This is a genomic window from Limnothrix sp. FACHB-406, assembly GCF_014698235.1.
Taxonomy (GTDB): domain Bacteria; phylum Cyanobacteriota; class Cyanobacteriia; order CACIAM-69d; family CACIAM-69d; genus CACIAM-69d.
The window spans coordinates 1-115343 of the sequence record NZ_JACJSP010000013.1 but is presented as its reverse complement, the minus strand read 5'-3'; the positions used below and the strand labels follow the sequence as shown (position 1 = coordinate 115343).

105 protein-coding genes and 2 tRNA genes are annotated in these 115343 nt (G+C 55.2%); 56 read left to right on the top strand and 51 right to left on the bottom strand.

The genetic code is table 11. The features are described from left to right. Window positions 1-55 precede the first annotated feature (55 nt). From H6G53_RS13470 to H6G53_RS13450, 5 genes are all read right to left on the bottom strand, one after another. The gene (locus H6G53_RS13470; protein WP_190533727.1) at window positions 56-1180 is read right to left on the bottom strand and encodes an AI-2E family transporter; all 1125 of its coding nucleotides are present in this window, start codon (window positions 1178-1180) and stop codon (window positions 56-58) included. Between the two features lie 186 nt (window positions 1181-1366). After that, window positions 1367-1981 (bottom strand): chromophore lyase CpcT/CpeT, encoded by a 615-nt coding sequence (locus tag H6G53_RS13465; protein WP_199309241.1) that lies wholly within the window; start codon window positions 1979-1981, stop codon window positions 1367-1369. A 155-nt stretch (window positions 1982-2136) separates the two neighbouring features. Continuing rightward, the gene (locus tag H6G53_RS13460; protein ID WP_190533724.1) at window positions 2137-2727 is read right to left on the bottom strand and encodes a chromophore lyase CpcT/CpeT; all 591 of its coding nucleotides are present in this window, start codon (window positions 2725-2727) and stop codon (window positions 2137-2139) included. 105 nt (window positions 2728-2832) lie between these two features. Continuing rightward, entirely contained in the window at window positions 2833-3777 is a 945-nt protein-coding gene (locus H6G53_RS13455; protein ID WP_190533721.1) for a bestrophin family protein, read from the bottom strand. 192 nt (window positions 3778-3969) lie between these two features. Then, window positions 3970-5340: a hypothetical protein gene (locus H6G53_RS13450; protein ID WP_190533718.1), complete on the bottom strand. Its 1371-nt coding sequence runs from the start codon at window positions 5338-5340 to the stop codon at window positions 3970-3972. A 188-nt stretch (window positions 5341-5528) separates the two neighbouring features. Here H6G53_RS13450 and rplS point away from each other — a divergent pair, with 188 nt between their 5' ends. From rplS to H6G53_RS13400, 10 genes are all read left to right on the top strand, one after another. Further along, window positions 5529-5891, top strand: coding sequence for a 50S ribosomal protein L19 (gene rplS, locus H6G53_RS13445; protein ID WP_099534243.1), 363 nt, complete (start codon window positions 5529-5531; stop codon window positions 5889-5891). Window positions 5892-5989: 98 nt separating this feature from the next. Continuing rightward, window positions 5990-6062, top strand: a tRNA-Trp gene (locus H6G53_RS13440). 74 nt (window positions 6063-6136) lie between these two features. Further along, a complete protein-coding gene (locus H6G53_RS13435) occupies window positions 6137-6337 on the top strand; it encodes a hypothetical protein (protein WP_190533715.1) in 201 nt (66 codons plus the stop codon). Then, a complete protein-coding gene (gene secE, locus H6G53_RS13430; protein WP_099534244.1) occupies window positions 6303-6524 on the top strand; it encodes a preprotein translocase subunit SecE in 222 nt (73 codons plus the stop codon). The genes H6G53_RS13435 and secE overlap by 35 nt, the downstream gene beginning before the upstream one ends. After that, window positions 6521-7156 carry a transcription termination/antitermination protein NusG gene (nusG, locus tag H6G53_RS13425; protein WP_099534245.1) on the top strand — a complete coding sequence of 212 codons (636 nt, stop codon included), beginning with the start codon at window positions 6521-6523 and terminating at the stop codon, window positions 7154-7156. Before secE ends, nusG begins: the two co-directional genes overlap by 4 nt. Before the next feature lie 24 nt (window positions 7157-7180). Continuing rightward, window positions 7181-7606, top strand: coding sequence for a 50S ribosomal protein L11 (gene rplK / locus H6G53_RS13420; protein ID WP_099534246.1), 426 nt, complete (start codon window positions 7181-7183; stop codon window positions 7604-7606). Between the two features lie 156 nt (window positions 7607-7762). After that, window positions 7763-8482 (top strand): 50S ribosomal protein L1, encoded by a 720-nt coding sequence (gene rplA / locus H6G53_RS13415; RefSeq protein ID WP_099534247.1) that lies wholly within the window; start codon window positions 7763-7765, stop codon window positions 8480-8482. 360 nt (window positions 8483-8842) lie between these two features. After that, a complete protein-coding gene (rplJ, locus tag H6G53_RS13410) occupies window positions 8843-9370 on the top strand; it encodes a 50S ribosomal protein L10 (protein ID WP_099534249.1) in 528 nt (175 codons plus the stop codon). A gap of 135 nt (window positions 9371-9505) precedes the next feature. After that, complete coding sequence (gene rplL, locus H6G53_RS13405; protein WP_190533712.1) at window positions 9506-9892, top strand: 50S ribosomal protein L7/L12; 387 nt, start codon at window positions 9506-9508, stop codon at window positions 9890-9892. A 226-nt stretch (window positions 9893-10118) separates the two neighbouring features. Next, window positions 10119-10586 carry a hypothetical protein gene (locus H6G53_RS13400; protein ID WP_190533709.1) on the top strand — a complete coding sequence of 156 codons (468 nt, stop codon included), beginning with the start codon at window positions 10119-10121 and terminating at the stop codon, window positions 10584-10586. Here the strand turns inward: H6G53_RS13400 and H6G53_RS13395 are convergent. The 3 genes from H6G53_RS13395 to H6G53_RS13385 form a co-directional block, all read right to left on the bottom strand. Then, on the bottom strand, window positions 10583-11500 hold the full coding sequence (locus H6G53_RS13395) for a hypothetical protein (RefSeq protein WP_190533707.1): 918 nt from the start codon (window positions 11498-11500) through the stop codon (window positions 10583-10585). The genes H6G53_RS13400 and H6G53_RS13395 overlap by 4 nt on opposite strands. 207 nt (window positions 11501-11707) lie before the next feature. Then, complete coding sequence (locus H6G53_RS13390) at window positions 11708-12817, bottom strand: response regulator (protein WP_099534270.1); 1110 nt, start codon at window positions 12815-12817, stop codon at window positions 11708-11710. A gap of 194 nt (window positions 12818-13011) precedes the next feature. Then, window positions 13012-14892 (bottom strand): PAS domain-containing sensor histidine kinase, encoded by a 1881-nt coding sequence (locus H6G53_RS13385; protein WP_190533704.1) that lies wholly within the window; start codon window positions 14890-14892, stop codon window positions 13012-13014. Between the two features lie 538 nt (window positions 14893-15430). Between H6G53_RS13385 and H6G53_RS13380 the strand changes: the two genes are divergently transcribed. Next, window positions 15431-15679, top strand: a complete 249-nt coding sequence (locus H6G53_RS13380; RefSeq protein ID WP_099534255.1) for a Ycf34 family protein — start codon at window positions 15431-15433, stop codon at window positions 15677-15679. Window positions 15680-15889: 210 nt separating this feature from the next. Here H6G53_RS13380 and H6G53_RS13375 read toward each other — a convergent pair whose 3' ends face one another. Then, window positions 15890-16468 carry a hypothetical protein gene (locus H6G53_RS13375; RefSeq protein ID WP_099534256.1) on the bottom strand — a complete coding sequence of 193 codons (579 nt, stop codon included), beginning with the start codon at window positions 16466-16468 and terminating at the stop codon, window positions 15890-15892. 224 nt (window positions 16469-16692) lie between these two features. Here H6G53_RS13375 and H6G53_RS13370 point away from each other — a divergent pair, with 224 nt between their 5' ends. Continuing rightward, the gene (locus tag H6G53_RS13370; RefSeq protein WP_190533701.1) at window positions 16693-17382 is read left to right on the top strand and encodes a hypothetical protein; all 690 of its coding nucleotides are present in this window, start codon (window positions 16693-16695) and stop codon (window positions 17380-17382) included. Between the two features lie 233 nt (window positions 17383-17615). On the opposite strand, the gene H6G53_RS13365 is transcribed toward H6G53_RS13370, so the two are convergent. Next, window positions 17616-18458 carry a hypothetical protein gene (locus tag H6G53_RS13365; protein WP_190533698.1) on the bottom strand — a complete coding sequence of 281 codons (843 nt, stop codon included), beginning with the start codon at window positions 18456-18458 and terminating at the stop codon, window positions 17616-17618. A gap of 36 nt (window positions 18459-18494) precedes the next feature. Next, the gene (locus tag H6G53_RS13360; protein ID WP_190533751.1) at window positions 18495-19682 is read right to left on the bottom strand and encodes a PLP-dependent transferase; all 1188 of its coding nucleotides are present in this window, start codon (window positions 19680-19682) and stop codon (window positions 18495-18497) included. A 169-nt stretch (window positions 19683-19851) separates the two neighbouring features. On the opposite strand from H6G53_RS13360, the gene H6G53_RS13355 reads away from it, so the two are divergent. Next, complete coding sequence (locus tag H6G53_RS13355) at window positions 19852-20127, top strand: hypothetical protein (RefSeq protein WP_234407004.1); 276 nt, start codon at window positions 19852-19854, stop codon at window positions 20125-20127. Window positions 20128-21145: 1018 nt separating this feature from the next. Here H6G53_RS13355 and crcB read toward each other — a convergent pair. Both crcB and scpB read right to left on the bottom strand, forming a co-directional pair. After that, window positions 21146-21604, bottom strand: a complete 459-nt coding sequence (gene crcB / locus H6G53_RS13350; RefSeq protein ID WP_190533695.1) for a fluoride efflux transporter CrcB — start codon at window positions 21602-21604, stop codon at window positions 21146-21148. A gap of 66 nt (window positions 21605-21670) precedes the next feature. Then, a complete protein-coding gene (gene scpB / locus H6G53_RS13345; protein WP_199309243.1) occupies window positions 21671-22297 on the bottom strand; it encodes an SMC-Scp complex subunit ScpB in 627 nt (208 codons plus the stop codon). Window positions 22298-22610: 313 nt separating this feature from the next. Between scpB and H6G53_RS13340 the strand changes: the two genes are divergently transcribed. Continuing rightward, complete coding sequence (locus tag H6G53_RS13340) at window positions 22611-22838, top strand: hypothetical protein (RefSeq protein ID WP_143473102.1); 228 nt, start codon at window positions 22611-22613, stop codon at window positions 22836-22838. A gap of 725 nt (window positions 22839-23563) precedes the next feature. Next, on the top strand, window positions 23564-24478 hold the full coding sequence (locus tag H6G53_RS13335; RefSeq protein ID WP_099534261.1) for an alpha/beta fold hydrolase: 915 nt from the start codon (window positions 23564-23566) through the stop codon (window positions 24476-24478). A 208-nt stretch (window positions 24479-24686) separates the two neighbouring features. On the opposite strand, the gene H6G53_RS13330 is transcribed toward H6G53_RS13335, so the two are convergent. Then, window positions 24687-26081 carry a type IV pilus twitching motility protein PilT gene (locus H6G53_RS13330; RefSeq protein WP_190356114.1) on the bottom strand — a complete coding sequence of 465 codons (1395 nt, stop codon included), beginning with the start codon at window positions 26079-26081 and terminating at the stop codon, window positions 24687-24689. Window positions 26082-26935: 854 nt separating this feature from the next. Here H6G53_RS13330 and larC point away from each other — a divergent pair. Together larC and H6G53_RS13320 are read left to right on the top strand one after the other, a co-directional pair. Next, the gene (gene larC / locus H6G53_RS13325; RefSeq protein WP_190533688.1) at window positions 26936-28636 is read left to right on the top strand and encodes a nickel pincer cofactor biosynthesis protein LarC; all 1701 of its coding nucleotides are present in this window, start codon (window positions 26936-26938) and stop codon (window positions 28634-28636) included. A gap of 42 nt (window positions 28637-28678) precedes the next feature. Beyond that, complete coding sequence (locus H6G53_RS13320; protein ID WP_190533685.1) at window positions 28679-29773, top strand: M42 family metallopeptidase; 1095 nt, start codon at window positions 28679-28681, stop codon at window positions 29771-29773. A gap of 111 nt (window positions 29774-29884) precedes the next feature. Here H6G53_RS13320 and H6G53_RS13315 read toward each other — a convergent pair whose 3' ends face one another. Then, window positions 29885-30229, bottom strand: a complete 345-nt coding sequence (locus H6G53_RS13315) for a hypothetical protein (RefSeq protein WP_099534925.1) — start codon at window positions 30227-30229, stop codon at window positions 29885-29887. Window positions 30230-30649: 420 nt separating this feature from the next. On the opposite strand from H6G53_RS13315, the gene H6G53_RS13310 reads away from it, so the two are divergent. After that, on the top strand, window positions 30650-31459 hold the full coding sequence (locus tag H6G53_RS13310; protein WP_190533682.1) for a hypothetical protein: 810 nt from the start codon (window positions 30650-30652) through the stop codon (window positions 31457-31459). A 403-nt stretch (window positions 31460-31862) separates the two neighbouring features. After that, complete coding sequence (locus H6G53_RS13305) at window positions 31863-33002, top strand: M23 family metallopeptidase (protein WP_242030920.1); 1140 nt, start codon at window positions 31863-31865, stop codon at window positions 33000-33002. Window positions 33003-33031: 29 nt separating this feature from the next. Here the strand turns inward: H6G53_RS13305 and H6G53_RS13300 are convergent, their stop codons facing one another. The 4 genes from H6G53_RS13300 to H6G53_RS13285 all read right to left on the bottom strand — a co-directional run bounded on the left by H6G53_RS13300 (window position 33032) and on the right by H6G53_RS13285 (window position 41441). Beyond that, window positions 33032-39178, bottom strand: a complete 6147-nt coding sequence (locus H6G53_RS13300; RefSeq protein WP_190533676.1) for a PAS domain S-box protein — start codon at window positions 39176-39178, stop codon at window positions 33032-33034. An 828-nt stretch (window positions 39179-40006) separates the two neighbouring features. After that, a complete protein-coding gene (locus H6G53_RS13295; protein WP_190533674.1) occupies window positions 40007-40300 on the bottom strand; it encodes a DNA cytosine methyltransferase in 294 nt (97 codons plus the stop codon). A gap of 156 nt (window positions 40301-40456) precedes the next feature. After that, on the bottom strand, window positions 40457-41011 hold the full coding sequence (gene pyrR, locus H6G53_RS13290; RefSeq protein WP_190353654.1) for a bifunctional pyr operon transcriptional regulator/uracil phosphoribosyltransferase PyrR: 555 nt from the start codon (window positions 41009-41011) through the stop codon (window positions 40457-40459). Window positions 41012-41156: 145 nt separating this feature from the next. Continuing rightward, a complete protein-coding gene (locus tag H6G53_RS13285) occupies window positions 41157-41441 on the bottom strand; it encodes a DUF427 domain-containing protein (protein ID WP_099534917.1) in 285 nt (94 codons plus the stop codon). Between the two features lie 570 nt (window positions 41442-42011). On the opposite strand from H6G53_RS13285, the gene H6G53_RS13280 reads away from it, so the two are divergent. Continuing rightward, window positions 42012-43745, top strand: coding sequence for a sensor histidine kinase (locus H6G53_RS13280; RefSeq protein ID WP_190533670.1), 1734 nt, complete (start codon window positions 42012-42014; stop codon window positions 43743-43745). A 36-nt stretch (window positions 43746-43781) separates the two neighbouring features. Here the strand turns inward: H6G53_RS13280 and H6G53_RS13275 are convergent, their stop codons facing one another. Beyond that, window positions 43782-45122 carry a nucleoside recognition domain-containing protein gene (locus tag H6G53_RS13275; RefSeq protein WP_190533667.1) on the bottom strand — a complete coding sequence of 447 codons (1341 nt, stop codon included), beginning with the start codon at window positions 45120-45122 and terminating at the stop codon, window positions 43782-43784. A gap of 124 nt (window positions 45123-45246) precedes the next feature. Here H6G53_RS13275 and H6G53_RS13270 point away from each other — a divergent pair, with 124 nt between their 5' ends. Together H6G53_RS13270 and H6G53_RS13265 are read left to right on the top strand one after the other, a co-directional pair. Further along, entirely contained in the window at window positions 45247-45759 is a 513-nt protein-coding gene (locus H6G53_RS13270; protein WP_190353652.1) for a hypothetical protein, read from the top strand. Between the two features lie 91 nt (window positions 45760-45850). Further along, window positions 45851-48901: a UPF0182 family protein gene (locus H6G53_RS13265; RefSeq protein WP_190533664.1), complete on the top strand. Its 3051-nt coding sequence runs from the start codon at window positions 45851-45853 to the stop codon at window positions 48899-48901. A gap of 26 nt (window positions 48902-48927) precedes the next feature. Here H6G53_RS13265 and H6G53_RS13260 read toward each other — a convergent pair whose 3' ends face one another. The 3 genes from H6G53_RS13260 to H6G53_RS13250 form a co-directional block, all read right to left on the bottom strand. Continuing rightward, window positions 48928-49578 carry a Uma2 family endonuclease gene (locus H6G53_RS13260; protein WP_347343144.1) on the bottom strand — a complete coding sequence of 217 codons (651 nt, stop codon included), beginning with the start codon at window positions 49576-49578 and terminating at the stop codon, window positions 48928-48930. A 31-nt stretch (window positions 49579-49609) separates the two neighbouring features. Beyond that, window positions 49610-50260 carry a peptide-methionine (S)-S-oxide reductase MsrA gene (msrA, locus tag H6G53_RS13255; RefSeq protein WP_099534929.1) on the bottom strand — a complete coding sequence of 217 codons (651 nt, stop codon included), beginning with the start codon at window positions 50258-50260 and terminating at the stop codon, window positions 49610-49612. Between the two features lie 154 nt (window positions 50261-50414). Beyond that, entirely contained in the window at window positions 50415-50651 is a 237-nt protein-coding gene (locus tag H6G53_RS13250; protein ID WP_190533661.1) for a hypothetical protein, read from the bottom strand. A 520-nt stretch (window positions 50652-51171) separates the two neighbouring features. On the opposite strand from H6G53_RS13250, the gene H6G53_RS13245 reads away from it, so the two are divergent. The 7 genes from H6G53_RS13245 (at window position 51172) to H6G53_RS13215 (ending at window position 57626) form a co-directional block, all read left to right on the top strand. Further along, complete coding sequence (locus tag H6G53_RS13245; RefSeq protein WP_190353693.1) at window positions 51172-51612, top strand: Hsp20/alpha crystallin family protein; 441 nt, start codon at window positions 51172-51174, stop codon at window positions 51610-51612. Between the two features lie 602 nt (window positions 51613-52214). Beyond that, window positions 52215-53312, top strand: a complete 1098-nt coding sequence (locus tag H6G53_RS13240) for a hypothetical protein (RefSeq protein WP_190533659.1) — start codon at window positions 52215-52217, stop codon at window positions 53310-53312. 340 nt (window positions 53313-53652) lie between these two features. Further along, window positions 53653-53886 carry a hypothetical protein gene (locus tag H6G53_RS13235; RefSeq protein ID WP_242030913.1) on the top strand — a complete coding sequence of 78 codons (234 nt, stop codon included), beginning with the start codon at window positions 53653-53655 and terminating at the stop codon, window positions 53884-53886. Then, window positions 53886-54233: a type II toxin-antitoxin system PemK/MazF family toxin gene (locus H6G53_RS13230; RefSeq protein ID WP_190533656.1), complete on the top strand. Its 348-nt coding sequence runs from the start codon at window positions 53886-53888 to the stop codon at window positions 54231-54233. Before H6G53_RS13235 ends, H6G53_RS13230 begins: the two co-directional genes overlap by 1 nt. Window positions 54234-54320: 87 nt before the next feature. Then, the gene (gene trmFO, locus H6G53_RS13225; RefSeq protein WP_190533653.1) at window positions 54321-55742 is read left to right on the top strand and encodes an FADH(2)-oxidizing methylenetetrahydrofolate--tRNA-(uracil(54)-C(5))-methyltransferase TrmFO; all 1422 of its coding nucleotides are present in this window, start codon (window positions 54321-54323) and stop codon (window positions 55740-55742) included. Continuing rightward, on the top strand, window positions 55711-56652 hold the full coding sequence (locus H6G53_RS13220) for a CAP domain-containing protein (RefSeq protein ID WP_190533650.1): 942 nt from the start codon (window positions 55711-55713) through the stop codon (window positions 56650-56652). Before trmFO ends, H6G53_RS13220 begins: the two co-directional genes overlap by 32 nt. Window positions 56653-56870: 218 nt before the next feature. Beyond that, window positions 56871-57626, top strand: coding sequence for a Uma2 family endonuclease (locus H6G53_RS13215; protein ID WP_190533647.1), 756 nt, complete (start codon window positions 56871-56873; stop codon window positions 57624-57626). 285 nt (window positions 57627-57911) lie between these two features. On the opposite strand, the gene H6G53_RS13210 is transcribed toward H6G53_RS13215, so the two are convergent. Beyond that, window positions 57912-58709: a choice-of-anchor E domain-containing protein gene (locus H6G53_RS13210; protein ID WP_190533742.1), complete on the bottom strand. Its 798-nt coding sequence runs from the start codon at window positions 58707-58709 to the stop codon at window positions 57912-57914. Between the two features lie 607 nt (window positions 58710-59316). Here H6G53_RS13210 and H6G53_RS13205 point away from each other — a divergent pair. Further along, window positions 59317-59736 (top strand): DUF1823 family protein, encoded by a 420-nt coding sequence (locus H6G53_RS13205; RefSeq protein WP_242026322.1) that lies wholly within the window; start codon window positions 59317-59319, stop codon window positions 59734-59736. A gap of 19 nt (window positions 59737-59755) precedes the next feature. Here the strand turns inward: H6G53_RS13205 and H6G53_RS13200 are convergent, their stop codons facing one another. Then, window positions 59756-60685 carry a hypothetical protein gene (locus H6G53_RS13200; RefSeq protein WP_099534905.1) on the bottom strand — a complete coding sequence of 310 codons (930 nt, stop codon included), beginning with the start codon at window positions 60683-60685 and terminating at the stop codon, window positions 59756-59758. Window positions 60686-61743: 1058 nt separating this feature from the next. Here H6G53_RS13200 and H6G53_RS13195 point away from each other — a divergent pair. After that, window positions 61744-65616: an ATP-binding protein gene (locus H6G53_RS13195; RefSeq protein ID WP_190533644.1), complete on the top strand. Its 3873-nt coding sequence runs from the start codon at window positions 61744-61746 to the stop codon at window positions 65614-65616. Here H6G53_RS13195 and H6G53_RS13190 read toward each other — a convergent pair. The 4 genes from H6G53_RS13190 to H6G53_RS13175 form a co-directional block, all read right to left on the bottom strand. Beyond that, window positions 65613-67106, bottom strand: a complete 1494-nt coding sequence (locus tag H6G53_RS13190) for a tetratricopeptide repeat protein (RefSeq protein WP_190353643.1) — start codon at window positions 67104-67106, stop codon at window positions 65613-65615. The genes H6G53_RS13195 and H6G53_RS13190 overlap by 4 nt on opposite strands. Before the next feature lie 120 nt (window positions 67107-67226). Continuing rightward, window positions 67227-68348, bottom strand: a complete 1122-nt coding sequence (locus tag H6G53_RS13185) for a ChaN family lipoprotein (RefSeq protein WP_190533641.1) — start codon at window positions 68346-68348, stop codon at window positions 67227-67229. Window positions 68349-68510: 162 nt separating this feature from the next. Next, window positions 68511-69659, bottom strand: coding sequence for a DNA polymerase III subunit beta (gene dnaN / locus H6G53_RS13180; protein ID WP_099533451.1), 1149 nt, complete (start codon window positions 69657-69659; stop codon window positions 68511-68513). 1273 nt (window positions 69660-70932) lie between these two features. Next, a complete protein-coding gene (locus tag H6G53_RS13175; protein WP_099533444.1) occupies window positions 70933-72267 on the bottom strand; it encodes a hemolysin family protein in 1335 nt (444 codons plus the stop codon). 30 nt (window positions 72268-72297) lie between these two features. On the opposite strand from H6G53_RS13175, the gene H6G53_RS13170 reads away from it, so the two are divergent. Beyond that, window positions 72298-72462 (top strand): hypothetical protein, encoded by a 165-nt coding sequence (locus H6G53_RS13170; RefSeq protein ID WP_158234444.1) that lies wholly within the window; start codon window positions 72298-72300, stop codon window positions 72460-72462. On the opposite strand, the gene H6G53_RS13165 is transcribed toward H6G53_RS13170, so the two are convergent. From H6G53_RS13165 to H6G53_RS13155, 3 genes are read right to left on the bottom strand one after another with little or no spacing between them, the layout of a single operon-like run. Then, a complete protein-coding gene (locus H6G53_RS13165) occupies window positions 72459-72944 on the bottom strand; it encodes an ATP-binding protein (RefSeq protein WP_190533638.1) in 486 nt (161 codons plus the stop codon). The two genes, H6G53_RS13170 and H6G53_RS13165, sit on opposite strands and share 4 nt — an antisense overlap. Window positions 72945-72958: 14 nt before the next feature. Next, entirely contained in the window at window positions 72959-73225 is a 267-nt protein-coding gene (locus tag H6G53_RS13160) for a Uma2 family endonuclease (RefSeq protein WP_190533634.1), read from the bottom strand. Between the two features lie 33 nt (window positions 73226-73258). Beyond that, window positions 73259-74020, bottom strand: coding sequence for a M50 family metallopeptidase (locus H6G53_RS13155; protein ID WP_190533631.1), 762 nt, complete (start codon window positions 74018-74020; stop codon window positions 73259-73261). A 471-nt stretch (window positions 74021-74491) separates the two neighbouring features. On the opposite strand from H6G53_RS13155, the gene H6G53_RS13150 reads away from it, so the two are divergent. After that, window positions 74492-74782, top strand: coding sequence for a YdeI/OmpD-associated family protein (locus H6G53_RS13150; RefSeq protein ID WP_190533628.1), 291 nt, complete (start codon window positions 74492-74494; stop codon window positions 74780-74782). Window positions 74783-74963: 181 nt separating this feature from the next. Here the strand turns inward: H6G53_RS13150 and H6G53_RS13145 are convergent, their stop codons facing one another. Continuing rightward, window positions 74964-77453 (bottom strand): ATP-dependent Clp protease ATP-binding subunit, encoded by a 2490-nt coding sequence (locus tag H6G53_RS13145; RefSeq protein WP_190533626.1) that lies wholly within the window; start codon window positions 77451-77453, stop codon window positions 74964-74966. A gap of 727 nt (window positions 77454-78180) precedes the next feature. On the opposite strand from H6G53_RS13145, the gene H6G53_RS13140 reads away from it, so the two are divergent. From H6G53_RS13140 to H6G53_RS13120, 5 genes are all read left to right on the top strand, one after another. Then, window positions 78181-79878: a M14 family metallopeptidase gene (locus tag H6G53_RS13140; protein WP_190533623.1), complete on the top strand. Its 1698-nt coding sequence runs from the start codon at window positions 78181-78183 to the stop codon at window positions 79876-79878. A 294-nt stretch (window positions 79879-80172) separates the two neighbouring features. Then, a complete protein-coding gene (locus H6G53_RS13135) occupies window positions 80173-80679 on the top strand; it encodes a hypothetical protein (protein WP_190533619.1) in 507 nt (168 codons plus the stop codon). A 112-nt stretch (window positions 80680-80791) separates the two neighbouring features. Further along, entirely contained in the window at window positions 80792-81082 is a 291-nt protein-coding gene (locus tag H6G53_RS13130; protein WP_190533614.1) for an addiction module antidote protein, read from the top strand. 188 nt (window positions 81083-81270) lie between these two features. Then, entirely contained in the window at window positions 81271-81540 is a 270-nt protein-coding gene (locus H6G53_RS13125; RefSeq protein ID WP_190533609.1) for a hypothetical protein, read from the top strand. A 222-nt stretch (window positions 81541-81762) separates the two neighbouring features. Then, entirely contained in the window at window positions 81763-83070 is a 1308-nt protein-coding gene (locus H6G53_RS13120) for a hypothetical protein (RefSeq protein ID WP_190533606.1), read from the top strand. 167 nt (window positions 83071-83237) lie between these two features. On the opposite strand, the gene H6G53_RS13115 is transcribed toward H6G53_RS13120, so the two are convergent. The 8 genes from H6G53_RS13115 to H6G53_RS13080 all read right to left on the bottom strand — a co-directional run bounded on the left by H6G53_RS13115 (window position 83238) and on the right by H6G53_RS13080 (window position 90310). Then, entirely contained in the window at window positions 83238-84395 is a 1158-nt protein-coding gene (locus H6G53_RS13115; RefSeq protein ID WP_190533603.1) for a PepSY domain-containing protein, read from the bottom strand. A 49-nt stretch (window positions 84396-84444) separates the two neighbouring features. Further along, entirely contained in the window at window positions 84445-86931 is a 2487-nt protein-coding gene (locus H6G53_RS13110) for a TonB-dependent siderophore receptor (RefSeq protein ID WP_190533599.1), read from the bottom strand. Between the two features lie 97 nt (window positions 86932-87028). Continuing rightward, window positions 87029-88060 (bottom strand): AraC family transcriptional regulator, encoded by a 1032-nt coding sequence (locus tag H6G53_RS13105; protein WP_099533431.1) that lies wholly within the window; start codon window positions 88058-88060, stop codon window positions 87029-87031. A gap of 52 nt (window positions 88061-88112) precedes the next feature. Next, a complete protein-coding gene (locus H6G53_RS13100; protein ID WP_190533597.1) occupies window positions 88113-88256 on the bottom strand; it encodes a hypothetical protein in 144 nt (47 codons plus the stop codon). A gap of 91 nt (window positions 88257-88347) precedes the next feature. Then, window positions 88348-88839 (bottom strand): YajQ family cyclic di-GMP-binding protein, encoded by a 492-nt coding sequence (locus tag H6G53_RS13095; protein ID WP_099533429.1) that lies wholly within the window; start codon window positions 88837-88839, stop codon window positions 88348-88350. A 125-nt stretch (window positions 88840-88964) separates the two neighbouring features. Next, on the bottom strand, window positions 88965-89378 hold the full coding sequence (locus H6G53_RS13090) for an MAPEG family protein (protein WP_190353627.1): 414 nt from the start codon (window positions 89376-89378) through the stop codon (window positions 88965-88967). 38 nt (window positions 89379-89416) lie between these two features. Beyond that, on the bottom strand, window positions 89417-89920 hold the full coding sequence (locus tag H6G53_RS13085; protein WP_099533428.1) for a DNA-processing protein DprA: 504 nt from the start codon (window positions 89918-89920) through the stop codon (window positions 89417-89419). 177 nt (window positions 89921-90097) lie between these two features. Further along, window positions 90098-90310, bottom strand: a complete 213-nt coding sequence (locus tag H6G53_RS13080; protein ID WP_190353626.1) for a hypothetical protein — start codon at window positions 90308-90310, stop codon at window positions 90098-90100. 177 nt (window positions 90311-90487) lie between these two features. Between H6G53_RS13080 and rsfS the strand changes: the two genes are divergently transcribed. From rsfS to H6G53_RS13065, 3 genes are all read left to right on the top strand, one after another. After that, window positions 90488-90877, top strand: coding sequence for a ribosome silencing factor (gene rsfS, locus H6G53_RS13075; protein WP_370567079.1), 390 nt, complete (start codon window positions 90488-90490; stop codon window positions 90875-90877). Between the two features lie 72 nt (window positions 90878-90949). Further along, window positions 90950-91450: a CGLD27 family protein gene (locus H6G53_RS13070; RefSeq protein WP_190528179.1), complete on the top strand. Its 501-nt coding sequence runs from the start codon at window positions 90950-90952 to the stop codon at window positions 91448-91450. Between the two features lie 205 nt (window positions 91451-91655). After that, window positions 91656-92609: an asparaginase gene (locus H6G53_RS13065; RefSeq protein WP_099533424.1), complete on the top strand. Its 954-nt coding sequence runs from the start codon at window positions 91656-91658 to the stop codon at window positions 92607-92609. A gap of 26 nt (window positions 92610-92635) precedes the next feature. On the opposite strand, the gene H6G53_RS13060 is transcribed toward H6G53_RS13065, so the two are convergent. Then, a complete protein-coding gene (locus H6G53_RS13060; RefSeq protein ID WP_190533595.1) occupies window positions 92636-93142 on the bottom strand; it encodes a DUF29 domain-containing protein in 507 nt (168 codons plus the stop codon). A gap of 11 nt (window positions 93143-93153) precedes the next feature. Then, entirely contained in the window at window positions 93154-93612 is a 459-nt protein-coding gene (locus H6G53_RS13055; protein ID WP_190533592.1) for a DUF29 domain-containing protein, read from the bottom strand. A gap of 200 nt (window positions 93613-93812) precedes the next feature. On the opposite strand from H6G53_RS13055, the gene bchD reads away from it, so the two are divergent. After that, on the top strand, window positions 93813-95858 hold the full coding sequence (gene bchD / locus H6G53_RS13050) for a magnesium chelatase ATPase subunit D (protein WP_190533590.1): 2046 nt from the start codon (window positions 93813-93815) through the stop codon (window positions 95856-95858). 154 nt (window positions 95859-96012) lie between these two features. Here bchD and H6G53_RS13045 read toward each other — a convergent pair whose 3' ends face one another. Beyond that, the gene (locus tag H6G53_RS13045) at window positions 96013-96282 is read right to left on the bottom strand and encodes a DUF2511 domain-containing protein (protein ID WP_190533587.1); all 270 of its coding nucleotides are present in this window, start codon (window positions 96280-96282) and stop codon (window positions 96013-96015) included. Between the two features lie 368 nt (window positions 96283-96650). Then, entirely contained in the window at window positions 96651-97217 is a 567-nt protein-coding gene (locus H6G53_RS13040) for a Uma2 family endonuclease (protein ID WP_190533584.1), read from the bottom strand. A gap of 184 nt (window positions 97218-97401) precedes the next feature. On the opposite strand from H6G53_RS13040, the gene H6G53_RS13035 reads away from it, so the two are divergent. From H6G53_RS13035 to recA, 7 genes are all read left to right on the top strand, one after another. Then, complete coding sequence (locus H6G53_RS13035) at window positions 97402-97980, top strand: Uma2 family endonuclease (RefSeq protein ID WP_190533581.1); 579 nt, start codon at window positions 97402-97404, stop codon at window positions 97978-97980. Then, window positions 97977-98858: an urease accessory protein UreD gene (locus tag H6G53_RS13030; RefSeq protein ID WP_347343143.1), complete on the top strand. Its 882-nt coding sequence runs from the start codon at window positions 97977-97979 to the stop codon at window positions 98856-98858. Before H6G53_RS13035 ends, H6G53_RS13030 begins: the two co-directional genes overlap by 4 nt. Before the next feature lie 110 nt (window positions 98859-98968). Next, entirely contained in the window at window positions 98969-99271 is a 303-nt protein-coding gene (gene ureA / locus H6G53_RS13025) for an urease subunit gamma (protein WP_099534820.1), read from the top strand. Window positions 99272-99352: 81 nt separating this feature from the next. Further along, window positions 99353-99727 (top strand): urease subunit beta, encoded by a 375-nt coding sequence (locus tag H6G53_RS13020; RefSeq protein ID WP_190533578.1) that lies wholly within the window; start codon window positions 99353-99355, stop codon window positions 99725-99727. 195 nt (window positions 99728-99922) lie between these two features. Then, complete coding sequence (locus H6G53_RS13015) at window positions 99923-100150, top strand: hypothetical protein (RefSeq protein WP_190528191.1); 228 nt, start codon at window positions 99923-99925, stop codon at window positions 100148-100150. 77 nt (window positions 100151-100227) lie between these two features. Further along, window positions 100228-101937 carry an urease subunit alpha gene (gene ureC, locus H6G53_RS13010; protein WP_190533575.1) on the top strand — a complete coding sequence of 570 codons (1710 nt, stop codon included), beginning with the start codon at window positions 100228-100230 and terminating at the stop codon, window positions 101935-101937. Window positions 101938-102397: 460 nt separating this feature from the next. Further along, window positions 102398-103444: a recombinase RecA gene (gene recA / locus H6G53_RS13005; protein WP_370567078.1), complete on the top strand. Its 1047-nt coding sequence runs from the start codon at window positions 102398-102400 to the stop codon at window positions 103442-103444. A gap of 250 nt (window positions 103445-103694) precedes the next feature. Here recA and H6G53_RS13000 read toward each other — a convergent pair whose 3' ends face one another. The 3 genes from H6G53_RS13000 to H6G53_RS12990 all read right to left on the bottom strand — a co-directional run bounded on the left by H6G53_RS13000 (window position 103695) and on the right by H6G53_RS12990 (window position 107362). Next, window positions 103695-103961, bottom strand: a complete 267-nt coding sequence (locus H6G53_RS13000; RefSeq protein WP_199291370.1) for a hypothetical protein — start codon at window positions 103959-103961, stop codon at window positions 103695-103697. A 1019-nt stretch (window positions 103962-104980) separates the two neighbouring features. Then, window positions 104981-106432, bottom strand: a complete 1452-nt coding sequence (locus H6G53_RS12995; protein WP_190533572.1) for a class I SAM-dependent methyltransferase — start codon at window positions 106430-106432, stop codon at window positions 104981-104983. 189 nt (window positions 106433-106621) lie between these two features. Further along, window positions 106622-107362 (bottom strand): EndoU domain-containing protein, encoded by a 741-nt coding sequence (locus H6G53_RS12990; protein ID WP_190533570.1) that lies wholly within the window; start codon window positions 107360-107362, stop codon window positions 106622-106624. On the opposite strand from H6G53_RS12990, the gene H6G53_RS12985 reads away from it, so the two are divergent. Beyond that, window positions 107361-107591: a hypothetical protein gene (locus tag H6G53_RS12985; protein ID WP_190533567.1), complete on the top strand. Its 231-nt coding sequence runs from the start codon at window positions 107361-107363 to the stop codon at window positions 107589-107591. The genes H6G53_RS12990 and H6G53_RS12985 overlap by 2 nt on opposite strands. Before the next feature lie 84 nt (window positions 107592-107675). Here the strand turns inward: H6G53_RS12985 and H6G53_RS12980 are convergent. Then, a tRNA-Arg gene (locus H6G53_RS12980) sits at window positions 107676-107748 on the bottom strand. 606 nt (window positions 107749-108354) lie between these two features. On the opposite strand from H6G53_RS12980, the gene H6G53_RS12975 reads away from it, so the two are divergent. From H6G53_RS12975 to H6G53_RS12955, 5 genes are all read left to right on the top strand, one after another. Continuing rightward, window positions 108355-109023: an Npun_F0813 family protein gene (locus H6G53_RS12975; protein WP_099534826.1), complete on the top strand. Its 669-nt coding sequence runs from the start codon at window positions 108355-108357 to the stop codon at window positions 109021-109023. Between the two features lie 27 nt (window positions 109024-109050). Further along, complete coding sequence (locus tag H6G53_RS12970) at window positions 109051-109215, top strand: hypothetical protein (protein ID WP_190533564.1); 165 nt, start codon at window positions 109051-109053, stop codon at window positions 109213-109215. Beyond that, entirely contained in the window at window positions 109208-110119 is a 912-nt protein-coding gene (locus H6G53_RS12965; protein WP_099534827.1) for a hypothetical protein, read from the top strand. The genes H6G53_RS12970 and H6G53_RS12965 overlap by 8 nt, the downstream gene beginning before the upstream one ends. 93 nt (window positions 110120-110212) lie before the next feature. Then, on the top strand, window positions 110213-111361 hold the full coding sequence (locus H6G53_RS12960) for a hypothetical protein (protein WP_190533561.1): 1149 nt from the start codon (window positions 110213-110215) through the stop codon (window positions 111359-111361). A 55-nt stretch (window positions 111362-111416) separates the two neighbouring features. Then, window positions 111417-112355, top strand: a complete 939-nt coding sequence (locus tag H6G53_RS12955) for a polysaccharide deacetylase family protein (protein WP_190353611.1) — start codon at window positions 111417-111419, stop codon at window positions 112353-112355. Between the two features lie 103 nt (window positions 112356-112458). Here the strand turns inward: H6G53_RS12955 and H6G53_RS12950 are convergent, their stop codons facing one another. Together H6G53_RS12950 and H6G53_RS12945 are read right to left on the bottom strand one after the other, a co-directional pair. Beyond that, complete coding sequence (locus H6G53_RS12950; protein ID WP_370567836.1) at window positions 112459-114210, bottom strand: FAD-dependent oxidoreductase; 1752 nt, start codon at window positions 114208-114210, stop codon at window positions 112459-112461. A gap of 148 nt (window positions 114211-114358) precedes the next feature. Next, a complete protein-coding gene (locus tag H6G53_RS12945) occupies window positions 114359-114658 on the bottom strand; it encodes a 2Fe-2S iron-sulfur cluster binding domain-containing protein (RefSeq protein ID WP_190533559.1) in 300 nt (99 codons plus the stop codon). Window positions 114659-114751: 93 nt separating this feature from the next. Between H6G53_RS12945 and H6G53_RS12940 the strand changes: the two genes are divergently transcribed. Then, entirely contained in the window at window positions 114752-115327 is a 576-nt protein-coding gene (locus tag H6G53_RS12940; RefSeq protein ID WP_190533556.1) for an IS607 family transposase, read from the top strand. The last annotated feature ends 16 nt before the right edge of the window (window positions 115328-115343 follow it).

Here is a 115343-nt window from a genome sequence, read left to right as displayed (position 1 = left end):
CAGAAGCCTGGAGAGACTCAGCACTTTAGCTTTCCAAAATCCTGCGGCCCGACTCTCAGCGATCGGGCGTGGGTTGCACTGGGCGATCGGGTCGAGCGGTTTTGACGGGCAAGGCGGAATCAGTTGCCAAAGTCCAGCCATGATTGGGCGATCGCCACAGTTCGATCGCGCTTTTGATCGTTCCCGCCAACGGAACCGCCAAAACCACCCCCAACAAGCCACCCACCTTAGCCCCCGCCAACAGGGACAACAGCACCCAAACTGGGTTCAGCCCCGTAAATTGCCCCAGCAGACGCGGAGCAACCGTATTTTCAATAATTTGATCCACCAAAAAAGCCAACAAAAGCACCTGTAGCCCCAGCCAAAAACTCTTGACCGCTAACAGCAAGCTCACCACCACAATGCTGATTCCCGCGCCAAAGGGCACTAGCGTCATGACCCCAATGCCCAGACCAAACAGCAACCCAAACGGCACTTGCAGCATCAGAAAGAGCAACACCATGGCCACCCCGATCGTGGTGGCCAAAGCCGCTTGACCGGCGTAGTAATTTTGGAAATTTTGGCGAAAACATTGGCGCACCTGCTCCCGTCGTTCGGGCGGCAACCAACTAAAAAAACCATCCCAAAATTGCTCGCCCCGCAACAGCAAATAAACCGCCAACACCATCGCAATCAGAGCATCAAAGGCCCGCCCAGCCATTTGCACCAACAGGCTCACCAGTTGGGTGGTTAGGTTTTGAATTTGGGCTGAGAATTGGGCGATCGCCTGGGTTCCCAACTGTTGAAGGTCGATCGGGAGCCGCTTGGCAATGGCCCAATTAGACAGGTTTTCAAGCTGTTGCCGACTCGAAGCCACCCAACCGGGCAACCCATTAGCAAAAGCGGCAAATTGGTCATAGAGCACCGGAGCCAGCGTTAGCCCCAACAGACCCACAATCCCCAAGGTCAACAGGACGATCGCCAACACCGCAAATTCCCGCCGCACATGCCAGCGTTTTCCCTGCGCTTCCAGCCACCGCACGGGATAGTCCAACAGAAAGGACACCAGCGTGGCCACCACGAAGGCAGACAGCAGGGACTGAAAGTAATTGAAGACCTGAAGCAACATCCAGCCGTTCAAAAACGCCAGCGGCAACAGCAACCCCAATAAAAACCAGCGCAGGAGTGATCGGATGGACATTAATTATCGAGATTGATCGAAGTCGAGCGGCCACCCCAAAAACGGAGGAGCCGCGCACTGAACATGGTCAAGGCAGCTCACTCAGGCTTCCACCGTCGCCCAGCACAGCGGAACTGATGGCAATCATTTTGGCGCAGGGAAAGCCGACCGTGGCGATCGATCACCCTTCCCCGCTGCCACATCGCCCTAGGGAGCCACCACCTCATCGGCAAAGCTGGCCACCTTCACAAAGTCAAAGGGCCCGGCCACCGCACCCCACACATGCTCATCGGTTTCCGGGTCGCGGCCCCGATCCCAGCTCACAAATCGATCGGCTGTGATTTCAAACTGACTATCCAAGTAGGTTTCCTTGCCCTTGCGCGTGACCATGCAGGCCTTGCCGGGTTCCACCTGGCCCGTGAAGGTTTGCCCTGTCCGGCTCACCAAAAAATTGCAGTGACAGAGCCGCTCCAGGCGATCGGCCGTCAGCGCTTGCAGGCGATCGGGCTGTCGAGAAGCACCAAAAAATTCCTGCTCATGGGCAACGGCATAGTTTTCAATTTGGATTTGCCCATCCACCTCAATCAACTTCAACACCCGCACACGATAGGGCTGGTTGAGGGCGTAATCATAGGCCTGTTCCACATAGAAACTAATGCCGCCTAGCAGGGCGATCGGCAGGGGCCGCATACAGACCCGAATATGGGCGAAAAAGGGCGGATTTTCAAACGCTTGGGCTTGGTTGCTGAAGTCGGCGGCCATCCAACGGCCAAGGGTCACCAAATCAGCAGCGGGGGCGATCGCTTCAGACACTTGGGTCATGGTGTGATTAATCGGGGATTTCGTAAGGATTGAAAGGAATGAATGGTTATCGGAGCGAATCAAAATCGATCCCAACAATGGCGAGGGCAAGGCTGATCACTGACCACAGCGGATAACCGTTGCAGTTCGTTGCAGTGGCTCCCTGCGATCGCATCTTAATCGCCAACGCGCCGATAGCGAAATGGGCCCATGATTGCCCCCCAAATCGGTTTGCCTGTGTCGGGATCGATGCCCTTGTCGTAGCTGAGAAATTCGCCCGATCGCACCTCAAACCCCAAGCTCACCTGGCGCAATTGCCCATCGGCCTGGAAACAACAACGCCGATCGGGCGGAAGCTGGGCCCGGAAACCTGCATCCTCTGCCAAAACCGCCATGGGCAACAGGCAACCGGGCAGTGGCTCCAAGTCCGCCAAGGTCAAGGGTTCCAAAATAGCGGGATCCAAACCCCCGCCGCGCCACCGCTCCGGCTGTCGCAGGGCAAAGTAGGCCACCGCCAGCGGAAAATCAGGATCAGAGGTGGGAGAAATCTGGAACACCCTGGGGCGATAAATTTTGGCAAAGGTGGGGGCGCTGGCCTGTTCCGCATAAATCCCCAAGTGGCCGGGACCAAAGACCCTGACCGATCGATGCCACAGCCGCACACCCACATACCAAGTGGGATCCGCCAGGGCCTGTTCCCGATTTTCAAAAGTTCCCGGCAGCCAAAGGGCCAGGCGATCGAGCCAAGCAGAAACGTGATGGGTCATGGGAAACCAGAATCCATCTGGAACGATTGGGACTATTGCAATTTTTCCTTAAATTTTGTCCCCAAGCCTTGCCACCCAGCTTGGGTTACGCCCTAGCAGAAACCATTACTGAAAACTGTTATCTACTAATGCCCGAGCATTGGCTTCCCGGGGATTCAGGGTGGTCAAATTTTGCATGTTTTGGCGAACGGTGTTGCAAATGGCATCTAGGGGCAAATCATTCGGATCCGTGCCAAAGGGATTTTCGATTTCTTCGCCAATTTCTTCAATTCCAAATAGGGTGAAAGAAATGATGGCAACGAGTAATCCTGTCCACCAACCCACCTTGGACACCAATTCAAAAGGCAGAATTAAGCAGTAAATTAATAGCAATTGCCGCAAGTGAATGGCATAGGCAAAGGGCATGGGTGTTCGCAAAATTCGCTCGCAACCTCCCAAAGAATCCACCAACACATCAAGCAGACGGTGCATGGAAGCCAGTTGATAGGGGTTGAGGTTGCCGCGATCGCGCTGCTCTTCTAGAAAAGCGGCAATTCGTACCGATAAATCAATAGGTGCGTGATTCGTGGTTTGCAAATTGGCCAGCACATTTGGCTCAACCAAATCCGCAACCGCTTCCGTGACGGATGCCCCCCGTAAATGCTGCTTGGTGGCAATGCCAAAGGCAGCAATGAGATTCAAAGCTGAGATCTTTTGCTCTCGCACTTCCGGTGTTGGTTCGTCAATTGCCACCCAAATTTGTCGCCCCAGGTTACGGGAGGTGTTAACAATTCCGCCCCAAAGTTTGCGCCCTTCCCAGAATCGTTCGTAGGCGGTATTAGTACGGAAAACCAATAGCAAACCCAGCACCACGCTGGGAATTAAATTTGCCCAGCCCGGTTGGGCCACGGGAACTTTCAGGGCATGTAGCCAACTGATGATGGCGGCAAAGGTTCCACAAAGCAGCACGCGGGGTGCAATGGTGGGCACAACGGAGCCGCGCAGTTGCAGAATGACCCGCAGCCAGGGACGGCGATCTTTTTGTCTGAATTGAAAAATGCTGGTTGCCATTACGATTTCAGAGTTCTCGCAAAATCCTGAGTAGGGAAGTGGGTTGATTGTACTCAGTTGGCTGACTCTGCCGCAGGGCGATCGCTTAGGACAATGGGTTTTGGGTTTTGTTGAGCAATCTCGCTAGAACAGTTTCCAGCGCGCTGAAGACCGCAGGAATGGCGCAAGGTTGACCGTGGCGGATGGGCAAGCCTAGGGCGAGGGGCGAGGGGAGTCCGGGGTCTCGCCGGAGGGTGATGCGGGGCTTTCGGTGGTGGGTGCGGGGCTGGATGTGGGGCCAGGTGTGGGGTCGGGCGTGGGGCTAGATGTGGGGCTAGGGGTCGGGTCGGGGTTGGCGGCGCGACAAGGGGGATAGGTCAGGGTGTAGATGTGGATGAGATAGCCCGGGCGATCGGAGAGTTTTTTGCCGGTGAGCTGTTGGGTCAAAAAGGCGATCGCCTCGTCATCCAAGGCTGAGTAGCCGGAGCTTTGCACCAACCGCACGGGGTTCAAACCGGGGGCCACCAATCCCCGATCGCCCACCAAGACAACCAAGCGGATCGGTTGGGGCGGGTTGGCGCTCAGGGTGGTGCAAGCCCGCAGATCAGCAAATTTGCGCCACTGAATCGGGGTGTCTTTCTTTTGAATGGAGTCTCCGACAGTGAGCATGTCGCGGAAAACGCCGTTTAATTCTTTGCCCGTGCCCGGCAACAGGGATCCATCTGCGTTGCGCATGGGGAGATCGTTGACCCGTTTCACCCAATCGGCCAGTTGGCTCAGGCGGCCTTGGGTGGCGTTGCTGCTCACCAGGTTTGGATTGAAGGTGTAGTTACCGGGGCGATCGGTCGGTTCCGGGTTCAGACCGCTGGCCAGGGACTGGAGGCCGGCCGCCATTCGCCATTGATCTCGAAATTGGGCAATCGCAACGTTGGCGGTGGACTGGGCCAGGCGATCGGCGGCGGTGGCAGGGGTTGCGACAGCGGGCGATCGGGACTGGCCATTGGACTGGCGGCCGCGACGACCGCGATCGCCACCGTTGGGGCGAGGGGGCGGATTTTGGAACTGATCCCAGCCAGCGTAATCGTTATAGGGATTGATGTAGGAGTTGTTATAGGGGTTGTTATAGAGGTTGCTGTTGGGATTATTCTCAAACCGGTTCGTAGCCCGATCGCCCATGCGACTGTTGGAACGACCCTGGTTACCCGCTGCGCCACCAAAGGTATTGAAGGGATCAGCGGCGGCTCCGCGACCAACGGACGGCGACGAACTGCCCAAACCTAAGCGATTGAACAGATCGTTGGCACTACCGGAATTGGGGTTGGCATTGGGGGGATTGGTCAGGCCGGTTGGATTTTGGGGTTGGGCGGCCGCTTCCCGGGCAAAGGCCGGCAGCTCTTGCAACTCCTCGGGGGTCAGCTCCAACAGGGCCACTTTACGCTCGTCCTCGGGGGGTGAGGCCGGATTCCAGTCCGCCAACAGAGGCAAGGCCGCCAAATGCACCACAAAGGACAAGACCATGGCCGACCCCAAGGGCGATCGCAGTCCTTGCAGCAGTTGCTGTGATCTTTTCAGGATTTGCTCCATGGTTTGTTTAGCCCTCCTCCCCAGTGCCACCGAGGAGAATTGTCCCGCATCTTATATGTTTCCCTCAGTGTAGAGGGCCGATCGAGCGAGGGGGACGATCCAGGCTCGATCGGAAAAAAGCCAAACCAAGCTAGACGAAATGACTGTTCAACGGCTAAGATGTGTGCTTGTGGTTTTTTGAACCAGTCATGAACGCGCAAGAAGTCATCCGCTCAATCGAAGCTGAGCAACTCAAATCAGACCTGCCCGTCCTTTATGTCGGGGACACGGTTCGAGTTGGTGTTGTGATCCAAGAAGGCGGCAAAGAGCGCGTCCAGCCCTACGAAGGCACCATCATCGCGATGCGCAACGGCGGAATTAACGAAACCGTCACCGTGCGTCGGGTGTTCCAAGGTGTTGGCGTAGAGCGCGTGTTCCTGCTGCATTCGCCCCGCGTCGCGAATATCAAAGTCGTGCGCCGTGGTAAAGTCCGTCGTGCCAAGCTGTACTACCTGCGTCAGCGCATTGGTAAGGCAACCCGCATCAAGGAACGGTTCGATCGCAAGAAGTAAGATCCTCCCCGGATCTTCGTTCGATCGGTTCATCCATTTCAAATGGTTTTTGAGCGACCGGCCTCGATTAGTGCTAAACTGAGAAAACGTCCAAACGTGCGCTCTTAGTTCAGTCGGTAGAACGCAGGTCTCCAAAACCTGATGTCGGGGGTTCGAGTCCTCCAGGGCGCGCTGGCATTCATCGCCGATGAATCTACCCAAAGGCTGACCGCCATCACCGGCAAGAGGTCTTTGGGTAGATTCTCATGAGGCGTGTTTTCCGATCAGCCCCGATCGACCAACCGGGTATCACGACCGATCGAACGCCTCTTCACCGGAGCCAGTCTGTGGCCCTATGGCCCATCAGCCTTTGGTCTTCCGTGCGATCGAGTCCCCATCCTAAGGAGCATTGGTCAATAGAGGAACCCACCCGTGAGCAAACCAGCGGAATCGCCAGCCCCAGATAACGAAAAATTCGACCCCACCGAGTTTCTGCGCGGCACTCGCGAAGAACTCAGCAAAGTCGTTTGGCCCAGTCGCCAACAACTCATCAGTGAGTCCGTGGCGGTGGTGCTGATGGTTGTTCTCTCCGCCACAACTATCTATCTGGTTGACAACCTCTTCACTTGGATCGCAAAGCAGGTGTTCCAATGAGCCTGAGCGACGAACAGTTTTACGACAGCGACGAACAAACCGAAGAGCAAGCGCCCAAGGTTTTAGCCCGTCGTGCTCGCTGGTATGCCGTGCAAGTGGCTTCCGGCTGTGAAAACCGCGTCAAGATGAACCTGCAACAACGGGTGCAAACCCTTGACGTGGCTGAACGAATTTTGCAGGTGGAAATTCCCCAAACCCCCACCGTCAAAATGCGCAAAGACGGTAGCCGTCAGCATGGCGACGAGAAGGTTTTCCCCGGCTATGTCCTGGTGCGGATGCATCTGGACGACGAGACCTGGATGGTTGTGAAGAATACCCCCAACGTGATTAACTTTGTGGGGGCAGAACAACGGCGCGGCCAAGGTCGCGGGCGCGGCCATGTCAAGCCCGTACCCCTGAGTCCCGCTGAAGTCGAGCGCATTTTCCGCCAGGCCCAGGAGCAAGAACCCGTCATCAAAATTGATATGGCGGCCGGTGACAAGATTGTGGTTTTGTCTGGGCCGTTTAAGGATTTTGAAGGCGAGGTGATTGAAGTGAGTCCCGAACGCAGCAAGCTGAAGGCTTTGCTGTCGATTTTTGGTCGGGATACCCCGGTTGAACTGGAGTTCAACCAAGTTCAAAAGCAAAGCTAGCTCGTCCCATAGCGCAATAAACGAATGGCTAAGAAAGTCGTCGCAATCATTAAGCTGGCGATTACCGCCGGCAAAGCGACCCCTGCTCCCCCGATCGGGCCTGCCCTGGGTCAGCATGGGGTCAACATCATGATGTTCTGCAAGGAATATAACGCCCGCACGGCCGACAAGGCTGGGCTGGTGGTTCCTGTGGAAATCTCGGTGTTTGAAGATCGGAGTTTTACCTTCGTTCTGAAAACGCCGCCCGCTTCCGTTTTGATTTGCAAGGCCGCTGGCATCGATCGCGGTTCGAGTGATCCGAAGTCCAAAAAGGTGGGCAAAATTACCCGTGCCCAGCTTCAGGAAATTGCCCAAACCAAGCTGCCTGACCTGAACACCAACGATGTGGAAGCCGCCATGCGGATCATCGAAGGGACGGCCAACAACATGGGCGTGACGATCGTCGAGTAGGAGCCATTGGTTCGGTTGGGGGCAGTCGGCTCGATCGACTCCTACATTCACCGAGTCATTGACCGATCGCAGACCGATCACGAACAGATTTGCTGAAAACCATCTGGGGGAGAAGATCACCTCTTCGCTAATGACCCCGAAGGAGTGTTTTAATTCATGACTCGTAAGATTTCGCGCCGGATGCGCGAGCTAATGGCCAAGGTGGAACCGCGTCCCTATGCGCCCGTGGAGGCGCTGGAGCTGGTGAAGGAACTGGCCACAGCTAAGTTTGTGGAAACGGTGGAAGCCCACATCAAGTTGGGCATTGACCCGAAATACACTGACCAACAATTGCGAACCACGGTGGCCCTGCCCAAGGGCACGGGGCAAACCGTGCGGGTGGCGGTGATTGCTCGGGGGGAAAAGGTCGCGGAAGCAACGGGCGCTGGCGCTGATATTGCCGGTTCCGAAGACCTGATTGAAGAAATCCAAAAGGGCATGATGGATTTTGACATCCTGATTGCCACGCCCGACATGATGCCCCAGGTGGCAAAGTTGGGTCGGCTGTTGGGTCCCCGGGGCTTGATGCCGTCGCCGAAAGGTGGTACGGTGACGTTCGACTTGCCTCAGGCGATTTCGGAGTTCAAGGCTGGTAAGCTGGAATTCCGGGCCGATCGCACGGGTATTGTCCACGTGGGCATCGGTAAGTCTGCCTTTACGGCAGAAGATTTGCTGGTGAACCTGAAGGCGTTGCAAGAGACGATCGATCGTAACCGTCCTTCGGGTGCCAAGGGTCGCTACTGGCGCAGCATCTACGTGACCTCCACCATGGGGCCGTCGGTAGAAGTAGATGTAGCTGCCCTGCGCGACTTGAAGATTGGCGAGAACGCTGCCTAAACGGGCGGTGCTGGGGGGTAGAGATTTACCCCTTCGCGAATCCAAGCTTCGGCTGTTGATCTAGCTCGATCGCGGTGCTAATCAACAGCCAAGACCTCCTCGATGTTGAACTAGCGGCCCAGCAGTCGCTTCTCAAAACCCTAGCTTCAAAACCCAACAACCAAAGACAGTGGGTGTGTTCGCAATTGCGCGATCGCTTAATCAATTCCCACCGAGGTCTGTCCTGTTTTGAGCCAACTCGCTACCCGCTCAGGGTGCTGTTTGGCTGTCAAATCGAACCCCCTCGACCCGTCTTTGGCTGACCGTCGAGGGGGTTCTCGTTTCCAGACTGCGCGACAAACCGAAAGGAGGTGATGACGAATGGGTCGCACGCTGGAGGACAAGCAAGCAATTGTCGCGGATCTGAAGTCGCTGCTCACTGAAACCGAAATGGTGGCAGTGATCGACTACGCGGGTCTGTCGGTTGCTGAATTGTCGGATCTACGCAATCGCATCGCTGCGAGCGGCGCGGTTTGCAAAGTGACGAAAAACACGCTGATGCGGATCGCCGTTGAGGGTGATGCCAACTGGCAGCCCATGACGGAGTTTCTGAAGGGTACTTCGGCATTTTTGTTGCTGAAGGGAGACCTGGGTGCTGCCCTGAAGGCATACCAAGACTTCCAGAAGGCCTCGAAGAAAACCGAGCTGCGCGGCGGTGTGATGGAAGGTCGCGCCCTGACGCAGGCCGAGGTTAAGGCAATTGCCGACCTACCCTCGAAGGAGCAACTCATTGCTCAAATCGCTGGTGGGATCAATGGCCTGGCCACCAAGATCGCGTTCGGTGTCAAGGAAGTGCCTTCGATGCTGGCTCGTGGGATCAAGGCAATTTCCGAGAAGCAAGCCGCCTAGGCGATCGCTTCAGAATCGAGCAGTGCGATCGCCCGGCGGCCTAAGGTTTTGGCCCACAAGCCGACGGCCCCGATCGACTGTGTTGGTTTCCCCTGTTGCTGTTATTGCTGTTCAACCATTGCAAGGAGCAAATCCATGTCTGAGAAGGTCGCATTGATCATTGAAAGCTTGAAGTCGCTGACCCTGCTGGAAGCGGCTGAGCTGGTTAAAGAAATCGAAGAAGTGTTCGGCGTGAGCGCTGCTGCGCCTGCTGGCGGCATGATGATGATGGCGGCGGCTCCTGCTGCGGCTGAGGAAGTGGAAGAAAAGACCGCTTTCGATGTGATGCTGGACAAAGTGCCCGCCGACAAGAAGATCGCCGTGCTGAAGGTGGTGCGCGAACTGACCGGTTTGGGTCTGAAGGAAGCCAAGGATTTGGTGGAAGCTGCTCCCAAGGTGGTCAAGGAAGGCGCGTCCAAGGACGATGCCGAAGCCGCCAAGAAGAAACTGGAAGACGCTGGCGCAGAAGCTTCGGTCAAGTAAGATTCGATCGCCCTTTTTCGATCAGTCTGATCCAGTTATTTGGTCAATTGGATTGGTCAGTGGTTTTGGTCAGCCGGGGTGCAGATCCAGCGCGATCGCCCCTGGGCGACCAACAACCATCAACCATCAAATCAACCAAGCCAAGATCCAATCAACAGCAACTCTCCTGGTTCACGAACTGGGGGAGTTGTTGCTATTGGGGCCTTGGGAACCCGGTTGAACGCGCTTGAACTCGATCGAGGCTGGTCTCTTCAGCTTGCAACCTGTTTCCCAAGGCCTGAACCGGAGCGATCGCCCCTTGCTGGCTGAACCGCTTTGGAGGCAAAATCCGAGAACAAGACTGCGTACTCCGTTGCGCGGCCGCAAGACAAAAGCCATGCGCGGGTTTGCTCAATTTGTGTTGATTGCCAACAGCCTATTTTTTGGGGCCTTGCTGCCTCCGGGGTTGTTGGCTGCGGTGGCTTCACCGTCTCTTTTCGTCCAGGCCGATTCAGCGGCCCCCATAGGAGCCGGGCTGGCGTGGGTTGCGATCGCCCTGTTTCCTCCGGTGGCCATTTTGGGGCTAACGGGGGGCTGGGTGCTATGGCTGCGGGGGCGATCGCGTCAGGGGGCCATTTTCAGCAGCTTGCCCTACGCCAACTGGTTGTTGTTACTGTTGGGACAATGGGTGCAATGGGTGACGGGGCTATCCTAAGCGCCACTGGTGCTCTCGCCCTCGGCCGATCGCTGAAAGATCACGACCCGATCGCCCACCACGGGACTGCGGGCCAACAGCTGTCCCTCTCGATCCTGTAGCTCCAGCTTGTTGAAATCTAAACGGCGCGATCGCTTCAATAAATCCGCCGCAAACCGATCCTGATTGCGATCGCCCAACCCGTACCACAAATCAGCCGGAACCGTCACAATCAGCCGACTGGCACGGAAGTCCGCTTGGATGGAGTCCACCAACGCCTGATCGCCGTAGCGAGTGGCAATTTCGCTGGTTTCGTCCTGAATCGCCGCAATTAATTGTTGTTCCGGCGATCGCTCTAGTTTGGGCGGCGGGCTAGAAACCGGGGTCGTCTCGGAAACTCCCACGTCCCCGGATTCTGCGGCGGTCTGACCAGGAATGTCCGTTGTTCGAGGCGTGGACTCCGATCCCGCCGTTCCGTTACCAGAAGGGGCGATCGGTTCCGCTTCCTCCGCATCAGACGGCAGTTCCAGCAGGGTGGGAATCAACGGCTTGAGAGGAGCAGGCTGAGACTCCGGCGGCTGTTGAGCCACCGTGGCAGGTTGAAACTTGGGCGGGAAAATGGCGATCGCGGCAACCAGCACCACACTCCCCATTATCGACAGGGCAATGGTCAGGTTGCGATCGGACAGCTTCCGCAGGGATTCGGGCAACCAAGGGCGGGCCCAGCCTAAAACTTGATGGCCCGCTTGGGCTGGGGTCAACCGGGGCGATCGCACCGAGGTGGCCGGAGGCAAGGCCGACTCCGTTTCCAGTTCCGTCGCCGCCCAGTCCAACAAGCGAATCAGGCCCCGCAGCAGACGAGCGATCGCCCGCCGCCACGATCCCTTCGTGGGTTCGGTTCCAACCGACTTGGGTGAGTCCGACGACATAGCCATTTCCAAAACAGCGCAACAGCCAGCGACCCTCAATGGCTCAGGGCGGATGAATCCAGTCCCTGGGAATGCCCACAAATTGACCTGAACTCCATATGCCAGCGCCGCTAAATCGCATCGTAACAGCCTGGGTCACGGGTCGTAACAATCACGGCCGGGTTGTAACGTTGAGCAATGGAGGCAACCCAATCCCGCTTTTCCGTTCCGTCCTTAGGATGTCGATCGCTCCTGCACACCCAACTCAACCAGCACCGTCGTGCCCCCTTCCGGTTCGCTGGTGATGGTCAGGGTTCCCCCGTAGAGGGTGCAAAGCCGCTGGGCCAGGGTTAACCCCAAACCCGACCCCTGTTGTTCATGCAACTTGCGATCGAACTGTTGATAGGCCCCCACCGATTTGATCTGATCCGAAGTCATGCCCCGGCCGCTATCTTTCACCACCAACTGGTAGCGATCGCCCTGAATTTCCGCAAACACCGCGATCGGCTGGCCCGGCTGCGAAAACTTGCAGGCATTATCCACCAGCTCAATCACCATCTTTTGCAGCGCCGATTCTGAAATGCCCACGATCGCATCCACCGCCTGCACCGACAAATCAGCCGATCGCCCCGCCCAGTCCTGCGCCTGCCGGCGTGCCGTTGTTTCAATCATTGCCGCCGGACTCTCCACTTGCAGTTGTCGCAGCTCGTGCAACCGCTGGGGATCCCGAGCCGCCAACTCCAAATCCGCGTAGAGCAAAAAGTTTTGAATTAACCGAAACAAGCGCTGACCCGAATTGTGAATATCCGTCAGCATCTCGCGGGTTTCTTCGGGATCCAAATCCTCCAACTCTTCAAGCATGAACTGCGACGTGGCCACAATCCCATTCAGCGGCGTTCGCAACTCATGGGGCAGCGAGAATGCAATGCTATAGCGCAACGCATCGAGCTGTTCTTGGGATTGCTTTTGGGTGGCCGATTGCCGTTGCAACCGAGCAGCCACCGCCCCCAGCAGCTCATCCCGCGTAAACGGCTTCGTTAAATAATCATCGGCTCCCAAATGCATTCCTTGGCGCACATCGCCCTTGGTGGTGCGGGCCGTCAGGAACACAAAGGGAGTTGTGGCGGTAATGGGCGATTGGCGCAGGGCCGCCAGCACCCCGTAACCATCCAACTCCGGCATCATCACATCGCACAGAATTAAATCGGGTTGGAAGGCTTCGGCCAAACGAACGCCCGCATTGCCATCAGCGGCTCCCGCCACTTCATACCCCTCGGCTTCCAAAATATCGAGAATAATTTCCCGAACATCCGGTTCGTCTTCGATGGTCAAAATTTTGGTCACGGCGATCGCTCCCTTAACCCGATGCGTTGTCCACAAAGAATCGATTAACTCAATGGCCACCCATTTTATGGATTTCCTTTCCAGGATTGAACCTGGCCGGCCTGGATCAGAACAGCACCCGGTAGACCGCGGCCGCCGTGGTCTGCAAACCGCCCCCAACGCTCAAGACTGGTTCAAGACTCAAGCATCAAGGCTCAAGCATTGAGGTGATCTTCTTCACTGCTGAGCGGTTGCCAAGGGGTGACCGGTAGGGTGACCGAGAAGGTGGTTCCCATACCTTCAGTGCTGTCCACTTGGATTTGTCCCCCGTGTAAGTCAACCGATCGCTTAACGATCGCCAGGCCCAACCCAGTCCCGGGAATGGTTCCCACATTGCCAGCCCGGTGGAAGGACTCAAACAGACGCTCCCGATCGGCCGCTGGAATGCCAATGCCCTGATCTTGAATCACAAACCGCACAGACTCCGGAGCACAGATCAATCGAAACTGAGTGGTGCTGGCGTTGGGGGAATATTTCAAAGCATTAGACAGCAGATTAGACAGGATGTGCCGCAGCAGCTTTTCATCCATGGCCAACACCGGAGCCGCCGCCCCTCGGTTCACCACTCGAAACTCGATCGCCTGGTGTGCCTTCAGGTTCAAAGACATTTCCTCCACCAACCCGTTGCAGAATCCTTCCAGGTCAACGGGCCCCGGCCGAAACTGCAACCGCCCCGAGTCCGCCTGCCCCAACACCAACACCGACTCCAACAATTCCGTCAGGTGATGCACCATGGTTTGGATGCGGCGGAGATAGTTGCGACTTTTATCGGGCCCCCACCGATCGCCATAGTGCTCCAGGGCTTCCGCCGAAGCCAAGATGGTGGTTAAGGGGGTGCGGAATTCGTGGGAAGTCATGGACACGAACTGGGATTTCATGCGGTTCAGATCTTTTTCGGCTTCCAGGGCGCGGCGAATTTCCACCTCGGCCGCCTTGCGGGTGCTGACATCGGCCACCGTGCCCTCATAGCCAATGATTTGCCCCCGCACGTCATAGACCGCTCGGGCATTTTCCACAATCCAGGTGGTGGAACCGTCCGATCGATAAATTTGAGATTCAAAGGCGATCGCCTGGCCCTCTGTGGCCAGAATGTGGCAAAACTCATCCCGCCGCTTGGGATCTGAATACAAGCTCGGAATTTCCGTAATCCCCGCGATCGCAGCTTCCGGCGAGTCATAGCCCAGAATGCGCGCCAGGGCAGGATTCATGCTGATGAAAGATCCATCCACCGTGGACTGAAAAATTCCCTCCACGGCGTTTTCAAAAATGCTGCGATATTTGGCCTCGGCCGCCTCCACTTGCTCATAGGCATCGGCGAGCTTGCTGCGAGCGCTAAATTCCGCGCGCTGGAGCCGTTCATAGAGATAAACCGACAAATCGCAAACCACACAAATCCAAAACAGCTCTAGCAACAGGCCAAAGCGCGATTGGATCGGTGAGGAGCGAATGGCCGCCCCCAGCAATTCCCGCAACCCAAAGGAATGGATCAACGCCAAGGCTTGGGACAACACATGCAGGGGCCAGCGCGCCGGAATGAGGGTCGCTTGGGCAAAAAAACCAAAGGCCCATCCAAAAAGACGCGGGGGCAACCGGTTCAGGGTCACGGGCGACAACAGAACCTGGCAAGTTTCGGGGACGATCTGGAAGGAAAATAAAAATCCCAAAAACAGAATCCGCAGATGGCGCGCTCCCCAGCGGGTGTCGGATAAATACCAAAACCCCAACAGGCTAATCAGGGTGGCCAACCGTGCGGCCACGTTATCCCAACTGAGAGTTTCCTGGCGCAAGACCGATCGCGCCAGGTCTAAGACCGCAAAGCTCCAGGAAATCAGCAGCCCTAACCCAAAGGCTAACCGAACCCGAGCTAGCAGGAAGCGATTTTGCCAGCCTTCATAGGACATACGATCGAGATTGCTCCCATCGTCCGCCGCCACATTGACCGCAGCTAAGTATTCGATCGCTGTCCTGACAACCGGAATTCGCTGAAGCCACTGTTGGATCAACCGCGTTACGCGCGCCCGCAACAAGGTTTGCATCAACTACATTAACGACCCTATGAATGGCTCGTACATTAACGACCCTACGAACGGCTCGACACCACCGTCACGATTTCCCTAAACCCTTGCCGCAAAATGCTAGCAATCAGGGAACTTCCTGCACCATCGCGGCGAAGTTGGCTTCATCCGCGGCCCAGGCTGACACGACCGAACTGGCCGTGTTTCGTGCAAATTTGCCAATGACCGTTTTGGCGATCGGTTTTGGTCATCGCTTGATCATCGCCCATGAGCCTTCTGATCAATGCCCTAAACAATCCCTAAACAAAACGAAACAACGCTGTCGAGCCGAGAACCGGGACATCGCCAGCGGGCAAAAACCGCCCCCAGCGTGACAATCGCCTGATGACAATCGCCTGATGAGTTGTCTTCTCTAGAATGGCATAGCTTGGGAAGGAGGCGAGATGTCTATTGCGATGGGCGCAAGCTAGATTAAAACTGGGGCTGCGATCGAACCGTGGTGGTCTTTGGTGCGATCGCTCGCCGGGCCTTGTTTGAATAGCCAAGGAGTGCCCAAGCCATGTGCATTTGTGTCAACTGCCTCCATATTGATCGCTGCACGACTTACCACGCGGTTGAAGCCCAACACCAACAGGCACATTTGACGGATTCCCCAGATTTTGAGCCGATCGAACCCAGCATTAATGTCAACATCCGACCGCGCGACAACGAGATTGAAATGGAGTGGGATGTGGTGGGTTGCCAAAGCTTCACGGCTGACCAAGGCCGCTGGGCCCGGCTGCGACCCGGCGAACTGGTTCCCACCTGATTGGGGACGTTGAGGGAAGCCTCATTTGTTCGATATTTATTCGATATCTGTTCGATCGCGGGGAGTGGACGGTGATTGATCGTGCTCCCCGACTGATGATTTGTCGTCACTGCTAGTTTTAGTGACTGGTTTTCATGACTAGCTTTCATGACTGGTTGCCATTGTTGGTTAGGGTTACCAATTCACCACGCCAGCCGCAAACCAAACCAACTATTCCCCAAAGCCCGCTGGATTCCGAATGGGTTTAATCCGCACATCTTGCCCCAATTGCAATCGTTCACCGGGCAGGGCTTGCAAAAATACTTCAACAGCTTGCAGATAGTCCCGAACCATTTGGATATCTAATTCGTATTTCTTTTCAATGGAAATGGTTAAGAACGGTTGATATTGACCGCTATAGCCATCATCATGCTTATAAGCATTCACCACTTTGCGCATGGCTTCCACGTCCTGAAACCCTGGCAATGTTTCTATTTCGACCTGAAATTCACGTTCAATAATTCGATAGATTTCCGCGATCGTTTTGTGGGAAAGTTTGCGGCGATAGTCGCGATGGGAGCCATATTTTTTTTGATAAATTGACCTCACAACCCACTTCAACTCATACTCCACCACGGAATTTAATTCACTTAAGGCGGCTCGTAGGACAATGCCTTCGTAATCTAACAGTAAACCTGTGGCGCGATCGTGCTCGGCGGCTCCGAAGCGCTGCCATTCTTCAGGGGTGTAGGCACGGTTTACGCTGTTGATGTTGGCATCATCAACTTTGAAGGCGCGATCAATAAACATTGAAATTGCACTCAATCGCGCGGAAAAGTGCCGAATAGGCATAGGAGCAATTTGGCCGGGGCGATCAGGTTTTGAGTTTTGTGGTCAACTTTTCGTAGTCAACTTTTCGTAGTCAACTTTTCACGGTTAACAATTTGTAGTCAACAATGGCAAGCTTGACAGTCGCCACCATTCTATACCTAGCGATCGCGCTCTCCCACGAATCAGTCAGGAGTTAGGAACACATGTCCGATCGATCATTTAGCTTTCGTCAACTACAAAGCCAATTTGGTCTTGGTCAGGCATTGCAGTCCTTATCCTTGGGAGCCAAGACCACCGCGATCGAGCCGTCTTCTTGGTTGCTCAGAACCTTGGAAATTGCCCAAAGTACAACTCTCCTCACCGAAAAGGAGCGATCGGAGCGGTTAATTTCTCCAATTTTATTGGAGCTGCGGGAACAAACCCACCGACAAGTTTCTATTTTTTCTGGTTTTGAATTAACCATTCAACCTGATCAAGGGCTAAATGGAGAATGTGATTTTATTGTCGCCCGATCGCCCCTAGATGTTGAGCTACAAGCCCCCATTTGCACGATTGTGGAAGCGAAGCGGGGAGAATTAGAATCAGCTCTGGCCCAATGTTCAGCACAAGTTTGGGGAGCATACCAATTCAATCAGAAATTTAATTCCCACTGGTTGTCGTCAATAATTAATCCCCCAAATATCAATCACCCAGATATCGATCGCCCAGATCAGGAATCAAGATTACCCTTGCCCCTTTTCGGCTGCGTAACCGCCGGGGAAATTTGGCGTTTCCTACAACTCATGCGGACACCTAACGACCATTACTTGATTGCCATCGATCGGGAGTCCTACTACCTCGACCAAATCCCCACAATTCTAGGAATTTTGCACTACATTGCCATCGTCGCCTAGCCGGATGATGACTGCCACTCCCAAACATCAGGTCAATATTAATTGACCCTTAGTTTCAGGATTTTGCAACAGAATAATTAGGGCAAAAGTTAGGGCGTGTCGTCAAATCGTCTGAAACCCTGATTCCACCGTTGGCAGATCGCGGGGGGCAAGGGGCTTAAGCCCCTTGTTACGACGACTGGGACGTGAACAATCAATCGTTTCCACCTGATCCTAGGAAATGGCGACAGGCCTTAGGGCAAGGCAGCGGGGGCTAACTCGGCCTGTTGGCGGGCCTGTTGGCTGTTTTGGCGGTAACGCTGGGCCCGATCGCGCGCGGTGGCGGCCCGGCGATCGTCTGGGGTCACCTGCTCCATCAAGTCGGCGGCGGCTTGCCACTGAGTCGCCAGTTCTAGCCACTGTTGGCGCGTTTTGGCCGTTTGCCCCCCAAGAGCAGCCGTTTCCGCCAAGCGAACAGCCTTCACGAAGGGATCATTGGTGGTGCTGGCGGTGGGGGTGGCCGGCGGGTTGCCAATGGTGATCCATTTCAAATTCCAGGCCACTAGCCCCAGCAAAAAGACACTCAAGATCGCTCCCCCGGCGGCTCCGACCCAAAATTGGGTGCGGGCGGCCTTGGCGGGCAAGGTGGATCCAAGGGTGGGTAGGTTGAGGTCTCGTTGGCGGGAGGTGAGATTGCGAAAAGCCCACCGGAACCAGTGCGATCGCTTCAAAATCATCGGCTCTGACCACAACAGATCCTCCGGCTCTCGCTGGATCGCCTCTAGCCACAAAAGCTGCTGTTCTTGCACAAGGCGGGCATAGAGCGTGACTTTGCGAATTCCTCGGGGGGCCACTTGTTCCAAGATGGCGCGCACCCGCTCGACCGTGTGGTCGCGATCGAGGTTTTCCGCTGTGGGGGCTTCACACAGCAATTGCAAGCTACCACCCGCAATGATGGCGCGGGTGCGAATTTGGTCGGAAGCCAACTTTTGATTCAGGATCTGGACGATCGCGGCAATGCTGCCACCACAGGCCTGACGATATACATCATCAAACCCGTTATCAGATGTCCAATCCTGGTCTTGGGAGGGAATCACGAGGGCATCGCCATGGCTGCTTTCAGGACGGTTTTATCATACTCGGGGATCAACAATGGGGGATACGTGCGATTGCGCTCCGAGTCCGTACACTTTTGCCAAGGCCTGCGCCAAATCGGCTAATAAATCGTCTGGGTGCTCAAGGCCGATCGAGAGACGCAGCAGGTTTTCTGGGGTGGTGGTTCCGGGCCCCTCGATCGAGGCGCGGTGCTCAATTAAACTTTCCACGCCGCCGAGACTTGTACCCCGGGTGAAAATCTGGAGGGCGGCGGCAACGGCCAGGGCTTCCGGGCGATCGCCCCGCACTTGCACCGACACCATGCCCCCAAAGTCCTTCATTTGCGATCGGGCCAAGGCCGCTTGGGGATGATCTGGCAAGCCGGGATAGTGAACCGCCTCGATCGCCGGGTGCGATCGCAACCAGGCCGCCACCTGCCGCCCATTGGCACAGTGGGCCGCCATCCGCACCGGCAACGTGGCCACACTGCGCAGGGTCAGCCAGCAGTCAAAGGGAGCCAATCCGGATCCGCCCAGCCGCTGCACCTGTTGCACCCGCTCAAAGGCCGGGGTCAGTTCGCGAGCAATGACCGCCCCGCCGGTTACGTCGCTATGGCCCCCGAGATATTTGGTGGTGGAATGGACAACCCAATCGGCTCCCAATTCCAAGGGCCGTTGCAACAGGGGAGTGGCCCAAGTGTTGTCGCAAATGCAAAGGGCCCCGGCCGCTTGGGCTAACTGGGCGATCGCCCGAATATCCGACAGCTTCAGCAACGGATTGGAAGGCGTTTCCACCCAAACGGCGCGAGTTTCGGGCGTGAGGGCGGCGGCCACCTGTGCCAAATCCGTGGCATCAACCCAAACCACCGCTAAGCCCCAGGGCTGCAACACCTGTTCCATCAATTGGGCCGTGCCGCGATAGAGATCGCGCGGGGCCACCAACTGCCCGGGCCCGAGGGCTTGCAGCGCTGCCATCATAGCCGCTGCGCCGGAGCTGAAGGCCGCTGCCGCCGCGCCGCCTTCGAGGGCGGCCAAACAGGTTTCGAGCGATCGACGGTTGGGATGATCTAACCGGCTGTAGAGATAGCCTTGGGGATAGGAACCATCGGCTGATCGCTCGAAGGTGCTGGTGAGATATAGCGGCGGGGCGATCGCTCCCGTGGCGGGGTCGGGTGCGCGGCCCGCATGAATGGCCAGGGTTTCCAGGTGGGGTGCGGCTGGCTCGATCGGGCGATCGGTTGCCTCAGCCGGTTGCTCAGTCGGTTGCTCAGCGGGGTTAAATGTTGGGTTTTGCAAGGGAAAGGGCGATTGGGAAACGGAGCATGATACAACTCCTAATTAACGCAATTAACGCCACAGGATCACCACAAAAACCGCACCAGCGAACCTAAGACCGATGACCGCTCCCCCTTCTTCCCCCAATTGGCAAACTAAATTTTGGCTGTGGGCCGATCGCGCGCTGATGGCCAATCTGTTTTTGGTGTTTTTGAGCTTTGCTTGGCTGGCGATCGCCGTGGTTGGTCGCAGTCTCCACAAGCCCTTCGGGTTTGATCTGTGGTATTCCCTGTGGCAACCCCTATGGCAGCCGGCCTTGGGCATTCTGATGGCAGGCGCAATTTTAAATGGGATTGGCCGCTGGATTGCAAAACGGCTCGATCGCTCCCAATCTTGAATCAGGAATCCAAACTTAGCAGCTCAATGTTCAATACTTTAAACACTTAACACTAAGCACTTAACGCTAAGCACTCAAACCTAAAAGCTCAAGCTTCAAAATTCAAGCCTCAAAACTCAAAAGGTCTAGCCCAGACGCGGACTAGACCTTTTTGCTTTCGCTGGCTATTTGAAGACAGGAATCACTCAACAGGTTTTACTCTCAACAGCTAATCAATCGGGTGGACAACGATACACAACTTCGGTCGATCGGGCATCACTTCAGTCGATTCAGACTGCTTTGTTAGCAGCGCCTGTGGTGCGAACCTCACGATTCATGACCTCCCGAATGAGCTAGTTTTATCAACAGCTACCGGTTCGATCGCCGCATGGCGCAAACGCTACTTGAACAACAAGCTTCGGATGCAACACAGAAGAGGAAGTCGTGCCAGTCTCCGGCAGGAGGTACGCACCGGGAACTGTCCTTGGAGAGAAGCGTTTCTTGCTTCTTTCGTACCTTGATTTGAAGATAAACCGGTTCTGAGTCAGCGTCTAGGGAAGTCAACAGAAGTTGACGTTATTTCAACTAGGTTCATAAATCCAGGGATCGAACATAGCAATCCATGAGAGTCTTACTCTTGCGGAATGCCGGGAGTTGCAACGAAACAATTACAAAGCAGCCATTTGCAACCACCCGCCAAACGATGGCGATCTCAATCAATTCTGATCGATCCCGATTGATCCCGATCAATCCCCAAGGCTTTTCCCAACGGTCGCTACGAGGGCGGCCATTCAGCATGATGGGGATTGCAAAGCAGATTCGCCTAGGGGAAAGCTTGGGTTTCGCAGCCTGAATTATGGCTGGAATGTCATGGGCAATTCACGGCTGAACTTGCCATTGCTCCCCACACAATCACCGATTTCAGAAGGTGGAGATCAGAGAAGTCTTTGCTCATTTTTTGTAAAATTTTCTTTACGATGCACCCAACGAGCCACATCAAACCGGTTGGCAACATTGGGCAAGTCATCGAGCAAGTCACCTAACGCCAACGATCAATCAGCCAACGCCCCAATTCCAAACCCAACCAACCGAGGGCAAAGCTGCCAAAACCATAGGCCAAGCTCATGGCCCAAGCGCCCGATCGCGCCAGATTTGACGCATCCAAGATGTAGCTAGAAAAGGTGGTGTAGGAGCCTAAGAATCCCACGGCAAACAACAGCCGCAATTCGGGATACAGGGGCGATCGATCCGTCATCCACCCCACAAACAGCCCCATCAACACCGCCCCAGACAAATTCACCAAAAACGTGCCGATCGGCCAACCCGTGCCCCACAGCCGCGCACAAAGCAGCGACAGATAATAACGCCCCAATGCGCCGGGAATGGCCCCCAAGACCACCGCGATCGGGGCCCGCAGGTCTGGCCGCTCCGAGGCGGCGGCTAACCACTGATGCCACAAATATTTCAAGAGACGCACACTCCCGATCGGCTCAAGCATTTCCTCAAAATCATTACCCTAAACTTTCCAGCCCAGATTCCCAGCCCAGATTCCCAGCCCAGATTCTCAGTCCAGGTCTGGATCAACCGAATCCTGATCGAGGTCTTCTGGATCCTCTAGATCTTCCGGGTCTTCGGCCGCATCCTCATCCGGCGGCAGGCTCGATCGCAACTGATTGAGCGCCAACTCCAACTGGGCAGAATTCTGATTTTCCACATCCAACTGAAAGTAGCGGTGGAACTTTTCGCTCACCTGCACCATGGACGATCGCCCATAGCGCCGTTTTTTCACAAAATCTCGCTCCACCAGCTCCTGGACATGTTGATAGGCTCCGGAGCCGCGTAAATCGACCAAATCCGCCATCGGCAGCGGCCCCTTGAGCGCAATCACCGCCAACGTTCGCAACGCCGCCACTCCCAAGTCCGCCGGAATCAGCCGCTCCACCAGGGACTGGAATCGATCGCGCAATTGCAACGTGTAGCAGCCCTTGCGCAGTTCCACCACCTCCAACGCCGTGTCCCGCTGGGCATAGTCGTTCATCAAGTCCAGCAAGGCCTCGTGGGCCAGATCTCGCGCGCAACCGGCACAGTCAGCAATCTCCGCCAAACTGAGGGGCTGTCCCTTGAGATACAAAATTGCCTCGATCGTGCTGACCAGCGAGTTTGCCCGTAGGTCGGTTTGTGAATTGGCCAATCCAGACAACGGCGAATCTTCCTTGGTGTTCGTCAATTCTCCATTCAACCAGCACTGATGCCGTGGCGATCGCAATTTTGACCCCAATTTCTCCCCAAAATCCGGTTTTCCGGCCCCCCGAACGAAGAGATTCTAATTAGCTAATTATCACCCAAATTTCGGGGCCAGTTAAGGAATTGGCACTAAACCGTAAAAGGAATTAGTTCCGGAGAAAGACATCAAAATTCTTACTAAAAATGTTGATTCGTTTTCCTGATTCCGTTGATTTTTTTCAGAAGGAAGGAGCAGCAACGTTCGAGATGGATTTCTTCCTATGCGCCTGTTCCCTTCTGCTTCGATGCTGCTCGGTTTGTGCCTAGCGGTTGCGCCATCGCTGCCGGCGGGCGCAATGACTCCCTTGGTTTCCGAAACCCAAATGATCAATCATCAAGAACTGTCCGTAGAGGCTGCACCCACTGTGGTGCGCCGCACTCGGAACTCGCACCGGGGCAGCGGCCGCCGTGATTTTGTGCGGTATGTGTTCGCCGCTCCTATGAGCTAAGGATCGTTTGATGCAGCCTGTAATTGGGGGGTTGATTCCGTTTTCTTTCTAGGATTTTGTTATGCAATTTCCGAGAATTTGATTCCATCAAAAACGGAATTTTCAACCCTCCACCAATCAGCGTTAGTCAGAATTAGCTAAAGCATGTTTGCGGTTCGTTTAGCCAGTTCAGTCTGGTATCCAGTAATTCTGAATTGGGTGTGGTGGAGTGTGGTTTTGGGGCGACAGTTCTGAGAGAACAAAACCAGATCAGAACTGCTGAGAATGACTTCCCCAATGCGTTACGGCGATGATTGGCTTTTGCAGTTGTTAATTGCCGGTTGCCAGTGGCCAGTGGCCATTGCTGATGACCCGTCGCTGTTTTGTTGATTCTGGTTTGTTGATTCTGTTTTGTTGATTGTTATTGCGTTGATTGCCGTGGTCGCGGTGGATCGAGGCGAATCGAGGTGGATCGTGATTGATCGCCCTGCTCGAAGCCAATTTCGAGGGGCGCATCGAGCGATTAGCCTCGATTCGCTGTCTTGCTGGGCCGGGGGCCGTGGGGATCGATCGAGACTTTTTCTCTTTCGGGCAGGGCAGCCAAAATCCGGAACCGTCAAAGGCTGAAACCCTGAAAACCACCACTACCAAAGCATTTCAGCTTCTCAAGTTTTTTGTTGGGGAACCGCTTCCCTTGCGCTTCCAAACCGATCCAGGGATCGGGCTGTTCCTGATAGGATCGGAGTATGGCAACCATCACCATTCGCGGCGTTCCCCACAGTTACCGGCTCGATCCCGATCGCCCCACCCGCTGGGCTTTGGTCTTTGTCCATGGTTGGCTGCTCAGCCGCCACTATTGGCAGCCCCTCATTGACCAATTCCAGCCCCATATCCCCTGTTTGTCCTATGACCTGCGCGGTTTTGGGGCATCACAACCCACCCAACCCCAGCAATTTTCAACGCCGCGCGAGCGTTACCAAAACTACGCCCCGGCAGCCTACGCCGAAGATTTAAATCGGCTGCTTGAGCATTTGGGAATTGAGACCGCCTGGATTGTGGGTCACTCCCTCGGCGGGGCGATCGCCCTGTGGAGCGCCCACAAATTTCCCGATCGGATTCAAGGGGTCATTTGCCTCAACTCCGGCGGCGGCATTTATCTCAAAGAAGAATTTGAGCGCTTTCGGGCCGTTGGCCAGCGCTTGGTGCAATTTCGGCCCCAATGGTTGCGGGCCTTTCCGGGTCTCGATTGGGTCTTCAGCCGCGACAGCGTGGCCCGCCCCGTAGACCGCCAATGGGGTCGGCAGCGACTGATCGACTTTGTGACCGCCCATCCCGAAGCGGCCCTCTGGACTCTGTTGGAGTCCACCACCGAAGCGGAAGTTCATCGCTTGCCCCAGGTGGTGGCCCAGCTTACTCAGCCAGCCTACTTCATTGCCGGAAACCAAGATTCTGTGATGGAGCCGCGCTATGTGCGCCACTTGGCCAGCTTCCATCCACTGTTTGACATGTCGGGCGAAAACCTGCGGGAAATTCCCGATTGTGGACATATGGGCATGGTGGAACAGCCCATCCCGATCGCCCAAGAAATTAAAACCATCTTGCAACGCCACGGGGTCGATCACGGGTTGCAAACCCAACCCGAAGCCCTGAAAAACGTCTAGGCCCGAATCGGAGACAAGGGGCTTTAGGGCCTGTCGTCATTTCCTAGGATCAGGCGGAAACGATTGATTTTCCATGTCCCAGTCGTCGTAACAAGGGGCTTAAGCCCCTTGCTCCTCACGATGTCGGTACGGTGGAATCAGGGTTTCAGACGCTTGTATGACAATCGGAGACAAGGGGCTGAAGCCCCTTGCCCCTCAAACGCACAACCTACACCCGACCGCGCAGGAATTGGGCCATTTCGTTCGGTGTGGGCGAGTTTTCCAGCGCCACTTCCTCCGTGATGCGGCCCTCTTGGTAGAGATTAAACAGCGCCTTATTCATGGTGATCATGCCGTCAAACTCTGACTTCAGCATCACCTGGTTAATCTCCTCCATCTCGCCCTTGATGATGTATTCCTTAATCGCATCCGTGGCGATCAAGATGTCGTGGTAGGCAGCTCGTTTCCCATCGGTGGTTTTGCACAAGCCTTGGGCAATGATCGCCACCAACGATTCGGCCAAACTCACCCGCAGGGCCGCGTGCTCATTGGGGGGAAACATCCCCAACACCCGCTCGATCGTCTTGATGGCGCTGTTGGTGTGCAGGGTTCCACAAACCAAGTGACCCGTTGAGGCTGCCTTCAGAGCGATTTTCATCGTTTCCGCATCCCGAATTTCCCCCACCAACATGATGTCCGGGTCTTGGCGCAGGGCCCCCTTCAGGGCGTTGAAAAATTGCCGCGTGTGCCGCCCCACTTCCCGGTGCTTGATCAGGGATTTTTGGCTGACATGCACAAACTCCACCGGATCCTCGATCGTGATGATGTGCTTCGCCATGCTCTTGTTGATGTAGTCGAACATGGCGGCCATGGTGGTGGACTTCCCGGAACCCGTGGGCCCCGTCACCAAAATCAAGCCCTTGTGGTAGTGGCAAACATCCCGGAACACGGGCGGCAAATTAAGCTGCTCCATGCTCAGAATGGTGGCCCCAATCAGCCGCAGCACCATGGCCGGGCCCGCCAACGAATCAAAGCAGCTAATCCGAATCCGCACAAAGCCCAGATCGGCAGCTCCGTCATAGTCCAGATTTTCTTGGAAGAAGGCGATATCTTCTTCGCTCATGATTTCCCCCAACCAACTCATGAAGGTGTCGAGGTCGGTGGTGGGATAGTCCAGAGGCACGATGTCACCGCGCTTCCGGAAACGGGGCACTTCGTTCACTCCCAAGTGAATATCGGAGCAGCCTTCTTCGTCTGCCCGCTTCACGATGTCAATCATCGTCGGCTGACCGGGAGAGGGCTTGCGCTTCGCAGGAGGAGCGACCACTTGGGCCGCCACCGGAGCGCTGGGGGGCCCTGACTGCACCACGGTGGACGGTGGCGCGGGGGTGGTAACCGTGTTGGCGGCCGGTGGCGGCGGGGCCACCCGAGGCGGCGGAGCCGTGGGGGCCGGCGGTGGGGCCACGCGCGGCGGGGCCATGTTGATCGGGAGGGTTTGCTCGTTGTTCCCGATCGGGGGAGGCGACGGAGGACGACCAGCAACCGGCGGCGGCGGCGGCGGGGCCACCCGAGGCGGTGGTGGCGGCGGCGGCGGGGGAACCGGGGGACGGGAGGCGTTCGTCATGGTCGTTTCCTCGTCGATGTCCTTGAGTGCGTTGAGCCAGTTGGGTGGTTGAGGTCAACTGGGCCGAGGTGGCGTTGAGAGAATGCGATGGTGTGATTGATTGCCCTGGGGAAATCGCCCTGGTGACCTTCACGCTGGGGAAGTCACGCTGGGGAAATCACGCTGGGAAAGGGCATGAGAAGACTTCAGGATTGAGATTGCGAGAAGTCTTCGGGTCGATCGCCCGCTGATCAGTCGGGATTGGAGGGCGATCGGGTCTAGTCACGCCATAGCATGACCTGTTGTTTATTGTGGCTCATTGTTGGCCCTGACGGTGCATCAATCATCACTGAATCGGGATCAGCAATCTCACTCTCAAAATCGACCAAAATTCAGACAATTTCGACATTTTTTGAAAACACTGGTGCATTTTTAACTCAGTGTTTATACGGGGTGTAATGTGGCAATTTTCTAGATGCATTGAGTTCACTGTTGATTAACCCTCAATCATCAGGAGCCGGAAGAAACCTATGATGAACCCCCATGGACTGACCCCAACACAACCAAGGGGCCCATCGATCGAACTGATGCGGCACTAATGCGGCCACACGGTCAGATCAACGCTGATTCATAATCAGTGCATTCGCGGGCACACAAAATTCACGAGCACGCTCAGTTCTTGAACGATTAACCAACCAACAGATCTCAAGATTTCATCTCTCAAGATTTCATCCAAGATCTCAAGATCTCAATCAACAGATCATCAAGACCAATCATCAAGACCGACGATCGACCGGTTCCCGAACGAATTGCCAAAGCGCTGGCCGACAAGATGGCGGGATAGATTTTTCAGACTTGGGCGGAGGGCAAAACAAATGAAGGTGGCCTATTTTGATTGCCCAACGGGGCTGGCGGGGGATATGTGTTTGGGGGCGCTGCTGGATGTGGGTGTGCCCTTGGATTATGTGCGATCGCAGCTCGATCGCCTGGGAATTGCCGAGGAATATCGCCTCAGCAGCCAAACCATGCACCACAACGGCCAGCGAGCCTTGAAAGCGATCGTGGAGTGGCGATCGCCCGGTGGTTCCTTTCAGGTGGAAGATCCCATGGATGAGCCGGGGGAAGGGGCTGAACCATCTGCCCGCTCACCTGAAGCTCTGGGAGATCACGGGCACGAGCATCACGGGCGCAAGCATCATGAGCACGGGCATGAGCATCATGATCATGGGCATCACGAGCACGAGCATCATGATCATGAGCACGAGCACGAGCATCATGATCATGAGCATCACGGGCACGATGATCACGACCATAGCCCCGATCACCATCATCACCACGATCCCCACAACCATCACACCCATCACCACAGCCGCCGTTGGCCAGACATTGAGGCCATGCTTCTGAATTCGTCGCTACCCGATCGGGTGGTGCAATGGAGTCGATCGATCTTTTGGCAGTTGGCCCAAGCAGAAGGGGCTGTTCATGGCATTGCGCCAGAACAGGTGCAGTTCCACGAGGTGGGGGCGATCGATGCGATCGTGGACGTGGTGGGAACCTGCTTAGGGCTGGATTGGCTGGGGGTTGAGCGGATTTTCTGTTCCGCTTTGCCCACGGGCGGCGGCACGGTTTGGGCGGCCCATGGGCGATTGCCCGTGCCGGTTCCGGCGGTGTTGAAGCTGTTTGAAATGGGACAAGTGCCGGTTTATGCCAACGGAATCGATCGGGAATTGGTGACCCCCACGGGAGCCGCGATCGCCGTGGGATTGGCCCAGGGGTTCGGGTCGCCGCCGGCCATGACCCTTCAGCGGGTGGGGTTGGGCGCGGGCCAGCGATCGCTCCCATTGCCCAACATTATGCGGCTGTGGTTGGGAGAGTTGGCAGCGCCCGCCGGTTTGTCGGCTCCGTTGGTGCGATCGGCCCCTTTGTCCCCGCTGATTGTGCCCCCGCCTCGGAGCGATCGGGGCCCGCAGTCTCCGGCTCCGGGCGATCGGCCCGAGTGGTCTGCCCAGGCGGCCCAGCCATTGCCATCAGGGCAGTCTCGATCGGGTCAATCCGGCCCAGCTTTGCCGGGGCCGGAAAGCCTAGCCAGTCCCCATGATCCTGACCTGGAAACAGTGGCGGTGTTGGAAACCCAAATTGATGATTGCAGCCCCCAGGCGATCGCCTACGCGATCGAGCGGTTGTTGCAGGTGGGGGCCCTGGATGCCTTTGTGCAGCCCGTGACCATGAAGAAATCGCGATCCGGCGTGGCCATCACGGTAATTACGCCCCTGGATCGGTTCACCGCCTGTGAGGATGTGTTGTTTCAAGAAACCACCACGATCGGGATTCGGCGATCGTTTCAACAGCGCCGTGTTTTGCCGCGCCATTTGGAAGTGGTGGACACGGACTATGGCCCCGTGCGGGTGAAGGTGGCTTGGCAAGACGAAACCCGCAAAACGGTTCAGAATGTTCATCCAGAATTTGAGGATGTGGCCGCTTTGGCACGCGATCGGGCCATTTCTTGGCTGGATATTCACCGAGCAGCTTGGATTGCTTGGGAACAGGCGCGTCGGGCCACGGAGGGCGATCGCTAAAATTCTGCAAGTCAATCACCATCCCAGACCCGTGATCTCGCCATGTATGACGAACTTTTTGCAACCATCAGCGCCCTAGTGATGTGTCATTCGCCCAGCGGGGCCGAACAGGAGGTCGATCGCTGGTTAATCGCTCGCGCCGAGGCTCTGGGGTTGACCTGGAATCAAGACGAGGCCGGTAATTTGATTTTTGTGATTCCCGGGCGCGATCGCACCGCCAAGCCGATCGCCATCACGGCCCACAAGGATGAGATCGGCGCGATTGTCAAAGGCGTTGAGTCCGATGGGCGGGTGCAGTTGCGCAAGCTGGGCGGGGCTTTCCCTTGGGTCTATGGCGAAGGGGCGATCGATCTGTTGGGCGATCGCCAAACTATCACCGGCGTACTCAGTTTTGGATCGCGCCATGTGTCCCACGAGTCCCCCCAGCGGAATTTGCAGGACAACCAGCCCCTGACCTGGGAGCGGGCCTGGGTGGAAACGGGTCGGATTCCTGCTGAGTTGGCCGCAGCGGGCATTCGGCCCGGCAGCCGCGCCGTGGTGAGCAAACACCGCAAACAACCGTTGCGCCTGGGCCCGAACCAAATCGCCAGCTACACCTTAGATAACAAAGCTTCCGTGGCCATTTTGCTGGATTTGGCAGAACGGCTATTGGCCCAGGAGGAGCCGCCGGCCATGGATCTATATCTGGTTGCTTCCGCCAAGGAAGAGGTGGGAGCCTTGGGAGCCATGTACTTTGCGCAACAACAGAAGCTGGCGGCCCTGATTGCATTGGAAATTGCCCCGATCGCCCCGGAATACCCGATCGCCCCGGGGCCCGTGCCGGTGTTGCTGTCCCAGGATGCCTATGGGCTGTATGACGAAGACCTGAACCGGGCGCTACAGGCGGCGGCCGAGCGATTGCACTTACCCATTCAATACGCCGTGATCAGCGGATTTGGCAGCGATGGTTCGATCGCCATGAAATTTGGCCATGTGCCCCGGGCCGCCTGCTTGGGCTTCCCCACCCAAAACACCCACGGTTACGAGATTGCCCACCTCAAGGCGATCGCCCGCTGCACAGACATTCTGATGGAATTTGTGCAGCAGCCTTTTCCACCGCCAGTCGAAAAGCCAGTCGAACAGGTGAACGCGCCCTAAGACCGATCACCAAATCGCCTGAAACCTTGATTCCACCGTTGCCAGATCGTGGGGGACAAGGGGCTTAAGCCCCTTGTTACAACGATGAGGGTTAAGCAATGACAACCAACCTTAAACCTGCTCTAGGTAATCATTCAGGTCAGACATCAGGCGATCGAGCGCCGTTTCCAAACTGAGCCGAATCCGATCGTCCCGCACGGTCAACAGCACCTTCGCCGCAAAGGGCGATGGCCAAATATTGGGGTTACAAAACACCTCCAAAAACACCTCTCCCGCATGTTGATAGTCCAAATTGGCTTGGGGCGTGGGGCGATCACCGGGAGTCACCTGGGTGGCGGCCTTGATTCGATCGATCAGCCCCTTCAATTCCGTTTGTAATTGCCGGGCCGCGGCGGGTGCATAACCAAAAGCAACGGAGCCAGTTTCTAAATTGAGGCGGCAGGTAGGCGTAGTCATCCACAAATTTCCTAAAAATAGCCACACTGCTCCAAGCGCAGAACAGCGGGGCCAAACTATGCCCAATGTCCAAAATTAATGGCAGCGAATGACTAAGCACATGATTAAGCAAATGACTCAGCATGACTAAGCAAATGATTAAGCCACTCACTGCCCAATCCCGAACAAGGGGTTTAAACCTTTTGTTACCACGAATGTTCTAAGGTTTTTGTCAATTCTGGTGAACGAGAGTCAAGGTAAATTGCAACAAATCTAATCAAACCAACAAATCTATAGAATTCGCAAAATCCTCAGAAATTGGGGCGATCGGGCGACTGCTCTGCATTCAACGCTTGATCCAATGCTTTTACCCCTAGCCCTCAATCCCAAGGAGTCTGGTTAGGATGGCGATTGACCAAGGTTGAAGACCCCCTGACAGCCATGTTTTCGACTGTTTCAATCTCTCAAATTTCCCAACGCCTCCTTGGGGCAGCGCTGGGTTTGGTTTGCACGTTGTCGCTCGGCCCCGATGCGGTGCAGGCGACCCCATCCCCCAAGGAACGCTACAACGAGGCAATTCGGGATGCGGCGGTGGCGGAACCCACCGAGCAGGTTTCGGAGCTAATTCCCCTCACGCCGGATAATCCGAATTTGGTTTGGCATCCCGATCGCCAGCGATTGTTGATGGTGACCTGGAAGAGTCAAAGCTCGTTCGATCGCTTCATCAAACCCGCCACCAACAGTTCCAGCAACGAAAACCAACTGATTTGGGTCACGGCGGCTCCCCAGGTGCAACAGCTTTGTCGGCAATATCGCCAACAGAATCCCAACGCCACTGAAGCGGATTTGAAACTGCGGCTCCAGCAATATTTGGGCTTGGATCCGGCCTGGAACTATGACGTGTTTGTGGAAATGTGGGTGGATGTGCGGGATTTGTTTCGCCCCTGTGCGGATCCGGAAGTGAGTGATCGCCAGTGCCAAGCGGATTTTCCCCAATCCCTGGCGGCGGACTTGCCAAAGGTGGCGGGCATCACCCCCCGATCGGGCATTGCCAACTATCAAACCTTCTTCAAGGGGCTGTATTACCGCAGCATTCGCACTAATCTGCAACCCTTCACCGGCTTGGGCTACACCTACGATTGGGGCAACCCCAACAGCGAAGTGGGAGCCAGCGAATTTATCCTTGTGCCCGGTGCGGCCTACACGATCGAGCGGGCCGTGCCCACGGGGGATTATTGCAAACCCGAATGACGCATTCCGGGACTTGCTAGAAGCTCACAAATTATGACTAATCCTGAATAGGATGGGATGATCACGGAACCGCCTGAGGTCTCAAACCCGAAAACGAACCGGTTTGGGATGGGGGGTTAGGCGGTTACCTTGCTCGATCGCCCGTTTGGCACAAGGCTTAGGATTCACAACGCGGAAGCAAGACAAACTGAACAAGCAACCGGCCGAAAAGTTGCAACCAAAATGGGCCATGGGGGGTCTAAGCCTGAGGAATCGCCATCTCAGTCTTGGTCGGGTCTATTTTTGTCGGGTCTGTCGGGTCTATGGAGCAGTCTCCTGATGACCACAGCATCCTCGGAAGGTTAGGGCAGGGCAGCTCTTTGGCGATCGACTCTGGTTTTTCTGAACAATAACGGTGAGTGACATGTTTCCATGGCCCCTAAGGATCGGCTCCTTGATCTTGATCGGCGCGGGGTTGACTTGGGTGGGTCTGAAGGGCCCGATCGGGCAATCGGCCCCTTCAGATTCCCCCGCGTTGGCCCAAGCGGCCGACTCGTCCACGATCGCGCCGGCCGGCGGTGTCATCAGCATTCCGGCTCCGGAGCGCTCGATCGATGGTCGCTTGGCCCAGAGAACGGCCACCGCCCTGTTGCGCCGCCCGATCGATTGCCAACTGGGCAAAGATTGTTTTGTGATGCTCTATCCCGACCACGACCCCAGCACGGGCGAGCGGGATTCCATGTGTCGGCACTTGACCTATGACGGTCACAACGGCACGGATTTTGCAATTCCCTTCTGGACTCCGCAAACGGCTGTGCCGGTGGTGGCCACGGCGGCGGGCACGGTGTCGGCCATGCGGGATGGTGTGCCCGATCGACGGCTCACTTCCCCGGAAGCGCGATCGACCGTGGCGGGCATTGAGTGCGGCAACGGCGTAATGCTAGACCATGGCAACGGCTGGCAAACCCAGTATTGCCACATGAAACAGGGCAGCGTGCGGGTCAAAGTTGGCGATCGAGTCCAGGCGGGCAATCCCCTGGGCCTGGTGGGTCTATCGGGCATGACCACCTTTCCCCATGTGCATGTGACGGTGCGCAAGGATGGCAAGGAAGTGGATCCGCTGTTGGGGGGCGATCGGATTGCGGGCTGCGCGACGGGCAACAACACCAACACGGTTTGGAATGACGGGGCGCGCAACTATGTGGCCACGGGGCTAATTCGCAGCGGCTTTGCCCCCAAGCAACCGGTGGAGGATGAGCTGTGGCGCGGCGAGTTCCAAAGCAACCAAATTCCCGGCCAGGCGGAGGCGCTCACCTTTTGGGTTCATGCCTTTGGGGTGCAAAAGGGGGATGTGGAATATTTCAAGCTGTTGGCCCCCGATGGTTCGATCGTCACGGACTATCAACGGCCGATCGACCAAGATCAAAAACAGTGGATTACCTACGTGGGCAAGGGCACTCGGCGATCGCCCCTGATGCCAGGCACTTGGACCGCTTCCTATCGGTTGATGCGGGGTAACCAAACCTTGATTCAGCTCGATCGCCAGCAGGCGGTGGTGCGCTAGGCAGCCAGCCTTGGCCGGGACGAAGCTACCTAGCTCGGAAACTGGGGCAGCAGGTTTTGAATCGTGGTCACCAACTGGCGCAGGCGCACTGGTTTCGTTAAATACTCATTGGCTCCGGCGGCCAAGCAGCGATCGCGATCGCCCTCCATGGCCAGCGCCGTGAGGGCCACGATCGGCAAGTTAGCGTATTGCACATCTTGCCGCAGTAATTGCATCGCCTCCAGGCCATCCATCCCCGGCATTTGCACATCCATTAACACCAAATCGGGCTGCGATTGCTGCACTTGAGCGATCGCCTCTGCACCATTTTTGGCCAGAATTACCCGATATCCTTTGGCCGTTAAATAACTCACGATCGTGTTGATGTTGGCCTCTTGATCTTCCGCCAACAAAATGCAGGGCGATCGGCCCCCATCCGTTGATTCAATCACCAGCGATGAATCCAAATTGGCCGATGATTGATCATCACTAGCGTCCGCGATCGTGCGACCAGGATGGTAGGGCAAATCGACCGTGAAGCAACTGCCACTCCCCACCTTGCTCGTGACCCCCACCCGGCCGCCGTGGAGTTCCACAATCCGCTTCACCAGGGCCAAACCCAGCCCCGTTCCTTCGTATTGGCGATTCAGCGCACTATCAATTTGCACAAAGGGACAGAACAGCCGATCTAACTGATTCGGGGCAATCCCAATTCCCGTATCGATAATGGAAAACCGCAGCCAAGATTGAGACGGCTGCGATTCTTGAACGGCGTAATTTTCCAGGGAAACCAACAGCGTCACACGCCCATTTTCCGGCGTGAACTTCACGGCATTATTCAGCAAATTAATCAGTACTTGCCGCATTCGTCGTTCATCTAACAATGCGTGGGGCAACTGACTGGGAATTTGAGTATCTACCTGAATATGTTTCTTCAGGGCCTGTTGTTTAATGAAAGTCAAACTAGATTGGCACAGAGGCACGATCGCCGTGGGCGCTTGATCTAATTCCAATTGCCCCGATTCAATTTTGGCCACATCCAAAATGTCATTAATCAGGGAGAGCAAATGGGAGCCGGTACGCTCGATCGTCCCCAAGGCTTTGAGCTGACTATCATTAATCGAGCCAAAAACCTGTTCCTGCAACCCTTCGGTCATGCCCAAAATGGCATTCAAGGGCGTGCGTAATTCATGGCTCATGTTGGCCAGAAACTCATCTTTCAGGCGAGTCGCCCGAATTAATTCATCATTGGTGCGCTGTAGTTGTTCTTCAGCTTGGCGGCGCTGGCGATCGACCCGATAGCCCTCAATTAGGGTGCTACAGGTGACCAAAAATGGCTCTAGATAGCCCACCATCCTCGACTCATAACCGCCGGGCCGGTTGGCAATTCCAATCATCCCCACCAATTGATTGCCTTGATAGAATGGAATGCCTAAAAATGCCTGCAAGGGAGGGTGGCCGGGTGGTGTACCGCCACTGCGCGGGTCGGTGCTGGGACTGTTGGCAATCACGGGTTTACCGGTCATGATCACCGCGCCAAAGAGCGTGTTCATGTTGGTAAATTGCATTCCCGTTTCATAGTTATCTTCATAGAACTTTTGCGCATTTGCATCCCAAGCAATGTTGGTGACGCTGTGGGATTGCAGGTAGGGAACGCCTTTAATTTTGAGAAAGCCTTCTTCGATCGCGGCACTGCCATCGCCTCGAAATAGCGCTTCTCCGATAAAGCCATATTCACTTTCGGTCAGTTCTAATAAGCCATTCAGAAGGCCTTCAAAGATTGTTAATCGATTGGCAGCCGTAATAAATTCCGTTTGGGCTTGGCTGATGGTGGAAAGCAGGAAGTTGCTATTTTTGAGGTCAATTTCTGCTCGTTTGCGCGGGGTGATATCAAAACGAACGGCCAAAAATCGAATCGGTTTCCCTGCGCGATCGAGAAACGGCACGATCGTGCTGTCTACCCAATAGAGCCGACCATCTTTCGCTCGGTTGCAAATTTCCCCGCGCCAAATTTGCCCCGCCAAAATGGTGTCCCACAAGTCCTTGAAGAAGGAGGCGGGATGGTGGCCAGACTTCACCAGTCGATGGGTTTTGCCAATCAATTCCTCGCGGCTGTAGCCGGAAACCGCGATAAATCGATCGTTGACATAGGTCATGACCCCTTGGGCATCGGTAATCACCACGATCGCGGAGGCATCGAGCGCCAGCTTAAAGGCGGCCAATTCCTGAAGCAGCCGTTCTCGCTCCAGTTCTGCTTGCTTGAGGGGGGTGATGTCTTCGGCAATGCCCGCGAGGCGATAAACCTCTCCTTGGGCGTTGCAAATGGGGAATGCCCGATCGCGAATCCAACGTTGTTCGCCATCGGGCCGCAGGATCCGATATTCCTCGTCAAATTCGCCCAATAACTGTTTAGGAATGGCGGTTAAGACCCGATCGTGATCCAAAGGGTGAATGCTGGTGGCCCAACTGTCGGGGGTGATATAGAGTTCTTCGCTGGGTCTGCCCCAAATCCGCTCGTAGGCGGGGCTGACGTAGATCCGATTGGTGCGATTGAGATCCAAAATCCAAAATACCGAATCCACGGCTTCGGCCAATTGGCGGAATTTTTCTTCGCTCTCGCGCAGGGCTTCTTCGGAACGTTTGCGATCGCTGATGTCCACCACCACGCAAACACAGCTACCGGTTGCGGGGGCAATCATGGCCACGCCGATTAGCACCCACACCCAATGGCCATTTCGATGCACGTAGGCCTTTTCCCAAGGGGCGATCGACTCGTGTTGCCGCAGGTGTTCAATGGCCGCGATATCTTGCGCTCGATATTCGGGTGGTGTGAGTTCGGCCCAGTTTAAGCGCCCGGCTTGCAAGTCCAGGCGATCGTAGCCCAGCATTTCCAAGAAGCAATCGTTGGCATCAACAATCAGCCCCTCAAAGTTGGTGAAGATGGTTCCCACCACGTTGGAGTCAAATACACGGCGGAATTTCTCTTCGCTTTGCCGCAGGGCCGCCTCGGCCTGTTTGCGATCGCTGATGTCATAGTTCACGCCAATCATGCTTTGGGGCTGGCCTTGGGCATCACAAAGCAGCTCGCCATAGGCCTTGATGTGGCGGACGGTGCCATCGGCAAGCATGACTCGAAATTCGGTGTCGTAACGGGCTTCGCCGCGTGTGGCGGCATGGAGTAACTGTTCGGTGGCCGGTCGATCGTCCGGATGGACGGAACTGGCCCAAATGTCGTAGGGCAGGCGCTGATTTTGGCCGGGTTCCACGGGCGCAACCCCATACAGGCTGTACATCCGCTCATCCCAAACCAGGGTATTGGCTCGAATATTCCATTGCCAACAACCGATCGCGCCGGATTCCAGGGCAAGGGTGAGCCGCTGGGACAGGTCGGCCAATTGGCGTTCGGCATTTTTGCGATCGCGAATATCCCGAAAGATGCCTTGCACCAGTTGGGTTTGGCCCACCTGCACGATCGAGCCGGTAATTTCCACCGGAATTGCTTGCCCATCGGCCCGCTGAATTTGACCATTGGTGAGCTGGCAGGGACCATCCGTAATCACCGATTGGAAGGCCTGCACCATCTCCTCCTGGCAATCGATCGGGTGCAACTGGGATTGGTGCATCTGGATCAGTTGGGCACGGTCATAGCCAAACAGTTCCTCCGCCTTGCGATTCACTTCCAGGATTTCCCCTTGAAGGTTGGTCACCACGATCGCATCGCTTGCCCCCGCCATCAAGCCACGATAGCGAGCTTCCCGTTCCTGCAGTTGGGCTTCGGCGGCCTTGCGCTCGGTCACATCCCGCACCATCACCAGGGCCGCATCCGCATCACTGCCCACAATCCGCAATTCCTCATCCAGAACCCGATCGCCCAGGATCCGCCGCTGTTCAATGACTTGCAGTTGGCCGGTTTCGATCGTCTGGTTCACCGCCTCCAACACCGCCTCCAACTGATCCGCCGCCACCCAATCGGTCAACTGGGAGAGGGTTGGGGTGTCCGCTGCCTCCAACGAATCGCCAGTCGCCTCAGCGCGGAAGCGGCCCCAGGGATGTTTCGCCTGGGTGAGGGTGCTGTAGTCCAAACATTGGCCCCGAGGGGTCACCCGCAGCAGGCGATCGGGAATGGCCGCCACCATTGCCCGAATCTGAGCTTCCCGAATTTGCAGCGTGGTGGTGCGCTTGGCCACCTTCCGCTCCAAGGACTGATTCAAATCTCGCAGTTGCCATTCCACCTGTTTGCGATCGCTGATGTTGCGCACCAAAACCAACACCTCGTCATCGCGGTAAGGAACCACCCGCACTTCCTCAATCCGCAACACCTCATGGGTGGACAGATTTTGCTCATAAAACTGCACGGTTTTGGTGGCCAAGGCTCGCTGAATGGCTTTCATCCGCTTCTGGGCGGCCACCGGCGGCAGCAATTCCGACACATGCTTACCGACCCAACTACTTAAATCGCCAACCCGATCGAACTCAGGGTTGGCGACAAATTCCAGAAAAATCCCTTCAGCATTCAGCCGCACTAACAAATCCGGCAGCGCACTGACTAGGGCCCGTTGGTGTGCTTCCGCTTCCCGCAAGGCCGCCTCGGCCCGGCGACGCTCTTCCAACTCCGCGGCCAAGACCGCATGGGATGTGGCCTGCTTGAGGGCAATGCCCACCTGCACCCCCAGGGCTTGCAGCAAGTCAATTTCCGCGGCCTGCCAAAGTCGCGGGCGATCGTGCTCACTGGCCACCATCAACCCCCACAGGCGATCGCCCACCAGCAACGGCAAAATCAATTGGGCCCGCATTTGGAGACCGAGCAGCAAATTTCGATGGCAGTCCGACAACGGCGCAGTGGTGACATCCTCCAGCACCCGCACTTGGCCCCGCCGAAAGGGATCCAAAAAAGCCGACCCTAAACAGTCATCCTGAACCCGCCGCCCCAACAGGGACTGACCCTGATCGCTCGGATCCGCCAAAGCCTCCGCGATCGTTACGCCGCTGCAATCGCCCTCAAATTGATAGACAATCACCCGCGCACAGTTCAGCAGCCGCTGCACTTGCTGCACCGTCGTTTCCAAAATGGTGTGCAAATCCAGGGCATTGTGAATTTGCGTGGCCACCTCCCGCAACAGCGCTTCCCGTTCCGCCTGTTGCCGCAGTTGGGCGGTGCGCTCGGCCACCTCCCGCTCCAGTTCCTGCGCTCGGCTTTCCAGCAGCGCCAATCGTTCTTGCTCCAACTGCGACACCTGGGTTTCCAGCACCGTCGCCAAGTTGTAGATTTCCAGCGGATTCAAGGCCTGTAGCAGGCGCGTTTGGCTGAGGATGCCCAGCAATTGCCCCTGGTCATTGGTGATCACCAATCGCCGAATCCAGCGATCGGCCATCAACTGTTGCGCCTCCCACAGGCTGGTGTGGGGACTGACGCTAAACACCGGGCTGCTCATCACGAGATGGGCACTGGTTTGATCCAAGGGCAACCCCAGGGCCTGAAATTGCACCATATCCCGCTCGGTCACCAGGCCCACGGGCGGCCCACCCATCGGCTGTAGAGATGAGGCAGCAGCAAGATCGCCCTCAAGATCACCCTCAAGATCGCTCTCTGATTTCGCCGCTGAATCATCGATCGCCCCGATCGCTGCGTGGGCCGGATCCACCAACACCACGCAACTCACCTGGCTCTCACTCATTAATTGCGCCAATTCCAACAAAGAGGCGTGAGAGCTGGTCACCACAATCGATCGGCTCATCACTTCCTGGACTTGGCGCAACCGCAACAGGTCGATCGGGCGGGCCAACTGGCGCAAACTTTCCTGGGTAATTAGCCCCAACAGGCGATCGGCCTCATCCACCACCGGCAAATGTCGAATTCGATGTTTCGTCAACAGATGAATGGTGGAAAACAAGTCCGTAAACTCACTCTCCCGCAGCATCACCAGTTCCCGCGTCATCACGGCGGTCACCGGGCGATCGAGCGGGCACTGCTGCGCACTCAAGCGCACCAAATCTCGCTCCGTCAAAATGCCCACCACCCGATCGTCCACCCTCACCAGCACACAACTGGGGCGAGACCCGATCGCCGCCTTCTGTGGATCCGCCTGGGCCGCCGGCAGCCCACTCATCAGGGAAACCACATCCCAGACCGTTGCCGCCGCATCAACCACCAATGGTTGGCGGATAATAGCCGCCCTCAGTTCAGAAACCGTCAGCATAGGAAACGGAATGGACATGACAGGACTTGTTTTTGAGCGAGAAAAATCGAGCGCATCCGGCTAACGGAGGTCAAAGCAGCTAAATTTGCCCCCAATTAGCTTTAAAACTCCCCCAAAACACAGCAAAAGCCCATTGCTTGGCGCGAATACTAGCTTAGGTCTGGCCGATCCTGCATCAGACCATCTCCCCACGGGTTCTATCAACTTGTTCTCAGCTCAGGGGAGCGATCGGGATCACAGCCGAAAACAGCATCTCCTAACAGCTAAAGTACCCCGACCAAAAACCCAAGCGATCCCAGACCACCACGATAGGCCTTTGATCAATTGACCTCACCGAAAAGTTATGCAAGATCCACACCAGCCGCCACAGTTTACCGTCTTAATCAAGCTAGAAATGCTTTTAGATACTCTGACGGCGATCTGTGACTAAGCCATGATAGATATCGCTTTTCCTCTAAAATTGACGTAAAACGAGCATAGCACGTGATTTTCTTTACCAAGAGTCATATCTTTATTTTATTTTTAATTCTCTCAAAAAGTCAAAAATGATACCTTGCATTGTCAAGCAGTCCCTAAAATCCATCCCAGTTAAAAACTAACCCTAAAAAGCAAAATGGTGAAATCTGATCAAAAAATTCAACAAAATTGACTCACGCGCAAATCTATAGAGTAAGCATTAATCACCGCAATGAATGGGTTTTTGGCGATCGCATTATCCAAAACACGATCCATCATTTGTTGAATTTCCTGTTGAATCGCAGCTTTGAGGAGCGAACTTTCCATAATCATTCCAGTGTTGCTAGTTTTCGGTCAGCGCAAAAAGTAAGATCAGAGACATTGCAAGATGGATTGCGCGATCGCAGCGATTACCGGCACAGAAACCGCATTCCCGAATTGTTTCTTAGCGATGCTGCTATTGGGATACAGAATAAAGTTTTCTGGGAATCCCTGGAGTTTGGCATAGTCCTGGGCCGTGAGCGATCGAAACTGGCCGGGATAGTAAATCTCTGCCAAAAATTGTTGCTTATAGGTATTGGGTTCACAGCCTCTGAGAGCTGCTGTCGCCACAAAATCACGGGTTCCGCTGGCCGTTAGCGTCCCGATCGCTTCAGCAGTAGGCAAGAAAGTTCGCGATACCCCCTGAATGCCAGTTGAGATTTTGGAGTTTTCAAAATCAAAGCGATCAGCTGTGACTTCTCGCAAAATCTCTTTTTGCACCAAAGTCGTGATTTAAGCTTGAGCCAATCGCTCCCAGAAATTTGGCAATTGATTTAGAAACTAACTAACAGGAGCGCGGCTGAGTTCGACGGCATCACGGCCATCGAGTTCTTGGAGGTAGACTTTCACCTTTTCGTCCTTGGCGGTGGGCAGCACTTTGCCGGTGTAGTCCGGGTGAATAGGCAGTTGGCGATGGCCCCGATCGACCAAAGATAACAACCGAATCGACTCGGGCCGGCCGTAATCCAAGGTGGCGTTTAAGGCTCCACGAATCGTGCGGCCCGTGAAGATTACGTCATCCACCAAAACAGTGATTTTGCCCGTGAGATCAACGGGAATATCGCTGCGTTCGGGGGTGCGGGGGCCAATTTTGTCGAGGTCGTCGCGATAGAAGGTGATGTCCAGTGCGCCGACGGGAACGGTTACGCCTTCGAGCATTTCGATTTGGCGGGCCAGCAGTTTGGCCAGGGGTACGCCCCGGGTGTAGATGCCCACGAGGACAACTTTGGAGAGGTCGCCCGATCGCTCAACCACTTCGGACGCAAGCCGGTTGACGGTGCGGCGCAACTCGTCGGCGGACAAAATTTCGATCGTGGCAGCAATTTCGGGGGACATATCCGGCGCAGGCTAGGGGAAATTGACAGGGAACAGTCGCTGGGACAAGCGGAAACAGTCGCTGGGACAAGGGGCTTAAGCCCCTTGCCTGCCAGGATGGTAAACCGTTTCGCGGTGGGGGCGATCGCGCGATCGCCCCCGATCATTACGCTTCCACCTTCACACCGCGCCAGAAGGCCACATAACCGGCGATTTTCTTGGCCGCATCCTTGGGTTCGGGATAGTACCAGGCGGCATCGGGGTTGGTTTGGCCATCCACGGCGATCGTGTAGTAGCTGGCAACACCTTTCCAGCCGCAGGTGGTGTGGGTGTTGCTGGGTTGGAAATAGTCCGACTTAATCGCATCGGGCGGGAAATAGTGATTTCCTTCCACAACTTCGGTGCGATCGCTCTCGGCAATCACGGTTCCGTTCCAAATTGCTTTGGCCATGGGCTTCTTAACTTGTCCTTGCGGGGTGATTGTGTGGTCTGTTTTTAACGATAGCGGCACAGACGAACAATCAGATCACAGCGATTAGCCACAGCAACGTCGCAGACTCATCTGAGGTTTTTGATGGGCAGGACATCTCGATGGTTCAGTCTCGGTGGAAACGGCCGCTAGTAGTATTTAGGTAGAATGATGAGAGAAAGTCAGGAAGTGATGACAAAGACCATCTTACTAGTTACCTGTTTCTCTTCTATTCAAGCAAACTCACTATGAGAAACCACAGAGAATTTAAAGAATCAGGTAGTGCTGTAATTCAGTAGTAATTTTTAGCAATTCATCGATAACGCTGAAAGACTTTCATTGGACTATTATTTCATAGGTAGTACTTGACAGTAATTATGCTGAACTAAAAGAGGGAGACCAGGATCTAAATCAATAAGTCCTTGCAGCCCAGGATCATCTGAAACCAGAAAAGACAGAAATTATCTAATTACTGAAGATCAATTCTCATAACGGTCACCTCATTCAAAAGAAGATACTGATTGATTCAACCTTAATCTATAAAACAATAGAATGAAACCCATAAAGCAACAGCATCGGTTTTATCTGTTTCAACAACTGATATGGGGTGTTTTATTTTCACTGTTGATTGCTGGTTTTATTATTATGGCTCTTGGTGCTCTATTGACTGATAAACAAATAGATCAGCAGTTAAAACAACAGGCCCGATCCATTACTGAAGGTGTCGTTTTTTCCATCGAAGGATTAATTGAACTAGGTAACACCGGCGAAGGATTAATCGAACTGCGTAACACCAGTATTATTCAGCGGGTCGTCCAGAACTATGCCACCTTACCGCTAGTGATGGAAGTCGCGGTGATTAATCCCCAGAACAAGGTCTTAGCCCAGAGTGATACGTTTCCGACTCGTCTGTCCTTTTCAGCCTTACCCTCTCCATTCACAGAAGTTCTAGACCAAGCAGCTCAAACCGGTTTACCAACTAGTTTCAGTACGAGAATTGATCGTCATAGCGTCTTGGTTTCAGTACTACCGTTTAGCAACACCTTATTTGGTCAGGCTAACCGTCGGGGGCTGGCAATCGTTATTCTCGATGCCGATGCCCTTCGTAAACAGGCAGTACAAGCTCTCTCAATAACAGTTCTCATTTATATTTTTGGCATTGCTCTGACACTGATCCTCATGGCTATGTGGATCAATCGCATTCTCTTGCGCCCCCTCAAGCAACTCAGAAATACAATTGTCAGCCTAAATAGCATTGACCAATTTGTGATGCCTGAAGGATTACCAAATAATGAAATTCGACTGCTAGCCCAGTCTCTAAAGAGTTCAACCAATCAAATCAAACAATATCAGGAATTTCTTCACAAACAAGCTCAAGCTTTAGAAGTTGCTGTTCAAGATCTCAGCGCCAAAAATACTCAACTGGATAGCGCATTATCTGAATTACATCACACCCAAATTCAAATGATTCAGTCTGAGAAGATGTCATCTTTAGGGCAGATGGTAGCTGGTATTGCTCATGAAATTAATAACCCACTGGGGTTCATTCATAGCAACTTAGTCCATATCACTAGCTACGTTCAGGACTTGATTGGGGTGATTCAAGCATGTCAAGAACAAATTCCACAATTTCCGACTACATTGCAAGATAAAATTGATGAAATTGATCTTATTTTTGTGCAAGAGGATATCATCAAGACTCTTCAGTCAATGCAGATTGGTACTGAGCGGATTCGCGAAATTGTTTTGTCATTGCGTAATTTTGCACGATTAGATGAAGCAAAACTTAAAGTAGTCAATATTCATGATGGAATTGAAAGTACGCTGCTGATTCTGCAACACCGACTGCAAGCAACTGACCATCGTTCCGAAATTCAAATTCGCAAATATTACGGTGAACTACCATTGATTGAGTGCTATGCAGGACAAATCAACCAAGTATTGATGAGTGTGTTGATGAATGCTATTGATGCACTTGATAGCTTGAATCAACGATCCAAGACACCAGAAATTCATCCTCAGATTAAGATTCAGACAGAAGAAATCTCTGAGCAAAAAATCAAAATCGCAGTTAGTGACAATGGATCGGGAATGACTCAGGAGATTATGTCCAATATCTTTGATCCATTTTTTACAACCAAGCCAATTGGAAAGGGCACAGGACTCGGGCTTTCGATTAGCTATCAGATCATTACTGAAAATCATCATGGCAGGCTATTTTGTGAGTCAGAAATTGGTGTAGGAACAACTTTTACGATTGAACTTCCAACACACCAGACTCGGTGAGGGGTCTCTCATTGGGCTAGGCATCAGCGCGATCGCCTAGGCCGCACCCGGCAGCAGCAACCGACAAACCAACACCGAGGCGATCGCACTGACCGCATCCGCAAATAACCCCACCGGCAAGGCATAGCGCGTCCGAATAATCGCCACACTGCCGAAATAAACCGCCAGCGTATAGAACGTGGTGTCCGATGCGCCCTGCATGGTGGAAACCAAATCCGCCAGGAAGCTGTTGGGGTTGGCTTTCACAATTTCCGACATGAAGCCAAACGCGCCACTGCCGGACAGCGGCCGAATCAGGGCCATGGGCAGCGCTTCGGCGGGCATCCCAATTAAGGCGGTGACGGGAGTGAGCAGATTGGTCAGCAATTCCAACGCGCCGCTGGCCCGGAACATCCCGATCGCCACGAAAATTGCCACCATAAACGGAATTACCCGCACGGCAATTTCAAAGCCTTCCTTTGCACCCTCGGTCAGGGCTTCATAGACCCGCACGCCGCGAAAGTAGCCATAGATTAGGAAGCCGCTGATAAACATCGGCAGCACCCAGTTGGAAATGGTGGTGAAGCCTTCCAAGCTGAAGACAAAGCCAAAACCGTGGCGGATCACCTTTTGGACGATCGCCCCGAGAAACGCCAGCACCAACCCACCAAACACCAGTTGACCGACACGGCTGGGGGGATGCAATACAGGCGGCGGGGCGGTGTCCACGGCCGGTTCGATCGCCTCTGAATCATCGGTTGCGGATGCGATCGGCTCGGTTGGCTCAATCACCGGGGCTGAATCAGGCGATCGACGGGCGGCAAACTTGGCGGCCAGCACCGCCGCTGTTGTCCCGATCGCCGTGGCAATCAGAGTGGTGAGGACGATCGAGGCCGGTTGGGTCGTGCCCGCGCTGGCCCGCACGGCGATCACCTCCAAGGGAATCAGCGTCACCGAGGCCGTGTTAATCGCCAAAAACAAGCACATGGCGTTGGTGGCCGTGCCGGGGTTGGGATTCAGGCGATCGAGTTCTTTCATCGCCTTCAAACCCAAGGGCGTGGCCGCGTTGCCCAAGCCCAGCGCGTTGGCCGCCAAGTTCATGATCATGGCGGACATGGCGGGATGCTCCGGCGGCACGGTCGGAAACAGCCGCACCATCACGGGCCGAATCGCCCGGGCGATCGCCTGCATCAACCCAGCTTCCTCCGCCACGCGCATAATCCCCAACCACAGGGCCATGGAACCCACCAGCCCGATCGCCAGTTCCACCGCGCTGCCCGCCCCTTTGAAGGAAGCCTCCGTCAGGGGTTTCATCTTGCCGCCATAGGCCGCCACCACCGTGGCGAAGGCAATTAGAAATAGCCAAATCGGGTTCAGGGGCGAAACTTTCGTTTTCATGGGCCGGGGCTACTCCACAGAAATTCCCGAGAAATCCCTTGCAGAAATAGCACGATTTGCCCCAGAACGTTTCGGAATTTCATTGCTATAACCGAGGCGTGATCTGGCAATCAATCCAAAGATTATGACCAAGCGCCCCTTAGGTGTGACCATTCTGGCGGGCTTGCAGTTTTTCTATAGTGGTTTTGGGTTCTTGCTCAGTTTGTCGGTATTGGTGATTCCCCAATGGCGGCAATTTTTAGTGGATAGCACGATCGAGAGCCTCAAACTGCAACTCCAAACCGCCGGTTCCAATTCAGATCCGCAAGCCCAGGCGATGATGCTGGGGATGGTTCCGACGTTGATTTTGGTGTTTGGGGGAATTGGGGTGTTGCTCTCGCTGGTGGGGGGATTGCTGGGATATGGCCTCTGGAAGTTGAAGCAATGGGCTTGGATTTTGACATTGATTTGGCAGATTTTGCAGGTTTTGAGTTTGGGACAGTCGCTCGTGAGTTCGATCGCCCTAGGATCGGCTTCAGTTCCGGCCTCAACCCTGTCGCAGTTAGGGTTTCAATTGGCGATCGCCCTTTTGATTTTGTTCTACCTGTTTCGGCCTAAAGTTCGTCAGGCCTTTAAATCGCCTCAATCGTCGGCCTGATGGTGGCTGTTGCCCAGGGGCGGCGGCGCGGAACAGTTGTTTTTTTTCCAACATTCCGCTAGACAACGTTCATTGAGGCTGGAGACTTTCGATGACCCGGACGCGATCGCCCTTGGCTGTCAATTCAACGCCCCCCATAGCGGCCCCCGATCGAGCCAGGCAGCAACCCTGGCGGTGGGCCCTAGGCGGGTTGGGTTTTGTGCTGGCGATCGGGCTGGCGGTGCGCTGGCTGGGGGATGGCCTTTGGTTTGGCCAGTTGGGCTATGGCTCCCTTTGGTGGATGCGGCTGGCGGTGCAGGCGGCTCTGTTTGGGGTGGGGGCGATCGGGTCGTTGGCGGTGCTGTGGGGCAATCTGTGGCTGGCGGAACAGCTCAACCGCCGGGAGTCGGTGGCCCTGGGCCCTGATCCCGATCGCCCCTGGTGGGTGATGCCTCGGGCGATCGAACCGCGCGGGGAACGGCTGGTGGGCGGCCGGCTAGATTTGCTGCCATTGCTGCTGGTGTCGGGATTGTTGGCCCTGGGGTTGGCCCTGCTGGTGGTGCATTACGGGCAAATTGGCTGGACGGCGGGGCGGGAAGCCTTACCCACGGCGGTTCCTCGTTTGCAACCGCTGTTGTTGTGGGAACTGCTGGAACCGTTGCGATCGGGACAATGGTGGTGGTTGGCGCTGCCGGGATGCCTTTGGGCCCTGGGGGCGATCGCGCCGAGGTGGGGCTTGCGGGCCTTAGGGGCGATCGCCGCGTTGAACTTTGCCTGGATTGGCTCCCAACATTGGGCGACGATTTTGCTGGCCGCCCACCCCAGCCGATTTCAGCAGGTGGATCCGGTGTTTGGGTTGGATGTGGGCTGGTTTGTGTTTGGCTTGCCCCTGGTGGAACTGTTGGAGTTTTGGGCGATCGGGCTGTTGCTTTGGTCGGCCCTGTTGGTGGGGCTATATTACCTGCTCAGTCAGAAATCCTTGGCTCGGGGGCGATTTCCCGGCTTCACGGTGGGGGAATGGCGGCATGGCTGCGGCCTCTTGGGGTTGGTGTTGTTGGCAGCGGGCATCAGCGCCGGGGTTGCCTGTTTTGATTTGCTCAATTCCACCCGAGGTGCTGCCTATGGAGCCGGCTTTGCGGATATTCGCGTGCAGTTGCCAGCCAACATTGGCTTGGGGTTGGTGTCCTTGGGCAGTGGGGTTTGGCTGCTGGGCTATGCCTTGACGGGGTTGCAACCTCGGCGCTGGCTGGATGGCCGGGTGGCACAACCCACGGGCGATCGCCGGCCGGATTTGCCGCCCCGGTTGGTGGCGATCGGGCTGTTGTGCTACGCGATCGGGGGCATCAGTCTGGGTTTTCTGTTGCCCGAGGCGGTGCAGGGGGCAATTGTGGAACCCAATGAGCTGGAGCGGGAACGGCCCTACATTGAGCGCAACATTGCCTTTACCCGATCAGCGTTTGGTCTCGATCGGGTGCAAGCGGAATCCTTTGACCCCCAAGCCACCCTCAGCGCGGAGGATCTGCAAACCTATGAACCGACCCTCGACAGTGTGCGCCTTTGGGACACGAACCCGCTGCTAGATACCAATCGGCAGTTACAACAAATCCGCTCCTATTACCGATTTGCCAACGCAGACCTCGATCGGTACCGATTGCCCGATCGGCCCAATCCGGCCCCGGCCGCCACAGACCGATCGACCCTCCATCCCACCATCCTCTCCATGCGGGAGTTGGACACCACCGCCCTGTCAGCCCCGGCCCAAACTTGGCTGAACCGCCATTTGGTCTACACCCACGGCTATGGCTTCACCCTCAGTCCCGCCAACCAAGTGGGAGCCGGTGGCCTGCCGCTCTATTGGGTTCGGGACATTGGTTCCGGCACTGATGACGCGGGCGGTGGCATCCTACGGGCCGCCAATGGGCAGGTGAGCCAGGGCATTCCCCTTGATCGGCCCCGGGTCTACTTTGGTGAGCTGACCAATACCTACATCCTGGCTCCGACCGCAGCCCAAGAGTTGGACTATCCCCGAGGCAATGACAACGCCTATAACCACTACGACGGTCAAGGCGGGGTGCTACTGGGCGATCACTGGTGGAAGCGGTGGCTGTTGGCGGTCTATCTACGCGATTGGCAGTTACTGCTGACCAATAACCTCACGCCGGACACGCGCTTGCTCTGGCGGCGGAATGTGCGGGAACGGGTACGGACGATCGCCCCCTTCTTGCAGTTCGATCGCGATCCCTACGCCGTGGCCGTGAACCTGCAATCGGCGGCGGATACCGATGGGTTCGATCGCCGCAGCCACCTGTTCTGGATTGTGGATGGCTACACCACCAGCCGCCGTTATCCCTATTCCGAACCCAGCCGCGCCGGTTTTAATTACATTCGCAATTCCGTGAAAGCGGTGATTGATGCCTATAACGGCACGGTGCGGTTTTATGTGGCCGATGGGGATGATCCGCTGATTCGCAGTTGGCAAGCGGTGTTCCCGGAACTCTTGCGCCCGATCGACCAATGCCCGCCGGCCATTCGATCACACTTCCGCTACCCGATCGATCTGTTTGCTGTGCAATCGGAAAAGCTGCTGACCTATCACATGAGCAATCCCCAGGAGTTCTATAACCGGGAGGATCTGTGGCAAATTCCCAACGAAATTTACGGCAACCAGCCCCAACCGATTCAGCCCTACTTTGCCCTGATGCAACTGCCCGGCACCAGCCAACCGGAGTTTGTGCAGTTGTTGCCCTTCAGCCCCGCCAAGCGCAGCAACCTGATTGGCTGGTTGGCGGCCCGCTCCGATGGCGATCGCTACGGCCGACTCTTGCTCTATCAATTCCCCAAGGATCGGCTGGTGTTTGGGATTGAGCAGGTGGAAGCCCGCATTAATCAGGATCCGGACATTGCACGCCAAATTAGCCTTTGGAATCGCCAGGGTTCCAAGGTGATTCAAGGGAACTTAGTCGCCATCCCGATCGGGCGGTCCATTCTCTATGTGGAGCCGCTATATCTCGCGGCCGATGCGGGCGGCCTGCCGACCCTGATTCGGCTGGTGGTGGCCCATGGCGATCGAATTGTGATGCAACCCACCCTCGACACGGCAATCACGGCCATGTTTGGCCAACGATCGCCAGCCCCTCAGGCCGCTCCCCCATCAACCTCCTAGGAATCCAAAATCTAGGAATTCAAAATCTAGGAATCCAAAATGCCGGCCAAAGAGAGGGAAAACCCCGGTAAGCAACTATCGCCGCTCAAGGTGGTGGGGGATTTCAGGGTTTCCACCGGGCGATCGGGTCGGTAGATCTGGGCGATCGCCTCCGCCGGATCCAGCAACCACCCCAAACGCAGCCCATTGTTGAGATATTCCTGCATCTTTGCTTGCACTTGGCCCAAGTCATCACTGGGCGACTTTAGCTCCACCACAAAATCAGGACAAAGGGGCGGATAGCTATCCTGTTCCTTGGCGCTGAGGGCCAACCAGCGATCGCGGCTGACCCAAGCAACATCGGGCGATCGAATGGCTCCGTTCGGCAGTTTAAACCCCGTGGAAGAGTCAAACACCTCGCCCAAGCCCGTCTCTTCATTCCACAACACCAACCGCGCCGTGAGGCGTGAGTTGCGCTGTCCCGTTCCGCCTCCCGTGAGGGCCACGATCACTAATTCTTCTGCGGCGGTTCGTTCAAATTTGCAGTGGGGATTTTGGCGACAGATGCGGGCAAAGGTGGCATCGTCCAAGGCCAAGTCCGGCTGAAGATCGATCGCGATCGCGCTCATGGCAAGGGGCCCACCGGGGCCAACAAAGGAACGATCGGCCGCCGGGCCCCGAGGGCAACCCCAAGACAACCCACGGCCGAAACAGACACAGCAACGAACCCTAAACCGCCAAGCCCACGGGACAGCTCACCCCCGTGCCGCCCAGGCCACAATAGCCGCCGGGATTTTTAGCCAAATATTGCTGGTGATAGTCTTCCGCGTAGTAAAACTCCGGCGCATCCAGAATTTCCGTGGTGATGTCCCCATGGCCCGCTTGGGTCAGGGCCCCTTGGTACTGTTCCTTGGAGCCGATCGCCGCCGCCTTTTGGGCTTCGTTGTAGGTATAGATGCCCGATCGATATTGGGTTCCCACATCGTTGCCCTGGCGCATCCCTTGGGTGGGGTTGTGGCTTTCCCAAAAGACCTTCAACAGTTGCTCATAGCTCACCTGTTGCGGGTCATAGACCACCAGCACCACTTCGTTGTGGCCCGTCAGGCCCGTGCAAACTTCGTGGTAAGTGGGGTTGGGCGTGTGCCCGGCCGCATAGCCCACGGCCGTGGAAAATACGCCGGGGGTTTGCCAAAACTTGCGCTCGGCTCCCCAAAAACAACCCAACCCAAACAGGGCCGTTTCCAGACCGGCCGGGAAGGGCCCCTCGATCGGGTTGCCATTCACAAAATGCTGATTCTTGATGGGCATTTTGGTCGATCGCCCCGGTAACGCTTCTTTGGCGGTGGGCATCGTGGACTTTTGCTTTAAACCAAAAAACATGGCGAGGAGTTCCTGAACATTCATGGGCAATTTGATCGGGGTTCGATCAATCTCAATGCAAGGCGCAATCCAATTTCAATCCAATTTCAATGCGATCGGTTTCGATTTGGGGTCTGATCCCTGGGCCGCAACTGCTCGATCTTAAAAGGTTTTCCTAGGGCTGGGGAGGCACAGACGATTCTCGATCGCCCGCTGATGGGGCCGCGTCCCTTGATGGGTGCTTGGGCGATCGCCACCCGATCGGGCGGCGGGTTCCCATTTCCGTTGCTGCCGAAGCCAGCAAATACAACACCAACAGCCCCATGCCACCCGCCAGCCACCGCCAATCGCTGTCCGTGGTTGGGAGCGCTAACAGAATAGGCTCGATCGAGCAGCCAGGCCCGCAATTCATCCCCCAATTCATCCCAAAACCCATCCTGTCATCCATCCCCACAACAGTTCCCATACCCAGTTAAGCACCCGGTTCGGCCCCCGCTGAATTTCCGGCTGTCATCGGACAAATTATCGGTTTTCAAGCCCACTCAAGTACGGTTTTCATCCTTGCAACTGTCTTAATTTGACTGCAATATCACTGCGCCTTTTTAGCATTTTTATTTCTTCGATTAAGCCTCAGCAGTCAGCAGCAAAAGCGATTAGGCAGTTTGGTCAGCAGTTGGGTCAGCAGTTTAGCTTTCAACACAATGTCTCAGCCATTGGCTTCTGAAAACTCAGGTGTGGGAACTGCCCTTGAATGGGTCGTGCAAACCGAATCTAGCTTCTGTTTGAGCGAGTTATCTTGAGATTGTGCAGAGCAAAACGCTCCACGCAAAATTGAACCAATTCGAGCAAGATTGAACTCGATTCTTGAGGTTGATCCTCAAGCAAGTCCTTCTCCCAAATTGTTGATTTCAGGAGTTCGCGAGGTGGCTAAAATGACCTTGATTCGTTGGGAACCCTATCGAGAAATTGAGTCGCTCCGTCGTCGTTTTGATCGACTCTTGGATGGCGCACTGATGACTCCTTTGGCGATCGATCCGGAATTGCACCACGCACCGGCTGCGGAATTGGAAGAAACCGCTGATGCGCTATTGTTGCGCCTGGAGCTACCGGGCGTTGATCCGAAAACCGTTGATGTGGAAGTGACGGCGGAGTCGGTTTCGATCGCTGGTGAGCGACGCTCCGAGAAAACCGTCCAAGAAGACAGCGCTTTCCGCACCGAATTTCGTTACGGCAAGTTTCAACGAGTGATTTCGTTGCCTACCCGCGTTCAAAATGCCCAAGCCACTGCCAACTATCAAAATGGCATTTTGGAACTGCGGTTGCCCAAGGTGGAAGAAGAAAAGAACAAGGTTGTGAAGCTGTCGATCGGCTAGGGTAACTGGCCCATGGTTGAAAGCGTTGCATTGCGGTTTTTCACTTTGGCTTTGAACTTTGATCTTGAGCGATGATGTTGCACTCCCGTTTCAGTGCAATTGCTGACCTAGAAGGATGAATGAATGCAGATTCGGGGGAATCCTGAACGGGTTCTCCCGGTTTTTTAATTCCAGTTCAATTCAGGTTTCGTCCAAACTCAATCCAAATTCAATCAAAATTCAACTAAAGCTCAATTTAAACCCAATTCAAGTTGAAGCACGGTCAAACCAAAGTCAAACTAAGGTCAAATTCAAGCGAATTAAAGCACAATCAAGATCAAATCAAGACCAAATCAAGATTGATCAAGCATGAAGGCCGCTCAACTGTCCCTCAATCACAAACAGAGGGCAACCTTAGAATTGGCTTTAAACCTTGGCTTAAAATCTTCGTTTTAAACCGTTGCTTTCACAATCATTTTTTAACATTAGTTTAAACTCCCAAAACAATAGGGATTGATAATCCCTCGCTTTGGAAATCATGACGGGTAGGGGCCACACAATCCAGAGTGGCGCGTCTACAATCGAGGAAGCTTCTCACACAGGTCGGCGGTCTTAATTCGGGTATGGAAACAGGCGATCGAATGCGGTTATTGGCGCTCTTGGGGTTGAGCGTGGTGGCATTTTGCACAGTGGTGGGCGTGGGCAGTGTGGTTAGCCACGGATCCACCCTGGGGCTGGCCAGCGTGGAGGTGACAGACTCCGCCTGGGGCCAAGGGGCCCTGTGGCAAAATGCGGCCCAAGCCTTGGGGGGACTGACGATCGGGGTGGTGTCCATGCGGGTGCTCGATCGCTGGCGCTATCAACAACGGTTGGAGCGGTTGCAGCGAGATTTGGATCACGAAAGCCACGAACGCCAAACCCTGGAAACCAGCCAGCGATCACTACAACTGCAACTGGAAACCTTGGAAGAGCAGGCCACCAACCACCAACGGACGATCGAGGCGCTGAAAACCCAACTCCAAGAGCGTGATCGGCTGCTGCAAAAGGAGCGGACTGACCTGGAAGCCATTCGCACCGATGTGGAACAAACCTGGGATGAGCAAGCCGCCCTCCAAGGGGAGCTATCCCATTTACGGGATTACGTGGCGGAGTTGGAAGCGGAGCTAAACACAAGCCAAAGCAACTTGGCCAGCCTGTTGCAATATCAACCCAAACCGGCCGAGGCGGGAGAGAACAACTCGGAAACGGACGAGTTAGTCTGTGCAGGGGCCTTTGAAACGGTGTTGGCGGCGGTGGAAACGGCGGAACAACAGTTTGGGGATGTGTTGGAAATTTGGGATTCTGCCCGATCGGCTGCGGCCGAGTCCCAATTTGGTCGCCCCAGTGAGGTTTATCAAGCTTTACGGGCGATCGCGGAAATTGGCCGCGCCTCCCTGTTGGCGAAACGGGAAGGGCGATCGATGGGCGGTTGGCGGGAGGGTTTCCGCGCCTATGGTTTGGACTTTAAGCCCACGGAACACCAAGTCACCGGTTCTCGATACGGGAGCGATCGGGACTTTCGCCATGGGGGCCGCAAACAGCGGATGTTTAAACATCTCACCTTGGGCAAAAACAACGCAGTCCACAACTTGCAAATTTATTTTGAGCTGGACTTTGAAACCGAAAAAGTGGCGATCGGCTACTGTGGCAAACATCTCCGCAGCTACGGTTGGGCTAGCTAACTATTCGGTTTCTATCAGTCTGGGCAGTTGCTCGCGACCAGCAATACTGGCACAGGGTTGAAATCAGCACTGTTGAAGGTAGCGAGCGATCGCCCCACATCGCCAACTGAATATTGCTGTGAGTATTGTGAATATGGAGAAAGGCGGGAACCCACAAATAGTCCTGATAGCACCTGCGAGGTGACAATTTTTGGTAACTGATCGCTTCCGCTGAAAGACTTTCACTAGCTGATCATGACTGAATTGCAGCACTATTCATTACTATTCATTGGTGTTTGCAAGGCATTATTCATCCGATGCATCTTTGCTAAACTTTGAAGAAAGCCTAAGTGTAACTACGATGATGTCTATTCCTAGCCCAACCATTCAAGATGTGTATGCATATATCACTCGCATCTTTCCACCAACTGCTTTATTACAGTTAGCAGCTTTGATTCTGAATGGCTTGACTCAGCAAAATCAGGCAGTGCTAGATGATAGCGACACTTGGACAGAACAGGATCAGTTAGACTTAGCAGCCTTTTCTTTCCAGCATTTCAACACAGATTTTGATAATGATGAGGAGATAGCTTAGTGATCTTCCAGCCAGGTGATGTCGTCACCGTGGACTTTCCTGGTGTCACGGGCATCAAGCGCCGTCCTGCGGTTGTTTTGTCTTCATCTATTTATCATGTCCATCGTCCTGATGTCATTGTGGGACTGATTACAACTCAAACAAAAGCTTTGGGCATCACAGACTATAAACTCCAAGATTGGAAATCAGCCGGTTTACGAGTTGAATCGATTTTCCGCAGCTTCATTGTGACATTGCCTCCTTCAGCAAACTTAGCTCGCATTGGGCAGCTATCAGAACGCGATTGGGAAGGTGTTCAAAGTTGTCTCAAAATAGCCCTTGCAGCCTTCGATGATTCAGACAGTTGAATTTCGTAAACGCCGATCGCCCTAATCAAATTGCTATAAGCTATTCATCTTGGTTCCTGCAAGTTTGGGCGATCGCTGAGGTAAGCCATGTCGAATTTACAGCCGGTGTATGTGATTGGCGGTGGGCTGGCCGGCACTGAAGCGGCCTGGCAGGTGGCGCGATCGGGCGTGCCGGTGGTGTTCTATGAAATGCGGCCCGAACGCCTCAGCCCCGCCCACCACACGGAACATTTGGCGGAATTGGTTTGTAGCAACTCCTTTGGGGCGATGTCCGCCGATCGCGCGGCTGGCTTGCTGCATGAGGAATTGCGGAGGCTCGGGTCGATCGTGATTGGCAAGGCGGATCACCATGCTGTGCCGGCCGGGGGTGCGTTGGCGGTCGATCGCGCCGAGTTTAGCCGCGACCTGACCGAAACCCTGGCCCAACATCCGCTGGTGGACTTCCGGCGCGAGGAAGTGCGGCAAATTCCCACAGATGGCGTGGTGGTGTTGGCCACGGGGCCCCTGACCAGCCCGGACTTGACCGATGATCTGCGACAGTTCACGGGTCGGGACTACATGAGCTTTTTTGATGCGGCTAGCCCGATCGTGGTGGGCGAGTCGATCGATCGCGACGTGGCTTTCATGGCTTCCCGCTACGACAAGGGCGAGGCGGCCTATTTGAACTGCCCCATGAACCGGGAGCAATATTTGCAGTTCTATCAAGCCCTCTGCGCGGCGGAACAAGCGCCCCTGAAGGATTTCGATCGCGAAAGTGCCAAATTCTTTGAGGGTTGCCTGCCGATCGAAGAACTTGCCCAGCGCGGCGAAGACACCATGCGCTACGGCCCCCTGAAACCCGTGGGCCTGTTCGATTCCCGGTTGGGCGACGGGCGCGACCCCGCCAACCGCGACAAACGCCCCTACGCTGTGGTGCAACTGCGCCAAGAGGACAAGGCGGGGCAACTGTGGAACATGGTCGGATTCCAAACCAACCTACGTTGGGGCGAGCAACAGCGCGTGTTTCGGATGATTCCCGGCTTGGAAAATGCCGAATTTGTGCGGATGGGCGTGATGCACCGCAACACCTTCATCAACGCGCCGGAATTGTTGAGCGCCACGTTGCAGTTCAAGGGTCGCGCCACCCTGCTGGCGGCGGGCCAACTGATCGGCACGGAGGGTTACACGGCGGCCACGGCCGGCGGCTGGCTGGCGGGAACCAACGCGGCCCGGATTGCTCGCGGCCTGGAGCCGATCGCCCTGCCCCCCGTAACCATGAGCGGCGCACTGTTCGAGTTCATCAGTTCCGCCTCGCCCAAGCATTTCCAGCCGATGCCGCCGAACTTTGGCATCCTGCCGGAGCTGCCGACGAAGATCCGCAACAAACAGGAACGCTACGGCCAATACCGCGATCGCGCCCTGGGCGAACTCGATCGCTGGCAAACAACACAAAATCTCTCCTATTATGGTGATCACTTACATAGTGAATTCATCTCCTATGGCCAACATTTACAGCGCATCGTCACTTGATGGTCTAGAACCTGAAGAGGAAAAACTCTATCGCTTGATTACTGAGTATCGTGCTCAGAATGGCTTGCCAGCTATTCCTTTGTCTAAGGGACTCACTCTGGTTGCCAACCGCCATGTTATTGACTTGGCTGAAAACGTCAAAACTGTGACACATGCTTGGAGTGATGCTGCATATGACGGAGGTAATTCCAGTACCTGGCCATCTATGTGGAGAGCGCCTCAGCGTTTTAACACTGGTTATCCAGGCAATGGATATGAAATTGCCTTTGGCCCGAGAGATGCCAGCACAAGCACATCTATTGCTAACGCAGAATCGGCATTAAAAGGTTGGCAGGGCAGTCCAGGGCATAACAATGTCATCCTCAATCGGGATGTTTGGACAAAGCGTCCTTGGAATGCCATGGGAATTGGCATATACAAGGGATATGCTGTCGTCTGGTTTGGAGAGGAACAAGATCCTACAGGTGGGCCTCCTGTAAATGTAGTATCTGTCCGCCGAGTCTACGATATCTTAACTGGTAGTCACGTCTACACAACCGATGTGGATGAGGTAGCTCGAATCACAGCCGATACAAATCGTTATCGCGACGAAGGCAATACTTTTGATTCGTCTGGAGCAAATCAGGTCAGCCGTTTTCTAAACACTGTCACTGGCGCTTTCTTTTACACGATTTCCGATGCTGAGAAAGCCAGTGTCAAAGCCAACCAAGGCTATCGAGAAGTTCCCAGCGGTGGATTCAATGCATCGATTGGCAATGCACCGGGACTAGTTCCTGTTTATCGCTTCTTCAATACAGTCACAGGCCGTCATTTCTTCACTCCTAACTCATCCGAAGCAAGCTTTGTGCGGAGTAGCTTGCCTGGGTATCGTGATGAGGGTATTGGCTTCTATGCAGATCCTCTTGGCTAGAGTCTACAGGCTAGGTTACCAGCGACTATTAGTTTAGGTTTTGCCTACTTACCCGATGGCGATGACTAAAATGGCCATGGGATTGTTTTTTGCAGCATCAATTCCAGGTCAATTCGTCTAATCCGTCGGATGCAGGCGAGCCAAAATGATCAAGGCCAATTCGGGTAGGGGCGTACGGCCGTACGCCCCTACGGGGTTGACTTTCAGGAGCGTGAACCATGTTGGAGATCCACAAGCCCGGTTACGCCGAATACCTCAACTTACCGGACTCCGATGACGAGCCTGTGGATCACGAAATTCAGAATTTGTTGCCCAATCTTTTGCTCTCGATCCTGGCTTGGCTCTGGAGCGATCGCGCCGATTGGACTTGGAATGTGGACATGGGCATTTTCTATTATCGAAATGGCCAGCTCCAGCCCGCCCTCTGTCCCGATGGGTTTTTGAGTGTGGGGGTTCCCAGGCAGCGGGGTGAGCAGTTGCGACTGAGCTATGCGATGTGGATGGAGGATGAAATTCCGCCCATTTTCGTATTAGAAATTGTCTCGAAAACCAAGGGCGGCGAATACGATCAAAAACTGCTGCGCTACGCCGATTTAGGAGTGTTGTATTACTGCATCTATAACCCCGATCACTATCAGCGCGATCGCCACGATCCCTTTGAGATTTACAAGCTGATTGATGGGGTTTATCAGCGGCAAAGCGGTGAACCGTTCTGGATGCCGGAATTGGAATTGGGGATTGGCCGGCAATTTGGCTCGTTCCAAGCGATCGATCGCGAATGGCTCTATTGGTTCAACGAAGCGGGCGATCGCTACCTGACTCCCGAGGAGCGATCGGCACTGTTTCAGGCCCAAGCCAAGACCCTTGCAGCCGAAACTCAAACCCTCGAAGAACAAGCTCAGACAGCCAAGCAGCGAGCCGATCGCCTGGCAGCCAAGCTGCGGGAATTAGGCTTGAATCCTGATGACCTATAGCGCCTAAGGCATATTCAAAACAAGCAATCCTAGCCGCCGAATCGTTAATAGAATCCTCAAAATACTTCGATCAGCATCAATATTATGCAAAAAAAGATTGGGTTCAGCGATCGCCAAACCCAATCTCAACAGTACCAACTTGTGCAATTCAGTTGTGCAGTCCACAGGAGCGCAGTCAAGAACAGCTCGGGCTATCTTTTCAGTCCCCCAGCCTCATCCCTAAATTGGCTAGGGTTCGATCGACTGGCGAGCTAGTTCCAAGCTGCCATTGACAGGCATTGCAACCTAGTTTCGGGGTGCTGCAGCCCGCAGACGACGCTGAACCATTGCCCCACCAGCCACCAAACCAAGACCCAACAGCGCGGTGGGTTCTGGCACTGAGGTGGATTCTTTTTCGTATTCGTACTCAACCCGCAGCGCACCTTTAGCCAGGGTCAGCACACCGGCACTCAAGTTACCAGGGCCAAAGACACTGAACAGAGCCGAAGCGGAGAAGGTGTAGTCGATCGAACCAGCACCGATGAAGCCAGCCAAAGCTGCGGCATCAGTGATGGTTTTGGTTTGTTGATATTGACCGTTCAAAGAAGTAGCAAACTTCCGGCCCGAAGTGCCAGCAAAGTCTTGGGTTCCATCAAATGAGGATGCCGTAAAATCATGAGCACCCGTGAGGGGAATATCAAAAACTGACGTGCCGCCGCTGGATGTCAGGTTTAAATTAGCCTCAAAATCAAATTTGATGGCTGCTGCGTTGCCGGGGCGCAAACGACCGAGGTGCTCGTAGTAAGCCTTTTGCCAAAGTCCCGTATCAAAGGTCAACTTGGCTGATTTCAGAGTTCCAAGGCTAGGATCGAACTTCTGAATCGACAGGACTTCTTCAATATCCGTGAAACCATAAAGGCCATTTCGGGCTTCTGCGTCTGTGAGGCCGCCCGTAAATGCATCAATAGCATTCAGGGTCGTAACCGTGCTGGCATCCGGCACGTAGGCATCGGAGTAGCTGATGCTGAGGGCAAGGGCGGGAGCTGCGATGGAACTCAGCGAAATGGTTGCAAGTGCAACGCTGGGGGCAAACCAAGATTTCATATCTTCCACAAGAGGATGGGTATTGAGAGCAAAGTTCGACCGCGTGGCATTCCGCGTCGCTTTTATGACCCCTTATGGAATCTAACTTAGCTTTAAGATTTGGCGGAATCAAGGGGAATTTTTAAAGATTCAGCAAAGATTGGTTGATGATTACTTAAATTAAGGATTGGATGAAGAAGCAAATGCAATGGGACTCCAAAATCGAGCGATCGAGAGTTGTGTTTTTCATGCATCCCAATGGTTAGGTTTTGGTTCAGGCTGCTAGAGCAAGGAATGATTTTGCAATCAAGTGCGGACTAGACCAATGCTGAATCATTCCAGGGTGAATGCAAGAGGACAGTCAAGATAGAAGATTTAGAGAAAACTGAGTGTTGATCGAGTCAAGGAATTACAGGAATGAATATCAAGATAGAATAAATTTAACTTGATTGATTGAATATCATTGATTAGACTTCATTACAATTTGATGCCATTTTTTGATGTAATAAATTGACAAGACTCATAAGTTAATTGCGGTTCTGAAAAGAGGTCTTTCATGAGTAGTTGTCAGGAGCCAAACTGCACGGAACGCTCAACGGTGGCGTTACCGGACGGATTCCCCGATCGCTTGCCCAGTCTCACGATCGAGCTGCTGTGGGACATTTTAGACGATCAACTAGAGGATGACCGGGTAAATCAACTGCTGTGGCATGGGTTGGGTTACCAATGGGATCCAAACACCCAAGCTTGGTTGGCTCCGGCGGACTGGCAAGGGGATTATCCAGAACCGCCGAACTTTATTGAAAGCCGCCCAGCCACGGTGAAGCTGACTCGATCGATTCCCGCCGAGAATAAGCAATTGCTGAAGGAATATTTGGGCTTCAAGGGCTACAAGGTGGGGGAATTAGTGCCCCGCAAAACCCGACGGGCAACGGCGGTGAATTGGCTGTTGGGCTATCTGAAAGAACAGAACTTGTTGCCAGTGCAGCCGCCCGATCGCCCTTCTGCCCAGGATTCATTACAGTCAGCCAATGGCGAAGACGCATGATTCAGCCTTGAGGCGCTTCCTAGGCGTTAGGTGGCTGAGGTGGCTGGTGGGAATCGGTTTCGATCGGGCTTGCGGGCGTGTCGATCGCGGGGGAATCTTCATCCCACAGGTCGATCGGATCATCATCATCCGTCGCAGCATTCTCTGGGGCGGCGGGCAAATTTCCAGCGGGGCGATCGCGCTGGGGTGACTGACTTTCCTGGGTCAGGCGATCGGCGCGATCGCGCATGGTTTCTGTCAGCTCCGTGGCGCGGGTGCGGGCTGTGTCCGCCAAAGACTTGGCCCGATCGCGGGCTTCCCGGGCCAAATCCGCAAACCGACTGCGGGCCGTTTCGGCGATCGGCTTTGTCTTTTCCTGCACTTGGCGCAGGGTGGTTTGCACCGAAGTTTGCACCGAATCCAAAGCCTGATCCCAAGCGGCCGTCAAAGGAACCGCCTCGGCCGCCTCGGCCGCCTGGGTCACCACCAACAGCCGCTTGGGCCCGCCGCTGATGGCCGCTCCGGCCGGCAAGCTATAGGCCACATCCGCCACGCCTTCGCGCCGGAAGAGGTAGCGATCGACCCGGCCCACGGCTGGATCCAACTCCAGATCCGCCACCGTGCCAATTCGATTGCCTCCGTCAGTCCAAACCTCGTGACCCACAAGGTCAAAGGCTCCCTCCGGCTGTTGCAGGCTCTCCCCTTGGGTTCCCAGATCCACCAACACGCTATCCGCCCCGATCGCCACCACCTGACCCCAGGCACAGGCTCGCAACGGGCCACCCAGCGGCAACTTCAAGGACAAATTCAGCGGCAACGGCCCCGATCGAATCACAATCCCCAACACCCGGGCTGCTCGCGGATCCACCCACAGGGCGGCCACATGGCCCAGAGTTTCCGTAGTGGCGCGATCGAGCACCAAGCGGCCCAGCAGTTGGCTTTGGCGAATAAACGATGCTGTCGCAGACATGGGAGTTATCCAAACGGCCTGAAAGTTGCGTCGATCCTAGCCGATGATCTTCGCCAATTTCTGATCAAAAATTCCTGATCAACACGGTTGCACTTTCACCCGAGCCCCTGGCATCCCAGCCAACCGCCGCGATGGCTCAGGTTGCCAAGCGTCAGTTCCAGAACAAAACTTTAGCAATCACCCTTGGGGAAAACAGGAGTATTTTGGGTGCATTGATGAGGTGACCTAATTTGCCACCCTGCCCAAGACAATTGGGTTATTTTTCTAACACTGACTATCCTAACTTTTGCGGAATCAAAAACCCGAATCATAGGTTAAGGCCTAGTCCAGAATAGCCGATTCCCAATCTGGTTTCTGCTGGAATTTTAAGTATCCTTAAGCCCAGATCAAATCTTGCACAATTTACCCTTTTCAAAATCAAGGGACTCGTATTGTTGTCATCCTGGGATTCTTGTGATCTCTGGTGGACTAACTCGCCGTAATTTCCAGCAAGCCAAAATTCTTTCTCATGGGTTGGTATAGTCATTTAAGGTAATTTTTCAGCGGTTGACTAGGTGAATCAAACTTTCAACTAATCTGAGCCATCAAGGGCAATTTCTTGCCAGATCAGCACACTTACAAAACTTATAAAACCTCAGTTCCATAAGTTGATATCAATAGAATTATCAATATGAGTTCAAGCGATCGAGCAAAGAACACTGTGATATTTCTAACACTTCAGTAGATCTACTCGATTAGTAGGTAGATAGCGTTACAGATCATCAGTCGCTGATAGTGTTAATACCAGTTGTAAGCGATTGGTTAGGCAACAGCGCGATCGAACTGCGATCGGGCCCCGATTGTGATCGCAGTCGAGGATTGCAAACCGGTCGATCGCACCATTGCAGTCAGGTCATCCACCGCTGAGCGATTGGGATGCCACTACCCACCCATGCCCCAAATCAAACCGACTATTTCCGACCCAAGCCGCTGCCTCCAGTCTCCCCGTCATTTCCCAAACCGCTAGGACAAGGGCCCCTGAACGCGCCTGAATTGCCCCGTCAGTCCCGCATGAGCCTATGAATCTTCAACAGCCACGCTGGCGAAAAATGCGGCTCCCTCGTCGGATCCAAGGCCTTTGGCAACGGATTTCGCTGTTGCGGCATGGCCAAAATCAGCCCGATCGATCTGTGGCCAATCGCTCTGCGGCCATCAGCCTGTTTTGGGTGTTGACGGTTCCCTTTGTGGTGCAGGTGGTGGGGGCGGTGAGCTTGGTCGGCTATTGGTCCTACCGCAGCGGCCAAACCTCCGTAGAAAATTTGGCCAATCGCCTGCTGGATGCCGTGGATCACCGGGTGCGTGATCATGTGGATAGTCTGCTCAGCAAGCAACAACACACCTTGGCCGCCAATGGCCGAGCGATCCAAGGGGGCAAGCTGCCGTTGGATGACTCCACCCCTTGGCGCGATTATCTGTGGCAACAGATGGCCACGGATCCCAGTCTGGTGGCGACCATGTTTGCCAACGATCGGGGCTTGCTGGTGGGCTATGTGCGATCGGTCAATTTGGAGTTGCGCCAACAAATTGAGCAGTTGACGGGCAAATCCTATCCCGTAGGTACACAGTTCCTGGCAGAGGCCAGCCCCAACCTGCCCAACCAGCGCCTCTATTCGCGTGTGAATGACCAAGGGCAACCCTTGGAAGCCGCCTATCAAATTACCGATGATGTGCGACAAACGGCCTGGTTTCAACGGGCCCAAAATAGTCGCCAGCCCACTTGGTCACCGGTTTACACCCATCGCGTGATTCCAATGTTGGGCATTGATGCATTGTTGCCAATTTATGATGGCAATCGCAATTTTCGCGGCGTTTTAAGCCGCACGGTTTTATTGTCGGGGTTGAATACCTTCCTCAATCAGTTGCAGATTTCGCCCCGAGGTCAGGCGTTTATTGTGGATCGATCGGGCAATTTGGTGGCCACTTCAACCCTGGAATTGCCCTACATTCAGCAACCCAACCAACCCTATCCCACAAGATTATCGCTGGCCCAAAGTCGTAATTCAGAAACCAGGGCCATTGCCCAGCAACTTCAACAAAAAGATCCCCAATGGCAAGCCATTCAAACGGAACAACGGTGGCGATTAGCCTTTCAAAATGGCACGTTGTTTACGAAAGTCACCCCCTACCAAGATGCCTATGGATTGCATTGGCTTGTGGTCACGGCGGTTCCGGAAGCCGATTTCATTGGTGAGATTGAGGCTAATCATCGCCAAAATCTTTGGTTTTGTTTGTTGGCCTTGGCAGGATCCTTGGGAACGGGCACTTGGACGGCCAAACGCTTGAGCCGATCGCTGCGAAATTTGACAGAAGCAACCCGGGCGATCGCCGCCGGCCAACATGCCAACCCCCTGCCCAAAACGCGGGTGGCGGAAGTGAATCGCTTAACCCAAGCCTTTCAGCAAATGGTGGGAGCCTTGCAAGCGGCCGACCAACTCCGCCACACCTATGCCCGTGACCTGGAGCAACAGGTGGCCCAGAAAACGGCGGCCCTCACGGAAGCCCAACGGATTGCCCAGGTGGGCAGTTGGGAATTTGATGTGGCGACGGGCACAAGCACTTGGTCTGCGGAACAGTTTCGCATTTTGGGATTGGAACCCGATGCCCAAGAACCGGGCCATCCTGACCTTTTTGATTTGCTCCCCGAGGCCGATCGCCCGCGATTTGTGGCCACGGTCACGGAGGCGATCGAGCAAGGAATTCCCTACACGATCGAACATGGCATCCAACGGCGCGACGGATCAATCATCTATCTGATCAGTCGCGGCGAGCCGATTTTTGATCAACAGGGTCGAGTGGTGAAACTGGTGGGAACCATCACCAACATCACCGATCAAAAACGGATGGAACTGGCCCTGCGTCAATCAGAATTAAAATTCGCCACCATCTTTCAAGCCGGCCCAGAAGCCGCCTGGATTGCCAAAGTCAATGATGGTTATTGCTTGAATATTAATGATAATTTCACACGAATTTTGGGCTATTCTCACATGGAAATGGTGGGCAAAACCTGCACTGAAATGCAGCTTTGGAAAGATCCCAATGATTTGATTGAGTTTCGAAATATCGTGAAAGAGCAGGGATGGATTCGCGAATTTGAAACGGAATTTTGCACCAAATCTGGTGAAATTAAAACGGTTCTGCTCTCAGCCACCATCAGCTATTTGGAAGGTCAAGATTGCCTGATTGGCATCCTCAGTGACATCAGCGATCGAAAACAAGTGGAACGGGAGTTACATCAAGCCAAAGAGGCCGCAGAAGTGGCTAACCGTGCGAAAAGTACCTTCCTGGCCAAAATGAGCCATGAACTCCGAACCCCTCTCAACATTATTCTTGGATTTACCAATATTTTGCAGCGAGAAGCGGTTTTGTCACCCACCCAGCGGGACGACTTACAGCGAATTTATCGCAGTGGTGAGCATCTTTTAAAACTCATCAACGAGATCTTAGATCTATCTAAAATAGAAGCCGGTAAATTAACCCTCGCGCCTCAGGTCATTAACCTGCGGGAATTAATGCAAAGTGTGGCCGATCTATTTTTGTTGCAAGCCCAACATAAGGGACTACAGCTAGATTTACAACTGGCCGAATTATTACCCACCCATGCCCTGGTTGATGGCCGAAAGCTAGAGCAAGTTTTGATTAATTTGATTAGCAACGCCCTGAAGTTTACGCAAACAGGCTTTATTCGAGTGCGGCTACGTTCCCACAACAGCAGCCCAAACCAGTTACCCCCTGTTACGGAAACTTCACCCCCAAATATTCCTGATTTTGAGGCAGTTTCCTCAGAGATAACACCTATTCCTAATTCGGTTGCTACGAATGGCGCATCAACGGAGCGATCGCCCTCTACGCCCACCCAAACCACCTTACTGTTTGAGGTTCAAGATAGTGGAATTGGCATTGCTCCTGAACATTTGGAAACCATTTTTGATGATTTTGTGCAGGCAATGGATCACCAAGATGCCCATAGTGGAACCGGCTTGGGTTTAGCCATTAGTCGCCAACTGGTGGAGTTAATGGGTGGAGAAATTACCGCTGAAAGCCAACTGGGCCAAGGCAGCCTTTTCCGCTTTTATCTCCCTGTTTTGGTGACTCATCAGGCGATATCGCAAACCAATACGCCGATTCCCCAAATTGTGGGGTTAGCGAGCGATCGCACGGACTATCGGATTTTGGTGGTGGATGATCAAACAGAAAATCGCCAGCTTTTGGTGCGGCTACTGTCCTGTTTGGGTTTGCAAATTCATGAAGCAAGAAACGGTTTAGAAGCGATCGCCCAATGGCAAGATTGGCAGCCCCATCTGATTTGGATGGATTTGCGAATGCCAGGATTAGATGGTTATGCCACAACGCGAAAAATTCGCACTCTGGAGCAACGGCGTTGGGAAAGTCAGCATCAAGCACCCTTTTCCTTAACCACGATCATTGCCATTACGGCCCAGGGGTCTGCCGATGATCCTTCGCTGGCGATCGCAGCCGGTTGTAATGACTATATGAGCAAGCCTTTTGCCCTCGATGAACCCTTTCAGATGATGGCAAAATATTTGCCCTTAAAGTACCGTTATGCAGAACTCAGAACCGATGTGCCCGATCGCTCTGTCAGCTCCCTAGGCGCGATCAACCAGCCACCCACCGTGGATTTATCGGTGATGCCCCAGGCTTGGATTGCCGCTTTACACCATGCGGCCCTTACCTGTTCTGATCAAACCATTACTCAACTCTTGCAACAGATTCCTAGCCCTTATTACGACCTCTTTCAAACCCTGACCCACTTAACGGAAAACTTTGCGTTTCCGGAAATTGTCCAACTGACCCAATCGGTTTTGGATAGTCGATCGAGTGGCGCAACGGGCGATCGGGAACCCTCTTCCTCTTCAATCTCTTTCCTGGGTTAAGGGCTAGGTGGTGCAACGGTTCCGGTCATCGAGCTGGGCGATGACTGAATGACCGGTTGAGTGGGATCCGGCGCAACAGAATTCTTGCGCCCTGGATCGTCTTCCGTACAAAGGGGTAGTTTTCGGATAATCTCTCGGCTTGTGCCGCGCATCACAGCGCTGGTATCAACACAGGTCGCCATCCGTCCTTGCCCCACTTGGAAGAACCATTCATATTCTGTGAGGGTTTCCGGCCGCGATTTTTGCACACAGATGTTGTATTCCGCAGTGGCTTCCGTCTCCCGTTGTTCTTCACGATAAATTTGAGCCAGCAAGCAATGGGAAAGACCTGTGCCAAGCTGTTTTTCGGGAAAAGATTCATCTTCTCTAATGGCACGTTTCAAGACAGATTCCGCACCGATATAATCCCGTTGCCACCAACGCAACCACCCCAAATTTCGGTAGATTTGATAGCGCTGGTTAGCGGCATCAATGGTTGATAGACCCCTCATGTCAATGCGGTGCAGTGCCAGTTTTAAAAGGGCTTCGACTTCCGAGGTTTGTTGATTGCGAAGTAACGTGTCGGATCGCTTGGTTTTCAGCAACAAAGAGAACTGAACTCGTGCCAATCGACTGAGGGCGATCGGGTCGCCTTGGTCAGCCACTTGCCGATAAGAATCGCCAGCTTCTTTGAGTTGCCCCAGGGATTCATAAACCAATCCCAGCCCCAATGAGGCTTCGTCATTGTTGGGCATCAGAGAAAGCGTTTTTTGATAATTTACACGGGCTTCCTCTAGCTCGCCCTGTTGATAGTGCTGATTGGCGGCATAGTTAAACCACCGGGGCAGACCGTCTTGGGCGGCCCACATGGACAAAGCGCCAAGGGTGATGGAAAAGGCGGCGATCGCCTCGCTATACCACTGGCCGGGAATCGAAAACCTCGCGCAAAACTGTTTGAGGGCCTTGGTTCCTTCGGGGGTGAGCACGCCACGCCCCAACACGGCCAGCCCGGTCACCTGGCCGGCGCTGGCCAGGGCTTCTCCTAAGCCAAATCCCCCGATCGAGAAAACCGGCAGGATGGTGCTGGCGGCACTGGCAGTGGCCAGGAGGGACACAACGGACACCCCCCGCCAGAAAATTTCCCGTCGTCGGGTTGCAATTTTGGGCTTGGAGCCTTCGGCTTCGGGAAACCACCACCAGGCGTTAGGGCCAGGATCAAAGGTATCTCGCCAACGGGGCAAGGCTGCAATGGCCAGAAATTTTGAGTCCAGGGTTGCCAGGCGACGATCGAGCGCGTCGATTTCTGAAACGGTGGCGGCTTCCAGTTGCTGATGCTTTGCCAAGTCCTTGAGGATGGCTTGCAAGGTATCTCGATCGCACAGAATGTCGAGTGCTAATTCATCACGAACCGTTGGATCAAGATCTTTTTGAGCAAATCGCTCAAGCTGTTCGGTCAGATGCGCAACTCGCTCCTGAAACGTCGGAGCATCCGAAACTGAAGCAAAGCTCAACTCACTTCTCCCAAAGACGATGACAAACCCTAAGCAATGCTGTTAAGCATGAGTTGGTCTCGTTTACTCATAATGCTGACTCATAATATTACTAATCAACCCTTGGATTAATCAGTAATTTCACGGGGCCGATCGGGCACTGGGCCACCAGTAGTGACTGATCGATCGTCCATCGCGGTAAATTTCGGGGGCTTCCAGGGGGCCCAACAGGATCGATCGCTGCACCACATCGGGTTTGCGCCGGGCCAGCCGATCGGGCACGCCCCACCCATAGACCATGTGGCCACGACCCAAAATGGTCACCACCCGATCGCCCGGCCGTTGCAGCAACCGAGCAATGCCCGCCGCCATGGTTTCGTCCCAAGCGGCCTGAGCGGCCAAAAATCGGTTAAAGCGTTCCGTGCGATCGGCACTCCCAGAACTCTGGGCGCTACTTTGGGCGCTGGCTCCGTGCTGTTGATGAATTTCGTCATAAATTTCTCGCAACCAGGCCCGGTAACCCGCAGACCCCAGTTGCAATTCATTGGGCGGGGGCAACCATTGCCAAGCCTCGGCGGGGAGCGCATCCCAGCCCTGGCGACCAATTTGGCGAGTCACTTCCACGGGCAGGTTCAAGGCCACCACGGCCACACCCCGATCGCGTGCCCACCGCAAAATCGGCGCAATAATTTCCCAGTCGAATCCCCAGCGTTGGTCAAATTCCGTGCGATCGCGCAGGGTGGCTTCGTCAATCCGCCCCGCCAAGTAGTCATCCAAGGCCGACTGGAACGGTTGTTGAAACATTTCCAGCGCAATGACCAGCCGGCCGGGCTGACCCTGGCGCGAAAAGTTTTCCACCTGTTGAAAAGTCCTGTGGATAACCTCCAATTTGATCGGCACATCGGCGGATCGGTCGTGAACTTCCCCCAGATAAATCACTTGCGATCCAGCCAGGTCGGCCCAGAACCGATCAAAAACCCCCGGATCACCCGGATTGATTAAGAGGTCTTGTGCCAGTTGTGGGTTAGGCGTGGCAGGAATGGCGATCGGGGCGCTGACCGGAGCACTCGCCAAAGTGCTGGGGTCAGTCATGGACGGCGACACCCCCATCGGGGCTGGTATCGGGGCTGATTCTGCCCAAACAGGAGCGGCCCAGCAGCAGGCGATGGCCCCCACAATCCCCAGCCATTGGCCCAACGGAGGCAAAAACTGCCGCAAAAGCCGCTGATTTTGGAAATTCGAGCCATCCCTTGTCAGTTGCATTTCACTGGGCTTCCTGGGGCTGCTAGAAACCGCAACGGGCATAATCTTTAAAATATTTAGCCCACGCTAGGAAATTCCAAAGCAAGGGTAAAAGCAAGGGCAACTGAACTAGCAGTTAACACCAACAACATCAAGCGATTAACGCCTGCGGTCAACCTGAACCTAGCTCCGCACCTGCACCGGCATCACCAAATGGGTTGCCTTTGCGCCACCCAAAGGCGTGATCACCACCGGGCTGGTGGGCGTGTTCATTTGAAGCTGAATCTCTGTTGTGGTCAGGTTTTTCAGCGATTCCATCAAGTACTTGACGTTGAAGGCGATGTCGATGTCCTCACCGGAAATTTGGGCCGATTCGATCGTTTCGCGACCGCTGCCCGCATCTTGTGCATCGGCGGAAATGCCTAGACTTTGGTTCGTTGCGTCGATCGAGAACTTGACGATGTGGTTGCTCTTTTGGTCAGCAATCACCGAGATTCGATCGAGCGCCCCCAGCAACAACTTCCGCTCCACGGTCACCTGGCGATCGAACTGGCGGGGAATGAGCTGGTTATAAGCCGGGTATTGCCCTTCCAGGGTGCGGCTGGTGAGGTAATAATCTCCCCACTGCAAGGCCAACTGCCCCCGATCGCAGTACAGGGCCACCGGTTCGCTCGACTGCTGCGCCGCCAAAATCCGCTCCAGCTCCCGCAGCGTCCGACCCGGAACCGTCACCGCAAAGGGTTCCACCGTACCCGTTTCCGTCTCTTCGTCCTCCACCATTGCCGCCCGCACCACCGCCAGCCGGTGGCCATCGGTCGCCGCAAACTCCAGGGAATCGGTCTCCACCGACAGGTGAACCCCGGTCAAAATCTGCTTCGTTTCGTCGTTGCTGGCGGCGAACAGGGAACCGCGCATCCCCTCCAACAGCGCCGCCACCGGCAGGTAAACCGCTTCGCCCGTTTCCACCACCGGCAGGGTTGTGAATTCTTCGGCGCTCATGCCCTGAATCTGGTAGCGGCTGGACTGGGCGGAAATTGCCGCTGAGCAGTCCTCGTTCGCATCCAGCGACACCGTGCCGTTGGGCAGCTTGCCCACAATGTCCGCGAAAAGCTTGGCCGGCAACGTGATTTCCCCAGAATCTTCCACTTCCGCCGGGAAGCTGGTCTGGATGCCCAAGCTGAGGTCAAAGGCGGTCAAACTCACGCGCTGAGTGCCCGCATCGCAGGTCAGCAGCACATTGCCCAAAACCGGGTGCGTCGGCCGTGACGGGACGGCACGGCTGACCAGGGACAGGTTGGCACTCAGGTCGCTTTGGGCGCAAAGCAGCTTCATGGCTTCTGGGGCTTGGGTTTCGGGGCTGTTCTGTGGAAAACGGCGACCGCCGCCGGGGGAAATTTGGCCCCGATGAGCAGCCCTGAGTTTAACCCAAAATCGCCGTTTTGGCCATCGGGAGTAACCCGTGACTTTGCAGCCCGATCGCCTGCTGGAAAGTCGAAGCGCGATCGCAACAATCAAAGCCTGGCTTGGGTTTTAGCCGTTTTCAAAGGGTTCGATCGCCCTCAGACTTGCCGATCGGCTCGGCCTCAAGCGCAGCGAACTTTGAGCGCTCAGATCCTGATTCTGTCTGGGTTTTAGCCGTTTTCGGATCCGTCAACCGCTGGGTTTCAAACTCAGCCCAGCTCGAACCCTGTCGTCTCCAGCCCCTAGCGGCCACTGCCTCACTGGTCGGTTGCGATTCCGGCTCGATCGACTAGGCTAAAAACTGGATCCTGAGTTCGAGAGAAACAGACCGTCTCCCCGAAGAATTTTGGCCGTTTCCAAGAAAATTTTTGGGCTGGACTATCTATCTCTTCTTCTCTTTCTTATTTTTTAAATAGATAGTAGTAGTAGGGCCCTGTGGAAATGTGGAAAACTCAAAAAAATCCTTATTTCATGAACCTTTCAGCGATCACACCCTGTGGAAAACCCTGTGGAAAAAGGGGGGGTATTTTTCCACAGGGTATTTATACTTAGTCAAGTTTTCCACAGACACTTTTTTTTTTCCACAGAAAGAGGGGTATTTTTCCACAGGTTTTCCACAGAATAGGGGTACTTTTCCACAGGTTTTCCACAGATTTTGCCCCGATCGGGCAGTTTTCCACAAGGGGGTCAGGTGATCACCCCTTACCTGACAAAGCACAATTTGTTATAAGATTAGAAGTTTTGAATTTTGCAATTTGCCCACAATTGATGGGTAGCCTAAATTGGGTTTTGAATAATTGATCCAAAATCTGTCAGAGCGTATTTTGAATATCGTACATTAATTGACTGCAAAAGTTGCCCGATCGGGAAGTGGGTCGATCGGGAAATGGGTCGATCGAAATTAATCAAAAAATCTCGGAGGCGATCACGGTTGGGATGATCGGTTCGTGATCAATCCGTTCATCAACCCGCTGACCAACTGGTCAACGCAATGAACCTGGCCAATACACCTGGATCGACCCCAACCACACCGCCCATTCCCATCGCTCATCCCATCAAGACACTGTGACAGTTGCCCAGCGCGATCGCCCTCGGCCCCAAGGAATTTAAGTGATTTAAGCGTGATCCTGAGGTCGCGCTGCCCTTAATCAGCCGTGGGCGGCTCTGAAGCGCTCGGAGCCGTGCTGGGTTTGGAAACCAGGATTTTATCAACCCGGTTGCCATCCATATCCACCACCTCAAACCGGAAGCCATTCCAGTGAAACGTGTCCGTGGCCTTGGGAATGTGGCCCAACGAAGCAATCACGAAGCCCGCCACGGTTTGGTAGCGTCCTTCCCGCTCACCGGGCAGTTCAGCCATATCCAATTCATCGCGCATCCGCTCGATCGCCAACATCCCATCCACCAGCCAGGAACCATCCTCCCGCTGTACCACCTTGGGCGTGTCTTCCTCATCCACATCGGTCAGGTCGCCCACGATCGCTTCGAGCATGTCGTTGATCGTCACCAACCCTTGCACCACGCCGTATTCATCCACCACCAATGCAATATGCAGACCCGTTTCGCGGAACATCTCCAAAATCCGCAACGTGCCCGTGGTTTCCGGCACAATCAACGGCTGACGCAGGCAGTCCGTTAAATTTAGGGTCTGATTCATCAGGGTTTGGGCCAACAGGTCGTTCACCTGAATGAACCCAACGACTTCATCCAAACTGTCGCGACAGACGGGGAATCGCTGGTGGTGGCTGTTGATGATTTGCTCGATCGTCTCGTGCAAAGGCGCATCCAAATCCAGCCACACCACCTCTCGGCGGGAAGTCATCACGGAGCTGACGGGCCGATCGCCCAGCGACAACACCCGCTCTACAATCTCCTGCTCGGCTTCTTCGACCGTGCCCGCTTCCGTGCCCTGTTGCAACAGCAGCTTAATTTCTTCTTCCGTCACCTGCGGCTCGCTGGAAACCGTGGTTCCAAGCGATCGCACAATCAGATCCGTGGAATGGCTCAACAAATAGACCACCGGAGCCGTAATCCGCGACAACCACCGCATCGGTAGCGCCACATTGGCCGCAATCTGTTCTGGATTGCCCAGGGCCAACCGCTTGGGAACCAGCTCGCCCACCACCAACGAAAGATAAGTAATGCCCGCCACGGTGATCACCACCGACAGGGCCCCGCTCATGGGGGCTAATGGTGGCACGGCTTCCAGGATTGGCCGCAACTCCGCCGACAAAGAAGCACCCCCAAAAGTCCCCGTGAGGATGCCGATCAGGGTGATGCCAATCTGGATGGTGGATAAAAACTGGTTGGGCGATTCCGCCAGGGCCAGGGCTGCGCGAGCCGCTCGATCGCCCCGTTCCGCTCGGTTTTGCAGGCGCGTCTTGCGGGACGAGACGATCGCCATTTCCGACATTGAAAAAATCCCGTTCGCAACCGTCAAGGCCGCAACGATCGCCAGTTCGGTAAGGGCAGAACTCATACGGGACGAGACAACAACATCGGTGATGGCTTGCCGGCCGGGCAAGAAGCGGGCGATCGCCCAGAGGGGGCAAATTTACACCGTAATCCTACTACTTCTTATCCCGTCTTGCCCCGATGTGGCTTCGGCGTTGCCGCTGGCCTGGGGGCGATCGCGCTTCCTGACCGGGCCGAGCGATCGGCGGCAACCGGTTAAATCACCTCGATGACCCAGCCCTCCTCAGCCGTGGGCGGCTCAAAGAAGCGCGTGACTTCGTGAAACATCGCCTCCGTGTCAAATTGGGCGCGATCGGGTTGCTCTTGGCGGCGCTGGGCAATGCGGTCTAGACAGGTTTGATCGTCCACATCCAAATAGATGAACCGATAAGCTAAATCATGCTCGCGGATCAGCTCTTGGAACCAAGCCCGCTGGGTTTTTGTATTAGCGGGAAAGTCCATCACAACTGAGAGTCCCGCCTTCAGCAACGTTGCCAAGTGCTGTTTAAGTAAACCTTTCAAGCGGCGAGAATACTGGATATAGTCTGCCAATCCTTGGATTTCCTGGGGATAAAGCTGACTGAGCCAGTCATCTTCTGAAATCAAAATTGCGTTTAACGTTTGGGCAATTTGGCGTGATTGGGTGGATTTTCCCGCCCCCATCTTTCCACAAAAAAAGATCAATATGCCTTGGGGTTGCATGGGTTAGTTGCTATCTACAAAAGCCGATAAAGTTCCACGATTTCCCGATCGGGATCCACCAGCAGGGCCACCTCAGCGCCCTGCTCTAAATACATGGTGAGTTTGTCGCGCAACTTCACCACCCGATCGCTCTGGGATTTAATTTCCACCACCAAGTTGGGCACAACCTCCGCAAAGCATTGAACACTGCGGGGCATTCTGGCCCGAGAAACATGGGACACATCTGGAGCGGTCAGATCGCTGTTCGGCAAAATAAAGCCACCGCTAGAGTCGAACACCATTCCGAGCCGACGGAGATCGCCCTTTAATCAACCTCAAAACCCATCGGGACGCGATCGCACCAAGCGCCAAAGACCTGACCCCAAACAATAAAGCGAAATCGCCGCCAACAGCGCTCCCCAAAACCAATAGGGCAACCAAAGCTGCTTGGCCATTTGTCCCGTATCCGAGACCATCGCCACACCCTGAATTGTGCAGTTTTCAGTGAACAAATAGTCCAGCCGGGAAAAGGTACTGAGGCAAGCCTGCACACTCAAAAATTGCAGTGCAAAATATTGCACCCAAGGGGATCCATAGAGCGGAATCAACGCGATCGCAATGCCCAAAGCCCCGATCGCCAACACCCCAAACAACGTGCGCACCCACAACAACACCGACAGCAACAGCGCACAACCCAACAAAAACAGCCCCAACTGCACCCGAGGCAAGCGCTTTTGGGAAAGGCGCAACAGTCCGTAGCCAGCCAAAGGCGCACCCAAGGGCCCACCAGCCGACACCAAGGCCCGCCCGATCGGCCCCAACCAAAGCTGGCCGCTGTGTTGGGCCACTCCGCCACCACTGGGATGGAGTAACAGCGTCTCAAACCGCCCGCCCAGCAGCATCGCAGCAACCCCATGACCCATTTCGTGGAACCAAGTCGCCAGAATCGAAAAGGGGTACAAAATTTGGTGACCCCACGGCAGTTGCCACAGGATCACCGTCGAGATTGCCGCTCCGATCAGCCACAGGTGTTGGGGCGATCGCACCCAGGGAAAGCCAGCATCATGATTCGGGATGGGGCGTTTAGGATCCGACATAGGCTGGGGATGAGTGAGAACTGTTGAACGCTGGTCGCGATCGGGCTGGCGTTTTCCCATTGTAGCGATCGCGCCTCATCCCCCAAGATCGATGAAGTGATGCGATCGCTCCCACAATCCAAGTGGGCCCGTAGTTCCAAGCACGCTGCATCCCATGACAGTTGGTTTAGATCAACCGTGATGTTTGACAAATCATGAAACTTTGGCAGCAATGTCATGACCGAAATTCAGTCAATTTCTATCGATCGCCTGCAAGATTTAAACAGATGGCTAGACCAAAACTGGCACCAAAAAAACTCAGTTTGGCTAGTCTTTTATAAAAAATCGTCCAACAAAGCAGATTTCACCTATTCAGACATCGTTGATGTTTTGCTTTGCTATGGCTGGATTGACAGCCTGCCCAACAAAGTTGACTCCGAACGAACCAAATTGCGAATTTCCCCCCGCAATCCCAAGAGCTACTGGAGCCGAGTGAATAAAGAAAAAATTAGCAAGCTGATTGAGCAAAACCAAATGCACCCAAACGGCTTAAGAATCGTGGAAATTGCCCAAGCCAGTGGTGCTTGGAGTGCCCTTGATGAAGTTGAAAATCTGACCCTGCCGCCTGATCTAGAATCCTTCCTCCAGCAAAATCAATATCTAGAAACATGGCACGCCCTATCTCGATCGTTTAAACGGGGCTTCCTAGAGCAGCTTTTGAATTGCAAAAAAGCCGAAACACGCGCCAGAAAAATTGAATCTCTGCGATCGAAGCTGGAATGATGTGAGATTACGATCAAACGCCCATCCGCTACGTCACCTGGTGCGACAGCTCCTATCGAAGGCGGCCCCAATTTGACGCGCATGCAGTAGCCAACCGATCGAACAGCATGACGGGCAGCCCCACAAGCTGGGAGCTGCCCGCAAATATCTGAAACGGTGCGATCTCCCCGATCGAACTTCCTTAGCTCACGCTCGCCGGTAAGCGCAGGTCGATCGCCTGGGATTGGATCTCCAGCAGGGTTTCACCGTTGTCGGCCAAGTCCACCAACACCCGATCGCCTCCCTTGATCCGACCCGACAGAATCGCTTCTGCCAGGGCATCTTCTAGCAGTTGCGTCACCTTGCGGCGCAGCGGGCGGGCCCCCAAGCTGCTGTCGAAGCCCTCATCGGCTACCTTGTCCTTGAAGCGATCGCTCGCGGTCAGGCGAATGTCTTGCTCCACCAGCCGATCGGCCACTTGCACCACCAACAGATCGACAATCTGCCGCACTTCCGATTTTTCCAAGGGGCGGAACACCACCACCTCGTCCAAGCGGTTTAGGAACTCGGGGCGGAAGAAGTTTTTCAGCTCATCGGTGATTCGATCGCGGATTGCTTGATAACGACCCTCGGCGCTGTCGCTGGCGAGACCAAAGCCCAGGTTTGCGCCACCCTTAGCGATCGCCTTGGCCCCCAGGTTGGAGGTCATCACGATCAGCGAATTGCGGAAGCTGACCACCCGCCCTTGGGAATCCGTCAGCCGCCCTTCATCGAGCAACTGCAACATTAGGTTGAACACGTCCGGGTGGGCTTTTTCCACCTCGTCAAACAGCACCAGGCTGTAGGGACGGCGGCGCACCGCTTCCGTGAGCTGGCCGCCATCGCCGTAGCCGACAAATCCTGGCGGGCTGCCGATCAGTTTCGAGGTGGATTGGGGTTCCATGAATTCGGACATGTCGATCCGAATGATCGACTCATCGGAACCGAACATGAAGTTAGCCAACGCTTTGGCCAGTTCCGTTTTGCCCACGCCCGTGGGGCCGAGGAACAAGAAGCTGGCGATCGGGCGCTCCAGGTTCCGCAGGCCGGAGCGGGCTCGGCGCAGGGCCTTCGAGACCGCTTCGATCGCCTCGTTTTGCCCAATCAGCCGCTCGTGTAGCTTCGCTTCCAGGTTCAGCAGTTGCCCCACTTCCGCCTCCGAAAGCTGCGTCACCGGTACACCCGTCCAGAGGCTGACGATTTCGGCAATGTCTTCGGCGGTAATCGTTGGGCGGGGGCGCTCGGTGGCGGGGGCTTGGCGGGCGATCGCCAATTCTTCGGTGATTACCAATTCCCGATCGCGCAGTTTGGCCGCCGTTTCAAAGTCTTGGTTTTCCACGGCTTGCTCTTTTTCCTCCACGGTTTGGGCCAGTTGCTGCTCCAAATCGCGGATGTGAGCGGGCTTTTTGCCAACGCTGACGCGGGCCCGGGAACCGGCTTCGTCGATCAGGTCGATCGCCTTGTCGGGCAGGAACCGATCGGCAATGTAGCGATCGGCCAAGGTGACAGCCGCCGCGATCGCTTCATCGGTCATCAGCACGTTGTGGAAGGTTTCATAGGTGCTGCGGAGGCCGCGCAAAATCTCGATCGCCTCGGCTGGGGTCGGCTCACCCACCTTCACCGGCTGGAATCGCCGCTCTAGGGCCGCATCCCGCTCAATATATTGGCGGTACTCATCCAGCGTCGTCGCACCCAGGCATTGCAACTGACCCCGTGCCAGGGCCGGTTTCAGCAGGTTGCCCGCCGACAGGCCGCCCTGCATTCCGCCCGCACCCAGAAGGGTGTGGACTTCATCAATGAACACAATCACGTTGCCGGCCCGCTGCACTTCGCTGACCAGTTCCTTCAGCCGCTCTTCAAAGGCTCCGCGATATTGCGTGCCCGCCAGCAACCGCCCCATATCCAGGGAATAGACTTGCTTATCGAGCAGGGTTTCCGGCACATCGGCCAGGGCAATTCGTTGGGCCAAGCCTTCCGCGATCGCGGTTTTGCCCACGCCCGGCTCACCAATCAGGATCGGGTTATTTTTGGTGCGGCGACCGAGGATTTGCACCACGCGCTCAATTTCCCGATCGCGCCCCACCACGGGATCAAGCTTGTCCTCGATCGCCGCCTGGGTCAGGTTGGTGCAGTAGGTGGCCAAAATGTTGCCGCTGTCGGCGCGATCGCCCGTGGACTCTCGCCGGGACTCGCCCCGATCGCCCGCGGCCACCGCCGCCGTTTCCCCCAGCAACCGAATCAAGTTGATCCGCAATTGATCGGGATCCACATCCATACTCCGCAGCACCTTCACTGCCGAGTTGTCCCGATCGCGAATAATCGCCAATAACAAATGCTCCGGAGCCACCACCTTTTGGCCCTGTTGACGCGCTTCGGCCAAGGCCGCCTCAAACAGGGCCTTCACCTTGGGCGTAAAGGGCACTTCGTCCGGAACCATCCCCGCGCCGCGACCAATCAGCGCTTCCACCCGGGCCCGGGCCCCCTCCAGGGTGACCCCCGCCGCCGCCAACAACTGAGCCGCCGGGCTGGACTGTTCACCCAACAAACCGAGCAGAATTTGCTCACTGCCCACGAGGCGGTGGCCCAAGCGGCGAGATTCTTCCTGGGCGAGCAAGATGGCTTGGATGGCGCGATCGGTAAAGTACTCAAACATGGTGCAGAGAGGGGCAAGAGGGCAAGATTACGCAGTTGGACGGGGTTGGCTCGTGGTGGCGGAGCAATCACCAAAGGTCATCATGGGCAGATTGCAGTGAGCAGACCAAATGAACAGACCAAATGAACAGACCAAGGGATCCAAATAAGCCAGATAAATGGATCCATGGACAGATCCCGGGGATTCGTCATCAACCAAGTCAACAGCCCAACAATGGGCTAGCAACAGGCTCACAGCGGCTCCTTAGCCCCAAATCAGTACCGATGTTTTGAGCTAGGGGGTGGGAAACTGTGAATAAATGTTTACAACCTTAAAACTAATCTAAAGGATTCTGTATAGCCTGGCGCGATCGCGCGGGTACGGGAATTGCGACAAGGGTGGAGGCAATGGGGGGCAAGACCCCTCATAGAGGTGTTAAAGTGCTGGAATCCAAAGGCTGGCATCCCTTCCTGAGCCACGATCGCCCTGGTTGGTGAACAATCCGGCCGGGTTTGATTTCCCCCCAACCGGCCCCAAACCGGCGGCATGAGCCTTGGTTTGGTCATGATTGGGTTTTGATTGGGTTTTGATCAGGCATAGATCTCGCGTTAGTCGTTTTTGATTTACGTCTTCATGTCGATTTACGTCAATTCACGTCAATCGGCATCCCGATCAAGCCCCGCATGGGCGGGTATGGTGATTCACGATGCATCCTCTGGTCGGGCTGGGCCAAGAACACAGAACACCCATGGGTCAGGTTTCTTTTGATCGTCTCTACCGCTATGCGGAACTGTCGGAGATTTTGCAGAGCTACGCGGCCGCATTTCCGCAGCTTGTCCAATTGGCATCGATTGGCCGCAGCTACGAGGGCCGGGATATTTGGTTACTAACCATCACCAATAGCGAGACGGGGCCCGATCGCCACAAGCCAGCCCTCTGGGTGGATGGCAATATCCACGCCACGGAACTTGCGCCTTCCACGGCCTGCCTCTATCTCCTCGACTTTTTGACAAAGCACTACGGCAGCGATCCGGACGTTACCCGCTGTCTGGATTCGCGGACGTTTTATATTTGCCCTCGCGTGAATCCCGACGGAGCCGAGCTGGCCCTGGCCGATCGCCCCAAATTTGTGCGATCGAGCACTCGACCCTATCCGGGCGATCGGTTGGCGGGCGGCCCCAGCGAACTGCAAATGGAAGATATCGATGGGGACGGGCGGATCCTTTGGATGCGTGTGCCCGATCCGAATGGGGCCTGGAAAGTGTCCGATCGCGATCCCCGGTTGCTGGTGCGGCGCGACCCGATCGAAACCGGCGGCACTTACTATCGACTGCTGCCGGAGGGCCGGATTGATCGCTACGACGGCGCGACGATCACCACGCCACGCCCGATCGAAGGGTTGGATCTAAACCGCAATTTCCCGATGCAGTGGCGACCGGAACCGGAACAGACCGGCGCAGGCAACTATCCCACCTCGGAGCCGGAAACGCGGGCGATCGCGGACTTCATTGCCCATCACCCCAACCTGAACGCCGCCGTGGCCTTTCACACCTTTGGCGGCCTGCTGTTGCGTCCCTACAGCCACGCCACCGATATGGAATTGCCCCAAGCGGATTGGCTGAATTACCGGGCGATCGGGCAAAAGGGCACGGAACTGACGGACTACCCCGCCACCAGCGTGTTTGAGGGCTACTGCGACCATCCGAAAAACGTGATGACCGGAGCCTTTGACGATTGGTGCTATGAGGAGCGGGGGCTATTTGCCTGGACGGTGGAGCTGTGGAACTTGCCCCAAGCGGCGGGGGTGAAAACGCCGAAACTGCTGGAATGGCTGGACGACCACCCGATCGAGGAAGATTTGGCGCTGCTGAAGTGGAACGATGAGGTGCTGGACGGGCGCGGCTATGTGGATTGGTACGCCTGGGAGCATCCGCAACTGGGCAAGGTGGAACTGGGCGGCTGGAACCAAATTTGCACCTGGCGCAACCCACCGGCTCACCTGTTGGAACGAGAAATCGAACGGTTTCCCCGCTGGCTGCTGTGGCAATTGCTGATTTCGCCGCGCCTGGAACCGGTGAAGGCCACGGCGCAATCCTTGGGCGATCGGCTGTTCCAAGTGGAGTGGGTGGTGCAAAACACGGGCTGGCTGCCGACCAATGGCACGCAAAAGGCGATCGAAAAGGGGGCGGTGCAACCCTGTCGCGCGGCGATCGCCCTACCGCCGGGTGCGGAGCTGATCAGCGGTCAACCGGAAGTGAGTTTGGGTCATCTGGCGGGGCGATCGCACCAACCGACTACGCCCTATTACGACCACATGGATCCGACGGACGATCGATCGCGGGTGGTTTGGCTGGTGCGTGGCGAACCAGGAATGGTGGTGGATCTCACGGCCCGGGGCGATCGGGCTGGTTGGGTACAACGGGCGATCGTCTTGCCAAATTCGTAAATTTTTACAATCTCAGAAACCACGACAGGCTAACAGCTAGACAGGGTTATTTGAGGAGTTGCGATCGCTTCGACCACCGTGATTGAGGACATGAGTTGCTAGAGGCGGCAATATAGTGATGGATAAGCTCAGGCTTCTGGCACGCCCATATCTTGGGGGACTCTGTTGAAATAACAAGAACGTTGGAGCCGACGCAAAAAAGTTGACCAGTTTATGAGTCACGCTACAGATTAAAGTTCAGCGCACCCTTGACATTCCGCCTTATTTGCAAAAACGCTCCTGAGGAAGAAATATATGAGCGAAATAGATGTGGCTTATTACGTACAAATTGCCGATGATGTAGATGTGGAACATGAGTTCACGCATCAAAAGTCAAGCGGTAGTGCCAGGCAATACGCCAAAATAGTAGCTAGATTACGTTCAAATCAATCTGGCGCTGGATTTACTTTTATTGATCGTATAAGAGGAGGAGCAATTCCTTCTGAATATATTCCTGGAATTCAAAGAGGCTTATCTGGAGCAATTGAGTTAGGGATTGAAATTCCTTCTGAATGTATTCCTGGAATTCAAAGAGGCTTATCTGAAGCGATTGAATCAGAAATTTTTGACAGATATCCTATTATGAACATAGAAGTTGAACTTGTAGACGGTGCTTACCATGATGTGGATTCAAGCATTATAGCTTTTGAAATTTGCGCTCGCAAATGGTTCGTTGATGTTATGAAACAACTAATGTATCAAAAGGCATTATATTTGATCGATCCGATAGAGAATGCAATTATCCCTATTTCTCCAACTTAGCCAGTAGGGTGGGCATTGCCCACCTATCCTTATTTCAGGAGAAAATCAACGCACTCAGGAAAGAGATATTTAAACAGCCTTAGATTCAGCAAACGACCTATAGGGAGTTTCTATGGCGATCGTTCAAACTCATTCTTGGGATGCAGCAGATCATCTGGAAACCAAGGAAGATATCGCTGCTTATCTGGAAGCTGCTCTTGAAGAGGGTGATCCGAGCCTAGTCGTAGCAGCGTTGGGAGATGTTGCCCGTTCTAAAGGGATGACCCAGATTGCCCGTGAAACAGGGTTGGGGCGTGAAAGTCTCTACAAGGCTTTGTCAATCGAAGGTAATCCAGAGTTTGCTACGGTTCTCAAGGTTTTACAGGTGCTTGGGTTACGTCTCCATGTTGTGCCCATTGCCTAACACTGCGTTGGTTCTGGTGGGCGATCGGGCAGGCTGGGTTCCACGGGCGATCGTCTTGCCGAATTGATAGATCCTGACAATGCCAGAAGCTACGATCGGAAGATGAGGGTGTCATCCTGTTGTTAAAGTCTAAGTATTAAACTTTAACCAAAATGACAGTGTGAAACTGATTGATAGAGGAGATTACTATGGGCACATTATTCGAGCAGGAACCACGGAACTACCGTCTCATTTCTTCAGGCGATTTGAGATCATTCTTGGAGAGTGCAACGCACCTAGCCAAGGAGTTCAACATCTCTGTTTCCGATGTCATTCAAGCAAAAAAGGCGTTGGAAATGGAGAGACAAAACTCACTCTACGCCGCTAACGGTGATGCATTTGATGAGCAACTAAGTGGGTTTGGGGAAATTCTCCAGGACGTAGTATCAGCTATCGAAAGCCTCAAACAGGATGAGTAGCTATACTAGCCAGCCAGTAGGGTGGGCAATGTCCACCTATACCCATAGTCCATAGTGAAAGCTATCCAATCAAACTCCGGGGAGAGGCAATTCCTGTTTTAAGGATAGATACCATTTTGGCTAGATCGCAATGCCCACCCTACTAGCTGGTAGGTCTGGAGTTGTTCGACGATATTTTATCGAGACGAGTTATCTTGTATCTAAATTTGTGGAAGGCTTTAAATGAAATTAAGCGAAAATCAGTTGAGGGATCTGATTTATGAAAAACATAAAGAATCTTTGTTCAAAATTATTAAAGGGCGACGTGATCCAATTGTTTGGAATGGAGATGGTTTTCCCCCAATAAGTATATTGCTTCAACAAATTGTTGAAGAAAAAATCAACCGGATTATTGATGGTCTTGAGTCACTTATTCTTTCTGCAAAAGAGTTACGACTAGAAAAGCAAGGCAACTCAACCACACGAATTGACTTATTTGGCAATTCTGAATGTATAGGCTTAACGATTATTGAGCTAAAAAAATCAAAGCAGACAGAGCGACAAGCCTTTACTGAACTTTTAGCTTATGCAAATCATTTCTACTCAATATTCCCTGGTTTAGCAGAACAAGGTGTAAATACCATATTGATCGCACCAATGGAAACAAGAACAGTCAGAGATGCTTTTGTACAAGAAGTGTTATGGAATAACCACTCTTCTGCTGCTTTTATTCCATCAGAACAGGATAACGGCGAAATAATACTAACTGTTTACTACCCAGATTCATCATACTACCAATGGTTTGAAAATAATTTACTCGACGATAGATCAATGTACACTGTTGCCATAGAATTTGAAGAACTAAGCGGCTGGATAGATACAGACAAAGATAATAAACAAATAATCCCTGATTATTCTAGAAAGGCTTTAAATACAATTTCAAGCTCAATATCTCATCGACTTGAAGCAGAAGGCTTTCATGCGATTGTCTACGCTACTCAAAATTGGGGAGAAATTGCAGACATTCTCCCTCACCCCAATGTAATATATGCAGTTTTCATAAACCCTTTCGCCTCGTTTAGAAACTCTTGCGATAATGATGTCGTTTATGGTGAGACTGCTAAGGGACGATCTTCAGAAATACAATCTATTTACGATCAACTTGATGAAGATTCAAGAAAATATTGGTTTTCAGAATTGGAATATAACTTTCATGGACTTGCAATTCAAATAGTAAAAAGTGAATTTGATCGATGCTTTCTAACAACAGATCATAAGAAAATAGAATCCGAAATTTCACTTCCTGACTGGTATGGCGTAAAAACAAGCGTCATTAGTTCTGTATTTACGCACAATCTAGACATATATGAAACCGGTCTACTTCGGAAGATATACTTGAGATATATTGAGTATATCTATTTGGTGAATTTTGATAATTTGTACTACGCTGATAATATACCAAAATACTCTTATCATACATTTAGATCATTCCTACCAGTTTGGGAAATACTCCGCAAGCTTGGTATTGGTGCGGGAGATAGTGGCCCGTAGGATGGGCACTGCACAGCTACTAACTGCCTCATAGCATCTTCGATATAGCGTACTAATCGTTTTCGGTAAAAGCTGTATTGGTTTTAGGGGTTCAGCAGGTCATCAGTCCTGAGTTGGGCGATCGCCTCCAAATCAAGATCCGTAGTGCAACTAATAAATTCATTGACTTAGGAATGGCCCGGCTTGGGAACCCTGCGCCGATGCTTCCACATCACGAAACCAGTGATTAATAGCGCTAGGGGAGCCAACCCAACGAAAACGTAAAGAATTCGAGTTGCCAGACCGCCAAAAGTCCCAAAGTGAACCGCATCAAATTGACTCATAATCGCCTCCGCCCGAGTCGGCTTCAGCCCATCAGTCAGTTGAATTAACTCACCGGTAAACTGATCGATCGCCACTCTAGTATTGCCCCATTGCGAGCTTTCTTGGGTTTGCCGCTTGCTCACAATCAATGGAGATTCCGGCTTTTTAGGGAGCACGATATAGGTCATCGTCGCATCGGGAATCACCGCTTCAGCTCGCTGGATCAACTCAGCAATGGATAAAGGCTGCTGACCTGGAATAGGCTTGGAAACTGGCGGGGCTGGCTTGGGCGTGAAAGTAACAGCATAAATCGCCTCATTCACCTTGGCTTGAGGCACATTCCAGGCAAATCCAGTGAACCCAATCAAGCCCAAAAAGATTGCAGTAATAATGCCTGAAACTTTATGAATATCAAAGTTGGTTCGTTTGATATGGGCATTTTTCCACTTGATTTTGAATCCAGCCATGAAGTTGCGCCAGCCCGGCCACAACACAATGCCAGTGAGGCCCAAGATCAGCGTCAGCAACGCAACAATGCCCATAATTAGGGTTCCTGTTTCCCCTGCCAGCAGTTTGTAATGGAGGTCATAAATTAGGCCAACCCAACTGGTTTCCCATTCCCGATCGCCCATAATTTGCCCCGTGTAGGGATGCACAAACACCTGCCAATGGTGATGCGCTGGGGTTTCCAACCAGGCTTGATAGGGTTCCTGGGCTGATTGGGGTGGCGCAACCGTGCTGAGGTTCCATTGCTTTTTCCCATAGGCCGTTTTGATCGATTCGATGATGGCAGCAACGGGCACTATTGTCCCGGCAGGCACAACGGTTCCCAGCCGCTGAACCAGCACCCAATGATCAATTTCGTGCCAAAAAACGAGAACGCTGCCAGTCAAACCCGCAATGCACAACAAAATCCCGATCGCCAAACCTAACCAGCGATGAATGAAGAAAGAAATCGTTCTGAGTTTGGCAGAAAGCAGGCGAGTGAGTGATTTTGGTAAAGGCTTTTGTGGTGATTCCATTTCATGCTTACCCCGGCTGATGAATACTGGGCGATCGCCGATCGCTGGGTTAAAACGTCCAAGAAAAACTGGCTTGCACGGTCAACGGTGCGCCATAAAAGATGCGGTTGCGGTTGAAAGACCCTTCAAAGTACTCCACATCAAAGAGGTTTTTGATGTTGATTGCCGCGCGGAATCCGTTCCGTTTATAAAAAATTGCGGCATCAGTTGTCAGGTAGCTCGGCAACTCAAACGTATTGGCGTTGTCACCTGCGCGATCGCCCACATAAAACAAGCCCACGCCAAATCCCAACCCTTGAAAATCGCCTTCCTGAATTTCGTAGGTTGTCCACAAACTTGCTGCATGGGGCGCAGTGCGTTGGACACGGTTATTCACCAGATCCGAGTTATTGTCCTCGGTGATTCTTGCGTCGTTGTAAGCATAGCTGGCAAAAATATTCCACCCTGGCAAAATCTCCCCTGCCACGCTGAGTTCAACACCCCGACTCCGCTGCTCTCCCGTTTGCACTGAGAAGTTGTCATCAACGGGATCGGTGGTTAGCACATTTTTTTGGGTGATGTTGTACCACGCTAAAGTTGCCGAAAGCCGATCGCTTAAATCGGCTTTCACCCCAATTTCAAACTGGGTTCCTCGGGTAGGCTCAAAAGTACTGTCGTCGCGAGAACGACCAATAGTTGGTTCAAACGATCGACTGTAGTTGGCATACAGAGAAATCGGTTCGATCGGTTGATAAACAATCCCTAGCCGAGGACTAAAGGCCTCGCCCGTCTGAACCAGATCGGGATTGCCGAAATCGCCAGTCTGTCTAAACATGTCAAACCGACCACCGATCAGCACCTTCAAGTTATCTGCTAGGGTGATTTGATCTTGCAGCAAAATCCCCAGCTCATCGGTCACAATGCTGTCTTCACTGCTAAAGGTCACCGCGCCAGGCGATGCCCCAAAGGCGGGATCAAACAAATCAATGGGCGGGCCTTCTAGCCCCGTGAACTTCAGCTCAATATCCGATCGCCCTAAATCAACCCCAAATAATAATTGATGCTGAATGGAGCCAGTCGCAAACTTACCCACCACATTCGTAGTCATCCGATAGTCAAAATACTGATCGGAAATGTCAGAAAAGCTGGTTGATAAAGTTCGATTGTCAGCACCCAGCGCTCCCGGAAATCGGCCAAAGGTGTCAAACTCCATCCACCCATATCGAAACGCATGATTTAATGACCAATTTTCATTAAATTGATGCTCCAGCTTGTAGCCAATTCGGGTTTGTCGAACTTCAGCATCACTTTCCGTCAGGTTGCGGTTGCGCGGCACATCCCCCAGGGGGTTATCCAAAATTGTGCCCACAATCGGCAGTCCGTGGGTGGCGTTATCACGGGACAAATGTTTGTAAGTGCCTTCAACGCTGAGTGTGGTGTCTTCACCCAAGGCAAAACTCAGAACTGGCGCAATCACGAAGTTTCTAGTTCGGCTGGAATCCGTGAAAAGCTCTTGGTCGCGATAGGAAGAATTCAGTCGATAAAGAATGTTTTTGTCGCGATCGAGGGGGCCAGACAGATCCACTTCGCCCCGGTAAAAATCGAAGCTGCCCGCGCTCGCTTCCACAAAGTAATAGGGATCGCTCAAAGGGCGCTTTGTGACAAAGTTGATCGTTCCTCCCGGAGAGGATGAGCCAAACAAAATGGAGTTGGGCCCTTGGAGCACTTCAATTTGCTCAATCCCCGTGAGGTCAGGGCCAATATTGGCAGAGACCCCATTAAAATCCCGTGCGACTATGCCATCGACGGTGGGCGAGGTGAAAAAGCCTCGCACCTGGGCCCGCACCGCGTCAAAGTTAGACGGCGAGCCAACCCGCACACTAGGCGCATTCAGCAAGGCGCTGGTCACGTCAGCCCGTTGGTCTTGCAGCAGTTCTTGGGGAATGATCTGAATCGATTGGGGAATATCGCGTAAGGGCGTATCTGTTCGCGTTGCGGCGGCGGAGTTTGGTACGCGATAGCCCCGTTGCCCTGCTCCGGTAACCACGAGTTCTTCGTCTGGCTCCTCCCCGGCAGGGTTGAGGCTATAGGCCAGGCCGGCGGTGGTCAGGGTCACTTCGGTGGTGGGCAGGGCGTTGGTTCCGGTGACGCTGACCCGGATCGTGTTGCTGTCTTGCTGCGTCACCTGCACTGTGGCGATGTCAGCGATCGGGTTCTCCGCCACAAAGGCTTGTCCTGCGGGTAGTGCCAGCACGGCATTCGGAATCTCGGCAACGAGGCTATTGCCCTCAGTACGGAACTGAGTCGCATCAATTTCCAGGGGCTGATCTTCGGCGCTTTCTAGGACGATTTCAAGTTCCGTATCAGTGCGGTTCAGTTGCACGCCGGTTACTTGCACGGTGGCCCGTTCAATTTGCGCTCGCCATTCCCGTAGGTTGGTTGCAGGATGGCCAAGGTCTTGGACGCGAGGAATGGGGTTGTCTTCGGCCCAAACGGCCTGCGGCCCTGCCACCGACAGCACGCTCGCCACAACCAGACCCGACAACCGATTCACCATGACCCCACACCGCAGTTGAGAAAGACTTTCAGGAGCCTAGCAAGGGCTAACAGCAAAACAAAGCCGTTTTGGTGAGTCGCGGTACTTTTTTTGGGGGCTAGCAGAACTTTTTGCGCTGGGCCTGATAGAGCTTGGGATTGATGCCGAACTTGGTTCTGAACTGCTTGGCGAAGTGACTGCGATCGCCAAAGCCCACAGCAGCCGCGACTTCGGACACTTTTAGCTCGCCGGTTTCGAGCAACTGTCTGGCTTGCTCTAGGCGATGGTCATGTAAATAGGTAAAAGGTGGCTGACCAAACACCTGCCGAAAGCCTTCTTTTAACGCCCGACTGTTCAGACCCACCTGTTGCGCCAGAGTCATCAATGAGGGGGGCTGCTCTAGGTGTTTCAGCAAGATTGATCGCGCCTGGTGCAGGCGATCGATATCATCGGGCTTCAGGTTCGCCAGCGCCGCGCCGCCTTCCCAAGTCTTTGGTGATTCATGGGTTGATGGCTGTTCCTGCTGAATTTTCAGCTCATCGGCCAGCACCAGCATCACCGCCTCCAGGGCCTTGCTCTCTAGAAACATCCGCTTGGTAATGCCCTGATAGGGACAGCGAATGATTTGCCACAGCACCCGCTGCATGGCTCTTGAGACTTTGCCCACACGGGTGTAGTAGAGCTGGTCGGCTGGCCGCACAAGGTGGCGCAAGGCCGGAGGGAGTTCCCCGTCTTGACCCGCAAAGGACTGAAACACCTGCGGCGACAGCCAAATGTGGACTTCTAGGATCGGGTTCCGGTCTGTGCCGATGATCCAATCCTTGGGGGCCAGACCACTGCCGTAGAGGGCATATTCCAGGTTGTGGACTTCGGTGTAACTGTCTTGGTGCTGCCCGGAGAGGTGGAAATGAAACGACAGCCACTCGGCACGCTCGGCCAGGGCCGCATCCCAGCGATCGCGCAGCCGGTAGTGATGGACTTGGATTTCAAAGCCTTCCCGGAGTTCCACTTCTCGGATGTAGCCGTCCCAGAGCCAAGCAGGGTAAACCAACAGGCGATCGTGCGGATCGGTTGCGTCTGGGTGTCGGGCTTGGGCAGCCGTCTCTTGATAAAGCTCAACGGCGGCTTGTTCAGAAGTGGTGATGGTCATGGCGATCGCGCTGGCTCAACAGAGAGATTCTAATTAATGCGAAATTGTTGCATTAGAATTTGTCCTTGAGCAAGCCAGCAACATCGTGGTCTCTGGACATTTGCCAACCCGTTGTGGCTGCAATAACGATCGAGTCCGGCCATTCCACCGGGGCGATCGCGCTGCATCTGGCCGTGGTTGTGCGGCAGTATCCCATTGCCAAGATGAAGCACCTTGCCACAACGGCAAAGTGCTTGAAAATGTTTTGGGTTGCCAGGGCCGGCTCCTGGATTGGGGAGCCGGTGAGACTAACGATAGTTAGTGAATTGCAGCGCCACGGGCAGATCTTCCTGCTTCAGGCGCTGGATCACCAGTTGCAGATCGTCTTTGGATTTGGCAGAAACGCGCACTGCGTCGCCTTGAATTTGGGCTTGGGCTTTTTTGAACTCATCGCGAATCAATTTGCTGATTTGCTTGGCGATGTCTTGGGGAATGCCCTTTTGCAACTTCACCTTTTGGCGAACACGGTTGCCACTCGCGGATTCAATGTCGCCAAAGTCAAAGATTTTCAGATCTAGTTTTCGTTTGGCGGCTTTCTCGCGCAAAACGGCCGTGACAGCTTCAAGGGTCATTTCGCTGGCGGTTTCGATCGTGAGATCGGTTTCGCCCAGCTCAACGATCGTGTTGGTGTCTTTCAGGTCGTAGCGGGATTTCAAATCTCGCTGCAATTGGTCGATCGCGTTGACCAACTCCTGTCGATCGAACTCACTCACCACATCAAAGGAAAACGTCGCAGCCATAACCCTAATTTTTCAATCCAAACCAATACAAAATGAATCGCCCAATTCGTGATCAATCTTCACGATCAAGTTTCCATGAACCAGACTAGCCAATGGTGACTGATGCAGCCGTGGATTCAGCCCCCCTAGGCAATTTGCTGGAGCGCTTGCACAAACAGCGAAATCATTGCAATTTGCCCAATGCCAAACATCAGCGATCGCAGGGGAGGAATGTTGGCCAAATAGGCCACCGAAAACAGCGCCCGTGCTCCCACAAAGGCCACCGCTGCCCAACCGGCCGCAGGGGTGTTGACCCCGGTGGCATAGGCCGCCAGGGCCGCAGCGGCATAGGGAGCAAAGGTTTCAATGCTGTTTTGGTGGGCCCAAGTGGCTCGCTTACCATAGTCCGGCAGGCGATCGAACATGGCCCGGGGCGCGCCCAAATCCATCCCCACCTGGAACCGGGCATAGGCCACCGCCAAGTAAGGGAAATAGACCAAAAAGCTCGCCACAAAAATCGAACCCAGCAGCAAAGTGGGAATGCTAAAACCCAAAATCATGCGTTTTCACCTAGTCGAATTTCAGGAAGTCGAATCAACTAGTCGAAATAGAACAGCGTGACCACCCGGCGCTGTTCTTCAGCTTCCCGGCAGGTTTGCAGCAGGGTCACACTGTCATGGAAGGCAAAGCAAATTAACTGCTGGCAACGGGAAATAATTTCGTGGTTGCACAGGGAGCTGGCTTCCGCCAAAGAAAGCTGGTCATTTTCTGGTTTTTCAACCAAATGAATCACCGATTCCAATTGATCGCGAGATTCGCGCGGTTGCCGCTCCAAACTTTGGGGCAAAATCACGGTCAACAAATTGGCATCGGCGCGCATGGCTCCGCGAATGGCAGCGGCGTTGGTTCCCGTAGCACCCGAAGTAATAATTTGATTCCCGGCCAGCACCAATGCATAGCTGAGGGTTTCAATCAATTGTTGATGCGTAATCGGCACGTGGCGCGAACCCAGGATGGCGATCCGCTTGGAGCCGGTTTGCTGGATTGCAGCGAGTTCCTGCAAAAAATCGTCAACCTTGGGAAGATCGAGAGACGGACTCAAGGGTGCTACGGGGCAATAACAACGCCGCCATTTTAACAGAGACTTGGAGGCTGGCGTTGCGGCCCAAGAATTTAAAAATGAGGTGAGCTGGCGGGTGCAAATTCAGGCCAGGATTGGCGGAAGGATGCTTTTGGGGATGGTAATTCAGGGGATCGATTCGCAGAACAACGGCTTTTGCTAGACTGAAGGTTCAATGGCGCGTGACTCAAAACAGTGACCCGTGAACCGGAGGGCTGCGCTCTCATCTTCATGACCCGATCGCCCCAGTTTGTTGCCACCGTTTAAGTTTTGCTTGGGGTGGAGGCTGGGTTGATCGATCGACCGTTCATCAGCGTTTTGGTTTCGGGTTCCTGCGTTGTGCCACTGTTTTGTGCCACTGTGTTGCGCCATTGTGTAGAACTCACCTCGCCAGCCGATCGCGGCGACGTAATTTTGATGAGTGATCCGGATTTGAAGTTGAACGCGCAAGAGCTGGCCCTGTTGACGGCTGAGGGCATTGAAGACGAAGGGGACGATGAGACGGTAGTGGAGTTTGCGCCGCCTGTGGCCAAGGGGGCGGTCTATCAACTGGGGCGTGGTTCCAGCTATGAAGTGGCGATCGCGGCGGCCAACGCGGCGGACGATCGCAAAGGGGAAGACATTGCGCTGCTGGAGGTGACGGAGGTTTCCTACCTGGCGGACTATTTCCTGATTGTGACCGGGTTTTCGCGGGCCCAAATTCGCGCCATTGCCGACGCGATCGAGATGAAGCTGAAAACCGAGTTCGATCGCCGGCCCCAAAACACCGCTGGCTATGGTGATGGCGGCTGGGTTTTGCATGACTACGGCGATGTGGTGGTGCATGTGATGATGCCCACGGAGCGCGAATACTACAACTTGGAAGCCTTTTGGGGCCACAGCAGACGGCTGGAGTTTCGGCCCCTGCCCGCCACTGAATCGTCCAACACGGCTGGCTAGGGATCTCGATTCGATCCCCCCGTTGATCATCCATGCCTGAGCGGCGCAACAGAGCTGATTCATCCCTTGTTTATGACGCGATCGCCCCGTTCGGTTTGCCCCGTTCCCGAAGAACAACAACCCCTCAACGAGTTTTCCGAGTTGAAGGAGGCCTGGCTGTTGTCTTGGCCCACCCTGCCGGGCCGAGGGTTGGTGATCAAGCTGCTGTGGATTTGGGCCTGGAGCTGGTTGGTGGTGGGGCCCGTGGCCGCCGCCAGCTTCCCCCTCAAAAAAGACCTGGCCCACTTTCTGTTGGGGGCCGGTGGCGGGGCGGTGTTGCCCGTGTTGCTGGTGTTGGCGCGGATCTATTCGGCCTGGAGCTATGTGGGCCGTCGCCTGTTCAGCGAAAAAATTATCTATGAAGAATCCGGCTGGTATGACGGCCAAGTTTGGGAAAAGGCTCCGGAAATGTTGGCCCAAGATCGGCTAGTGGTTTCCTATGAGGTGAAGCCCACGCTCGATCGGCTCCGGCGGTTGGTGCTGATTTTGGCAGGAACCTTGCTGGCGGGGGCGGCCGTTTGGGGCCTGGTCTAGGGGCCGGTTCGGTTAACCTGGATGGGGAATGGTGGGCGCGATCGCACTCGCTCGATCGCAAGGCCCCGATCCGCGCAAGATCCGTTGAAGAATGGAAAACACCGAAAAAATGGGCTGATTGCCGAAGCTGATCTTAAATTGCGATGAACAATCGCAGTTTTTGGCGGAATTAATGTCTAACTAAACAAGTTTCAAACCAGTTTTTATGACTCGGGGCAAATTAACGCGCGCGGCCGATATTGAAATTCGCTTGCTGCGGGAAGGGTTGGTGGAGTCCACCCACATGGTGCAAGCAGTGGCCTGCGATGATCGGGGGCGCTTGTTGATGTTGGCGGGCGATTCCGGCATCTCCAGCTTTGCGCGATCGGCTCTGAAACCCTTCCAGGCCCTGGCCGTGGTTGCCTCTGGAACCTTGGATCACTTTGGTCTCAGCAATCGCGACCTGGCGATTATGTGCAGTTCCCATCAGGGAGACATTGCCCAAGCCCGTCAAGTGTTCAACATCCTTTGGCATTGCGGCATTGAACCCAGCGCCCTCCAATGCCCGATTCCCCAGGGCAAATCCAGCGCACTTCAGCACAACTGCTCTGGCAAACATGCGGGGATGTTGGCCATGTGTCGCCACGGCAATTGGTCGATCGGGGACTATCTGCAATATTCCCACCCCGCCCAGCAAGCCGTTTCCAGTGTCATTGGCGAGCTGCTCGGGATTCCTGCCCAAGAATTTGTCGTAGCCCGCGACGATTGCGGCGCGCCCACCTATCTGATGCCCCTTCAGGAGTTGGCCACCCTGTTTGCCAAGCTCACATCCGGCGACAATCTGCAATTGGAGCGCATCGTGCGGGCCATGACCGGCTATCCGGAGCTGATTTCCGGCCATGGTGGCTTTGACACAGATCTGATGCGGCTGACGGGGGGCGAAATTGTCAGCAAAGCGGGAGCCGAAGGGATGCAGTGTATGGGCCGCGTGGGCGAGCGGCTGGGCATTGCCATCAAGGTGACAGACGGGGCCAAGCGGGCCAAATATGCCGCTGCGATCCACATCCTGAAACAACTGGGCTGGATTGGGCCCGATGTGTCGGAAGCGCTGGAAGAAAAATATGTGCAGCTCAATGCCTTTAAGCGGTTGGAGGCGATCGGGGAGCTAAAAATCGCCTAGATTTCGATCGGTTGAGCAGACCAAAATCAACTCAATTTTTGATCTTGATCCATATCTTGATCAGCATCTTGATCGGTATACTCGATTGACATCGTGAGCGCCAATTTCCAGGTAAACGGCGGCTCGATCGGGAACGTCTTCAAGGGCAATTTTGTTTCCACAAAAGCTTGCTCGCGGGCTTGGGGATAGGCCTGCTCGATCGCACTGGGAAGCCAGGGTTTCAAACTCGGATTGTCGGTGAGTAACTGTTGAATTTCACGGCGGGCGGAACGAATGCTAAACACCCAAGAATTTGATCGGCGATCGGGTTGAAACCGCCATTTCAGTAAATGCAGATAGAGCCGGGTAATTTGACTGGCTAAGGCTCGCTTTTCCGATCGCCCCAAGCTTTCAACCTCTTCTAACAAATTCTCCAAATCCAATTGATCAAACTGCCCCGATCGCAACAGTTCGGACTGCTGCTGCACCCAGCCGTAATAGTCGCTGTCGTAGGTGATCGGGGCGATCGACTCGATAGTCGTCTGTATTTCCATGCGGTGGCATCCTAATCCCGAGCAACATATTCGATCGGCAGGGTCATCGCCAATTCCCAAGTAAACGGCGGCTCGATCGGGAACGTATCAATTGGTAATCCCGTTTCTCGGGCGGCTTTTTTGCGGGCCTGCTCATAGCTCTTGACGATCCAATCCGCAAGATCACGCCGAAAGCTGGGATTTTCGTCGAGTAATTCCAAGATTTCATCCCGCGCATCTTCAATGGAAAATGCCCAAGAGTTCGATCGCTTTTGGGGTTGGTATTGCCATTTCAGCAGATGCCAATAGAGCCGGATAATCTGACTGGTTAAAGCTCGCTTTTCCGATCGCCCCAAGCTTTCAACCTCTTCTAACAAATTCTCCAAATCCAATTGATCAAACTGCCCCGATCGCAACAATTCGGCCTGTTGTTGTACCCAGCCGTAATAGTCGCTGTCGTAGGTGATCGGGGCGATCATTTTGGAAGTCATTAGCTCAAACTCCTCAGCGCCTTGACCATTGATGACCCGGAATTTTGCCAATGGTCACTAACACCATTGTGCAAGATTCAGCGAGCTGGGTTCCATTCAGATGCAACCTCCAGCCGCCCGAACCGGCCCGGCTGTCCCGTTGCGCTGATATCCTGAAAAGCATCAAGACTAATCATAAGAACTTCCCTTTTTCGCCCGCCATGTCCGTTACTGCGCCGCTCCAAACCCGAGACCCGATCGCCTTTCCGCTGACGGCGGTGATCGGCCAAGAGTCGATCAAAATGGCTTTGCTGTTGGCGGCGATCGATCCGGGCCTGGGGGGCGTGGCGATCGCCGGTCGGCGCGGCACGGCCAAATCGGTGATGGCCCGGGCGATCCATGCCCTGCTGCCCCCGATCGAGGTGGTGGACGGCTCCCTCAGCAATTGCGACCCGGACGCGCCCGATCGCTGGGAAGACGGCTTGCAATTTACCGGCGAAGTGCCCCGGAAAGTGATTCCCGCGCCCTTTGTGCAAATTCCCCTGGGCGTGACCGAAGATCGGCTGCTGGGTTCGGTGGATGTGGGCCAGTCCGTGAAGCGCGGTGAAACGGTGTTTCAGCCCGGCTTGCTGGCGGAGGCGAACCGGGGCGTGATGTATGTCGATGAGCTGAACTTGCTCGATGACCAAATCGCCAACCTGCTGTTGGGGGCGATCGGGGAAGGGCGCAACCAAATTGAGCGGGAAGGGATCAGCTTTGCCCACCCCTGCCAAGCCCTGTTGATCGCCACCTACAACCCGGAAGAGGGGCCGCTGCGGGAGCATTTGCTCGATCGAATTGCGATCGCCCTGTCCGCCGATGGGGCTTTGGGGTTAGATCAGCGGGTGGAAGTGGTCGATCGGGCCGTGGGCTATGCCCGATCGCCCCAAGATTTCCTGGGGCAATATGCCGAAGAACTGGACGGTCTGAAAACCCAAATCCTGCTGGCGCGCGAATGGCTGAAGGACGTGACCATCAGCCGCGAGCAGTTGGAATATTTGGTGCAAGAAGCGGTGCGCGGCCGGGTGCAGGGTCATCGGGCGGAACTGTTTGCGGTGCGGGTTGCCAAGGCTCACGCGGCCCTCGATGGGCGAACGGCGGTGAATGCCGACGACCTGCGGGTGGCGGTGGAGTTGGTGATTGTGCCCCGGGCCACGGTGATTGAAACGCCGCCGGACGAGCAACAGCCGCCGCCGCCCCCGCCGCCGCAACAGCAGCCGGAAGCGGAACAAGAGCAAGACGACGAAACCGACAACGAAAACGAAGATCAAGACGAAAACGAAGACGAGGATCAACCGGACGAGCCGCCCGCCATCCCCGAGGAATTCGTGTTCGACCCGGAAGGGGTGGTGATGGATCCGTCGGTGCTGTTGTTTGCCCAAACCACGGCCCAGCGATCGGGCGGTAGCTCCGGCAGCCGATCGATCATCTTCTCGGACGATCGGGGGCGCTACATCAAACCCGTCTTGCCGCGTGGCCCCGTGCGCCGAATTGCCGTCGATGCCACCCTGCGATCGGCCGCGCCCTACCAAAAAGCCCGCCGCACCCGAGCCGCCGCTGCGGGCGAAACGGGTCGCCGCGTATTCGTCGAAGAAAGCGACGTGCGGGCCAAGCGCCTGGCCCGGAAGGCCGGAGCCTTGGTGGTGTTTGTGGTGGATGCGTCGGGGTCGATGGCCCTGAACCGGATGCAGTCGGCCAAGGGCGCGGTATTGCGGTTGCTGACGGAGGCTTACCAAAACCGCGATCAGGTGTCGCTGATTCCGTTCCGGGGTGAGCAAGCAGAGGTGCTGTTGCCCCCCACGCGATCGATCTCGGCGGCCAAGCGACGGCTGGAAACCATGCCCTGTGGCGGCGGCTCGCCCTTGGCCCATGGCTTGACCCAGGCGGTGCGCGTGGGAACCAACGCCCGCCAGTCGGGGGATGTGGGGCAAGTGGTGATCGTGGCGATTACGGACGGTCGGGGGAATGTGCCCCTAGCGCGATCGCTCGGCCAGCCGATGGAACCGGATGAGAAACCGGATGTGAAGCAAGAGCTGCTGGATATTTCCGGCAAAATCCGCGCCCTGAACATCAAGCTGCTGGTAATTGACACCCAAAGCAAATTCGTTTCCACCGGTTTCGCCAAGGAGCTGGCGGAAACGGCGGGCGGCAAGTATTACCACCTGCCGAAAGCGACCGATCGGGCGATCGCCGAAATGGCCCGAGGGGCGATCGCCGATTTGAAATAAGGGCAATTGTTGCTCGTACCGCAGCACACCCAGCGATCGGTTTCAAAATCACATCGTCAGAGGGCGCAAAGCGTTGCGCCCCTACCCCAATCAATCAAAATTTCGTAGGGGCGTACCGCCGTACGCCCTACGATGATTGGGTTTTGATTGGTAATTATTCAGCGCAAAGTTGTAAACCACGCTCAATGAGAGGAGTCACGTCAGCTAATGAGAATTCTCCCGGGAAACCTTCCAGAGGAATCTTTTTACGCCAACTCCAATCCGGTTTTGAGCCTTGCATTGCTTGTCCGTTGAGTGGATAAGTTGCCTCATTGATTTTGATATAAACCGCTTTTGGCGCTTCACAAAACACGATCGCTGACTCTGCATTGGCAACGGGCCACTTATCACCAAATTCCGCTGCTGTTACATAGCCAGGCTCCATCGAAGGACTAGGGCTAGGGCTAGGGCTAGGGCTAGGGCTAGGGCTAGGAGTCGAAAGAGCGGGGCTAGAACTAGGAGAAGGTGAAGCAAGAGCTGTGGGTTTATTTGTGGCGCTGCAAGAATGAAGAATTGTAGAAGCGCTGACCAAAAGAACTCCCACTAAGCAGTAGGTTTTAGACAATGTTCTGATCATGGCTTGGCTGCTGGATGACTGCGATTATTCCTTCCAAAACGGCCACCTAAATCCGGTTGATCTCCTATTACCAATCTCCCATAACAAATTCCGCAGTTACCAAAACCCACCGATCGAGCGATCGCCGAAATGGCCCGAGGAGCGATCGCCGATTTGAAATAAGGGCGATCAACCGGTTACGGTTCCCGGCGCTTGAGCCAGCTAAATAACTCATCTACGGTGAGTGCCAAGGGCAAGTCCGGCAACACCGGCAGGCGATCGCTCCCCGACAACTCCAGCGGCAACGCATCGGGCAAAAACACCACCACCACCCGATCTCGCGGCATCACCAACCAGCCCAACTGGCTCCCGTGGCGTAAACAGTGCAACAGGTTTCGCACCACGCGGGTTTCACCCTGGGCTGGCGACAGGATTTCGATCGCCCAGTTAGGAGCCGCCGTCATGCCAAAGTCCGAAATTTCACCCGCCTGATCGATCGGCACGTCGGTCTCGCGGACAACGATCAGGTCAGGCACGATCGAGCGATCGCCAAAGGTGCAGCGCATCTCCGTTAGCGCTTCCCAGGGTGAATTAATAGCGTTAATCGCCCCACCTAAGCGAATTTGCAGACGGCTATGTTTTCCACCCGGCATCGGTTTTTGGATTGGCCCTTGATCGTGAAACTCCCAGGCCGGCGAGTCATCAATGTCCGGCTGCTGTAAAAATTCCGCAAGCGATAAACCCGGGGCGATCGTGGCAACCATGATCGAATTGCTACTGCTCAATGGGTCGGGGCGACATCTCAATCATGATGGAGAATCGGCCGCTTGCCTTATGGTAGGTGGGGCATAGGAAATCAGCCATTCAGCATCAATCCCATTCCAGAATTTGCAATAGAATCCAATCAACAGAACCAATCTCGCGGCGCTGTTCGCTGGCTGCGTGCCTATGACGGTTTCGATCACCCCGATCGCCACCCTGGCGGAATTTCTCGATCGCCCCGATCTCGAAGATTCGCCCGCTTGGGAATATCTCGATGGCCGGGCAGTCCAAAAACCCATGCCCAAGTTTCGCCATTCTTTATTGCAAAAACGCCTGATTCGGGCGATCAACGCGGTGGGCGATCGCTACACAGCCATGCCGGAGTTGCGCTGTACCTTTGGCGATCACTCGATCGTTCCCGATGTGGCGGTGATTGCTTGGGAACGAGTGGCGCTGACGGATCAGGGTGAGCCGATCGATCAGTTCTTGGCGGCTCCAGATTGGATCATCGAAATTTTGTCGCCCGAACAGCCGACCAATCGAGTGATGGATAAGCTGCTGCACAGTTTGCAGTTTGGCAGCCAGTTGGCTTGGTTGGTTGATCCTCAGGATCGATCAGTCCTCACCTTTTTGCCCGATCGCCAACCGTTACTGCATCGGCGGACAGTTCCCTTGCCTTGCTTGCCGGACTTGCCCCTGATCCTGACGGCGGAGCAGATTTTCGGCTGGCTGAAAGTGGGTTCGCAACCGGAGAAAACATCGTGATCGTCGCTTCCCAGCCAACGCCCGAAACCGATCGCACCTGGCATGGATCGTTCGCGTTGCGGTTTGCCCGATCGGGCGATCGCACCCAGGTTCAGGCCAAAACCCGATCGCCCCTGCAATTTCAGCGGCCCTTTTATCCCGAGGGGTCAGCGGTTTGCCACGCGGCGATGTTGCATGTGGCGGGGGGGATGGTCGGGGGCGATCGCCTATCGATCTCGTTGGACTTGGAACCGGAAACGGCGGCCCTGGTGACAACGGTGTCGGCGGCCAAGATCTATGGCAGTCGGGGGCGATCGCTGGTTGACCCGGCCGGGCGGTTTGCCCAGCAGTCGGTGCGGGTGCGGGTAGGTGAAGGGGCGCATCTGGAATGGTTGCCGCAAGAGACGATTATTTTTGATGGCGCGCTCTATGAGCAGCGATCGCGCATTGACTTGGCGGCCGGAGCCAGTTGGCTGGGGAGTGAGATTGTCCGGCTGGGGCGCACGGCCGGGGGTGAGCGCTACGGCTGCGGCGAGTGGCGATCGCGCCTGGAAGTGTGGCAGGGCGATCGGTTGGTGTGGCTCGATCCCCAACGAATTGACGCGACCGACCCGGCCACCCGCGACGGCTCCCATGGGCTGGCCGGTTGCCCGATCGTCGGGACACTGGCTTGGATTGGCCAGGAAATCCCGAAAGAGCTGATTACGGAAGCGCGATCGCACCTGCCCACAGGCGATCGGGTTGATTGCGGCATCACGCGGCTGCAAACGGGACTGCTTTGTCGCTATCGGGGCCATTCGGTCAGTGAGGCGCGGCGCTGGTTCTGGCAGGTGTGGGATTTGGTGCGCCGCAGCCAGCGCGATCGCCCGGCGATCGTCTCCCGGTTTTGGCCGCTATAGCTGCGATCGCCCCGAAACCCAAAATCTTCGCAATCAATCGGTGGCCTGCTAGACAAATCGCGGTACAACCAACAACAGAGTATTGGCAAGATGACCTGCGCGATCGCCCTATGCAACTCACGCCCCAAGAAAAGGACAAGCTGCTAATTTTCACCGCCGCGCTGCTGGCCGAGCGCCGCAAAAATCGCGGACTGAAGCTCAACTATCCGGAAGCCGTGGCCTATCTGACGGCGGCCATTTTGGAAGGGGCGCGAGACGGCAAAACCGTGGCGGAACTGATGGCGGAGGGGACAACGCTGCTCACCCGAGATGAGGTGATGGAAGGGGTCGCAGAGATGATCCACGATGTGCAGGTGGAGGCGACGTTTCCCGACGGCACGAAATTGGTGACCGTGCATGATCCCATTCGTTAATTTCGGTTGCGGCTTTGGTAGGGATCGATTCGCAATCGGCTCCTAGGATGATTGTCATCATTTGCGATAAGGAAAAACGCCATGATTCCCGGTGAATTAATTGTTGAACCTGGCGAGATTGAATTGAACGTGGGCCGATCGCCCGTGACAATCACGGTGGAAAACCGAGGCGATCGCCCAATTCAAGTTGGCTCCCATTTCCATTTTTTTGAAGTGAATGAAGCTCTTGTGTTCGATCGCGCGGCGGCTCGGGGAACCCATTTGGATATTCCCTCGGGAACGGCGGTGCGTTTTGAACCGGGTGATGAGAAAACGGTGGTGCTGGTTCCTTTTGCCGGAACTCGGGAAATCTATGGGTTTAATGCACTGGTAGAAGGGCCGCTGGAGGGCAATCAGCCCAGCAAGAAGTCAAAGGAAAAAGCTGAGAAGAAAGCCGAGAAAAAATCCCGAAAATAACGTCAGATCGGGACAGGTTACAGAGCTGGATGTAGTAACTAATCGAGGGTTGGCGGGTCTCAGATACTCCTGATTCTGATTCTGATCTAGAGCCTGTAGCGTAAACTTCTAGCCTGTCATTAATTAAACCCGATCAAGCAGTCAAAACGACCGCGCTGCTGATCACCTAGCTGACAATATTTGTAGGAGGTTGATATGTCAACAGAACCCAGTTTGCAAGGTATTGCTGAAAAGCTTGATGCACTCTCTGATGAATTGACAAAAACAAATGTTCGGTTGGAAGAAACGAATGCACGGCTTGATCGCAGTGATGAACGGTTTGAAGTTTATCAAAAAGCAACACAATGGGTTGTGCAGCTTGCCTTTGGGTTAATTGCTAGCGCCACAGTGACAATTTTGATTACTTCGATCGTTCGACGATAGATTGGCTGATGATGCTCCATGGATCGGATTAATTGAACCCTTGTTTTTAAACTAAAGACCCCATTGGGAGAGAAGACGTGCCCTACAGAATCGATCGCCGCACCTACGCTGAAACCTATGGGCCCACCACGGGCGATCGCCTGCGATTGGCCGATACCGAATTGCTGATTGAAATCGAACAAGACTTGACGATTTATGGCGATGAAGTGAAATTTGGTGGCGGCAAAACGATTCGGGATGGCATGGGTCAATCGCCCATTACTAACAGCGACGGGGCGATGGATACGGTGATTACGAATGCCGTGATCCTCGATTGGTGGGGCGTAATTAAAGCCGACATTGGCATTAAGCAGGGCAAAATCGCGGCGATCGGGAAGGCCGGCAACCCCTACACCCAAGCGGGCGTGGACATCATCATTGGCCCCGGCACGGAAATCATTGCGGGCGAAGGGGCGATCGTCACGGCCGGCGGCATCGACACCCACATCCACTTCATCTGTCCCCAACAAATCGAAACGGCCCTGGCCGCTGGGATCACGACGATGATTGGCGGCGGCACGGGCCCCGCCGCCGGCACCAACGCCACCACCTGTACCCCCGGCCCCTGGCACATGGCGCGGATGCTAGAAGCGGCGGAAGCCTTTCCGATGAATTTGGGCTTTTTGGGCAAGGGCAACAGCGGCCAACCGGCGGGGCTGATTGAACAGGTGAAGGCCGGGGTGATCGGCCTGAAGCTGCATGAGGACTGGGGCACCACGCCCGCCGCGATCGACACCTGCCTCAGCGTCGCCGACGAGTACGACATTCAGGTGGCGATCCACACGGACACCCTGAACGAGGCGGGCTTTGTGGAAGCGACCGTGGCCGCCTTCAAGGGCCGCACGATCCACACCTTCCACACCGAGGGCGCGGGCGGCGGCCATGCCCCGGACATCATCAAGGTCTGTGGCTTGCCCAACGTGCTGCCCTCTTCGACGAACCCAACGCGGCCCTACACGGTGAACACGATCGAGGAGCACCTCGATATGCTGATGGTCTGCCACCACCTCGATCGGGCGATTCCCGAAGATGTGGCCTTCGCCGAGTCGCGGATTCGCCGGGAAACGATCGCCGCCGAAGACATCCTGCACGACCTGGGGGCGATCGCCATGATGTCGTCGGACTCCCAAGCCATGGGCCGAATTGGCGAAAGCATCATCCGCACCTGGCAAACGGCCCACAAAATGAAGGTACAGCGCGGCTCCCTGCCCCAAGACCCCGCCCGCCACGACAACACCCGCGCCAAACGCTACATCGCCAAATACACGATCAACCCGGCGATCGCCCACGGGATTGCCAACCATGTGGGGTCGATCGAACCGGGCAAACTGGCGGATCTCTGCCTCTGGAAACCGGCGTTCTTTGGGGTGAAGCCGGAGTTGGTGATCAAGGGTGGGGCGATCGCCTGGGCCCAAATGGGCGATGCCAACGCCAGCATTCCCACGCCGCAACCGGTGCATGGCCGTCCGATGTTTGCCAGCTTCGGCAAAGCAATCCAGAGCACCAGTCTCACTTTTGTTTCTAAAGCGGCTCTGAAGGCTGGGGTTCCCGAAAAACTCGGTCTCCAGCGGCAAGTGGTGGCCGTGTCGGGAATTCGATCGATCCGCAAATCCGACATGAAGCTAAACGATGCCCAACCAGCGATCGAGGTGGATCCGCAAACCTATGAAGTGTTTGCCGATGGGCAACTGCTGACCTGCGAACCGGCGGCGGTGCTGCCCATGGCCCAGCGATATTTCCTGTTCTAGCCTGTTCCAGATCGCTTGAGGGATTGCCGTTTGCCTGGGGGGCCAGTTTGGGATGCTTGGTTGAACCTGCTGGCCCCATTGGGCGATTATTTGATTTTTGTACAGATTTTTGCTAAATTGGAGAAGCTCTTTCGTCTTGAGGGTTTTCGGGATGGCCGCTGCCTCCGTTGCGACTCCAGTTCCTCCTACAATAGAAGCCGCTTCGATCGCTCCCCTAGCAGGCACCCCGGCCGATCAGGGCTTGCCGGAGCCGGCCACGGTGCGATCGGGCAGAAAATCTTCCATCACCGTTGACCCCCAGGCGACTATGGCTTCCAACGCATCCGCAAATTCTGACCCCACGGCGAAGACGGCCACCGCCAAGGAATCCGCCAGCAGCGCTAAAGGATCCAAGGACGCTAAGGAAGCGGCTAAGGAGTCGGCCAAAGAGAGCGCCGCCAAAGACGGGCCGACCAAGGAAATTAGCAAGGAAAAGGAAAAAGCCCTGGGGCTGGTGGTTCAGCAGATTGAACGCAGCTTTGGCAAAGGGGCGATCGTCCGGCTGGGAGATGCGGCCCGAATGCGGGTGGAAACCATTCCCAGCGGGGCCTTGACCTTGGATTTGGCCCTGGGCGGCGGCATTCCCAAGGGCCGTGTGGTGGAAATTTATGGCCCTGAAAGCTCCGGAAAAACGACCCTAGCACTCCATGCGATCGCGGAGGTACAGCGATCGGGCGGCATTGCGGCCTTTGTGGATGCAGAACATGCCTTGGATCCGGTTTATGCCAAGGCCCTTGGGGTGGATATTGATAATCTGCTGGTTTCCCAACCGGACACGGGGGAAATGGGGCTGGAAGTGGTGGATCAACTGGTGCGATCGGGCGCGATCGACCTGGTGGTGGTGGACTCGGTGGCCGCCTTGGTTCCCCGATCGGAAATTGAAGGAGAAATGGGCGCGGCCCAAGTGGGCAGCCAAGCCCGCCTCATGAGCCACGCCCTGCGGCGCATTACCGGCAACATCGGTAAATCGGGCTGCACGGTGATTTTCCTCAACCAATTGCGCCAAAAAATTGGAGTCACCTACGGCAGCCCGGAAACCACCACGGGCGGAAATGCCCTCAAGTTCTATGCGTCGGTGCGCTTGGACATTCGCCGCATTCAAACCCTGAAGAAGGGAACCGAAGAGTTTGGGATTCGGGCCAAGGTCAAAGTCGCCAAAAACAAAGTCGCGCCGCCGTTCCGGATCGCAGAATTTGACATCATCTTTGGCGAAGGCATCTCCTCGATCGGCTGCTTAGTGGACTTGGCTGAATCCACCGGAATTTTGGTGCGCAAGGGAGCTTGGTATAGCTACAAGGGCGAAAACATCAGCCAAGGGCGTGACAACGCTATTCAATATTTGAAGGAAAATCCGGCGATCGCGGCAGAAATGGAGTTGGCCGTGCGCCAAAAGCTGGAGGAAGCGGGGGCAATTACTGGGGGATCCACTGACGAGTTAGATGAAGCAGATCTGAGCGAAGCGTTCTAGGACAAATCTCGGAACACTCAAAATTTTGAGACACTCGATCGAGCGGAATCGACAAGCTGAGCTGAGTTAAACCCGACCAGACCAAACCCTAAACAGCGGTAACCCCAATCATTAGTTAAGCGGCCAGCTCCCTCATTCAGTTGGGGAGGTGGCTGTTTTTGATCAGCTTTGCATTTTGGGCTAGCGGCTGGGTTGAGGGCCTGGGGGAACGAAATCCCGGGGATTGAATCCCTGAACTGAAACCGAGAGTCTAGGCGTAGGATAAATCGCGGGCGGTGCAGGCCGGGGCGATCGAGTCAGCCACCGCCGCGATCGTGAAATTTTGCTGACCCAATAACCGTTCACGGGACTCTTGGCGCAAGCTTCCTGACAAAAACGCCCGCTGAAGGGCCATAAACGCTTCGAAGTCATCGGGGCCATATTTCCCGCGCATGAGTTGGCGCAGGGATTCCTCTGCCTCGATCGACAGGTATTGATGAGCTAACGCTTCGGACACAATCTCGCGAATGGAAGTCATGTTGCTTTGAGACCTACTCAACGACTGCAAGGATCTGGGAAGTTTCCGGTTGCCACAGTTTTTAGTATCGGGGGAAAGTCTAATCAGCGAAGTGACCGATCGCTGACCCCGCATGGATCTTGAGCGTCATCCCCTGAGATCAAAACAGGGCTTGGGTGCGATCGCCGTCACAGGGTGAAACCCCCTCCCCCAATGGACTGACCAGCCCTTGAATTCAGCCAGGCTGGAATTCAGTCACGGCCGATCGAGATCCAGTTGAGATCCATCGAGACCAAAGCCCACAACCAAGACTGATGCTGGGTTGCTGGTTCGTGGAGTGATTGAGCGAGCGTGCATCTAAGGCCCATGGCTGAGTGCGCTCCTGACCGCAGCCATGAGCCTTGATTCCCATTCCGAGGGCCAGAGGGTCGATCGCGATCGCAGCCTGGTTTCAACAACGGCTCAGGTTCCGGAGCGAAGCTTTTGCTCCGCCCAACTTGCGCAACCGGTCACAATTACGGACGAAAACAGGAAAGAAAACGACGCAGGGAGACTAAGGAGAACCTAATTGAGATGCGTAGAAGCTAAGCGTAGATTGAGCAGTGGCAAGGTAAGGGAGAGTGCTCAAGGCTGAGGAAAGTGAAAAAAACAGCAATCAGCCGTTTTTCAAGGCGATTTAGGCAAATTCCTCAAATTTTTTGCCAAATTTGCTGAACCCTGACGAACTGTCTTCCCAAAAAGTTTCTTCGGAAAAAGTTCTTTGGGCAGCGCAACTCAATCGGGTCGCCATGGAAATGGTAGCAATCGAGCGCAATCGTCGGATCTCAGTTTAGCGACCCGTTTCCGGATTTGGGTGTGGTGATCATCACTTTTTGGCGGGTTTGGTCTGGCTGGGTCTGGCTGGGCCGGGTGAATGGAGACCTGGGTGGGGCGATCGCCTAAACATCACTTCGGGCTTGGCGCATGGGGAGCAATGGCTAGCCGTCGCCGTGGATTGGCAAGGGCTGGCGGTTTTGGCGGCTCCAGGCCGGGGTTGGGGGCTAATGAAGAGCGCACCGATAGGCCAATGCGGCGGCGGTGGCATTGTTGGAGCCGATCGCCAGGTCACCAATCAAGCGCCAAAGATCGGGGCGGTGGGGCAAGGCCAAGCCGCCCGCCGGGGGATGATGCAGCCGATCGAGCCAAGCAGCCATGGCTTGCGGCATTCCCTGTTGTTTCCCCTGTCGCTCCAAAACTGTCAAGAGATTCGCAATGGGGTCATGCCAATAGGTATCCTTTTCCAGGGCTTGCAGATAGGCCACCAGGGGTTCCAAATCGTAGCCAGTGCCGACGGGCAAGGTTTTGAGGGCAAAGCCAGGGGAACTGTGGCCAAAGGCCTGTACCAGCAATCGGGTCAAGGGCCCGTAGTGCCCCAGGTCTTGATCACTAAACTCCGGCTGGCGTTGGGCCCAAATTTCCGCCAGGGTGAGATGGGGAGCCGCCACTTGGGGAGCCAGCCCGATCGCCCGTTCACAGAGTTGTTGAGCCGCATCCCACTGGTGCGATCGCGCCAAGGCCCAAGCCAGAGCATCCAAGAGCAGCGGATCCGTTGTGGCCTCGGCCGCCCGTTGCCAGGGAGCTGTGAGGGGTTGCCAATCGCGAACTTTGCGCAAAAAAAGCTGATAGCCGCTGAAAACCACCTCAAAACAGTGGGTAAACAGCAACATAAACAAATCCACACCGAATTGTGGGCAATCCTCCGGCAAACCCACATAACGATAGTCATCAATCACCACCAGCCCACCCACCTTCACCAGGGGCCAGGTCATGACGGCATCGCGGAAGGCCACCCAAGGTGCATGGCAACCGTCAATGTAGGCCAGGTCGTAGTGATCAACCGGTAGCTGGGCCAGGGCTTCCCAAGAGAGCTGAGACAGAAGGGTGACCTGCGGGGCCCGACCGGTGCGATCGAGATTGTCCCGCAGGGTGGGACGAATTTCCGGTTCAATGCAGGTGAGCCTTGCTTCCGGATTCAGCAGGACGCGATCGAGCAACCAGCAGGCAGACATCCCTTCAAAGCTGCCAATTTCCAAAGCCTGTACCGGCCCCCGATCGGCCAAGGGCTGCACCCAGTTCACCCAGTTGGGCAATTGATTGGAAAACCAGTCTCGGGAAAACCAATAGCCCCGATCGCCACTTTCGGGCCAGTCCCGCAGGCGATGGGCCTTGGCAAAGCAGGTTTGCGCCTCCGGAAGCTGATCACGACTGATCAACAGGGTTCCCAAATCCGTCCAGGCCTCGGGCATGGTGGGGTGCTGTCGAGCGAGGCGACGCAGCAGGGTTTCCGCCCAATCCCACTGGCCCGCCTGTTGGAACAGTTCGCCCCAACGACGATGCTCTTGGGGTTTTAGGAAGTCGGTGACCTGCAAATATAACTGACCGGCGCGATCGACCTGGCCCGCTGCGATCGCCGCTTGGGCCTGCTCAAAGCAAGAAACAACAGAATCCGCCATGGAAAACCATCCGTAAAAACCGCGAGCCACAAATAACGCAAGGGCAGTTCTGCGCTGCAAATTCTGCGCTGCAAATTCTGCGCTGGAAACTTTGCCCGGCAAGTTCTGCTCGGCAAGTTCTGCCCGGCAAATATCTGCACCGCGAATCATCATGCGCCCGGGAACTCATCATGCGCCCGGGCCTGTACCCTAGCGCAGGGGAAAAGCCGTATTGATTTGATTGCGCCCCCGCACAAATGCCCCTGCAATCACAAACCGCTGCCCATCGTTGGCCTCGCAAAACCGACTGGCTTGAGCGATCGGGGAATTTTCCACCGCCGAAGGATCTTGAGGGAGTGCCAAGGCGGTTGTCCCAGGCGCAGCGGGCATCAGTTGAGCAACCGGCGCAACCGCTGCTTGGGCCGAGGCCGATCGGTTGCCAGGCCGGTTATAACCGCACCAAGCCCAATCGGGCGCGCCCCCTGGGCAACTAATTTGATTGCGAGCCGCATAGCGGATCGATTCCAACACCTGCGCTTGGGAGCAGCGATCGGGAAACATCGTGGAAAACTTTTCCCGACTGGGATCGGCCCCATGGCTCCAGCGCACCCCATAGATCCCTCGCCGGTTGGGTGGTTGGGTCACTTGAAACCGGGCCACCGTGCGGGGATTAGTGCCGCCCGGTCGGGAATGGAACCCCTTGGGCCGACCGTTGCTAAATTCACCACAAAAAATATGGGGTTGGTTCACCTGGGGGCTGCTGGCAAAGTTGCTCCAGTGGGGCAGGCGATCGCAGTTCACCAGCTTGGGGGCCGCGGTTTGGCCCTCGGGAACCGCCAGCACCAGGGCCACAATTCCCGCCAGCACCAGACTCCAGCGCGATCGCCCTTTGCGGTAAGCCGAGGAGGAGGCAGTTTTCCCGATCGTTGGCTGATTCAACGGCTGAGTCATGTTGGTGTTGTCTGTGTTGTCTGTGTTGTCTGTGTTGTCTGTGTTGTCTGTGTTGTCTGTGTTGTCTGTGTTGTCTGTGTTGTCTGTATTGATTGTTGGTGTGGTTGCTGTGCCGGTGACTGTTTTTCGCTGGATTTGTGCCGAATTTGTGCCGAGTTTCCGGTGGGTTTTCGCCGGGTTCCCGCTGCGCTTCTGTTCTGTTATTGCCGTCTTTGTGCTGCTTTCCTGACTTTTGCCGGATTGCTATTTCGCCGTTGATTAACCCCTTGCTCAGCAAGCTCTTGCTACACAAGTTAAAGACTCGAACAGAGGACGGGTGCGGCAGGATTCGAACCTGCGACCGGCCGCTTAGAAGGCGGCTGCTCTATCCACTGAGCTACGCACCCAGACTGAGATCTGTAGAGATTTCCGTGAAAATTCCCACACACAATCCGGGGAAAATTCATCGGCGGAAGTTCCCAGGGCCTTGAAAAAACCATTGCTTCTCCTGATTGCAACAGTTCGCCAACGAATGCTGTCATTAGGGCGCTTCCGGCTCGATCGCGGCGGCGTGGGTTTCATCCGCGATTCAGGATGACACGCCCGGACTGGCCGCCTTTCAAGGTTTACGAATTGTATCGAGTTAACCTAACCCCAAGCAAGGCCGTTGAGGAGGTTGATGGGAGTGATCAACCCACCCTCAGAACATCCATTCAGAGGCAATTCCGCCAAGAGCCAGTTTTTAGAAGGTCGCGGGGTACACTTGAGAGACCAAAGTTGATTTTCGACCCTAGATCCCCCAATAGCTCTACGCTAAGGGCCCTGGGCTAGAATGATGCCCAGCGCAGGCTCAGTTCACCGGTTGGGAAGCTGTCTATGCAGCCCTCACGACCTTGCTGGGGCTAGCTTCTGGAGCAGCTCTGGTTGACCGACTGCATGAGTTCAAGCTAGATCAGCCCTGTGGCCTCTGGTTTGGATGGCGTAGCTCCAAGCATGAGTTCTTTGAATAACGCATGTTTATTCTGAAGCGGCAAGACGTGGATATTTCCAACGTCCGGCATCCCGAAAAAGATCAGCAAATTCCGATCCTGAGCTATCAGGGTCAAACATTCACGTTGCTGAATGTTTTTAGCGCAAATCAGGCGGAAGAGGCGCGGGCCTTGTGGCGAGATCTGACGGATAACCGAGGGAAAGCTTGCGTCCTGCTGGAAGAGCCGGATCGGTTCAGTGTGTGGGGCAAGGTGCGGCTCGATCGCCTGGGAGTCGCGGATGCTGGCGCAGGCGACAGCGGGGCGGCGAAGTCGTCCTATGTGCTGGCGGGGATGCTGCTGCTCCAGGCGGTGTACTTCGACATTGAAGATTTGCTGGGAGAACGCCAGGGCGCGAAGTTTCGCCAGGAAATTGGCGAGGTGTTCAAGCGGCTCCAGTTTCCAGGGCTGGACAACCAGGCGGCCGTGAGCAACATTTTGGAAGTGAACCCCTTTGAAACGGCCTTGCCGCCCTGGCAAGAATTGCAAATCGTGGGGTTGCTACAGGAACTGCACACGCTGGGTAAAGGCTATTTTGGCAATACCAATTTCACCAGCCGAGCGTTTGATGCGTTGCAGGAGATGGATGCGGGCGAGCGTTCGGAATTCATGGACTGGCTGGGGCGATCGCCTGCGGCCAAGCTCTGGCGCTAGCCTTAGGCGGCGCTAAACCGAATGGCCATGGCCGTCTGGGGCAATGGGGGCGATCGAATGCCCAACTGCAATCGACGGCTCCAGGCTCAGGGATGTTGGGCGATCCATCCCCGGTCTGCGGTGGTCTGTGTCCCTCATGAGATCGTCACCTCCTGGTTTTTAGAACCTTTTGAAGCCAACCCCTATGACTAAGACTGCGAGCGAATCGCCAAAACTGTTTTCATCGCGCAACCTAATTATCGGGGCTGTTTCTTGGTCTCTGGTTGCCTTGGCGGTGTTTCTGTTTTTCAGTGTGACTCCGTCGGGGGAAACCCTGCCCCAGTGGTACAGCATTGCCACTTCAGTGTTGGAAACAACGTCCTATCTGTGGGCGGCGCTGGTGTGCTTTCGGAACTGGCGCAGCAACCAAATCCTCAGTGGCCGGACGGTTTGGTTACTGATTGGGTTGGGAATGCTTTGCTATGGTTTGGGCAACTTACTGTTCAGCTATTGGGAAATTGGTCTGGGGATTGAGCCGGATGTGAGTCCCGGTGACCTGTTCTACATCGTCACCTATGCTTCCCTGGCGATCGGGCTGTTGTTGGCGGTGTTGCCCCGGCGTTTGAATTTGGAACTGTGGCAGTGGCTGACGATCGGGGGAATTGGTCTGGCGGGGACTGCCTTCGCCTTCTCGCCGTTGGTTTTGGGCGAGGCCGCTTGCCCGGAACGCACCGCCGAGTCCGTGGCCAATGTGCCGGCCTGGGCTGAGCAGATCCAAGGGGCCCTCTCGCCGATTGCAGACTATATTTTGCCGGTTTATACCGTTGGCGATATTGTGCTGCTGGTGTTGGCTTCGGCGCTGCTGTTGGCCTTTTGGGGCGGGCGATCGGCCCAATCTTGGCGGATGATTGCGGCGGCCTCCATTTCGCTTTACATTGCGGATATGTGGTTCAAGTACGCCACGGCCAACATTTGCAACTATGAAAGCGGTAGCCTGCTGGAAGTGTTCTGGATCTTCAGCGGCGTGCTGTTTGGCATCGGTGCCGTGTTGGAGTACGATCTTTCGACGCGATCGCGCCGTAGTGCCCGTCGGCGCTCATCGGGAGCGGCTAACTAGGGTTCAAGGTTGTCGCTGGCCCCGGGCGGTGGCGACCATCCTTTGGAGCCCTGAACTGTCCGCAGGCATTTGCACAATTCCCCAGGTTTGGGCATGACTCCTCCCAAGTTATCGGATTCCGAAAAATACGAACTGATTACGCTCTATCGCCAGGGCGGCCACACCATGGCCACCCTGGGGCAGCGCTATGGAGTCAGCACTTCAACCGTGGGCCGAATTTTGAAGTTGGCGGCCGAAGAGCCAGTTCCTGCGCCGGTTTCAGCCCCGGCCCCGATCGCCCCGCCTGTGGTCACTGCCGCACCGGAAGCTCCGATGCTGGAATTGGATCCCCAGCCGCCCCAGGTGGATCCCATGGTGGACTCCGGCGGCCGATCGGGCGGGCGATCGATCTCCAACCAATCAGCGGAACCGACCGACGGCACAACGGGCACAAGACGGGTGCGCCGTCGATCGCGCAGTGGAGCCTCGGAGTTGTCGGAATCTGCGCTGCCGGAGTCCGTCGCCGCCCCGGAGCCAACGCCGGCCAAGCCCATGGAACTCCCCGCTATGGAAACCCTGCCGCTGTTTGAAACCGCCTTTGCCACCGCTGCGGCGGAACCCTTGACCGAGGTTGTTGCGGAGTTGGAAGCTGAGGCCAAGGAAGAGGTGCGATCGTCGCGGGTGGGCCGGCCGGTGAAAAAGCAGGCAGAAGCGACCACCAGCACCAATGGCAAAGGGGGGCGATCGAATCGGCGGCGCAAAGGTAGCGGCCCCGTCGTAGCCGAGATCAACGAAGCCAGCGCAGAAGAAGCCGACGATGCGGATCTGGGAGCCGACTTAGATCTAGATGATGACGATCTGGATCTAGACGAAGATGATTTTGAATTTGGGGATGATGACGGTGAAGCGGGCATTGCCGCCATGTTTGGGCGCGGAGCCAATCCGGATCAACCGATCGAAATCATGCCCCTGGAAACCTCACGGATCCCCAACCCCTGCTATCTCGTGATCGATCGAGCAGCGGAGTTAGTGGCCCGTCCCTTAGAAGATTTTAGAGAATTGGGGCAAATTCCACCCCAGGAAGCCGCCAGCCGCACCCTACCGGTCTTTGACAACCATCGCGTGGCGCGGCGATTTTCAGCTCGCAATCAGCGCATCATTAAAGTGCCCGATGCCAACGACCTGTTCCAGAAAACAGGCCCCTATCTCCAGGCCAAGGGCATCACTCACCTGTTAATCGATGGGCAGGTTTACCTACTGTAGGCCTGGCTGCCGAATTTCTTGATTGCCCCCCTCAAGTCTGTGGAGCGCCCATCCCGTGAAGACGGAGCAGCAGCCCAATCAGCCTGCCGGTTGGTCTGAACCATCGGAGCAGGGGACTCCTCTGAAATCCGGGACAAACAAACCGGCATCGATCGGGCAGGGGGTTGACCATGGGCGCAGGCGGCAAAATTGCCGATCCCACTGGACATCCTGGGTTCAATCCCTGTGCGTGATGGTGGCGCTGTTGCTGTTGGTGGCCCATGGGCTTTGGTATGGGGCAGTGCTGCCGGTGGCCCATAGTTTTCCTTTGTTTGGGGTGCGGCGGGTGCTCACCACGGAGCCGCTGGTGGCCCTGACCTTTGATGATGGGCCCCAAGCGCCCTACACGGAGCAGGTCTTGCAGGTGTTGGATCGCTTTGGGGTGAAGGCCACTTTCTTTGAAATTGGTCAGCAGATCGATCGGGAGCCGGCCTTAGCCCGATCGGTGGTGCAACGGGGCCATGAGTTGGGCAATCATTCCTACTCACACCGGAATTTGATCCTGCGTTGGCCGGGGGAAATTGCCGCTGAAATCCTCGAAACCGATCAACGACTGCGGGCGGCGGGGGCTGAGGGGCCGATCGCCCTGCGGCCGCCCTTGGGTAAGCGGTGGTTTGGTTTGCCCTACTGGCTATGGCGATCAGGGCGCACCTTGGCCATGTGGGAAGTGGATTCCGGTGACTATGACCCGGCCAATTCAGTGGCGGATTTGGTGCAAGGCGTGTTGCAGCGGGTGCGGCCTGGCTCCATTGTGCTGTTCCATGACGGTAGCTTCAAGACCCGTCAGCCCCGCGATCGCACCGTGGCGGCGCTGGGTGAAATTATTCCAACCCTCCAGGCTCGGGGCTATCGCCTGGTGACCTTGGGGGAACTGCTGCGATCGGGAAAACCCAGCGGTGGCGGCCCCTGGGAAAGCCATCCCCTGGAGCCAGGGCCAAACCCCGCAAAACCTTGAGGCCCGAAAAATCTTGAGGGTATGAACTGGGTTCGGTGGCTGGTATCCGCCGATCGACGACCCAACGATCGCAGATCGCAAAGTCCCGCCATTGCTCCCGGCCCTAATCCGGCAGATCCTCCACAATGATCCAAGGGCCAGAGGGGTTATAGCGCCCTCGCAGAACGATCGAGCTACCGGATTCCAGTTGGCCAAGGTGGTAATTCACCCAAGGATGGAGCGCCACCAGAGAAATTGGCTCCGGGGTCAAGGCCGTTTCTAGGGCATAGTCCTGGGGGCCGCGCCGCTGAAACTGACCGGTGAACCCCAAGGTGGCTGAAGGTTCCGGCGGTGGAATCAGATTCAGGGGATGCTCCTGGGTGAGCAGTTGCTCGTAGGCTTGGGGATGGGCAATCCAGTGCTGCTGCTGCGATCGCCAATCATCGCGATCGGGCGTGAGGCCAAAACAGGGAATCACCGCCGCCGGAGCCTGTGGGTCATGGAGCAAGGCCGTTTGCACAGCGGCCACCGGCAGCGATCGGGGTTGGCAATGCTGCTGAACGCAAAGGGCCGCCGCCGCCCCCGCCGCTTGACCCAGCCCCAACACCACCGGTTGGAGGCGCGTGGCTCCGTTGGCCATGTGGGACACGGAAATATTTTTGTCGCAAACCAACAGCCCATCGACCCGTTGCGGCACCAGGCAGCCATAGGGCAGCGCAAAGGCCGTCCCCGTCCAACGACCACCCCATCGAAGTGATTTGGGCGCTAGGGGAAAGACCTCCCCGGGGTAGTGGTGATCATTGGGATAGTTGCCATAGGCGATCGCGCTGCTGGCTCCACTGTGGGGATCTCGGGGCAGGGCCGCTCCCCAGCCTCCGACCACTGGCAAGATCTGGTTTTCCGTCACCGTTGCCAATCCCTGAAGGCGGCGGCTTTCCCGAAAGTAGGGATATAGGGCAAAGGCTCCGGTGTCGGGAAAGAGATGATCGGCCAAGCCATAGCGCCGTCCGAGGGTTTGTTGTAACCAATGGGCAAATCCCAAACTACGATCGTAGGCAGCCTGTAGGGCCGCTGCTCGATCAGCCGCTGTCCCCACCAGGCGATCGAGGTCATCCCCATAGTCATTGCCGGCCTGGGGCCAGTTGATCATGAACCGATCGCCCGCAATCTGCCCATAGTCCAACACGCGCTGGGCACTGGCATAGCCCGCAAAGGCCGCTTGGTAGCGGGTGGGGTCATAGTCAGCGGGGCAGGGAATTTCCGGGGCGATCGCTTCGGGGCCAAAATCCTGAAGATAAAAAACCCAAGTGGGAGCCTGCACCGGAAATCGTTCGGTCAAGGCCGTGGGCCCCGCCGGGGCCGTGGGTTCTTGCCATTGGTCTTGCCACTCCCAACCCCAGCGATAGGGAACCTCTCCCAGGGCCAGCAGATCTCCCAATTCCGTGCCGTCGATCGTGATCTGGGCGGTCACCTGTAACCCCGAGTCAAAGGTAACCCCAGTGACTCGATCGCCCGATCGCTGCACCGACACCGGCCGCACTCCGGAAACCCAACGCAAATTGGGCAGGGCCGCCACCCAATCAGCAAAAATCTGCGCCCCGATCGCCGGTTCATAGGTGAAAAAGCTGACCCAACCCCAATCCAGCCCCTGGGGTTGACGCTGGGCCAACTCCTGCAAAAATGCCCCCCAGAGACCCGTTTGCAAGGCCGTCAATTCATTGCCATCCGGCGCACAGACCCCCGCTGCCGTCAACATTCCGCCCAACCAGGAAAACTCCGTGGCCAACAGCACCCGCACCCCACAGCGGGCCGCTTGGATGGCCGCCGCCGTTCCCCCAGTGCCGCCACCCACCACCAAAACATCGGCTTCCGCGATCGGGTTGTCCAGAATGGGGCTGTCCAGGGGCAGCGGATCAGGGGTCGGGGACACCGCCCCCAAGGGGAGAGCAAAACCCTCAATCGCTGTCTGAGGGAAGTGTTCCGTGGTCACCGAGCATTACTCCGAGCAGATCAACTGCCCAACCTTACCACGTGGGATCAATGCCCAAATTGACCGTCAGTGCTGAGATTCCGGTGGGTACGGCACTGATGCAAGCACAAACGGTTTGGGGGTCTTCGGCACTGTCGGGGGCCGCTGACGGATCGGGGCGATCGGGGCTGGGTAATGGTTGCGCTGCCCAATCCACTTCGCAGGCATGGCAAGACCCCATCAGGCAACCCGTGGGAATGGCAACCCCGGCGCGATCGGCCACGGTTAACAGCATCTCGCCCGGTTGGGCTGAGACGGTAACTTGATCGGGCAAAAAGGTAACAGAGATCTCCATAGGGCGGATGGCGGCGGTTTGGGGGTTGGGCAGTGGGGTTGATCAACAGTAATTAATTTACTAACATTCGCTAACGTATGCCAATATTTAGATATGGCATACATTCCTCTCAGAAAAGCGGTCGAATTTCTGGGATTGCATCCAAACACGCTAAGGAAGTACGCAGATGAAGGGAAGATCGAAACCATCCGCAATGAAGCGGGACAGCGGCTTTATAACGTCGAGTCATATGGACGCAAAGCAACTCGATCTATCGTTGTTTGCTACTGCCGCGTCAGTTCTGCCAAGCAGCGGGACGATCTCGCAAGACAAGTCCAGTTCATGCGCGATCGCTACCCCGATGCCGAAATCATCCAAGACATCGGATCAGGTCTCAACTTCAAGCGGAAAGGATTGCAATCCCTACTGGTCAGACTCATGCGCGGCGATCAGCTCCAAGTTGTGGTTGCCTGTCGAGACCGACTCTGCCGATTCGGATTCGAGCTGTTCGAGTTCATGGTTCAACAAAACGGTGGCGAACTCGTGGTTCTCGACCAATCTGTTCACTGCCCAGAATCAGAACTCACAGCCGATCTTCTCGCCATCCTTCACCTCTTCTCTCGTCGAATGCCCGGACTCAGAAGCTACCGCAAGGCGATCCAGGAAGATCCGAATCTTCCTAAACCCTGATCAAAAAGCGCTCCTG

What these genes read in the sequence shown, in the direction of transcription:
- H6G53_RS13145 (WP_190533626.1), bottom strand. Translation starts at nt 77,453, where the DNA reads ATGTTTGAGTACTTTACCGATCGCGCCATCCAAGCCATCTTGCTCGCC.
- H6G53_RS13140 (WP_190533623.1), top strand. Translation starts at nt 78,181, where the DNA reads ATGGGTCAGGTTTCTTTTGATCGTCTCTACCGCTATGCGGAACTGTCG.
- H6G53_RS13090 (WP_190353627.1), bottom strand. Translation starts at nt 89,378, where the DNA reads ATGATTTTGGGTTTTAGCATTCCCACTTTGCTGCTGGGTTCGATTTTT.
- H6G53_RS12990 (WP_190533570.1), bottom strand. Translation starts at nt 107,362, where the DNA reads ATGACTCAGCCGTTGAATCAGCCAACGATCGGGAAAACTGCCTCCTCC.
- H6G53_RS13060 (WP_190533595.1), bottom strand. Translation starts at nt 93,142, where the DNA reads ATGGAAATACAGACGACTATCGAGTCGATCGCCCCGATCACCTACGAC.
- rplJ (WP_099534249.1), top strand. Translation starts at nt 8,843, where the DNA reads ATGGGTCGCACGCTGGAGGACAAGCAAGCAATTGTCGCGGATCTGAAG.
- H6G53_RS13250 (WP_190533661.1), bottom strand. Translation starts at nt 50,651, where the DNA reads ATGAATTGCGGGCCTGGCTGCTCGATCGAGCCTATTCTGTTAGCGCTC.
- H6G53_RS13055 (WP_190533592.1), bottom strand. Translation starts at nt 93,612, where the DNA reads ATGACTTCCAAAATGATCGCCCCGATCACCTACGACAGCGACTATTAC.
- H6G53_RS13465 (WP_199309241.1), bottom strand. Translation starts at nt 1,981, where the DNA reads ATGACCCAAGTGTCTGAAGCGATCGCCCCCGCTGCTGATTTGGTGACC.
- H6G53_RS13160 (WP_190533634.1), bottom strand. Translation starts at nt 73,225, where the DNA reads ATGGTGTTCGACTCTAGCGGTGGCTTTATTTTGCCGAACAGCGATCTG.
- H6G53_RS13275 (WP_190533667.1), bottom strand. Translation starts at nt 45,122, where the DNA reads ATGAAAACGAAAGTTTCGCCCCTGAACCCGATTTGGCTATTTCTAATT.
- H6G53_RS13280 (WP_190533670.1), top strand. Translation starts at nt 42,012, where the DNA reads ATGAAACCCATAAAGCAACAGCATCGGTTTTATCTGTTTCAACAACTG.
- H6G53_RS13310 (WP_190533682.1), top strand. Translation starts at nt 30,650, where the DNA reads ATGTTTTCGACTGTTTCAATCTCTCAAATTTCCCAACGCCTCCTTGGG.
- H6G53_RS13395 (WP_190533707.1), bottom strand. Translation starts at nt 11,500, where the DNA reads ATGGCTATGTCGTCGGACTCACCCAAGTCGGTTGGAACCGAACCCACG.
- H6G53_RS13100 (WP_190533597.1), bottom strand. Translation starts at nt 88,256, where the DNA reads ATGGGATACTGCCGCACAACCACGGCCAGATGCAGCGCGATCGCCCCG.
- H6G53_RS13165 (WP_190533638.1), bottom strand. Translation starts at nt 72,944, where the DNA reads ATGCAACCCCAAGGCATATTGATCTTTTTTTGTGGAAAGATGGGGGCG.
- H6G53_RS13240 (WP_190533659.1), top strand. Translation starts at nt 52,215, where the DNA reads ATGGAAACAGGCGATCGAATGCGGTTATTGGCGCTCTTGGGGTTGAGC.
- H6G53_RS12975 (WP_099534826.1), top strand. Translation starts at nt 108,355, where the DNA reads ATGTTTATTCTGAAGCGGCAAGACGTGGATATTTCCAACGTCCGGCAT.
- H6G53_RS13300 (WP_190533676.1), bottom strand. Translation starts at nt 39,178, where the DNA reads ATGCTGACGGTTTCTGAACTGAGGGCGGCTATTATCCGCCAACCATTG.
- dnaN (WP_099533451.1), bottom strand. Translation starts at nt 69,659, where the DNA reads ATGAAGCTGCTTTGCGCCCAAAGCGACCTGAGTGCCAACCTGTCCCTG.
- H6G53_RS13270 (WP_190353652.1), top strand. Translation starts at nt 45,247, where the DNA reads ATGACCAAGCGCCCCTTAGGTGTGACCATTCTGGCGGGCTTGCAGTTT.
- H6G53_RS13120 (WP_190533606.1), top strand. Translation starts at nt 81,763, where the DNA reads ATGAAATTAAGCGAAAATCAGTTGAGGGATCTGATTTATGAAAAACAT.
- H6G53_RS13130 (WP_190533614.1), top strand. Translation starts at nt 80,792, where the DNA reads ATGGCGATCGTTCAAACTCATTCTTGGGATGCAGCAGATCATCTGGAA.
- H6G53_RS13210 (WP_190533742.1), bottom strand. Translation starts at nt 58,709, where the DNA reads ATGAAATCTTGGTTTGCCCCCAGCGTTGCACTTGCAACCATTTCGCTG.
- H6G53_RS13330 (WP_190356114.1), bottom strand. Translation starts at nt 26,081, where the DNA reads ATGACGAACGCCTCCCGTCCCCCGGTTCCCCCGCCGCCGCCGCCACCA.
- H6G53_RS13040 (WP_190533584.1), bottom strand. Translation starts at nt 97,217, where the DNA reads ATGGTTGCCACGATCGCCCCGGGTTTATCGCTTGCGGAATTTTTACAG.
- H6G53_RS13185 (WP_190533641.1), bottom strand. Translation starts at nt 68,348, where the DNA reads ATGCAACTGACAAGGGATGGCTCGAATTTCCAAAATCAGCGGCTTTTG.
- H6G53_RS13385 (WP_190533704.1), bottom strand. Translation starts at nt 14,892, where the DNA reads ATGCAAACCTTGTTGCGGGCGCGCGTAACGCGGTTGATCCAACAGTGG.
- H6G53_RS13215 (WP_190533647.1), top strand. Translation starts at nt 56,871, where the DNA reads ATGTTGGAGATCCACAAGCCCGGTTACGCCGAATACCTCAACTTACCG.
- H6G53_RS13320 (WP_190533685.1), top strand. Translation starts at nt 28,679, where the DNA reads ATGTATGACGAACTTTTTGCAACCATCAGCGCCCTAGTGATGTGTCAT.
- H6G53_RS13380 (WP_099534255.1), top strand. Translation starts at nt 15,431, where the DNA reads ATGTGCATTTGTGTCAACTGCCTCCATATTGATCGCTGCACGACTTAC.
- H6G53_RS13470 (WP_190533727.1), bottom strand. Translation starts at nt 1,180, where the DNA reads ATGTCCATCCGATCACTCCTGCGCTGGTTTTTATTGGGGTTGCTGTTG.
- H6G53_RS13065 (WP_099533424.1), top strand. Translation starts at nt 91,656, where the DNA reads ATGACTCGGGGCAAATTAACGCGCGCGGCCGATATTGAAATTCGCTTG.
- rplL (WP_190533712.1), top strand. Translation starts at nt 9,506, where the DNA reads ATGTCTGAGAAGGTCGCATTGATCATTGAAAGCTTGAAGTCGCTGACC.
- H6G53_RS13340 (WP_143473102.1), top strand. Translation starts at nt 22,611, where the DNA reads ATGCGCCTGTTCCCTTCTGCTTCGATGCTGCTCGGTTTGTGCCTAGCG.
- H6G53_RS12965 (WP_099534827.1), top strand. Translation starts at nt 109,208, where the DNA reads ATGACTAAGACTGCGAGCGAATCGCCAAAACTGTTTTCATCGCGCAAC.
- H6G53_RS12945 (WP_190533559.1), bottom strand. Translation starts at nt 114,658, where the DNA reads ATGGAGATCTCTGTTACCTTTTTGCCCGATCAAGTTACCGTCTCAGCC.
- H6G53_RS13435 (WP_190533715.1), top strand. Translation starts at nt 6,137, where the DNA reads ATGAGGCGTGTTTTCCGATCAGCCCCGATCGACCAACCGGGTATCACG.
- H6G53_RS12960 (WP_190533561.1), top strand. Translation starts at nt 110,213, where the DNA reads ATGACTCCTCCCAAGTTATCGGATTCCGAAAAATACGAACTGATTACG.
- H6G53_RS13110 (WP_190533599.1), bottom strand. Translation starts at nt 86,931, where the DNA reads ATGGTGAATCGGTTGTCGGGTCTGGTTGTGGCGAGCGTGCTGTCGGTG.
- H6G53_RS13000 (WP_199291370.1), bottom strand. Translation starts at nt 103,961, where the DNA reads ATGACTTCCATTCGCGAGATTGTGTCCGAAGCGTTAGCTCATCAATAC.
- H6G53_RS12985 (WP_190533567.1), top strand. Translation starts at nt 107,361, where the DNA reads ATGTTGGTGTTGTCTGTGTTGTCTGTGTTGTCTGTGTTGTCTGTGTTG.
- rplS (WP_099534243.1), top strand. Translation starts at nt 5,529, where the DNA reads ATGAACGCGCAAGAAGTCATCCGCTCAATCGAAGCTGAGCAACTCAAA.
- H6G53_RS13020 (WP_190533578.1), top strand. Translation starts at nt 99,353, where the DNA reads ATGATTCCCGGTGAATTAATTGTTGAACCTGGCGAGATTGAATTGAAC.
- trmFO (WP_190533653.1), top strand. Translation starts at nt 54,321, where the DNA reads ATGTCGAATTTACAGCCGGTGTATGTGATTGGCGGTGGGCTGGCCGGC.
- H6G53_RS13035 (WP_190533581.1), top strand. Translation starts at nt 97,402, where the DNA reads ATGACGGTTTCGATCACCCCGATCGCCACCCTGGCGGAATTTCTCGAT.
- rplA (WP_099534247.1), top strand. Translation starts at nt 7,763, where the DNA reads ATGACTCGTAAGATTTCGCGCCGGATGCGCGAGCTAATGGCCAAGGTG.
- H6G53_RS13175 (WP_099533444.1), bottom strand. Translation starts at nt 72,267, where the DNA reads ATGAGTTCTGCCCTTACCGAACTGGCGATCGTTGCGGCCTTGACGGTT.
- H6G53_RS13450 (WP_190533718.1), bottom strand. Translation starts at nt 5,340, where the DNA reads ATGGAGCAAATCCTGAAAAGATCACAGCAACTGCTGCAAGGACTGCGA.
- H6G53_RS13015 (WP_190528191.1), top strand. Translation starts at nt 99,923, where the DNA reads ATGTCAACAGAACCCAGTTTGCAAGGTATTGCTGAAAAGCTTGATGCA.
- H6G53_RS13125 (WP_190533609.1), top strand. Translation starts at nt 81,271, where the DNA reads ATGGGCACATTATTCGAGCAGGAACCACGGAACTACCGTCTCATTTCT.
- H6G53_RS13455 (WP_190533721.1), bottom strand. Translation starts at nt 3,777, where the DNA reads ATGGCAACCAGCATTTTTCAATTCAGACAAAAAGATCGCCGTCCCTGG.
- H6G53_RS12970 (WP_190533564.1), top strand. Translation starts at nt 109,051, where the DNA reads ATGGCCGTCTGGGGCAATGGGGGCGATCGAATGCCCAACTGCAATCGA.
- H6G53_RS13375 (WP_099534256.1), bottom strand. Translation starts at nt 16,468, where the DNA reads ATGTTTATTGATCGCGCCTTCAAAGTTGATGATGCCAACATCAACAGC.
- H6G53_RS13220 (WP_190533650.1), top strand. Translation starts at nt 55,711, where the DNA reads ATGGCCAACATTTACAGCGCATCGTCACTTGATGGTCTAGAACCTGAA.
- H6G53_RS13460 (WP_190533724.1), bottom strand. Translation starts at nt 2,727, where the DNA reads ATGACCCATCACGTTTCTGCTTGGCTCGATCGCCTGGCCCTTTGGCTG.
- H6G53_RS13285 (WP_099534917.1), bottom strand. Translation starts at nt 41,441, where the DNA reads ATGGCCAAAGCAATTTGGAACGGAACCGTGATTGCCGAGAGCGATCGC.
- msrA (WP_099534929.1), bottom strand. Translation starts at nt 50,260, where the DNA reads ATGTTTTTTGGTTTAAAGCAAAAGTCCACGATGCCCACCGCCAAAGAA.
- H6G53_RS13155 (WP_190533631.1), bottom strand. Translation starts at nt 74,020, where the DNA reads ATGTCGGATCCTAAACGCCCCATCCCGAATCATGATGCTGGCTTTCCC.
- H6G53_RS13235 (WP_242030913.1), top strand. Translation starts at nt 53,653, where the DNA reads ATGATGTCTATTCCTAGCCCAACCATTCAAGATGTGTATGCATATATC.
- H6G53_RS12940 (WP_190533556.1), top strand. Translation starts at nt 114,752, where the DNA reads ATGGCATACATTCCTCTCAGAAAAGCGGTCGAATTTCTGGGATTGCAT.
- H6G53_RS13195 (WP_190533644.1), top strand. Translation starts at nt 61,744, where the DNA reads ATGAATCTTCAACAGCCACGCTGGCGAAAAATGCGGCTCCCTCGTCGG.
- H6G53_RS13355 (WP_234407004.1), top strand. Translation starts at nt 19,852, where the DNA reads ATGACCGCTCCCCCTTCTTCCCCCAATTGGCAAACTAAATTTTGGCTG.
- H6G53_RS13335 (WP_099534261.1), top strand. Translation starts at nt 23,564, where the DNA reads ATGGCAACCATCACCATTCGCGGCGTTCCCCACAGTTACCGGCTCGAT.
- ureA (WP_099534820.1), top strand. Translation starts at nt 98,969, where the DNA reads ATGCAACTCACGCCCCAAGAAAAGGACAAGCTGCTAATTTTCACCGCC.
- nusG (WP_099534245.1), top strand. Translation starts at nt 6,521, where the DNA reads ATGAGCCTGAGCGACGAACAGTTTTACGACAGCGACGAACAAACCGAA.
- crcB (WP_190533695.1), bottom strand. Translation starts at nt 21,604, where the DNA reads ATGCTTGAGCCGATCGGGAGTGTGCGTCTCTTGAAATATTTGTGGCAT.
- H6G53_RS13045 (WP_190533587.1), bottom strand. Translation starts at nt 96,282, where the DNA reads ATGGAGCCTGGCTATGTAACAGCAGCGGAATTTGGTGATAAGTGGCCC.
- H6G53_RS13105 (WP_099533431.1), bottom strand. Translation starts at nt 88,060, where the DNA reads ATGACCATCACCACTTCTGAACAAGCCGCCGTTGAGCTTTATCAAGAG.
- H6G53_RS13200 (WP_099534905.1), bottom strand. Translation starts at nt 60,685, where the DNA reads ATGTCTGCGACAGCATCGTTTATTCGCCAAAGCCAACTGCTGGGCCGC.
- H6G53_RS12995 (WP_190533572.1), bottom strand. Translation starts at nt 106,432, where the DNA reads ATGGCGGATTCTGTTGTTTCTTGCTTTGAGCAGGCCCAAGCGGCGATC.
- H6G53_RS13115 (WP_190533603.1), bottom strand. Translation starts at nt 84,395, where the DNA reads ATGGAATCACCACAAAAGCCTTTACCAAAATCACTCACTCGCCTGCTT.
- pyrR (WP_190353654.1), bottom strand. Translation starts at nt 41,011, where the DNA reads ATGTCCCCCGAAATTGCTGCCACGATCGAAATTTTGTCCGCCGACGAG.
- H6G53_RS13245 (WP_190353693.1), top strand. Translation starts at nt 51,172, where the DNA reads ATGACCTTGATTCGTTGGGAACCCTATCGAGAAATTGAGTCGCTCCGT.
- H6G53_RS13095 (WP_099533429.1), bottom strand. Translation starts at nt 88,839, where the DNA reads ATGGCTGCGACGTTTTCCTTTGATGTGGTGAGTGAGTTCGATCGACAG.
- H6G53_RS13315 (WP_099534925.1), bottom strand. Translation starts at nt 30,229, where the DNA reads ATGACTACGCCTACCTGCCGCCTCAATTTAGAAACTGGCTCCGTTGCT.
- H6G53_RS13080 (WP_190353626.1), bottom strand. Translation starts at nt 90,310, where the DNA reads ATGGCGCAACACAGTGGCACAAAACAGTGGCACAACGCAGGAACCCGA.
- larC (WP_190533688.1), top strand. Translation starts at nt 26,936, where the DNA reads ATGAAGGTGGCCTATTTTGATTGCCCAACGGGGCTGGCGGGGGATATG.
- H6G53_RS13265 (WP_190533664.1), top strand. Translation starts at nt 45,851, where the DNA reads ATGACCCGGACGCGATCGCCCTTGGCTGTCAATTCAACGCCCCCCATA.
- rplK (WP_099534246.1), top strand. Translation starts at nt 7,181, where the DNA reads ATGGCTAAGAAAGTCGTCGCAATCATTAAGCTGGCGATTACCGCCGGC.
- H6G53_RS13070 (WP_190528179.1), top strand. Translation starts at nt 90,950, where the DNA reads ATGACGCGATCGCCCCGTTCGGTTTGCCCCGTTCCCGAAGAACAACAA.
- H6G53_RS13305 (WP_242030920.1), top strand. Translation starts at nt 31,863, where the DNA reads ATGTTTCCATGGCCCCTAAGGATCGGCTCCTTGATCTTGATCGGCGCG.
- H6G53_RS13370 (WP_190533701.1), top strand. Translation starts at nt 16,693, where the DNA reads ATGTCCGATCGATCATTTAGCTTTCGTCAACTACAAAGCCAATTTGGT.
- H6G53_RS13135 (WP_190533619.1), top strand. Translation starts at nt 80,173, where the DNA reads ATGAGCGAAATAGATGTGGCTTATTACGTACAAATTGCCGATGATGTA.
- bchD (WP_190533590.1), top strand. Translation starts at nt 93,813, where the DNA reads ATGTCCGTTACTGCGCCGCTCCAAACCCGAGACCCGATCGCCTTTCCG.